The sequence below is a fragment of the Brucella cytisi genome (assembly GCF_038433355.1).
GTDB lineage: Bacteria > Pseudomonadota > Alphaproteobacteria > Rhizobiales > Rhizobiaceae > Brucella > Brucella cytisi.
Window position 1 is genome coordinate 1 of the sequence record NZ_JBCAUP010000005.1, and the last position, 115343, is coordinate 115343.

The following is a 115343-nucleotide window of genomic DNA, read 5'->3' on the forward strand; positions in this document are numbered from 1 at the left end:
TGCCCGTGTGCGGGTTCGCCCTGCTGCGGATATTTCCTTTTGATATTCAATGTCTTGCGGCTGCAGGTGTGTGCCCGCTGCCACATGGTCTGATTTCAGCCCTGCTTGACGGCTTTCAGGCGCGTATCGCTGAGGAGGCCCTGTTCTTCGAGGACGGGATAGGCCATTGAGGCGAGAAGCGAGTTGATCTGCTTGAGGTCGCGGATCGTGTCGAGATGGATGCTGCTGGTCTCGATGCTGCGGGTGGCGCCTTCGCGCAGTCGGCTGAAATGGCGCATGCTGGTCTGCTTTTCCAGTTCACGCAGCTGGTCCTTTTCCTGCACTAGCTGACGGGCCGTACGGCCATCGCGTGAGACGATCACATTGAACGCCATGTGCGCATTGGCCAGAACCATGGCGTGGAAATGGCTGAGTTCCTTCCAGCCTTCTTCGGTGAATTCCAGCTTGTGATCCATCTTCTTTTGAACATGCGCCAGCATGTTGCGCACGATGATGTCGCCGACCTGCTCAAGCTTCACACATGCGCCCAGCAATTCCTGCATGCGCAGCGACTCGAAATCACTCAGCTCATGGGTTGCAAGCCTGGTCAGATAGAGCTTGATGGCGGCATGGCGCTTGTCCACGCGGTCATCAAGGGCTTCAAGTTCATCGATCCGCACCTGATCGGGCTTCTCATATAGCTCCATGACCCGCCGCAGCATGACTTCGATCGTGTCGCAGACGCCGACCACTTCCCGGGTCGCATTGGCAAGCGCCTGCGAGGGCCGGTCGAGCACGGCAGTGTCGAGCGCGCTATATTGCTCGATCTCGATGGGTTGCTGCGAAGCCGGGCTGCCCTTGTCCGCATTGAGATTGACCAGAGCCTCGGTTGCGCGCAGCACGAGGCCGGAAAGCGGAATACCGGCAATCATCACGATGACATTGAACAGGATATGCGCATTGACCACCTGCGAAACCGGATCGGTGCCGAGAAAGGCGACCGACGGTTTGAAGGTCTGGTAAAGCACGAGCATGATGAGTGACCCGGCGCCGCGCATCAAAAGATTGCCGAGTGGAACGACGCGGGTTTCAGGTGGCGCATGCCGGGTCAGGATCGGGGCGATGATCGAAGACCCCAGATTGACGCCGAGAACCATCACCACAGCGAGCTCTGGATGGATCAGCCCGCGCGAGGCAAAGGTGGTCAGCAGGATGACGGCGGCAACGCTGGAATGAAACAGCCATGTCATGAGGGCTGCGAGCAGATAGGCCGTGATCGGGTCGCCCGACAGATAGTCGACGATGACCGGCAGAAGCTCGCTTTGCCGCAGCGGCTCGGTAGCTTGCCCAGTCATTTCCAGCGACATGATGAGAAGGCCGATACCGACCAGAATGCGTCCGATCTGCCGCCAGTCACGACGCTCGGTGGTCATGAAGATGCCGGTGCCGATGACAAGGCAGAGCGGTACCAGAAGCGTGAGATCGTAGCTCAGGATCTTGACGACGAGGGCGGAGCCAAGCTCACCGCCGCGCACGGCCATGAGGCCTGCGATGCCGCTGACAAAACCTGAACCGACAAATGAACCGACGAGAAGCGTAACCGCTGTCGAGCTTTGCAAGGCGACAGCAAGGGCAAGGCCGAAGGCGACGGAAAGCAGCGGGTTCTGCATCTGGTTGCGCAAGCGTCTGCGCAGCCGGTCGCCATAGGCACGCTCCACCCCGGTCCGAACCATGCGTGTCGCCCAAAGCAGGAGCGCAACTGCACCGGCCAGATGCAAAAGGACCAAAGAACCATTCATCTGTTACCAACCAACGTCAATCCAATTGAGGGACAGGACTTTTCATAGGCACCGTTTGACTGCCAAAGAGGTCTTCGATTGTTTCTTCGGCGATTGCAAAGCATGTTGATGCGCCGCAGCCGCTGGTGACGACCACAACCCGTGCAGCATCCGATGGCTGATCGGTAACGCGCCAGCGACCAGGGGCCGATGCGTAAGTGCCGATCCAGCGCGCCGAGACGCTGCGCCCCGGCAATTTCAGAACGCGGTCGAGCTCGGCGAGCATGAATTCTTCAACTTCGGCTGAGCCGAAGGGATCAGGAGTTCTGGCATAGTGATGGCTGTCCCCGACGACCAATGAACCATCGGACGATTGTGCGACGATCAAGTGGATGTCGTTCGCGCGTTGGTCGGGCATTTCGCAGTTCAATTGGTGCTGCAATTCGTCGAGGCCTGGAAGCCCCGCATAGCCGGATGAGCGAGCAAGTGAGAGCTCAGAGAGGATTGTCGGCTCGAATGCTTTGTGTAACTGCGTCGTGACACGTAGCATCTGCAACTTGCAACGGGTCAGTTCATATTTCCGCAGTCTGTCGGCAAACAGACCGGTGAAATCGTCACCGGGACAGATCACGGCTGTTTCGGCTTTGACCACGCCATTACTGGTCAGGATTGACGGCGTGTTGACTGCATAAACATCGGTATTCCATTGAAATACGACACCCAGTTTTTCACGGAGGAACGCAACCATACGAGGGAGTGCTTCGCGGGACTCGACACGGATCTCATGCGGACTGAACATGGCGAATTGTGCAGCTTCCTTCCGTAATGCCGGCACAAGTTTTTGCGCGTCGCCCGTCGCGATCTTCCTGCACTCTGCTCCCATATCTGTTTCCAGGAATGCATCGATGAGGGTTTCGGCTGGACCGTGTCGAGCGGCCAGCAGCATGCCACGTTGAAGAATGTCGATGCGGGCTGCGTTGGCAACATCCTCCCATATCTCACGTGAGCGGCGCGCCTTCGTCCAGCAATCGCCTGCCGCCTGGCCGGTTATCGTTACAAAGCCAAAGTTGCGGATTGATGCGCCATTGCTCTGCGCGTCGCGGTCCAGAACTATAACTTTCTTGCCCCGAACTGCCGCAGCATAAGCGTGGGCAAGGCCGATTATACCGCCGCCGACAATAGCAACATCATAGAGCGCCATCGTGCTCGAACCTCCCGTTTCAGCGTTTCATTTGATCGTCGTTCTGAACCTCGCAAGTCTTGTTGATTGAACCTGCTTCAAATGGCTGGACTTAGGTTGTGATTTGTTCGACTATTTGTAAAATCGTTCTTTCAGATCAGTCCATAAGTTTGGGTTATAATGATCTAGTTGTTCAACACATGAGCAGGATGATATGCGATGCGATATGTGCAGCTGCGTGCTTTTCACTATGTGGCGATCCACGGCGGCTTTTCTCGTGCTGCAGAAGCTCTTTTCCTTACGCAGCCCGCAATCTCCGACCAGGTGCGCAAGCTGGAAGAAGAATATGACATCCTGCTTTTCTACCGGCATAAAAAACAGGTTACGCTTACGGAATCTGGTCAGAAGCTACTCGAAATTACCCATCGTTTGTTTGAAGTCGAGAAGCAGGCCAATGAGCTACTGTCGGAGTCCCGCGCTTTCAGGACCGGTAATCTGACAATTTTTGCTGACGCGGCGCATCATCTCCTGGACATTCTACGTATATTCCGCAATCGCTATCCGGACGTGAAAATCAGCGTGAATACGGGCAATACCGATTCCGTTGTCAGGGCTCTTTACAGTTACGAAGCCGATATTGGCATATTGGGCGAAGTCCCGAATTCGCAAGATTTCGAGATACACAGGCTCAGTTCATCTCCCATCATCGCTTTTGCGTCAGTCAATCATCCGGCATCCAAACTGCAATCCCTCACATTGGAACAACTGGCAGAGTTACCGTTGATTTTCCGCGAGCAAGGATCAAAAACACGGCGGAAGCTTGAGGAGCTTGCGTCTGGCAAGGGTATTTCTCTTGTGCCTGTCATCGAAGCAGAAGGGCGTGAGGCGGTACGGGAAATCGTTGCGAGTGGTGCCGGCATTGGTTTTGTCTCGAAAGCCGAGTTCAGTGCCGACATGCGCTTGAAAGCAATCCAGATCAACTCGGACGAGATGCTCATGGACGAAGCGGCTATCTGTCTGAACGAGCGGAGTTCGGGAGCACTCATCAGAGCGTTTATGGAAATCGCAAAAAACAGACTGTGAGGCTTTGAAGCTTCTGTTTGGCAGGCCGCTACATTTGCAGTCTGGATTCTTTCGTTCTTGTCCAGGGTGGATGTGCTGAAACTGGAAGACAAAAACCATAAGCAAAATTTATAATTTGATCTGAAAGAACGATTTTACAAATACACGGCCAAATCACAATCTATGTCCAGCCATTTGAAACAGGTTCATTCGAAAACTGTGTGGAGGACATAAATGGTGGAATACAACAAAGTCATTACGCCCCGATTTGACCCCCCCGTTCTGGGCGAGCCATATCTCCTCACGCCTGGACCGTTGACGACCGCAACCGAAGTCAAGCAGGCAATGTTGCGGGACTGGGGTTCCTGGGACGGTGATTTCCGCGGCATGACGGCGGAAATGCGCGAGCGGTTGCTGGCTATTGCCGGAGACACAAAAGGCGAATTCGACTGTGTCCCGATCCAGGGAAGCGGTTCCTTTGCGGTCGAAGCGATGTTGGGCACGTTTGTGCCCCGTGATGGCAAGATTCTCGTTCTGATCAACGGTGCCTACGGCCAGCGTATTGCGCAGACGCTGGATTATCTGGGACGTGCCTATCGCACGATTGATAAAGGCGATTACTTGCCGCCACGCGGAGATGAAGTGGCCGCGGCTCTCGATGCTGACCCCGCCATCACGCATGTGATTGTCGTGCATTGCGAAACGAGCTCAGGCATTCTCAATCCGATCGGCGAAATCTCTGAAGTGGTTTATGCACGTGGACGCAAATTGCTGGTGGACTCGATGAGTGCCTTCGGCGCAATCGATCTCAGTGTTGGCACAGTCCGTTATGAGGCAATGGTTTCGTCTGCCAATAAATGTATAGAAGGCGTGCCGGGTTTTGGGTTCGTTATTGCCCGAAAGAACGAACTGGAAGCTTCCCAGGGAAACTGTCACTCGCTGTCGCTCGATATTCATGCTCAATGGGCGGCAATGAACAAGACGGGGCAGTGGCGCTACACACCACCGACCCATGTTGTTGCCGCCTTCATGGAAGCGTTGCGCATGCATGAGGTGGAAGGTGGAGCAAAGGGTCGCCTCGCACGCTACACCGAAAACCGTGATGTCATGGTTGCCGGAATGCGCGAGCTTGGCTTTGAAACTCTGCTTCGTGACCGCTGGCTGTCGCCGATCATCGTGACATTCTTCACGCCGGCACACCCGAATTTCGAGTTCAACAGGTTTTATGAACTGATGAAGACAAAGGGCTTTATCATCTATCCCGGAAAACTGACGGTGGTCGATAGTTTCCGTATTGGCTGTATAGGTCGCATGGACGCGGCTGTCATGCGCAGGGTTGTCACGGCTGCGCGGGAAAGCCTCGATGCCATGGGCGTCGATACCGCTGTGCCACCTGCTGCAGCGCTTGATGAACGAGCGAAGCTTGCCGCATAGATTTTGAAACACGAACGGGTTTAACCCGGCCCCAAAGGATATCGACGTGAATAAGATGACCAATCTGACTGTTCCGGCAAATGATCGTGACTATAGTTGGCCCAAGGACCCGGCGATCGCGATCTGTCTGGATGGATGTGAACCGGCCTATCTGGATGAAGCTATCGCCGCCGGGCTCATGCCGACATTGAAACGGATCAAGCAGAACGGGACGGTTCGCACCGCGCACAGCGTCATTCCCAGCTTTACCAACCCGAATAATCTTTCCATTGCGACTGGGCGTCCGCCTGCTGTGCACGGGATTTGTGGAAACTATCTTTATGACCGTGAAACAGGAACGGAAGTGATGATGAATGACGTTCGCTTCCTGCGCGCGCCGACCATCTTTAAATCTTTCCATGATGCCGGCGCCAAAGTTGCAGTGGTTACGGCAAAGGACAAGTTACGCGCACTCCTGGGTGCGGGCCTGAAATATTACGATGACCGTGCGGTATGCTTCTCGGCAGAGCGCTCGGATACTACGACCAGGGCGGAAAACGGCATTGATAATGCCTCGAAATGGCTGGGCATGCCCGTGCCGGAAGTTTATTCGGCTGAATTGTCGGAGTTCGTCTTTGCTGCTGGTGTGAAGCTACTGCAGACGTTCCGTCCAGATGTAATGTATCTCACCACCACAGACTACGTGCAGCACAAGTATGCACCGGGCACACCGCAAGCCAATGCCTTCTATGAAATGTTCGACAAGTATCTGACAGAACTTGATGCGCTTGGTGCGGCAATTGTCGTTACAGCCGATCACGGAATGAAGGCGAAGCACAAGGCCGACGGTTCGCCCGATGTGGTTTATGTTCAGGATATTCTGGATGAATGGCTTGGCAAGAATGCTGCTCGGGTGATCCTGCCGATCACCGATCCTTATGTCGTGCATCACGGTGCTCTGGGCTCGTTCGCCACAGCCTATCTGCCGGAAGGCGCGGACATTACCGATATCATGAAACGACTTGCAGGGATTGAGGGTATAGACGTCGTTCTGGGTAACGCCGCCGCCGCCGAGCGCTTCGAGCTGCCAACTGACCGTATCGGCGACGTCGTTCTGGTTTCGACCGTCAACAAGGCTATCGGCACCAGCGAGCATAGACATGATCTGGCAGCACTCAACGAACCTTTGCGTTCGCACGGCGGGCTGACTGAGCAGGAAGTGCCGTTCATCGTCAACCGGCAGATGCCGGACCTGCCAAATGCGCCGGGTTTGCGGAATTTTGATGCCTTCTTCTATGCGACGAAGGCTGCAGCACATGTCGGAGCCTGACGCCCGCTATTAGAACCGCTTTCTGGTCGATGACCTGAATGTGCATATATGATGATCGAAGGAACACCCGATGGTCAAGCCTGAAACACAGATCAAGACACGTCACGAACCCATGCGTATTGCTGGCCGCCAGGTCGATGCCGATACGACTTTTGATATTCATTATCCCTATACGAATGCGGTGATCGGCACCGTCCCGGCTGGTCGGTCAGAACACGCGCGCGAAGCATTCAGGATTGCAGCCTCCTATGAATCGAAGCTGACCCGTTACGAGCGACAGAAAATCCTGTTACGCACTGCCGAGCTGTTGGTCGAGCGTAAAGAGGAAATGGCCAGCCTGATCACCTCGGAGCTCGGTATCTCCAAGATGGATGCCTATTACGAAGTCGGTCGCGCTTATGATGTCTTCACCCTTTCGGGGCAGATGTGCCTGCATGATGACGGTGAAATCTTCTCTTGCGATCTCACACCGCACGGCAAGGCGCGCAAGATTTTCACTACCCGCGAACCATTGCGCGCGATCTCTGCGATTACGCCGTTCAATCATCCGCTGAATATGGTGGCACATAAAGTTGCACCTGCGATTGCCACGAATAATTGCGTAGTGGTGAAGCCCACAGAGCTGACGCCAATGACGGCGCTCATGTTGTGCGACATCATGTATGAAGCTGGCTTGCCACCACAGATGCTGTCTGTCGTCACAGGTCTGCCCAACGATATCGGGCTGGAAATGATCACGAACCCGGATATCGATCTCATCACCTTCACCGGCGGTGTTCCAGTTGGCAAAATGATTGCCCGTACCGGTGGTTACAAGCGGATGGTATTGGAACTGGGCGGCAACGATCCTCTTATCATCCTCAACGATCTGAGCGACGATGATCTCGCGAAGGCGGCGGACCTGGCGGTTGCTGGTGCCACCAAGAATTCCGGCCAGCGCTGCACCGCAGTGAAGCGTATTCTGTGTCAGGGCAGTGTGGCGGACCGTTTCGTGCCTATGGTTCTGGAACGGGCGAAAAAAATTCGCTTTGGTGATCCCATGGACCCGAAGACGGAACTTGGTACCGTCGTGCACGAGCAGGCGGCAGCGCGTTTCGAGCAGCTTGTTTATTCTGCTGCCGAACAGGGTGCCAAGGTACTTTACGATCCGGGCAGACAGGGCGCCTTGCTGCCGCCGATCGTGGTAGACGAAGTTCCCCATCATTCGGAACTGGTTATGCAGGAAACATTCGGTCCCGTTATTCCGATCATACGGGCACCTGAAGATGACGACGCACTGATAGCTCTGTCGAATTCAACGGATTTTGGTTTGTCGTCAGGCGTCTGCACCAATGATTACCGTCGCATGCAGAAATACATCCGGGGTCTCAAGGTCGGTACCGTCAATATCTGGGAAGTGCCAGGGTATCGGATCGAGATGTCTCCGTTTGGTGGCATCAAGGACTCCGGCAATGGCTACAAGGAAGGCGTGATTGAAGCCATGAAGAGCTTCACCAACGTCAAGACATTCTCGCTCCCCTGGGAAGCATAAGCGAGATAGCTGGAAGGGCTGAAACATCGGGGGAGGGAAAGCTGATGAAACTGGCGGTGCATACGGAAGGCGAATCCAATCGCTCGGAAGCCCGCCAGCGCTGGCAGGCGCAAACGAACAGCTCTGCCATGCAGCAATTGCTGAACCGCGATGCCGGGGTTTTCCTGCATCAAAGCTTGTCCAGCCCTTGTCTAACAGCGATCGTCAGGGCGCAGGGCATTTGGATCGAGGATGCCAATGGGCGACGTTTCATGGATTTCCATGGCAATAGCGCCCATAATATCGGTTATGCGCATCCCCGTCTGATTGAAGCCGTCAAGAAGCAGATGGACGAGCTTTGTTTTGCGCCTCGTCGCTTCACTTGTGAACCTGCAATAGAGCTTGCGGAAAAGCTCGCCGCACTCGCGCCCGGCGATCTTGGCAAAGTGCTGTTTACCACCGGCGGATCGGACGCCATCGAAGTCGCGTTGAAGGTCGCTCGTGCCGCCACGGGACGATTCAAGACATTATCCTTCTGGGACGCCTTTCATGGTGCAGGTTTCGGCGCATCATCGGTCGGCGGCGAGGCGACGTTCCGTTCAGGTATTGCCGGCCCGCTGTTACCGGGGACGGAGCATGTGCCGCCCTTTGCCTGTTATCGCTGCCACTACAAGCACAAGAGCCCGGAGACTTGCGGCATTGCCTGCGCAGATGTCGTGTCGTTTGTGCTGGAACGCGAAGGAGATATTGCAGCTGTCGTCGCCGAACCCATGCGTGCGACGCCTTATCCGCCACCGCCAGGATTCTGGAAAAAGGTGCGTGAGGCCTGCGACCAGCACGGTACCTTGTTGATCTTTGATGAAATACCGACCGGACTGGGTAAGACAGGTAAATTTTTCGCGTCCGATCATGACGGCGTTACGCCAGACATGATTGTGCTTGGAAAATCGCTCGGCGGAGGGCTGTTGCCCATTGCCAGCACGATCGTCCGTCGCGATCTCGATGTCTGCGGCGACTATGCTATCGGCCATTATACGCACGAGAAGAATCCGGTCACGGCCCGCGCGGCACTCACGACCATTGAGATCATTGAACAGGATGGCCTGGTCGAACGCGCTGCAGAGCTTGGCGCCTACGCAATGGAACGTTTGCGCGAGCTGCAAACACGCTGTCGTCATATTGGTGATGTGCGCGGACGAGGAATGCTTTTTGGCGTGGAACTGGTGACAGATTGCTACACGCGTACACCCGATCAGGCGATGGCGGAAGCTGTCTATTATCGCTGCCTGGACGGTGGTGTCAGTTTCAAGATCAGTCAGGGGAATGTGTTGACGCTGTCGCCGCCTTTGATCATTACGAGAACCGAGCTGGATCAGGCTTTGGATGTCATCGAAGGAGCCATTCTCGAGGCAAGTAGCTGCTGATCGTCCATTATAAGTTCCGCCTTGGAATTCATAAAATAAATAGATTTTACTTATTCACCTTGACTGCACACTATACTGCAAAAAAAACAGGAAAAGTCCGAGAAGCATCGGACAGGGAACATAAAACCAGGCCTTGAAAGGTCTGAAAATGGGGAAATTCATATGCTGAAACATGGTGCATTCGTATTTTCACTCGTGGCCGCCTTGAGCTTGCCTTTTAGCGCGCGGGCTCAACAGTCCGAACTAACCGTCTACACTGCGTTCGAGGCAGTTGACCTGCAGCGTTTCGCCGACGCTTTCAACAAGGACCACCCGGACATCAAGATCAATTGGGTGCGCGACTCTACCGGCGTGATGACCGCCAAGTTGCTGGCTGAGAAGAACAATCCCAAGGCCGATATCATCTGGGGTATTGCTGCCACGTCATTGCTGGTATTGAAAAGCGAAGGAATGCTGGAGCCCTACACGCCGAAGGACGTTGACAAGCTCGATCCGCGTTTCGTGGACAAGGATCGTCCGACCAGCTGGATCGGGCTTGATGCCTATGTCGCCGCCGTATGCTTCAATACAGTAGAGGCTGAAAAACTGGGTCTGAAACCGCCAAAGAGTTGGGCGGACCTGACCAAGCCCGAATATAAGGGACATGTCGTGATGCCCAATCCGGCCTCGTCGGGAACTGGCTTCCTCGATGTATCATCCTGGCTGCAGGTATTCGGCGAGAAGGAGGGGTGGACTTTCATGGATGCTCTTCACGCCAATATCGCCAATTATACCCATTCCGGTTCCAAGCCGTGCAAGATGGCAGGAGCCGGTGAAATACCGATTGGCATTTCGTTTGAGTTTCCGGCGTCACAAGTCAAGAAGGCCGGCGCACCGATTGATATCATTTTCCCGGAAGAAGGGTCTGGTTGGGAGTCGGAAGCGGTCGCGATAATGGCCGGCACGCCCAATCTGGAGGCTGCCCGGACCCTCATGGACTGGACGCTGACCCCCAATGCAATGGAAGCACTCAACCAGAGTTTCGCCGTGGTGGCCCTGCCAAGTGTTGCCAAGCCGGTGGAGCATATTCCGTCGGATCTCAAATCCAGGATGATCGACAACAATCTGGAATGGGCTGCCAATAACCGGAAGGCAATTCTGGATGAGTGGACGAAGCGCTACGATTCCAAATCCGAATCCAAAGGGTGAAGCATTTTCTGCAGAAACGAAGCTCGGTTTGCGGCGCGCAATACGTGAAGTCAGCTGGACGTTCACAGCGCTGCAAACCGTGCACTTTCAGGTCCGTACGGGAGAAAAACATGCTCATCCAGAGGAATTTAAGCGTGAACCACGATGCCGCTTCGAATTCTGTGACGTTTAACGACACGCTATCGGCAAATCCTGCGGAACAGGTTCGCAAGAGCTATCTTCAGATCGAAGGTCTATCGAAGAACTTTGGTGAATTTCAAGCTCTGAAAGACATCAATCTTGAAATAGGCGAGGGTGAGTTCATCTGCTTTCTCGGTCCTTCCGGATGCGGCAAGACCACTCTTCTGCGTGCGATTGCCGGACTGGATCTGCAAACACGAGGCAGCATCCGGCAGGCGGGACGGAATATTTCGGTCTTGCCTCCTTCACAACGGGATTACGGCATCGTTTTCCAGTCCTATGCGTTGTTTCCCAATCTGACGATCGAAAAGAATATCGCCTTCGGGCTGGAGAACTGGAAGCGTCCGCGCGCCGAGATAAAGGCACGTGTTGAAGAACTGCTCGAGCTGATCGATCTGGCCGATCAGGCGCACAAGTATCCGGCACAGCTTTCAGGTGGCCAGCAACAGCGCGTCGCACTGGCCAGGGCAATCGCAATTTCGCCGGGACTGCTTCTGCTGGATGAGCCACTTTCGGCGCTTGATGCGAAAGTCCGGGTTCATCTGCGACACGAAATCAAGGAACTGCAACGCAAGCTTGGCGTCACCACGATCATGGTTACCCACGATCAGGAAGAAGCATTGGCGACGGCTGACCGCATCGTCGTGATGAATGGCGGCAAAATTGAACAGGTGGGAACTCCACTTGAGGTCTATCGCAAGCCCACGACGTTGTTTGTGGCTGACTTCATTGGCGAAACCAACAAATATCCGGTTGTGGTCGGCAATGAAGGTGCGGTTGGAGTGGGGCGTTTTTCTCTTCACTGTCATGAGCATGATCTGCCTGCCGGTTCCGAAGCCGTCGCCGTTATTCGTCCCAATGATATCGTGCCGCATGGACGTTTAATCGATGATCGCTCCTTTGCCGAAAATGGCGAGAACCTGATTGAGGTACAGATCGAATCCATGGAGTTTTTGGGATCATTCTGGCGCACGCACATGCGCAGTCCTGATCTTCAGAACCAGCCTTTGATTGCAGATTTTTCGGTCAATGCCGAGCGGCGTCTCGGGCTTGGCGCGGGCATGTCGATCCTGGTTCAACTGCCAAAGAGCCGCATGTTGGTTTTTGGCAAGAGGGGGCAGTGATGAGTACTTTCAGCGACCATCTGGCTGGACCAGCCGCCTCCCGCAAAACGGTATTCCGTAAAGTGAGCGCTGATGAATGGATCAAGCGCGGCATGATGCTGGTAATAGGCCTTTATCTCCTTATGACGCTGGCCGCGCCGCTTTACGTCATGCTGACCAAGTCCTTCAACAGCTACCAGTTCCGGCTCGGCAATTTTGAAGTTCAGGTCGGCGACGGAAAGGGTAACTGGCAGGAGCCAAAAACGCTTGCTGCGCTGAATGAAGTGCTTGGCGTCCTCAAACCCGATGACCTTGCCACATCCAACAGTGGCCGATTGTCACCAACCGATCTGTTTCCGGATTTCAGTTTCCGCGGGCCAGAACATTACCGAATTCGCGGGCTGACACTGGATGCGCGCTTCCTTGTGGGCTCGACGCCTCATCAAGGTGAGGCGTGGCAGGAGCTGGACTCCAACACGTTCCGGCGCGTCATGCTGATGCCGTCGCAGATAGTCGGGCTTGAAAACTACCGGACCTATTTTACGTCACCAACGCTGTTTCTGTCGATCAGGAATTCGTTTCTGATCGCGGTCATCAGCACGATCCTGACAGTAACGCTCGCGTTCGGGTTCGCGTATGCACTTAACCGCTCGCAGATGCGTTTCAAGGGGCTCTTCAAGCTGATCGCCGTCATGCCAATTCTCGTTCCGTCTTTGTTGCCGGGGATCGGGCTGATTTATCTGTTCGGCAATCAGGGTATACTAAAGGAGCTGCTTTTCGGCGTGTCGATCTACGGACCACTGGGGATCGTTCTCGGTTCCGTATTCTTTACCTTCCCGCATGCGTTGATGATCATATCGACTGCGCTCGCCGTCTCCGATGCCCGTCATTATGAAGCAGCCGAGGCCTTGCGCACTTCGAAGTGGCGCACGTTCTGGACCGTTACCGTTCCGGGTGCCCGGTACGGTCTGATCTCTGCGGCATTCGTTGTGTTCAATCTGGTGATTACCGATTTCGGCTTGCCCAAAGTTATCGGCGGCCAGTTCAATGTGCTTGCCGTCGACATATACAAGCAGGTTATTGGCCAGCAGAATTTCGAGATTGGCGCAGTGGTGTCAGTCATGCTGTTGTGTCCGGCAATCCTTGCCTTCTTCGTCGATCGGGCCATTCAGCGAAAACAGGTCGCTCTGCTGTCTGCCCGCGCTGTACCACTGGTGCCAAAGAAGAAGCCGGTTGTAGATAATCTGAGCCTTCTCTATTGTACATTTATTGCGGTTTTCATTGTCGGCTTGATGGCGGTGTGCCAATTGGCGGCTGTCGTCAGTTTCTGGCCTTATGATATGACATTGAGTCTGCGCAATTTCGATTTCAGTCGCATGGATGGCGGCGGGTGGGTTGCCTATGGCAATTCGATCCAGCTTGCTTTCATGACGGCGATCATTGGCACGATCATTGTGTTCGTTGGCGCTTATGCAGTGGAGAAGACAGATGGCTTTTCCAAGGGAAGGATGCTGTTCCAGTTTCTCGCGATGCTTCCAATGGCTGTGCCAGGTATGGTGCTGGGCCTTTCCTATATCTTCTTCTTTAACAATCCCTCCAATCCGCTTCATGGTATCTACGGAACCATGGCTATACTTGTCATCTGCACTGTTACGCATTTTTACAGCGTCGCACATCTCACGGCGCTCACGGCGTTAAAGCAGATGGATTCAGAGTTTGAAGCAGTATCGGCCTCGCTCAAGCAACCATTCTATAAACTGTTCGTCCGGGTGACGGTGCCGGTCTGCCTGCCAGCCATTCTTGATATTTCACTCTACTTGTTCGTCAACGCCATGACTACGGTATCGGCAGTGGTATTCCTCTACTCGGCTCATACTGCGCTTGCTTCTATTGCCGTTCTCAACATGGACGATGCAGGTGATGTGGCACCGGCGGCAGCGATGGGCATGATGATATTCTATACCAATGTGGTTGCTCGCCTGGTGTACTTCGCAGTGTCCCGCTTCATGCTCAATCGCACGCAATCCTGGCGGCTCAGGGAGGCTTGAATTGATTACATGAACAATAGTGCAGTCATATTAGTCGATAAGTTTAGAGCGCACCTGCTTTTGAAAGCGTGCTTCAGGACACTCCCTTCGTCGGCCACGCCGGTGTCCCAGGCCGCCGTTCAATGGTTACCCGATGTGAGGAAAATACAGCCCCGGGACAGGATCGGAAGCAAAAGTATAGTGAAAGCGTTTCTCGCCGTCGAGTAAGTGCCTTAATTTGCCTAAAGGATCCTAAGGCAGATCCTTGACGCTGAAAGGACAGAGTCTGAGTTTGGTTCTGTGATCGTCCGTACCTTTTTCTCCCGATGGAGTGTGACCTTTGAAATAACCTCTTTGCCATTTGGTTTTTGCAGCCTCGGAATTCGGATCATGCAAAGTTGCGTTGAAATTGTCGCGGCTTTCCTTCCATGTCAGGTACTCCCGATGCAAGTCTGGATCGCTTGATAGAGTTTGGATCTGGGGCGTTAAATCTTCGAGCCCGTTTCTCGGAATTGGAAATATATGGCAAAATGGTTCTCCCTCCTCGAAATACACTCGTTGAAACGGTCGGGTAAAACGCCAGTTCATCGTGAAAGTGTATGGTGACCAATCCGTCTCCACAATTCCCGTTAGCGGAGAAATAGCGTCTTTTGGCCTGTTAACCGGACCTGTAACAAACAAATCAAACCCAGGCTCTGTCTTGAACAGGCAGGGCACCTGAAAGGTGAGTATTCCATCTCCGAAATGGCTGGATACCTGAATCGAAGGATCATTTCTGGCCAGGATCCTGATCGCATCCAGCGACTTTCTGCCGTTCCAGCTTGCGGAAAAGCCGAACTTGCAGAGCAGCTCCCAACCGTGAGCATTCGCGATGTTGAGGGGGAGGCAACGATAGGCGAAGCGTTGATCGCTTTGATCCATCCAGTCCCGCTCTAGGGGAGCCGGGCGAATATTCAGTTCAAGACCATCCAGAGTGTAGGCGACAAGTTTACTCATCCGGGAATCCACCGCCGTTTGCTTTTGAAACGAGCGCTGGCAATCGATGGATTGCCAGCAGCCCGTCCGCTTACCATTTAATTCTCAAGCCCACTTCACCAGCAAATGTTTCGGCCTTGTTTCCATCGACATCGAACGAATAACTCACATCTCCGAAAGCAGATACGTTCTCGTTAAAGGCGTAAGATCCTCCAACGTTGATATCGAGCCAGGTTCCCCCGATCTCACTCACGAACGGCGTGTCGTTGAATTTTACCACACTGTCTGCAGAGAAACCGTGCCAAAGGTTTAATCCGACATGAGCTTTGCCGAACCCCTCCGTATATTCAAACCGTGCACCTATCCGACCCGTCACCGCATCAAATGAATCGTGCGTGACATCTGAGAACTGGTCATTTGCGTCATCGATGTTGATATGCTGCCATATCAATTGTGCCTGTGGCTCAAGTGCCCAGCCTTCCGAGAGTTCAAAAGGTCGACCGGTTTCCACAGATGCCGCAAAGCTTGAGCCATCCACATCCGAACCTATGCCGCGTCTGGATTCACTGCTTCCGTTCAACCAGCCATATTTGGCTACTACATCGAGATACCACCCACTTGGAGCAATTCTGGTCCAGTATGCTCCGATGCTGTCTTCATTCAAATTCAGTTCGCCAGCAGCAAGGCTTATACCGCCAAGAATATTGCCGCTGATGTCACCGGAGGCTTCTGCATGGGTATAAAACAGGCCGAACCGGTCGACGACGCCGTTATCGTGTTCAACACCCAGCAAATCGGTGCCAAGCTGTAGTCCCCAGTAATTGCCATCGAACTCCGGGCCGATTTTGTAACCGGCATTACCCAGTTTTCCTTCAGCACCGAGCTCACTATGCGCACCAAAAACTCTGCCCCATACCCCGGGCTGGGTGTGGTTCGCGCTATCTGTATAAACCAGTCCGCCTAGTCCCGATAAGAATGACTGATCACCTCGACGCTGATGAAAAGTCCCCATTGTCATCAAACCCAGTCGCTGTGCAGCCAGTGGCGCAACTATCTGACCCGGCACCTCGGGCCTTATATTAGGTACCGGTACCGGTACCGGCTGAGGCGACGGCGGAGAAGGCGGTGACGGTGGTGCCGGAGGCGCTGGAGGCGAAGGCGGCGATGGAGGTGCGGGAGGCGAAGGAGGGGCCGGGGGTGAAGGTGGAGAGGGCGGTGAAGGAGGTGCCGGAGGCGCTGGAGGCGAAGGCGGCGATGGTGGTGCGGGAGGTCCTGGAGGTGAAGGCGGCGATGGTGGCGTTATAGTATTCCGCAAGAACCAGTCATTATCGGTGTCAGCTGATGGAACAATACCACCCCGGTATAACCCGTATTCAAATGGCCCAGCCGCAACCGGACCTCCTAATGAGAACGCTTGAGTACCTGTTGTGGCGCTATTGATCGCATCAACAACCTGAATCCCATTGCCAACAGTCAGGGCACCTGGACCGTCAACATTCGTTACCATTATGTTTGTGGAGCCGCCGCCCTGGCCACCGTCTATAATCAGTTTGTCAGATGGAGAGTCATCGCCTCCGAGATAGCTGTGAAGCCACAATTTACCGTTCTGGCCCATATAGTTGCCCCGAATGGTAAATGTGTCGTGTAACGAGTTACCCGAGGAGGGTTGATCGTTAGTCAGATTTATGACGCCGGCGTTGTTCACGGTGACCAACTGCGAACGGTCATGGGGTAGAATGCCATAACCATATGATTCGCCGGCATTTATCATACTGGAAACGTCAAGAGAGATTGTCCCTGTGCCTGTTTCCGCGTCTCCAAGCGTCAGGTTCCCGGTGGTATAAATAAATGATAGTTGCGAGCCGTTTCGCAGCTCGATTTCTTCCCAGTTTACGATGTTGCTGGGATGATCACCCGAGCCATATCCTCCATCATTACTTGTATGTTGCCAGATCAGTGTGTCATGTCCCAGCCCGCCATCGATTTGCTTTCCAGCGGTCATGTTTGCCTCTGTGAGGTTTCCAAAACGTGCTACATCATCGCCTTCGCCCATTTGAACGGTAGCCGCGATATTCCCCACGAACCAGACGAAGTTATCGTCACCTGGACCCATATCTACGGATGTCTGGACCGTGCCTGCTACAAGCTGCAGATCGTCATTCCCTGCACCCAAGGCTATGGAACCTGCAAAAAACCCCCGGTTTATTACGGTATCGTTCGAATCCCCCGAACTTGTGACACCGTTCTGGACAGTACCGTCTTCCAGGTTGATTATGACGTTGTTTCCGCCGCCATATAATTGAATGTTTCCGTCGATCAATCCGTTGTTGTTCAGCCGGAAGCTGTCATTATCGGTTGCGACCAGACCATTCGTGAGGGTGCCGCGATTATTCAACACGCTGGTTCCTGGCCCGGTAATTGATACGTCGCTCGTGAAACTAGCTGTGCTATCAGCATTGATCGTTACCGATTGTGCCGTAAAGCTTGGACCAGGTCCCGTACCGGAGCAATCATAGGTACCGGTGCCGGGACTTGTCTCGACGCAGTCTGCCAAAGCACGATTCTGTGACCAACATACTAGCGCCAGGGATGCGACAGACTGTAACAATAAAAATCGATGATAATTTTTCAATGTTAAACGTGATTTAGAGGAACTAAAGGCCCCATCCAGGGCGAATGTCCGGAATATTCTCCAGTTCCTTTTATTGATCATTGTCTACTTCTCCTAGACTATCCTCTTTACCTTGCAAGGAGGATGCCTTTACCCTGATCTGGTTTCGACTGGCTCCGCACCACAATCCAACCTGATTTGATGCGAGAAAGCTAAAATAAAAAGGCACCACGGAGTGTGCAAAAGGGTAAGTACGTTACGGTAAATTTGCAACAAAAGACCTGATATTCGATGAGTTGGTTGGTCTTCCGAGGATGTGCTGTCATCCCGCCTAGTTCAATCGAAGGTTTCCTCAATCCCCGTACAATTTCTGACAGTATAGCTTACAAGACGGTTACCAGTGTACCAGTTTGGTCGATATGCGACCCTGGCTGTTTCTGCGAAACAGAACTCAAGTGGACCGTGAATTAGGGTCGGCGATAGTTGTATAGGTATATTTACCGTAACGTACTTTGATGTGCGCGGGACTATGGCATCATTCAATGCCATAGTTTCGAACGCAGGAAGAATGACTATTAGCAACTCGATGTTTTCGTCGCGAGAACCGCAGCTGCGCTGGAAAAGACAATTCAAAAAGGTGTTTAACTTCATTTATATCGGGAGTTGCGAATATGACAGCCATGTGCAGGGAAGCGTCTTTAAGATATCGTTCTTTTCTAGGTTTGGTTGCTGCAATGTCGGTTGCTTTTTTTGGAGCAACCGAGTTTGTAAACGGCGCAACCAGGCTTTTCGGCTTTCCATCGCTCGTGCTTGGAGGGCAAACGGCCAAGGCGGTTTTGCATCAGTTTGATACGCCTTTTGAAAACCAGATCAACGCCGGGGTAATGCAGATTTCACTCGAAAAGACGACGATTTCCGAAATACAAAACCATTTTGGAGGAGATGTTCAATCGCATACTGCTATGGGGAAAGGTACGACCTGGCTATGTTATGATCTCGATGTCGATGGATTAAAGAGACGTATCTGGTTCGTGTCCGACAGTCAGGAGAAGGATGATGATGACTTCGTCAATTTTGTCTCCACTGAGGTAGCTAAAGATCATACCCCAGGATGTGAGGTTCCTCGGGTAGATCTTACTGGGCTCTCACTCCCGGTTCCGACTTTAAAGGATCGTCCAGACGCACTGAAGAAACGTTTCGGCGTTGGTGTAAAGCAGGGCTTAATCCGCTATTCGAATGAACAGACTGCCCAAACGGGGGTGGAGACCGTACAGTCGCTTGTCTATCGTGTGCAAGACGGAGAAATTGATGCGGTAGCATTCTCACAGGCTACTGCACATCGATAGTATCGAGTTATGGCCCTGCATAGCGATGAATATCATGCGTGGGTGACCCTCATTAGACGCCTGTAGAAGCGCTGCGTTCGGGAATTTGTCTTTTCCAACGTTTTCCGGTCAGCGGAATTGTCGGGCTGAAAAAAGCGCCTGATGAGGCTGCTTCCGCAAGGGTAGTGCGAACAACGCGCGTAATGCTGTCGCCGACACCGCGATTGATCGGTCACCCGTTCCCCGGATGAAGTTTCATTCTTTAGTTTGGCGGGAGGATATTTCGGTGCCAGGTAGTTTACGGCTGCGGCGGTTCACAAGCCAGTCGCGGCACACACACTTTTCAATGCTACTATACCGGTGGATAATTATGACATGTTGACGACATCCCGGAACACTCCAAAAAATGGGGTGGGCTAGAGAGCTATACTCGCGGCATGATAAGAAAATGAGTCGGACGCAAATAAAGCCCAGTAAACGTGAACAACTCAGCTCGATCGACGGACAATCCTGATGCTCCTGTTCTGGCCATCAATCGCGCAGCCAATATTTGAAGAAAGACTTGAATCGTCACGAAACTCGACCGCTTGATGATGCCCGCACAAACGCGTCCTAACCGGTCAGAAATGAAGCCAGAGCCACTGCTATCGGACCCGCGAGAGGAAGCAACACATTTGAAATAGCATAGGTTACCGTATAGCCAATCACAGGAATAGAGTTTCCCGCACGTGAAACGAGAGCACTGATAGTGGGAGTACTACAATGTTGCCCTGCGATTGCCCCCAACAGGATAGGAGTCTCGATTTTCATCAGTTTCGAGCCCACAAAAAGCGACACCGTCGCTGGTATGACGGATACAAGGACCGCCAGAAACGGTAAAATAAGACCGTACTTCTTAACAAGATCAACTGCGTCCGGGCCCGCACTGAGACCGATCGATGCAATGAACGCAGCCAGACCAAAATCCTTCGCAAAATCAGCTGCGGCAAGCGGTAGTTTACCAAAAACCGGATGACGCATATTCAGCCAGCCAAATATCAAACCGGACACCAGTGCTCCTCCGCCTGAACCCAGCGTTAGCACCAGAGTTCCGAACTTGAAACTTAACTGGCCTACGAGGAGCCCGACAATGACGCCGATCCCCAGGAACATGAAGTCGGTTTTATTCCCATGCGGCAGCAATTTCCCCAGTTCCTGTGCAGCTCGTGATACGGCTCGATCCTCACCATAGAGCGATACAACATCTCCCTGTTGCAGAATCGTTCCCGATAAAGCAGGGATGCTCTGTCCCATACGCCGCACGCTTACGATGAAGATACCCCGTTGCAATTCGGGATCGGCGATATGCCGGAGCTGACGGATTTGGCGACCGAAAGCTTCCTTGCGTGTCAGAACGACGTCCTGGATTGTCAGTTGGAAACTAGTTCCTTGTGGTACTGGTACTTCTTTGCCCATTTGATCGGAAGCGGCTATCACCGCATTTCGACGTCCGCGTACGAAAACAATGTCGTCGTCTCTTAATCGAAAATCTGCTGATACTTCCAGAAGTTCACTATCGCGTTGCACGCGCTCAATCGCAACGGCCCAATTGCGGCTCTGTTCAAACTCCCCAATTGATTGACCGCTGAGACCACCTGCACGAAATGCGCGCCCAACAAACACAGGAAACCCCTCAACCGGGTCGTTGTCATCATCCGTTGATCCGAGTGATCGTGCAAGTTGCTGAGCTTCTTGTTTCAGGTCAGACTTCAAGATCAAAGGAGCGATCTGCGTCGTAAAAACAACTATTGAAACCAGACCGAAGAGGTAAGTGAGACTATAGGCCGTTGCAACATTTGCCTGTAACTGGAGGATCGTTTCTTCGTTCATATCGAGACGAGCGATGGCCTCCGAGGCAGTACCGATTACAGCTGACTCAGTTGCTGACCCAGCGAATAAACCCACCGCTGTGCCAATATCCATCCGAAAGACAAGTATGGATAATGCCAGTAACGCCAGTACACACACGATCTCGAGTATCGAAAAAATTCCGTAGCGCCATCCACCACGGATGTTGGCAAAAAACTGGGGACCAGCAGTAAATCCAAGTGCATATATAAAAAGGGCAAAAGCAGCGTCTTTGAGGTCGGGACTGATCCGCACTCCCAATTGGCCAACAGCCAACGCTACAAAAAGTGTTCCACACACCCCGCCAAGCTCAATCGGGCCAACTCTTATTTTACCTACCAGATAGCCAAAGCCGACACATCCGAAAAGTGCAATAACAGGATTGATAAAGGACAACATGAGTAAGATCCTGACCAGGAGTGACGGCGGAAAGCTGTGAAATAGTTCTAGTCTTCAAGCGATACGATGGTCATTATTCAACTTTATCCCGACGCGAACGGGTTGAGTGGTGGCAATGCCGAGGGCCTGCTCTTCTCATGATGATGAATTTCAATGTTTGCAAGCAGCGCCTTTCGATCAAATTGCATCGCCGGTGTTCCAAACAGGGATTGTGAAAGATTACCCACTTCTGTGCGCAATCTATCTGATCCATCCTTTGCCCACGCGCTTAGGTTGGGATAGCCAAGGAAATCGCTCCACTCGTATAAACCGGAGTAGATTTCTTCATCTGTGCCGGAACTGATCCGGCGTCTTAGAAGTTTCAACCTGTACTGATAGGTTGATTGATGCTTTTTTCTTAACACGTTCAAAGTGTGTCGAAGCTTTGGGATACTTAAGCTAAATAACCAAACTATGCCCGCAAGAACGAGGCAGGAAACAACGACCAGCGCAGCTTTCTGTCGTTGAATGAAGGGTTCGGGAGCTGGTTTCGATAGCTGCGGCGCTATTCCCCCGGCAGAGGTGTCGGCTGCAGATACGGTTATCTGAACGGGTGCGAGGTCAGATGATCTGCTGGTTGCCGAAGAAACATCGAACCAGACAAACTTGATTGCTGGAAGCTCGTACGAGCCCTCCCGGTTCGCTGTGTAAACATGAACTTCGGTTCTTCGGCTCGCAGACTGTCGCCCCAGAGATACATTATCATCAATAAGGGGAGTCTTCTCGTAATGCTTGAGGTCAGGAACAGTGCCGACGTTCAGCGGCGGGATCATCATAGCCTGCGTATTCTCGGCTGTTACCGTGATCGTTCGCACCAGTGCATCACCGACCCGGAGTGATTTGCTATCCCGGTCGAATGACTGTTGCAAGGTTACGTTTCGAGCTGCAAACATAACCGCAGGTGTTTCGCTCACCCCGGCATTTTCGACATTAAATGAAACAGAAGGGACTTCTACCGAACTCTTGGTTGCTGTTCCGTTCACGGACTGACCAAATGTAACTCTGAATGGCGGCAGGGTAAACGCACCCGCTGTTTCCGGTACCACGGCAAGAGATTTCCGAATGCCTGTGAATCTCACATCGTTGACAGTTTCCATAATGTTTTCAGAACGTTCCTTGGAAAGTGAGACCACCGCATTTTCAAGCTCCAGAGAGGGAAACTGTGGTGGAGACGTGAAGAACTCCGGAACGAATATTTCAATATCAACAAGGACCTGCTGTCCTGGGACGATACGTTTGGCGGGATGTATGCTGGCGCGCGCGAAGGGCTCTGCACCGAATGCCGTTGTGGCTGAAACAAGCATGAGAAAAAAAGCGATTGCGGATCTGGTCATTGCGATGCCCTTGCTGCTTCCAGAGAAAACTTCCTGGCAAGTAAGTCAGCCGGACTGACCTTGATATTGTTCATCCACATCTCTGAGGTTTGTTCGGCTACTTCCACCTCGCCAGCCTTGCCTTTTTTCCCCTTGTCATCGAATTCAATACTATCGGGCTTCTGATTAGGATCTTGCTGCTGTTCTTCTTCCTCATCCTGTTGTCGTTTGAGAAGCTTTTGAGCGATTGCCAGGTTCGCGATTGCATCCGGCCAATTCGGGCGACCCTTGAGAGCCTTATTGTAAGCGTCGACTGCACCACTGAAATCAGCCAAATGCAGCAATGTGTTACCCTGGTTGTACCAGCTCTCCGGGCTGTCGACCGCGGCAAACGCCTCGAGCGCCTGTTGGTAGTTATCTGCACGATAGAATGCGATACCACGCCACATCGGGTCATCAAAGAGGCTGGCTGCTTCAGTATAGGCTTTGCGGTCATAGGCAATACGCCCCTGTTGATCGTGAGTGAGCCACATGTCAGCAAATCCATTGGCAGATGCCGGTGGGGCAGGGAATATCTGCAGTGTAATCAGAAACACCGATAACTTGACGATCCAGCCCTTTCGAAACAACAATCCGAGTAATGTTGCGCATGGTATGAGGAACCACCAACCTACGTCGTGCCACCTGTCTCCTTGATTGGATGTTTGACGGGAAAAGTTCGTATGGATATTCTCAGCAACCCACTTTACATCTGCATCATCTTCCGTAATGGTGGCTACGTCGCTTTGCGTTTGTGTGGCAAAATCCTTGAGAGCATCGACATCGAGCTTAGTATTGAGATGTCCTCCGCTCAGGTCGTTGGCGAAACCTCCGTCGGGGGTCCTGATGACACCACCTTTTCGGGTGCCTACACCGAGAACTATCAATGAGCTCTGAATGTTTTTTGCTGCATTGATCGCTGCAGGTTCAATACCGTCAGTAAGCAAAACGATAGTGCCTGGTACCTCGTCCCGAACCAGAAGTTCGTCGGCCATTTTCAGCGCAGCTGACGTGTCTTTTCCCGGCTTTGGCATGATACGGGTGGAAAGGGCGTCAGTGTAGGTCTGGATTAGATCGACATCATCCGTCAGAGGTACGACCAGGTGAGAGGTCCCCGAGTAAGCGACTACCGCGGTACGCGCGCCTTCCCGCGTGGCAAGTATATCATGGATCTTCAACTTTACGCGTTCAATACGACTGGGCGAAATATCAGTCGCGTCCATTGTTGTCGAAAGATCGACGACAAGTACCAGCGATGCTGTGTCGGTCACGAATGGTGGAGGTTCTCGCATCCATGTAGGCCCGGCAGCGCCGATTGTCGCCAGCGCGAGTGCTCCTGACAATAGAAAGACAGGGAGATTACGTTTTTTCTGACTAGGCTCGATCAACAGGTTTTTAAGCAGATGCGGTGCGACCACCCGCTTCCAGCGATCAGTGAAGTCGCTGGAATGCAGGGCGAGCCAGATGACAAGTGGTGGGACGCCAAGCGCAATAAGCCACAAAGGTCGAAGGAAGTGAAAGTCAGACATCATGCGAGTATCTCCGACGCAAGAAGCTGAAAGTACTAACCCCAAGATACCAGCTGGTGATAAGGATGATTGCGGTGCCGAGGGGCCAAACAAACAATTCCTTCCTGGGGCGCCAGGTCAACTGCTTCTGTTCCTGAGGCGTAATACCGTCCAGTTCGTCATAGATTTTTTGAAGCTGCTCCTGATCTCCGCCAAAGTAATAATTGCCGCCTGTCGTGCTTGCAATTTTCTGGAGGGTATCTGTATCCAGCTTTTCCTCTCCTGTAGCATCGGGATTACCAATACCAATTGTATGGACCACTATCTTTTTACTTTTCGCAATTTCGGCAGCCTTTAGCGGGGGCATTTTGCTTGCTGTATCGTTTCCATCAGTCAGAAGTATCAGGACTTTGTCGGGTACATCTGTTTTCTCGAACATGCGAATTGCAAGTCCCAGGGTGTCACCTAACGCTGTACGTGGGCCGGCTATACCAGGTAGCAATCCTTGAATGATTGTTTGAACAAGCTCGTGATCCATCGTAAACGGTGCCAGCGGATAGGGAGCATCCCCAAACGCAACTATACCAAGCCGATCTGTGGGACGCCTGGTTACAAAATCTGCCACCACCGACTTCACTGCATTCACGCGAGCTTCAAGATTCCCGTCCGAATCCGCAAAATCTCGTGTATCCATTGATTGGGACAGGTCCAGTGCCAACAGGATATCACGCTGCGGTTCGGTTTTTGTCAGGGGAGGCTCGACAAACTGAGGACGCGCAAGTGCGACCACAATCAGGCACCAGCAAAGGAAATCCACGAGTAAATGCGGGGTGGTTCTTCGCCGAATGACCGACCCTTGATTGGGTTCAATACCAACAGCGTCGGTAACCTGCGTGAAGAATGGCAATCGGATCGAAACAGACGTTTCGTGATAAGGTGGAATTAGCCACCATATCAGAAATGGCAATGGGAGTAGCAGTAGAGCTAGAGGAAAGTCGAGCTCATACATTATGTCTCTCTATCCACTTGCTTGTGTAATTGACGATTACATTGAAATCGTCAAAAACAGGTTCAGGTTTGGCTTGGTACTCCAGATCGTTCAAAAACCGGGAAAGTGAGCCGCTAATATCTGTTCCATCGTGGGCAGCGAGAAATTTTACCCAGTCTCCACCCGAAAGTGCTGCTGCACTGCGTCTTGACCAAGACGCTATGGCGACCCGCTTTACGAGCTCAGCCAAAGCGGTGGCTGCAAGGTATCGTTGATCGTGATTCTGGAACTGAATTTTTATCGCGTTCAGCTCTTGTAGAGCTTCACGTCGATAAGCGTTCCTTCGCCACCGCTTGTACCAGATCATAAAATAGACCAGAACGAGTACGAACAGTATTGAGGCGAGCAATCCCCATCCCCATGTCCGGGGTATCCAGGAGACAGGGTCAGGTGTTGCTATATCGCCAAGCGAGCGCAATGCAATTTCGGTTATTTGATCGAGCTTCGCCTGCTGTTCCACTACCGCCTCCGCTGACGCCATGCCGATTGTTCTAGGAGGTTGCGTAATTGTGGAGTAGTTTCTTCCGCTGCAGATATGGGTAGCATTGGCAAACCAAGTTCGCGTTGCCATGCTAGCAGCTCTCGAGCCCTCTCGCGGGCAAAGCTGTCAATTGATTTTCGTATATCCTGTCGACCGAGAGCCAATTCAGCCTGAAGCTGCCCACTGCTGACTACAATATCGCCGACGCTCGGTAAATCCAGCATAAACGGGTCATATACGAGCAGGCACACCACATCATTTCGTGTGGCGAGCTGCATGAGAATCTGCTTTGTCGTGTCGTTGTGGCCGTCAAAATCACTGACAATTATTATAAGAAAATCATGATGCGCTATTTTTGCAGCTTGGCTTAGGGCAGAATCCAATGCGGCAGAGTTTGGCTTCTGGTCGTAGTCTGCCCTGAGCCTGCCGTTCGCATCCGCGATTTTGTTCGCCAACGCAATAACGGCGTTGCGGCTTCGATGTGGCTTTACTTCACTGACTTGTGTATCGGTGAAGACGACGCCTCCGACGCGGTCTCCGGAACCCAGAATTCGCCAGGCGACCAGGACTGCCGCTTCCGCGGCTGCTACTGACTTCATTGAACGACGGCTGCCGAAGAACATGTTAATTCTCTGGTCAATGACCAGGAGTGCAGGGCGCTCTTTCTCTTCAGAATACACCCGGACGACGGGGCGACCCGTTCTGGCCGTCACCCTCCAGTCAATTGTCCGTACATCGTCACCTGGCAGATATTCGCGTAACTCTTCGAAACTAAGGCCTCGACCCCGCATCATGGATTGCAGCCGGCCAGCCAGCAACTGATGACTACGCTTTTTCTGTACAAATGTAAGGTTCCGGGCTTGCCCCTCAAGGGCGACAAGCTGTTGCGTGGTTACATATATACCCTGGCTGTCAGCAACTGATTTCATGATACGCCAACCAGTTTCGTGATACGATTAATGATTTCGTCAGCGGTGGTGTTGGAGGCGTGGGCATCATATGAGAGTATCATACGGTGTCGAAATACATCGTTGACTACGGCCTTCACATCATCAGGTGTTACATAGTCCCTGCCGTTAAGCCACGCATAGGAGCGTGCTACACGGTCAAGTCCTATTACGCCGCGAGGACTAACGCCAACCTGAAGAAGTTTTGCCAGTTCTTTATCGTAACGTTCAGGATAACGCGTCGCTATAACTAGAGCGACAATATATTTTTCAACGGGATCACTTACCTTGACGGTTCCAATTTCCGCACGAGCATCGAACACGGATTGAGGGGCAAGCCGTTGAATAGGTTTATGTTTCGTGGGATGTTTTTCTTCGGCTTCTTTTTCTTCCCGACGGTTCAGGTGCATGATATCTACTTCCGACTGTTCGTCCGGATAGCCGACTTCCACATGCATTAAAAATCGATCGAGCTGGGCTTCGGGTAATGGATAGGTACCTTCCTGCTCGATCGGATTCTGCGTAGCCATCACCATGAAAAGCTGAGGCAGAGGATAACTTTTGCCACCAACGGTCACCTGACGTTCTTCCATGGCTTCAAGAAGCGCCGACTGGACTTTTGCCGGAGCGCGGTTTATTTCGTCTGCCAGAATGAGATTGGCGAATATAGGGCCCTGTTGAAACTTGAATTCACCTTTACCTGAGGCTGAAAAATAAACCTCGGAACCGGTTATGTCTGCGGGCAGAAGATCAGGCGTGAACTGAATGCGGGACAGTTCTGCTTGCAGATTTTTAGCCAGGCTCTTGATCGCTCTCGTCTTGGCGAGACCCGGCAGACCTTCGACCAGGAGATGGCCATTTGACAGTAGGCCAAGCAACAAACGTTCGACCATTGATTGCTGACCGACAACAGATTGCTGAATTTGCTTACCTAGATTGAGAATATCGTCACGTGCTGGCAAATCGGCCTCCTGCCTGTCTCGTCTGAGCCGCGTCACAATTTGCATCACTATGGCTACGGTCTGGGTCTGGCGGCCTTGTAAGTATGTTGCGATGGGAGCCAGGCGTTAGGAAGTACGTAACGGTAAATTTCGCTAAAATCCGAGCTATCTAGTATCAAGTTCATATTCAAGTGAAGCGGCAAGCCCAATAGTGGATATGGCTTACGTGAAACGTGTGCGACGGGTGTTGATTGGAGCACGCCGCGCTCGACCGTATAGAAAAAGGATCATGAGGATAATCACAACAGTTCCGTTCAGGCGACCGTTTCCATTGCGTTGAACGTTGTTTGAAGGCCAAAGGGCCGGTTTATTCCAAATATACTGATCGCTTCGACGACGCCAAAGCATACCATCGCAGTTACCGTAACGTACTTCTGTTATTTTCTGCCGAATGTAAGCTTCGGCCACTCACGCAGGTGTGTGCGCCTTCTGTGATTATGCAGTGTGATTATGCAGGCAGACAATTAAACATCGGGAGACTGGCAATGAGCCTGACTGGAAAGCTTACAGCCATTGCGCTGACGCTGCTGAGCACGTCTGCGGTGGCCCAAAATACATCAACACCGCCTCCAGGAGACAAGCCAAACATACTTGTCATCTTTGGGGATGATATTGGTCAAACGAATATCAGCGCCTACTCCGATGGCGTGATGGGCTATCGTACACCCAATATCGACCGTATTGCCAAAGAAGGCTTACGATTTACAGACTATTATGCGGAAAACAGTTGTACTGCGGGCCGGTCTACTTTCATCACCGGACAAACCGTGTTGCGAACCGGGATGTCCAAGGTCGGAGTGCCCGGAGCTCCGGTAGGTATTCAGGACCGGGACGTGACCATCGCTCAGGCGTTGAAAGCGCTTGGTTATGCCACAGGGCAGTTTGGCAAGAACCATCTGGGCGACCAGGACCGCTTCCTTCCAACCGCTCATGGCTTCGATGAATTTTTCGGAAATCTTTATCATCTTAACGCTGAAGAAGAACCAGAACGTCCTTATTGGCCAAAAGATGATCCAGAATTTCTGAAAAGCTACGCGCCACGTGGCGTTCTCAAAGCTTCTGCTGACGGTCAGGTTGAGGATACGGGAGCACTTACCACAAAGCGTATGGAAACCATAGATGATGAAACCACCGCAGCAGCGATGGATTATATAAAGAAACAGGCGGAAGCAAAGAAGCCGTTCTTTACCTGGATGAATACTACGCGCATGCATCTCTTCACCCATATACGACCTGAATTCCAGGGACAGAGTGGCATGCCCGGTAACGACTATGCCGACGGCATGATCGAACACGACAATGATGTCGGAAAGCTTCTGGACCTGTTGGATGAACTGAAAATTGCCGACAATACAATCGTCGTCTACGCCACGGACAATGGACCCAACCAGTTCTCGTGGCCAGATGCGGCAACAACGCCGTTCCGCAGCGAAAAAGATTCTAACTGGGAAGGTGCGTTCCGTGTACCAGCCATAATTCGCTGGCCAGGCAAGATTAAACCCAACACTACCTCAAATGAAATTTTTTCCGGCCTCGACTGGTTTCCCACATTACTCGCGGCGGCTGGCGACACTGACATTAAGGAGCGCCTCTTAAAGGGTACGGACCTCGGAGGGAAAACCTTCAAGGTTCATCTCGACGGATACAATCAGTTGCCTTATCTGCTTGGCGAGCAGCCTAAGGGCAATCGTAAGGAGTTTTACTATTTCAATGATGATGCCAAGCTGGTCGGCCTGAGATTTGGCGATTGGAAAGCGGTCTTCTGCGAAATGCGCAAACCGGGTGGATTTGATGTCTGGCAGGATCCGTTTACTTGCCTGCGCGTACCCAAGATCTTTAATCTGCGTATGGATCCGTTTGAGAGGGCAGACATTGTTTCCGATCAATACAACGACTGGAGGACCAAGAATGCGTACCTGTTCGCTCAGGCAACGATGAAGGCCGCCACGTTCCTTGAAACTTTTATAGAGTATCCGCCGAGCCAGCGGCCGGCTAGCTTCTCGATCGATCAGGTCGAGGAATCCGTCCATAAGCAGATTGACGCTATATTGGACAAAGCTCTGGGTGCACCCCCCGCCCAATAAGTCCAGGGGGAGGCCGTCTGCAGGCGGCCTCCCTTCGTGCCCGACCAACCGGTGGTGACTATGGCGCAAAGCATGTTTTTTAAGAATGCGACAATTGTGGGTCATGTGGCGCGCTTCTGGCTTGCTGCAGTTCTTCTACTTGTTTCAGGGTGCTCGTCATTAATATTTCAGGTTGTATGGATCCGACAGTTGTCAACAATTATCGGAGTGGATGTTTACGCGGTAAGCGCAGGTATATCCGCATTCATGGGGGGATTGGCGCTAGGCGGTTTTATCTTCGGTCGTCTTGCCGATCGTTTGCAAACGCCCTTCTTGCTTTACGGTGTACTGGAAGTCATGGTGGCGACATCAGGGTTGTTTGTCACGATTTGTCTTCCTCATCTTGCTTTACCTTTTGTGAGGCTTGAGAGCTTCAGCTCATCGTTGGCATGGTTTCTGCTCTTGTTCACTATTGCCCTTCCCGCAGTTTTCATGGGCGGAACACTTCCCGCGATGCTGTGCTCCATAAGGGAAATCGGCCTTCCCGCGGCAGCCGCCGGAAAACTGTATGCGGCGAATACCTTCGGCGCGATTGTCGGGACACTTGCCACTACTTTTATACTGATACCGTCGTTTGGGCTCGCAGGTACTGCCAGTATAGCCGCTTCCGGCAGTTTTGCGGTCGCATTGATTGCCTTTATGTTGCGATCGGCGAACAACAAAAGCGCTCAAGGACATGACACTCATGCGGGATTCCTTTCAGACGAAGCACGTCAGGCAATCATCTTATATGGAATCGCTGGCGGAGTGGCTCTCGGATATGAAGTCGTCTGGACACAGTCTATTGTTCAGTTCATGAGCACCCGTGCTTTTGCATTCTCGGTAGTTCTGGCCACTTATCTTGCAGGGTTGGCACTGGGTTCGGCTGCGATCTCGCCTTTTATTGAGCGGATAAGAAGGCCCTGGAGCGTTCTTGGTTTACTGATCGGAACTGCAGGTATTATCGCCGTAGTAGAGGTGGCGCTACTCGGGCGCTGGATGATAACGGCTCAGTCGTTCGCTGAATACTGGGTTCTCGTTACTACCGACAACCGCCTTGCAGGAATGTCTGCGCGCTTTGCAGTTGCAGCGTTCACAATAGTGTTTGCTCCTACACTACTTCTCGGGGCCGCGTTCCCTGTGGTTGTGATGATTGTTGGGAAAACCGTGCCTGTTGGTCGGGCGGTTGGGCTCGTTGGAGGCTGGAATACGCTCGGTGGCATAGTGGGTTCTGTTTTCACCGGTTTTGTACTTGTGCCCCGATTTGGATTTGTCCATGCAATTGGTATTCTTGGCTTCACAGCATCGCTGCTTGCAACGATTATGTTGCTGCGTTCTGAAAGATGGTCACAACGAAGTATGTTAGCCTCCAGCCTACTGGTCGTGATTGCCGGTTTGCTTTTGGTGTGCGTTCCTACAGATAGGTTCGCTCAGCTTCTGCCAGGTGCGCAAAAGGGCGGTCTGATTTTCTACGAGGAAGGATTAGGCGCAACCGTTGCGGTTGTTGAACAGGGAAATAATAATAGGTTCAGGAGGCTTTACATCCAGGGGGTATCCAATACGGGTGATTCAATGGCGTCAGAACGCTACATGCGGCTGCAGGCATTATTACCTTTGATAATTGCTGACAGCGATCCAAGATCAGTACTGATAATAGGTCTTGGCACCGGCATTACTGCAGGTGCAACCCTTGCGTTTGATAATCTGGAAAAGCGCGTTGTTGCGGAATTGCTTCCAGGCGTCGTCCGTGCCAGCCGCACCTTCAAAGGTAATTACGGAGCGCCCGACGATCCGCGAATTGACCTGCGTTTGCGCGATGGCCGCAGAGAGCTTATCGCAAATGACCGCAAATATGATCTCATTACACTTGAGCCGCCGCCGCCGTCGGCTGCTGGTGTCGCCAATCTTTATTCGACTGATTTCTATAATTTTGCCGCGAAAAGATTGACTGGTGGTGGCATGGTTGCGCAGTGGCTGCCATTGCCTACGCAGAATATCGAGGACACCCGTGCCCTTGTAAAAAGTTTCACCGAAGTGTTCCCGTTCACGCACCTCTGGACGACTGAACTTCATGAGATGATGATGATCGGATCCTTGCGACCCATGCCCCTGGATTATGGCAGAATGACAACTCGGTTCGAACAACCTACGGTCAAGAAAGCACTTCAGGATGTTGGTATCCAATCTGTGGATGCGATGCTTGCCACGTGGGTAACCGACAGAAGTGGATTATTGGCATTTGCGGGTGACGTGCAATCTGTGACCGACAATTACCCGTCTATAGAGTTTAGTACATGGGTACGGCCCAATACCTTCGCGATGACGCTCGTCAGCATTATGCAACATGCCAGAGAGCCTGAGATTGTAAATCTGCCGCCGCTCGCGCTTGCCCGGGTGCAACGAGAACGTCAATATCTTTATGCATTCTATCAGGCAGGCCTTGCCTCATACAGTAACAACCAGGAAGCATGGCAGAAGAATGGGGCTTTCGTCATGCGATATGCCGGTGAAAATCCTTACTATAACTGGTTTTTTACCGGAGAACCTCGCTAGAAGGCTCTGACTTGTATTGCATTGCAGGAGCGAAAAAATTCGTTCAGACAGGTTATGATGGGACCTGATTGTAGCGCGACGCAGTTTGGCTGCGTACACAGTATTCCAGAAGCAGGCGAACTAACTCAGTGCGATGGGATGTGAAAACGGCATCGTTCTCACCTGCCGAATGTCGTGATCGTCAATATAGCGGTGTTGCAATCGTACCTTACTCATCGACCGGGATGTGGGCTATCTGCCAATGGTATTTTTTGAGCAGTGTACGATGCCAAACGCAGGGGCTTTGAGGATACTGTCGCATCTGAATGCAGTGCTTATTGGGAGTAGGCCGTCCCTGCCATCGTCCTGATGCATAATTCATTGTATAATATGGATATTCCAAAACCCTTGCCAGTGGGCGCACTGATGTAACGAGGCGTTACGTCTCATGTTTTACCGTAACGTACTTACATTTCCAGCCATCGGAAGAGATATTGTGATATCGATAGCAGGAGGCGACAATGGCAGAATGTCTTGAAGAAATGACCCGTGAAACTGCTATCGCTGGAATGGTTTGGATCGAGGGTGGAGCCTTTGTGATGGGGTCTGATCACCATTATCCAGAGGAAGCTCCAGCGCATCCGGTCAAGGTGGACGGCTTCTGGATCGACATTACCCCCGTGACTAACAGACAGTTTGCGGAATTCGTCAAGGAGACGGGGCATGTGACGGTTGCCGAAATTGTTCCGAACGCGGCTGATTATCCTGGGGCAAAATCGGAAAATCTACGTGCTGGTTCGTTGGTATTCCATCAGCCAAAAGTTCTGGATGGTCAGGATATACGTCAGTGGTGGAAATACAAGCACGGTGCTTACTGGCGAAGGCCTTTGGGAGGCCTGAGCGACATCAGAGGTAAACTTGATCACCCAGTGGTACACATTGCCTGGTCAGATGCCAAAGCCTACGCGGACTGGGCTGGTTTGGATCTCCCTACCGAAGCAGAGTGGGAGTATGCTGCGCGCGGTGGAACACAGGACTGCGAATATGCCTGGGGAGCCGAACTTATCCCCAACGGCAAACTTATGGCAAACACCTGGCAAGGTATCTTTCCTGTTCAGTCAACCAAACCAAAAGGGCAGGAGCGGACTTCACCTGTGCGTTCTTTTCCACCCAATGGATACGGGCTTTACGATATGATCGGAAATGTCTGGGAATGGACAAGTGATTACTGGTCTACAAATCATCCCCAGCGCGCCGAAAAATCGTGTTGTATTCCGGCGAATCCACGCGGTGGCGACCTTTCCGGCAGTTATGATCCGCAACTTCCGCAGATCAGGATACCGCGGAGAGTAGTAAAGGGCGGATCGCATCTTTGCGCGCCAAACTATTGCCGCCGTTACCGCCCTGCAGCGCGCCACGCTCAACCTGAAGATAGTTCTATGAGCCATGTAGGTTTTCGCTGCATCAGAAGAGAACCACTCAACAGGAGAGTCAAATGACGAGTGCAAGTACCTTAGTAAAGCAGTTTCGCACTGGTTTTTTGACCCTGGCCTTGCTGGTGATTTGTCTTTCTCAGCCCGTGCTGGCGCAGGATCCGCTACCTTCCTGGAGGGACGGAGCGACCAAGTCCGCTATTGTTGAGTTTATTACTTCGACTGTGACTGAGGGCAACAAGAACTATGTGCAGCCAGACGAACGCGTCGCCGTTTTTGATAACGACGGAACCCTGTGGTCGGAACAACCATTCTACATTCAACTGGGGTTTGCGCTCGATCGGGTTAAGGCGCTCGCCGAAGAAAACCCAGACTGGAAGGAAAAGGAACCCTTCAAAAGTGTCCTTAACAACGACGTTCAGGGTTTGGCGGCCAGTGGTGAGAAAGGACTCATTGAGCTGGTCATGGCCACCCACGCAGGCATGACGACTGACGATTTTAACAGCCTCGTCACAAACTGGTTTGCCACTGCGCGGCATCCGAAGACAGGAAAACTCTATACGGAAATGACCTATCTTCCGATGCGCGAATTACTTGAGTTCCTGCGAGCGAACGGTTTCAAGACGTTTATTGTCTCTGGTGGTGGGGTTGAGTTCATGCGCCCGGTGACGCAATCACTTTACGGAATTCCTCCCGAACAGGTCGTGGGCAGCTCAATTGCGACCAAGTACGAAGTCATCGATGGAACACCTGTCCTGACCCGGTTACCGAAAATCGACTTCATCGACGATGGTGACGGAAAGCCAGTCGGTATCAATAAGTTCATCGGTCGTCGTCCGGTCTTTGTCGCCGGAAACTCCGACGGCGATTATGAAATGCTGAGATGGGCTACTGCAAAGACACCAGGCTTTGGACTGATTGTACATCATACCGATGTGGAGCGGGAGTTTGCCTATGACCGCAAGTCTGCATTCGGAAAGCTGGATAAGGCTCTGGTTGAAGCAAAAGAGCGAGGTTGGACGGTCGTGGACATGAAGCAAGATTGGACAGAGGTTTTCTCGCCAAAGAAGTAACACGTGTTTGCGACCGTGGCAGACTGTGAGTACTCACTGGCGGACAGCCATCACAGGGAATGATGAAACCTTTAGTGCTACAGGCACAGTTCTAACGAAAGGGAGACTGACAATGAAAAAGTCCAGTTCGGATAAGTCGGAAAGCAATACGGCATCTGTAAGTCGCCGCGATATTCTGCTGGGAGGCAGTTCACTTGCAGTGACAGCATTGACAGTAGCGGCTACAACACATCCGACGTTGGCTCAAGCTCAGACATCGGGCGGCAATCAATCCGCTGCCTCAGGTAAAAAGCCAAACATACTCGTTATCTTTGGCGATGATATTGGTATCCCACAGATCAGTGCCTATACAATGGGACTTATGGGGTATCGGACTCCAAACATCGACCGCATAGCAAAAGAAGGCGCAATCTTTACGGATTCTTATGGGCAGCAAAGTTGTACTGCGGGCCGGGCTTCCTTCATTCTTGGTCAGGAGCCATTCCGGACGGGTCTGCTTACCATTGGTATGCCAGGGGATCCACATGGAATCCAGGATTGGATGCCGACAATAGCCGATGTGATGAAAGCGCAGGGTTATGCGACGGGTCAGTTTGGCAAGAACCATCTTGGCGATCAGGACCAGCATCTGCCTACAAACCATGGCTTCGATGAGTTTTTTGGCAATCTTTACCACTTGAATGCGGAAGAAGAACCCGAAGGGTACTTTTATCCGAAGGACCCGGATTTCAGGAAACAGTACGGACCGCGTGGTGTCATCAAGTCCAGCGCAGATGGTAAGATTGAAGATACCGGTGCACTGAATACCAAACGTATGGAAACCGTTGATGAAGAGTTCCTTGCTGCGGCCAAGGATTTTATAGATCGTCAGCATAAAGCGGATAAGCCTTTCTTTTGTTGGTTCAATTCAACGCGTATGCACGTCTTTACCCATTTGAAGCAGGATTCTGTCGGCAAAACTGGCAAGGGTATCCATGCGGACGGGATGCTGGAACATGACGGACATGTTGGTCAGTTGCTGGATCAACTGGATGAACTGGGAATAACCGAGGACACGATAGTGCTCTACACGACGGACAACGGAGCGGAACTGGCTCTGTGGCCGGACGGAGCACAAACGATGTTCCGAGGGGAAAAAGGCACGACCTGGGAGGGTGGCTTCCGAATCCCAATGATGGTTCGCTGGCCAGGTGTTGTGAAGCCTGGGACCGAGGTAAACGACATCGTGACTCTCATGGATTGGATGCCGACGTTCGCCGCCGCTGCTGGTATTCCGGATCTCAAAGAGCAGATGAAAAGCGGCTTTAAATCCGGGTCAAAGGAATTCAAAGTTCATCTGGACGGGTATGATCTTACCTCATTGTTGAAAGGTGAAAGTGATACGACTCCCAGAGATGCCATGTACTACTTTGATCAAGGCGGAAACCTAAATGCCATTCGGTGGAACGATTGGAAACTCAGTTTTGCAACGATGAGCCACGGCAATATCGCAACGGCTACTCGAGAAGTGCCCAATTGGGCATTGATTACCAACCTTCGGATGGACCCTTATGAAAGGGCAATGGAAGACGGAGGAGGCGCAATCGAGTTTCTCGGTCGAAACATGTGGTTGCTGGTACCAATACAGGGAAAGATCAAGGATTTCTTCACGGATTTCGATAAATTCCCTTATCAGGAAGGCAGCACCCTGAACGCAAGCGGCATCAATTATGGACTGCTTCGTCAACGGGCTGCGCTGGAGCGCTTGAATGAACTCGAAAGGTTGTCTCCGCAGTAATATCTACGAGGAAGTGGGGCGAGCACTCCACTTCCTCAACTAGTCACCAGTATCATTATCTGGTCGAATACTCGTCTAAACGAAAGAATTTGGCAAACCATAGTAGTAAAATAAGCAGGAAAAATGAGGCGGGTTCCATACATTCCATTTTGTATTGGCGTCACAAAAATCATATGAAAGCATAATTCAGCGGACAATATGGCATATGTTATTTCGTGTTGCGGGATCGCGAAAGGCTTTTCGGAAGAAGGGCTCTACAACTGATTAATATCAAAAAGTAATACGTTAAAGTTCATTTGTGAATTTTCGCTGCACGATGGATCAGTTCACTGTCGTTTTTGGCTTGGGAGGAGGAAAGGGAATGGGTATCTACGAAGAGGATCGAAATTCTTCTCAGCCAAACGGGACATCAAAACGAGGCATGATCAAGCTGATGTTGAAGCTTCCATCTGTTCGCGACGATATAAAGCGTTCTGAAGGTGAGCCTCTTCTGAGTCTTGCAGAGGCTTACCAGATTGCAAGCGAGGTGTTGGATAAACTGAGGCTTTCAGACAAGGAAGACAGTTCTCTTTTTGCCGAGTATGAAAAGGTCTGCAGGGAGATTGAGTTGGAAGTTACCGAGTATTGTCTCTCGCGCAGGAAAAATTGCTGATCCAGGCGCAGTGTTTTCAGCGACCGATAGATTTCACATCAGGGAAATTGCTCAGAATTATTTCCTGGATGGACTGAGGCACCTGGTCCCATTTCATCGCTTCAATTAGTTGCGCTTGCATTTCCTGTGATATGTCCAATATCTCTGGTCGGCTTCCCGCAAGTGCTGCTATGCGATAGATTTCTTTATGTTCACTTTCAGATGGAAGTTGTTCTGCTTGTTTCAAGGCCGAATCCCAGTCCCGGTGGCGGAATGCTTCAAGCATCAGCAAACGACGATGTTCATCTGTAATGTTTTCTCCAGACTTGAGGGCGACCAGGTTCAAGGCTTCGTCCCAACGACTGTTGGCGTAAAGCGCGAGTGCCAGTGTGTCCCGAAGTTGAAGGTTGTTGGGGTTATATGTAAGTGCGCGTTTACCCACCTCGACGGCGAGTTCAGTTTCTGCTGATCGAAAATATGCATCCATTAGCGCAAAGTATGCTCTATCGGACCGGGGAGAAAGCAAAACAGCACGCTCCGCGAGAGACTTACTTCTGGCCAGTACTTCTGAATTCGATACAGTTTCTGCAGAGCGAGATAGAACGCGAGAAAGAGCAGCCAGTGCGTCACTATTTTCCGGGTTCTGGGCGATCGTTTCTTCGAGGCACTTCTGAATTTTAGCGACTGGCCTGAAACTTGCCAGGTAAAGCTCGGCTTTCAGGACGCACGTATTACCCAAAGACGAATGGTCAGACCCTTCTCTTACAAGCTGGACGTTTACAACACCGTTGGAAGCTGCCAGCGTAGGAGCGAGCGACGATGCGAGATTTTCGGCAATCCTGGTCCGCGTCATTCTTGTGCCGTCGGTCCGGACAACACCAGAACCAAGAACTTCGTTCTGCAGCTCATCCCGTACTTGCCACCATAATTCCCGCATTTGATTATCAGCCCGATACTTTATCCCTATGACGAACTTTCTGATATCGTCATCTTTAGAGAAGTATGTATCGCTATTGGAACGCAGGGACAGGGTATGAAAATTCCCTAGGGCAGCAAATAGAGCGTCTCTTACAGTTGCCGCTTCGATCAGCAGGGCGTCGTCATCAGTACCAAACTCGATAATTGCAATAGGTTTGACGGTGTTGCCGGGCGATTTGATAAGAACAAGCGCGATTAGTATTGCAGTTACGAAGGCCAAAAATACGATGCTTGCAAGTAGCCACCAGTTTCTGATGCGACCAGAACGCTGTATCCTGGAATCTGTGGATCCGGCAGGGAGCGCATTTTCTTTTCTTTTCGCAGGCGCCTTGCTCGGGCGATAGAGGAAGCAAAGTGCATACTTTCCCTTTGGTAGAATGATCTCGATTGGCTTTTCCTGGCCAAAGGCTTCGAAATACTGGACAAGAGCAGAACGTAACCGGCTCATCTCAATTCGCGCGATCGGATCGGTGCCGGGATCAAAACTTTCAGGCCTGCCCAGCACGTCGACAGCAATGGCATAGGCTTTGACACTGTCGCGACCGTTGGAAAAATATTGATCACCAAGATAAGACAAAATTGCCTTGGCTCGATCAGTCGCGTGAAATCGCTGATCAGTCAGCAATTCGGTCAGCGCCAGTTTCGCTTCTGCAGCCGTTACCTCCCCGACCGCAGTCATACTACTTTTGTCAGCCATAACAGAACCCCGGTGGAATTGACCGTATGTCAAATTACCGTCACATCATTCTCGTTAAACTATTGACTTCGAGTACGATGGCGCATGTTCCCCCTCTTTTCTGCACAGAAGTTCACCAGCTATCAGCTGTTCGATCAAAATTTGGACGAACGCAAACTTCGATATGTCTAGAAATCGCAGTAAGTATTCTGGCGGTTTATCGCGCGCAGTTCTATGCAGTTTGTGCCAAAATCGATATAGAAAAGTGTTCTTCATAAAAAATTTGTGTTGTTGTAATAAATTAATATTAACTATTATTATACATTAATTAATGTAGAAATATATTATACTACGTGTAGTTGGGTTTCGTTTTCGAATGGAAGTTGCAGTATGTCGCCATTCTGTATCGTCTGTTGCTGACACTAAAATACCAGGCAATCGGTCGCAGTAAAGCAAGTCAAATGGACGTAATTCCACCCGAACTGTTTGTTATCTCTTATTCTCAATTAAATCAGATACGGGTTCTCACACCGGTCGTTTAGTTAAGCAACGGAGTGTTGCCGCCATGGCTGAATGTCTCGGAGATATTGGTACTGCCAGGTTTCTGGTCATGACGTTCGGTGATCGTTAATGGTGCGGCAACAGCTGTGCCGGCGACATTGCCAACAGTACGAACTGTTCCACCAACGACAGCCACAACACCCTCACCTAGTGAGATGCGAGTGTCTGTGAGCGTTTGACCGGCGATAAGGCGTTGGCCGATAAGTTGGACGATTTCCGGACTTTCTGCAAACTTTCCGTGATTGAGGCGGTCGCCGGTATCAACTTTCGTCAGATCTATTGCTGTTATGCCAGCTGTTTCGAGTTGGGAACGATACGGTTCCTGAGTAGGGTCGATTGCACCGGCTCGTTGAACCCCACCGGTTAACAGTCGGGAGGCGGCCAGGGCGCGATCATCCTGTGATACGAAAATTGTGAACTTGGGTCGCGGTTTCCCCATCTCGGCGAATTGTTTGGCAAACACCTGAACATCAATATCAGGCGACGCGAGAATGACATTCCGAACTTTTGGGCTCACATGACCGCCTCGTATACCTATCTGACGAAGGGATTCCATTGCTAGCCAGGTTCCCATGGAATGAGCAAGTACTGTTATATCTTTGACGTTCTGGTCCTTTACCAGTGTCTGGATGGTCTGTTCCAGTGCTGTACGGGAGTAATTTGTGCTTTCCCGATCGTATTCGTATGCAGTCAGTTTTGCTCGGGATGGCCAGGTGAATAGAACCGGTGTCGCGTCCATTTGACTATCATGGACTATTTGAGCGAAGCGGAAGACTGAATCCTCGTAGCGGTTGTTGAATCCATGCACAAATACAAGCGCCTTACCGTTCGAGATGTGACTTTTTATCCATTGTTTTCCATCGCTGACTGTAGCAACAGACCTCGCGCGTGTAACGGCGAAATCGGTCAGTGGGTCAGGTGGGAGTTTACGTGGCCATTGTACAGAGCCAGGCTCTCTTTGCTTGGGAATAGAGACGGCGATGTCCGTGAGATGAGCTTTAGGAGCACGCTCTCCGTTAAACAACGTGTTTGGATCACCAGATGGCTGGCGTGTTGTAACGACCAGCATATCTACTGACCTAGAATTTGACTGTGTGTTCTCCGATGCGATCGGGTTCATCACCCCGGTTGGATGTCCGCATCCGACAACTGACACTGAAAGGAGAAGTATTGCGCCCCAGACTGGAAACCGCCGCTGGCATTTTATACACGATTTTTCATTGATATTTGGCTGGAAACTTTCTGGCCAGAAGGTGTCGCTAAATCTCGCCCGGATTTGTTTGTCTGGATTGTGCGGCGCATGTCTCAACTCCGGTTACCTCCTGATTTACTGCGTTGTCTCCGCTCGTTACGAAACCCAACGTCGATGATGCCACACAATCTAGACAAGAAGTATTTTCTTAAGTACGGAAAAGACTTCTTTGAATGGAAGCTGTGTCATTCCTACAATCGCAAAAGGTAATATCGCAGAAGCACAAACAGGCATCAAAGAGTTGCGACTGAGAAGAACGGTGGAAATTTTACAGACGCTGGAATAGTAATCCGCCAGATTTTCCGGATTTCCGTTGGCGTAGTCTGTTTCATTTTTGCTTGGAGCTGCAATGTTTCCGCCGATTATTTTGCGTTCGGTAGTACGCTGTTGTCTGGTCGCCAGTGCAGACAGGACTGAAACGGTACTGCGTTTCAACCGCGACAAAGGGCCGGTGAATGCAGAAAGCGGGTATGCGAAGAAAATCAGAACCACGAGTAGCCAACCAATCATCACGGTAGCTAAAGCGTTCGCTGAAAGCCCGTCCTCCCATACATGTTTGGCTACAACCGTCGCAATGGAACTACTCAACCCAAAAACGAATGCCACGTAGGCGTTGGGGTACTCAGCCAGAAAAGCCAGTCCTCCTTTTCTGTCGGGATGGGTCGCCGTGAGACGTAACTCAAGGGCGGCAATCATGCGAAGCAACCTTGCCCATACAACGTGTCGCCAAAGTCCTCGAAACATTAAAAACAGAAATAAAGGCGAGCTGAAACAAACACACCACCATCCGGCCGGCGTCAACATCGGCGTGCTACCGGATACAGTCACGCTCCAGTTGGTTGCGGGGAGGCTTTTGAAATTGACATACGCCGCATAGGCGCCTGCAATCGCCAGAAGCAGGCAGATCAGTTCCGCGGTTCCGGAGTCCCGTCTTTTAAGTGCAGTGTTCAGGGCACTAAGAGCCTTAGGCTGAGATGAAGGTGCAATCAGCGGCGCGCGGTTGAATTGTAAAAGCTTTGTCCGAAGGCCAGCATCGATGTATTTTTCGGACAAGATGAATGCTGCAATTCCCACTATAAACCGTACAGATGGGCCCGGATCTGAAATGAAATTCCATATCATTGGCTTGTCTGAGAAGTATGTTGGCAGCACAAGCACAAGCAGACCACCCCATGCGAGTGCCACGAACATCAGTGCCCGTTTGCCCGTTCTCAGCGCATTTTCATGCAGAAGGTGTAATCTGCGCTGAAGCTCGAAAAACATACCTCCATGGGCCGCATGAAAATCCAGACGCGAAGCAGCTTCTGGGACCGGACGTTCACCTGATTGTCGAGCGCTATCAACGGGTGCTGACATTGGTCAATCGTCCACGATCGACCAACGGTCATCGGGATTGAATTGTTTGATCGACGGCGCGATCTTGTTGGTTTCTGCACCAAGATCAGCCTGATAAACGATACCATTACGATTGACCACGAATGTATTAACTCCGGTCTCACCGTATTTCACCGGCCATGCTACAAGGGCATATCCGGCTATCATGTTGCCGTTTATGGTGTAATCAAATGCGCCGCCTGCGATGTTGTCTCCCTGGCGTGTCAGAACCTTATAGCGATAGCCAAAGTATCCATCCACGGCTGATTGATCGAGTTGCGAAAAATCGAGCAAGGGGGAGGCAGGGCTTGGGTCGTCACCATCGACATCGGGCCAGAGAAGGCCATCTTTCTCGCCGGGACTGCTGACGATTTTTTGTGCATACTCCAGTACGCCATCGCCATCGTGATCAGCACTGGCATACTCTTCCTGAGCGTCGATATAGGAGCGTATGGTTTCGATGGTCTGGATTTCGTTTTCACCGACACGCCGGTTGACGATCTCCTCTATCCCCAGCACGGGGTCAAATGCAAACTTTCCATCCTCCATTTTGGCAACGGGAAACGGGAAAGGCCACAGGATTTCACCAACTTCGATGACGTGATAATCACCCTGCGTCTCAAGTCCGATTCGACGAGATATTCCGACTTTGATCAGAGCGAGCGTGTCTGCAATGCCGTCTGAATCCTTGAGAAGCTCCGGCTTTAATCCGAGAATGTCAGCCATCCGGTCCAGGTTTTCTGACTGAACCGCTTCCTTGAACCCTGCCACGGCGTCTTCGACGGTCGCGAACTCTGCAGGTAATTTATCTGAAAGCAACCTGGCGAGATCATCATTACCTGCAGCTGCTACGGGAGAAATCGACAAAACAAACCCTGTAAAGACAGACGCAATGGAAGCCATTGCTGTGCAACGATTAATCCACTTCATGGCATGTACCTCCACCGGTTAGCGTCGATGTCCGTGTGGCATGCGGGCATGCCCGCCTCCCATTGACCTGCGTTCAAACTGATGCCCACCACCCATCGCACGACCACCACGGTTGGAGCTCATGTGTGCAGATGCTCTTGGGCGAACCTCACCGAGGCCGGAAGGTCGTTTCGGTCGGACATCCCGTTTGCTGGCCATAGTATGTTTTACGTTGTGAGCTGGTCGGTTATGGGTTTGTGCGGGTTTCGATGGTCTGTTCTTGACGTGAGACTGAGGATTGGCGGCTTTACGGTTGCCTTGTACCTTGTTTGCTCTTACGTCCTTGATAGACGAAGCGCTGATCTTGTTCTGTCTCGCCCCTGTCTTTTCGGTTTTTAATGACTGGGCCCGGTTTCTGATATTGTCACCACCGGTTTTTTCCAGACGAGAACGTATGTTCGTGCTGTCGATCTTCGAATACTGGTTGTGATCGAACTTGAGTTTGCTACGGTCTACGTTCTTCCAGTCAACATCATTGAAGTTAACGCGGCCATCAACATCGATATTATTCATGCAGCGATTGCAGTCTATATCAATATCAGCTCCATCATAGCGACCGCCCCAGACGCCCCAGTCATCCCAGTCGACGGCCGCTGCAAAAACAGCCCCGGTTACAAAACCTGCAAAATAGGTTGCGGTCGGGTAATAGTAATTGGGGTAAGGATCAGGATAATAAGATACAGGCGCTATGGCATAGCCCGGTTCGTAGAGCATCTGTGGTTCATACTGAGGTACATAGATTTTCTGCGGATCAGCGGACTTAATGACCACATTATTGTTTTCTTTTGTGACCTGCACCTTGTCGTCGCTCTTTATGACGCCATCCGCGACTGCTTTGTCCCGGAGCGTCTGAATGGCAACAAGAAGGTCTTTCTGCTGACTGGCGACTGCGTTGCCGATTGCCTGCGTCCATTCAAGGTCGTCGCTCATCATTTTGACGATCTGAGGATAATTTAGCAGCGATATCACGCTACCGTCCCATTCTTCCTTTGGCTTGAGGGAAGAATTTGTTTTGACTGCTTCCAGAAACCGCTGTGCTTCCACGACTTGTAGAGGATAAAGCGACGCTGAGGTTATGAGTGCAACGAGTTCATCTGGATAAAGCGCGATACGTGCGACAAGGATCTGCATCTCCTCATCATTCAACATGGCTTTGCTGGCGTTCTGCGGCTCAGTTACAGCAGTGGCCGGAGTTGCTGATGGTTGTTGAGCTGAGGCTCCACCGCCAGATAGCGCGAGGAATGTCGTGCTCACCAGCAGGAGCGAAAAACGCTTTATTCGATTACTGGAAAAAAAGTTTCTATCATTCATCTTATCCTCCCATCGGTGAGGAATATCCTCATCGGTTGAATGATCCAGCAAAAACTGATCAATCCGGCTGATTAGAACTTTATCGTCAGGCCCAGTATCGGCCCTTTCTCAACGACGTCGAACTCGAATCCGTCATTGCTGTAGTCAACACCCAGAGCGCGGTAGCCAAGCGTTGCTGAAACAGTTTCATTGAATCTGTAGCCAAGTGCGGCGGCAACGTCCCAGTCGACATCCGCGCCACCTGCACCTACAAGGCCCCAGCCTGTCAGAAATAAATTCGGAGTGAAGGAGTATACCCCTCTCACGCCGGCCATCGCGTCAACCCAGGTTGCACTGTCACTGACCTCCCGCCCGTCAAGCAGACCGCCATTGAACGAAATTTCAGTTTTTGCAGACCAGACCCTCAGGCCACCAACGACGTCAAGGTAGCTAAGCTCATCCCCGAGAATGGTATATCCTGCTCCAAAGAGGCCGGCGAAAGTCCTGCTGTCGACGGTTGCCTCCGTCGCAAGAACTCCGCGTGGTGTTGCGCTGGTCCCGGACAGATCAGAATAGATGATGTCTCCGAATATACTGTATGGTCCCCGTCGCGCCTCACCGGCAATCATCGCGGCGAAGTCGAGATTGTCCCACACATCGCCAAACGACGCATCGAGATGGACAGAGGGAAGCCCGAAACTTCCGACATCCCCTGAAAGACCCGCGCCCCAAAAATAGGGAGATACGGATATTCTCCAACCATCGTCGACAGGCTTCAGTTCCGGCACGATAGCCGGTCCGAGATCCGCTGCAGTTGAATGGTATCCCGTAGCAAGTAGCGTTGCACCCGTGATGACAAGTGCGCATATCCTGGTTGTATTGATCATCTCTGCAGTTTCCAATCTTCTCGCTGAGCGCTGGCGAATAACGGATCTCTACGGGCCATCCTTGCTATTGCTTTTGTCTGAATCCGTTATCGGGACTGAGGTTATAATGATAACGGCCCAAAGCAAGTAGTTTTCAAAATGTTACAGTAAGCAACGTGTTCGTACATGTGCGAACCTAGCGTAAAATGTAACTATTGAACAATGTGCTTGGGGAGAAAGCGTATCCGGGAGGCTGTGATCGTGTCGAACCTGAATGTGATCGTTCAACGGTTTCCGGACCATGAGGCGATAATTCGAGCACTGTACTGGAAATCATTGGATTTTCGTTTGCTCTGCGACGATTACGTGTCAGCAAAAAATGCGTTTGATTGCTGGCGAGCCGACGAAAGAAAAGCTGAGGAGTTTCGAAGCCTTTGTCGCGATATTGAGGAGGAAGTGCGGGAATTAATGCTGAAGGCAATTGCTCCAAGTCCCTAGTACGACGAGATGAACTTTGGCCATAGATATGCCGTAGCAGTCGAATTTCGTGCTGGTGAAGTAACCGTCGCTTCAGGCAGTTTATAGTTTCATTCGCTTCTGGTAGCATCGAGACTCCATCGGTAAGGATACACTCTGCAACTTAAAGTATTGTATACGATCAACTATAAGTAACGTAGAAATACAATGCAGAGTTGATTGCGATCTTATTAAGATTCTATGATAAATATCAAATTATATTTATAATATGATGAGGGTAAATCTGTAATAATTTAACGATTCATAAAATTGGGTATGTCGCATGAGGGAGGGACTCGAGATGAGTGAAGGAGGTTCGAACACTGAAGGTGGGACGTTCACTTGTATACCGATTTCCCAGATTGACGATCTTAGCGAAGCTGTCCGACATGCCAATCTGACGGCAACGCAATGTTCAACCAAGCTGAATGCTGGAAGTCTGGCTTATGCGGAAGTAGATGGTGTTATCTGCTCAACGGGCAAAATTGGTGGAAAGGTCGCCCTCCAGGGGCCGTTGTCGTGCGATGTGTTAAGCATTGGTGTTGGACTTATTTTGCCTCCGGGCAATCGCCAATGGTTACTAGAAGTAGAAACCGGCGAGATGGGTATATTCCATGCCGGAGACGAACATGATGCATTGTATAGTGAGGGATCGATCTATGCAGTTGCATCGCTTCCACTGGACCTGCTCGAGCGTTTCGCTGCCGACGAAGACATTGTTCTTGATAGAGCGACGCTTGGCGGAACTGGTATCCATGCCCGCAAGATGGATCCCCATACACTTGCTCATCTGACATATATGTTCAGTTTGATCCATTCCGGGACCTCGAATGGGGGTAACGCCACACGAGAGCTCCTGAGTGCAATTATCCAGCACCTGGGACGCCCCCCTGTCGATCTTCTTCGTCGCGCCAGTCGCAACCGCCACAATGCAGTTTTCCTCCGTGCAAGAGCATATATATATGATAATCTCTCCCATCCCATGTCGCTTGATGAGATTGCCAGTGCGGCTAATGCCTCCCGCAGAACGTTGTGTCGTGCCTTTGCCGAAATTATCGACATAACGCCTCAGGCCTATGTGCGAAGGATTAGATTACATCGCATCCGCCAGAATCTTGCCAGTGAAGCGGAGCGCAATTGCACTATAACGGTCGTGGCCAATAATTGGGGTATAAGCGAGCTTGGACGATTTGCAAAATGGTATCATGACCTGTTTGGTGAGTTACCCAGCGAAACGCTCAAACGAAGCCGGGTTGCTGCCTGAAGGTGCACTGATTCATCACGCGGCACCGACGGGATGGCGTTATTCGGTGCCGACGTCTTTCCAGAATGCGGTATCCAGCCAAACCATGGCATGGTGGATGACGACACGTATCGTCAGACTGCTCCAACGTCGCTCCGAAATCCTGTGGAGGTATGGCATGGCCGTGGAGAGGTTCGAATGAACTAGGTGTGATTCATTTTCACCGTTGAGCGGCAGATACGCCCTCATCGATCCGGGGTATTCGGTCACACCCAATGAAACGGAACATCGAAAGCTGCTGCGTTCCGATACTGGTCTGAATATCGAAATTCGGAAATACCGCCCGCAAGAAAAGTCGCTGCTCATTCCTGGGGCCTCATGAATTTACTGTAACAGATCATGCTTGTTACCGTTGCACGCTCGACATTTCCGTCACACTCGAGGAACCTGTTCCTCTTGGTACAGGAGGAGATGCATGCGTTGTCCGATCGGGAAAGCTCTGCTCGCAGCAACATTGTTCATTGGCTTTGGGGTTGCTCCTTCATCAGCAAGTGACCTTGTGATTGCCATGCCAAACTGGCCGTCTGGTCAGGTATCTGCAAATATTATGAAGGTTGTCATCAAGGATGAGTTCGGATTGGACGCCCAGGTCGAGGAAATGGGTACGCTAACGGCGTTCAATGGTCTCCAAAAGGGAACGGTGGATGTTCACCCCGAAATCTGGAGACCTAACCTCGATAATCTGGTCAAACAGTATGTCGATGAAGAAAAGAAAGTGGCATTGAGCCCCAAAAGTATGCCTGCATGGCAAGGAATATGCGCTACTCGCGCGGCAGTGGAAACGGTTGGTATTCGAGACATTAGTGATCTCAATGATGCAGCGAAAACCGCCAGGCTGGACACCAATGGTGATGGCAAGGGGGAAATGTGGGTGGGAGCTGCTTCCTGGTCGATGACGCCAATTGAAAAAATCCGCGCCAAAAGCTACGGCTATTCGAAGAATCTGGATTTACTTGAAGCCAGTGAAGACGTTGGAATGGCCGCAGTGGACGCCGCGGAAGCGACCGGCCAACCCATGGTTTTCGCCTGTTATGCGCCCCACTATGTGTTTAAGCTTCACGATATACAGCGACTGACCGAACCAGAACATGATGCTTCCCAATGGATGATTACTTTACCGATAGACGATCCAGCGTGGTTTACAAAATCGACCGCTAGAACTGCATGGTCAACAGGCCAGGTTCAGGTTGGTTATGCGGCTTCCCTGGTCAAACGGCATCCGGACGTTGTCAAGTTTTTGAACAATATTAACTTTACACCCGATGAAGCTTCACAGATGGCATACGCAGTCGAAGTAAAGAAACAAAAGCCCTACGACTTCGCGGTTAGCTGGGTTGCTTCGCACAAGGCTCGCATTAAGGGATGGGTTCAATGAACAAAACACGTCCACTTCGCTTACTACCCAAACAGCGAATTCTGTCAGCCCTTGTCCTAGCTGGTGTGGGGGTTGCAAGTTTCGCTGGATTGACGTGGGCAGCTGGTACGCAGGTTTATAATCCTGCTACCCGGCAATGGAGCGATTACAATCGGTCCAAAGCCTACCAGTATTACAAAAAGAATGGACAGGTCCCCGAGGCCTTTCGACGCCAGGTCGTCCCATTCAGGACCGCGGAAGAACCCGGTACGATCATTATCGATGGTAATCAGCATTTCCTCTATCTGGTTCAACCCGGTCAGCAGGCGGTTCGTTATGGAATAGGCGTTGGACGGGAGGGGTTTGGATGGGCTGGCATAGTTCGGGTCGGTCGAATGGCGGAGTGGCCGACCTGGACTCCGCCAGCGGAAATGGTGGCACGCGATCCGAATGCGGTAAAGTATGCCGGTGGGATGTCGGGCGGGCCGGATAACCCGTTGGGGGCACGCGCGCTTTATTTATACAGCGGCGATCAGGACACCATTTACCGGATACACGGGACACCCGAGCCGTGGACTATCGGCCTGGACGTTTCGTCCGGTTGTGTTCGCATGAATAACGATGATGTTACAGATCTCTATTCACGAGTAAAGGTAGGAGCAAAAGTGGTCGTTCTGATGCAAGGTGCGGCGCTTTACAAAGGGATCTAGGGAGGAAACTGATGCTATCAGAAAATTTCTGTATTTCGAGCAAGGTTAGGTTTTCTGTGTTTGCAGCGCCGTTGTCGTTTGTTCTTGCAGGATGCGTAAGTGATGGACCAACGCCTGATCAGATGTCGAGAACAGCTGTTGAGACAGCGCCGGCCGATCTACAGCTGGTGTGTGCGAACGAAGCAGCAAGGGCGCTGTCAACCAATCCAAGTAAAACGCTTCCCGTTAGTTCCCGGAGAATCGACGCGAACACTTACGAAGTGAGGTTAAATGCTGAGGGGAAGTATGCAAGCTGCAACGTGATGCATAACGGAAGTGTTATTTCAGTAAACGCTGAATAATGCCGAGGCAGATTGACGTGTCGTTGGGCGAGGTCATCCATATTGCTGCTTTTTGGCGGTCTCCAGCGGTGACGATTGGTGGAGACAATAGAAACTTGCTGCGTGGCACGATTTTGCATCTGCGCATTGGGGCGAGAATGCCACTGTTCACGTAAAGAATAATCAGAAAGAATCAACCGATCTCAGAAATTAAAAGTTGAATTAGTTAATTATATAATGATTAATTTCCGATACATTATGTTAGAGATACAGTTCTAAGAATGTTTTTTTGAATAAGTGAAGGTGTTGTTTCAATACAAAGATGAAAATAAACAATGAACTGCGTGTTAATATTTCTCCTGAGATACTGAATGCATGTGGTAATAGAACTTGAAAAGTGAAGTTATTTAACAGTTGCAGCGTTACTTTTGATCGGGCAATTATTTGCGCATGAAACTGGCTATTGGTTCGGGTGTTTCAGAAGACAGTCCGTTCAAAAGCATTTGGAGAATATAGGTGTGGTTGTGACGGGTATGTTGGGCTTACTCGCGTTTCTCCTCGCTCTCACCCTATTATATTCCACGACCCGGTTCAGTGAGCGCCGTGAAGGCGCGTTGCTCGAAGCAAATTCGATAGGAACCGTATGGTTGCGGGCCAAATTGATTTCGGACGGAGGGACCACTCCGGTTGCAAAATTGATTGAAGACTATCCGAGTATCAGACTGCAGTTTGCGAAGATGGGGCAAGACGAATTTATTCTGGACGACCTAAACGCTCGGACGTCAGCTTTGCAGATATATCGGGAAACACATGATAGAAATCGCAGGCAAAGAGCCGGCCCTGTTACAGTCTTATTATTAACGTCTGTAAATGAAATGTTTGATGCAACTACGGCTCAAAGAGTTGCGTTTGGCACGCCACTCCCCCAGGCAGGTTTTCTGGCTGCTGATCGGGGCAATGGTAACCAGCATGTTCTCTCTCGGTTATCAGTTCGGAGTTAAAGGAAGTCATGTCCGGGTCTGGATGTTTGCATTGACGATAGTGTGGACCGCAGTTGTTTTTTGTATTCTTGATCTTGCTACGCCGCGATTGGGTTTCTTTCGAACCGACACGTCGGTTTATCAATGGGCATTGGACGGCTTCGTAACAAATTCATCAACATAAACCTACATGTTTTTCATTTTTAGCAGAGGTTCGTGGAAGTCACATCAGTTTCAGGAATTCATAATACGGTATGGCCATTCGCCAGGCGTTATATAGGTTCGTGAAGGTATCGTTGGACCCGTGCAACCGCGTCCGAAGCGAAGACGAGAGCTTCGCGGCAACCGTAGAGCGTATTCCGAAAAATATGCAACGGTTATCGGTTGAATAAGCATCTCACAATATATGGTTAGTGAGTTGATCTGATTCAATTAAATAGAAATGCTTTATACGGGGGATCGGATGAACCTGGCACGAGTGGAATAGCCTGAATGCGGGCTGTTCGGCACCAATCACATCACTTCCGTCCCAAGGAGTTAAGCGGAAAATAAGTACTATGTTCAACCGAACTTTGAATAGAGCAATTCTTGAAATATAAAATTGAATAATGCGTACAATAATATTACAATATATGCTAATATGATAGGGGGGAATAAATGAGGATTGTGCCAAATATCTTGAAAGTGGCCAGACTGGTCAAGGGTGGAGAACAATCTGTTAGCTGGCAAGTTGGTGTGCGTTATTGGCTGCATCATTGGCGGAACAGCAGTCTGGGATAAACCTCTATGCCAATCGACACGAACAGTATGCCTGCATCTCGGGTGCATCCGCGCAAGGAGGCGGTTCTTGCCGAGTTACAAAGGATTCTGGATAGTACTGACTTTCGTTCTACGCCGAGACGCAGGCAGTTACTGAACTATCTTATAGGAGAGCTTCTGGCAGGGCGGGAAAACGGGCTTAAAGGATACACAATCGCAACAGTTGTATTTGGTCGCGATGAAAATTTCGATCCTCAGACCGATCCAATCGTGCGCCTGGAAGCCAGAAGATTAAGGCACGATCTAGATAGCTATTACGTTTCGGCCGGGCGCAACAATCCTTTGAGGATCACGATACCGAAAGGCCAGTATATCCCTGTAGTGGAGGAGGCGTTAGTACTCCCGGGTTTAGCCACACCTGATCGGGAAGACAAACGTCAGTCTACCACAAGGAAAAGGGTTGGCTGGCAGTTCATGCTTTCATTTCCCTGGAGCGGGGTAGGGCTGTCAGGAGCCGCGCTTGTAGCTGGTCTCTTGCTTTTGGGCAGTTTGTACTGGTTTCGAACAACAAATGGAGAAATTGTTCATGGTCCGGCGATCGCGGTACTCCCATTTGTGACCTATGGTGCACTGGCCAAGAAAGATTCTCTTGGCCCGCGGATGACGGATGCCCTGATCAGAAACCTGGACAAGTTTCCCGATATCAGGTTGTACTCTCTGCACGAGGAAGATGAAAATGGTGCAGATCCGGTTTCAAATGCTCGCGACATGGGGCTTGATTATCTTCTCGATGGTACAGTCATACTAACGGAAGATAATTCATCGCTACGCGTCACGGCTCGCCTGCTAAACGCGGGAACGCGGCAGATTGTATGGATTGGCGAGTATAATCGGGATTATTCGCCCGGTTCCTTGCTGAATATCGAGGATGATATTTCTGCATCGGCAGCATCAGCATTGAGCGAACCATATGGAATAATCCGAAATCGAAAGAATTCGAAACTGCTGAATTGGAGTTCCACCAGTTCCGCGAGTTACGACTGTGTTATGATGGCATATGAATACAGAAGATCATTGAGTCTGGATCATTTCAAACCTGCCATTGCATGCCTGGAAAAGGCTGTTGAAAGAGACCCGGGGTATGCTGACGCCTGGGCAATGCTGGGATGGTTGCAGATGGATGCAGGCCGTTTTGGCTGGGCTCCCGACAACGATAGATCGGTCGCTTACGAACGAGGTCTGAGTTCAGCCTTGCATGGTTTGTCCCTGGACGGCAAAAATATCAACGCATTGAAAGCACTGGGATCGATTTATCATTACATGGGGGATTTCGCGCTGAGCGAACAATATCAACGAGAGGCCCTCAAACTCAATCCGAACGATCCGGACACTTTGGCTCAACTGGGATGGCGGCTGGCTGTTCGTGGCAAATTCAATGAAGGTGTCACGATGCTTCAGAAAGCGATTGAAAAATCAGTAAATCCGCCGGGTTGGTATTACCATCTCGTTGTGATCGATTGTTATTTGAAGAACCGATATGATGAAATGCTTAAGCTTGCCTTGGCATCAAGTGTGGATGGCTCGGCAATAAGCTGGTCGTTCGTGGCTATCGCTGAGGGTAAATTGGGTCGCAAGGAGGAGGCAATAAAAGCGTTGGCCCGGATGGCGCAGATTTCACCTGAACTGGCTAGAGATCCGTTTGGGGTATACAAAAAACATCAGGCTACAGATACTATCGCCTCTGCTCTGGTGGATGGATTGCGAAATGCTGGCTGGCAAGGTACACCCGTCGCTGGTAACAGTGTGCGTTAAGTACCCGTGCACTGACCTAATCCCGATGTGGCGTTTGATTTACATCATCGATGCCGATCCCAGCTATGCAGCAGGGACGCTGAACAGCAGAAGGCGCGATAAGACGTGGCCCGAGTTTCGAATAGTTGGAGCTGGTCGTCGGCGAGCGGTTCTTGCCGAGATTGGCGACACTCACTGGCGCCTGATTGCTGGTGAGGGGGAATGTATTGTGCCGCGTTATCGCGACAAGTTCCGCAAATTTCCGGTTTGGTCTATAAGAGGCATCCGGGTTTGCTGACGGAAAACATCTTCCGTCAGCTGAATTAAATTTGCGCGTTATACTTGAGCGCGGCTCTGTACAGGTTCGATTTCCTGACCTTCTTGCAGGAGGGCGCGTCTTACAGCAGGACGGTTGAGGGTCCTTACAGTGGCGCGTGTCCATGCAGGATAGGCGTCGTGCATGTCGAAGCCGATACGCTTGCCCCAAATCCAGAAAACGAGAAGAAATGCGTCGGCCACGCTGTATCCATTTGGCACCGCCCAGCTGCGTCCATCGGACATGATGCTCTCAATATATGCATACTGTTCGATAAGATTGGTTCGACCTTTGGCTTGCACGGACGCGAACAGCGCCTTATCAGATACGAAGCGTTGCGGTCTCCACAACTGACCGTACGACATACTGTGAACAGTTCCCGACAACCAGTTCAGCCACTCGATGCATCGGGCTCTGACATGAAACTCGGCTGGAAGCAGATTGGCATTCGAGTGAGTTTCCGCGAGATAGATCAGGATGGCTGGCGCTTCTGTCAACAGATTTTCAGCACCGCCGGAGCGACCGGGAACACCGAGAAGTGCCGGCACGCGCCCCTTCGGATTAACAGCAAGAAAGTCCGGTGCGGAAGTGCCTTCGCTGTCTCTTGTCGATCGCAACTCCAGTTCATAGGCGACGCCGACTTCTTCGAGCGCGATATGCACTGCAAGTGAACAGGCTCCCGGTGAATAGTATAGACGATACATATTTGAGTTTCTCCGTTAAAGTTCATCGAGAATCCAGTGGAGCCAAAGCAGGGGTATCTGTTTAACCGGCAATTTCAAGCCTGAAATGATTGACTGTTCAGCTTCTCAGTCGGCTTCCTCGTCGGTGGCCTTCAAATGTGCTAATTCGGCACGTAAACGCATATTCTCCTCCCGCAACGGTCCAATTTCACGTTCGACTTCAGCCGCGATTTGGCTCGCAACCGCAGTTTCTATCTCAGCACGCGTAAAACGCGGCGTGATAAACTTTGGGCAATTCCAATCAAAGCCGATCACATCGATTACAAAGGCCACGTCAGCGGGCGGCGCGTCGTGGTGGGAGAGTGCCCGAACGATCTCAGGAGCATCGGCAGACATAATCCTTTGGGCATGCCCGATAAGCTTAAGGCGCTGCCGGGCAGAATAATTCATCGCAATCAGGGCGACGCGTCCACTTTCAATAACGTTTCCAAGGGAGACGTACTGACGATTGCCCGGGTAGTCACAAAACCCAATCCGGTTTTCGCCCAAAGACTGAATGAACCCGACCGGGCCACCACGATGTTGAACATAGGGCCAGCCATTTGCCGTCACGCTTGCCAGGTAAACGCTGTCACGTGCCTGGAGGAAACCGAGTTCTCGCTCAGTCAGCACATCACGGCTGTCGTCGGAGGCGGCTTCACGGTGCGCATAGGTGTTGCGCGAGCCAGCCTGTTCCTGGAGAGTGCGCGCCGCCGCGCCGAAGATCTGGTGAAAATATGAACTCGACATACCTGGAGAATATTTGCTTCAATGCTCGACGATAATCCGCTAAATTGGCACATCAGAATTCCACTTTCCGGAATAATCGTATGGACCGATTTGCAGAATTGAGTACGTTCGTCGCAGTAGCAGAACGCGGCGGCTTTGCTGCGGCGTCTCGCCATCTGGGCATATCCGCTCCTGCTGTAACCCGGTTAATCGCTGCACTTGAGCAACGCCTCGGCATTACTGTTCTTCGACGTTCAACCCGAAGTGTTGTTCTCACTGAGGAGGGCGCTGCCCTGCTTGAACGTGCCCGGGAGATACTCGCGCAGTTGCAAGAGGCCGAGCGAGCCGCAACGGGCGGTCTATCGGCACCACGCGGCGAATTACATATTACTGCGCCGGTCATGTTCGGCCGTCTCCACGTACTTCCGGTGGTGGAAGAAATTCTCGCTGCGCATAAAGGTTTGTCGGTGCGTTTGATGCTTCTCGACCGCAATGTCCGTCTCATTGAAGAGGGAATTGATGTTGCTGTACGTGTCGGCGAACCGCGCGACAGTAACCTGCGCTCGGTTGCGGTCGGTATGGTGAGTCAAATCCTGGTGGCAAGCCCCCGCTATTGTGCGGAACATGGTCGACCCACAACGCCCAGGGAGCTTGCGGACCATGACGCCATTGTTGGTGACAATATCCGGACGGGGACGAATTGGCGGTTCGGCCCAAAATCCCAAGTCACCGTCGTAAAGCCGCGCCTGACCGTAACTTCCATCGATGCGCAGATTGAGGCTGCGGTCGCAAACCTCGGCATAGCGAACGTGCTCAGTTATCAGGTGGCTGAGAGGCTTGCGACGGGCGAGCTCTGCAGTGTACTGGATGAGTACGCACCTCCACCTTTGCCCATTCATCTGCTGTTTGATTCCAGACGTGCACGGCTACCGTCTGTTCGCCTGTTCATCGACTGCATGCGGGCGCGTGGAAGAAGTGGTGCATGGTCTTAACATGTGCGTACTTGCAAGTAGGACGCTCGGTCAAAATTGCTTCAAATGTGTCGCGAGCCCTTTTCTGACGCATCACGCCCACCAATGATTGGAGATCACAGATTAGGAGGTTTTGCACGACGTAAAGCGCACGATAATACCTGTTAATGGAGTTCCGGTTCATGCTCGAGAATTTCGCGGCTCGCGCTCAATTTGGTTTGGTTATCAGCCAAATGCACAAGAATAGCTATTGAAGACCAGGGATGAAACGAGGTTCTCCTTATGACCCCATGCCCAGTCGTTACCTCGTTCAAGCTGCTGAGTGATTGATCGGTTTTTGCATGTTCCAGACCAAGCATTGCGGTCAATACTTGCCGTGTCCCTGAACCGTGTCTGTCGATTGGTCTCAGCTTCAGCTGTATCGTCTTACATCAGCCGAGCGTTGGAACTTCTTAAAAAGGACAATGTTCCGCTTCAGACCTATTTCTAGTTCATAATCAACCTTCTGCTGATGATGGATTTGTCCAGTTCAAACTTCAGCCATTCCCTGAATCTGGCCACGCACGGTTTGCGAGCTGCCGCGCGGCTTGTCACGAACCAGTATGCTTCATTTGTGAGAATGCGCTGTTCGAATGGCAGCATTAGACGTTTATCTGCCAAGGCATCGCACGCTAGAGTCTCCCATGCCATGAATACTCCCTGGCCGGTAATCGCAGCTTTCAGACAAAGCGATCCTAGAGTGTAGATCGGCCCGTTCGGCAAATCAGACAGATCCATATCACAGGCAGATAACCACGGATGCCAGCCACGAAGCCAGTTCTGGTCCCGGATGATTGGTACTGACCGAATGTCCGTAGGGGTACACAAACGTTCTGCGATCTTTGGCGTACAGACGGGGAACAGAATTTCATCCAGGAGCTTCTCTGCTGCGTTTCCCGCAAGGTCGGCAGTACAGAGCCGGATGCCAACGTCCCAGGATTCTGTATCGAGATCTATGATAGATCGATTTGGGTCGACCCTGATCGATATATCAGGATTCAGCTCGAGAAAATGCGTGGCCCTCCGTACGAACCAGTGGGAGGCAAAATCCGGTGCCATGGTGATTGACAGTGATGCTTCATCAGGATCGCGCAAATCCGTTACGACTTCACTTAAAGCCAGTACTGCTTCCGTCAGGCGCGGCAGTACAGTGCGGCATTTTTCCGTCGGCTCGAGACCATAGGAAGAGCGGACAAAAAGGGATTGCCCGAGTGCGATTTCCGCTTTCGCCAGTCGCTGGCTTAGTGCTCCAGGCGTAACACCAAGCTCACACGCGGCTGCGGCCAGAGTGCCGGTACGCCCGATTGCTTCGATCGTTCGCAGCGCGGCAAGGGGCAGCGAATTAAGGTTTCGCATTTAGCTCTCCTAAAGTCTGTTCCTCAATTAATCGATTTGCAGTTCGGTTTCCTTCCGCGAGGATAGTCATACAGATGATGTGAAAAGTGTTTCGGCTTTTCTACACGTCGATCCGGGAAATCTGTACTCCCGGAACGGAAAGCCGAAGTCGCTGCAATATGCTAACAACATTTTTAACGAAGGAGCAATATTACGATTCCATGTCTGATACAGCAAACAATAAATAAATCTCAACCTTGATATTGCCGGGTTTGTTGACAGCTATGAAAGGTGGCCATGCCGGAAATTATCCCGTCGCTAGTTCTGAACCTATTGTGTGATTTCGCATAAATGGGAACACAACAAACGGTTCAGACAAATTGAGCCGCCGTGTATCAGTTCTTGGCCACCGGATTACAGAAAAGTGAGATGTGTTCAAATTTCACGTTTAGATAATCTAAAGTCTGCTTCTCAATTATTCGATTTGCAGATCCGTCGTCTTCAGAAAGTATGCGCTTGTCAACGAAGTGAAGCCGTTGGGGGCGGTATTTGTTTCTCCTATGGGGAAGCAGTTTAATCCGGGTTGGCAATGCAGGGATCACTTCAAAACATAACCAGCGTTTTCAGAAATGGAAAACTGCCTTTGTTCTGTTTCAAATTCGCAATCCGGTGTCGGATTCAAAGCGGCAGCAACACCTGAAGGAAATCTATCCGAGGAGTTTGGATTCTGGTGGCGCGCAGTATGGAGCACATTGGCCGCCAAGGCGAATGACATGGAAACAGCAATCTTGAAAGGGAATTCCACATGGCAATAGAACCCGGTTCATTTGCGTCCTCGATGCACCAGGCTGTTCTGCGAAACGGCGAGCCCCAGCCGCGTGCCGGAAAACCAGATGAGTTTCAACAGGCGGCGTCCTCCGCTCGTTCTGCGGGCTCTGGTGAACGAATGCACGGACAGTCTCCGGACCTTATCCAGGGGCAACACAGAACAACCCCGGATGAGCGCCGCTCCCCACCGCCGTCTGTCCCTGCTTACGCCTATTCTGCCTTTGATCGTGACGGGGCCGTGAAGGCTGACGTAACCAGAGAGGAAGTGAATGCAGGTCAAATAGTCGGCGAGATGCAAGACGGCAAATCGCTATTCGAACTGGCTGGTGAAACCGGTTTGACCGTCTGGGAGCTAAAGGCGGAACTTGAGGACGCGGGGTATCAGGTTGCAGTATCGTTCGATAACGGAGCACTTGAGTTTACCATCCACGATTCCGCCGGTAATCACGTTATGACAGTCCAGCAGACACTGGTACCCAACATATTCGGCCTGGCCAGTGGATCGTGGGTTGTTGATGTCGTTACCTATGTCAACAGTGACGGCAATCTGGTTACACAAACAAGCTACAGTAACGGCGATGTTGATCTTTTAGAAAAGAATACAGATTTCATTGAGAGCATGGTCACTCTCCCGTTTGTGAACCTTGAAGCGACAGAGGCTGTCATAAAGGGAGTAGCGGAGGGCAAGTCTCTGACGGAAATTGCCGATGAACTGGATATGACCGTGGAGGAGCTTAGAGCGGAGATCGATCAGGAGAAAATAATCGTGATTGAATCGAAGGAAGCTGATGGCGGGATGATTTACACAATCAGTGCGCAGGATGGAACATTCATTGCCGAATACACCACGAACCATTTACTGGCGCCTCCCGGCAGTTAAAGAGTAGCGCAAAACCGGCGCATTTTATGAGGGACACTGACCAGCGACTATGCAGCATTGGCTCGGCTGTTGACCCTGATGCCGGACACAGAACGCTTCCTTTCGTCAAAACAGTTCGGTCAGACAGGGAATGAAGCAAAGCCCATCTGAGCCTTGGGCCAGTGCCCGGAATGCTTAGGTCTCTCGGGAGCGGCTGCCCAGGTTAAGCGCTTGAATGTGCGGGCGGGGCCCTGCCCTGACATAAGGCATGTTCCTTATTGCCAGCAGTTTTATGCGCATAACTATATGCAAACAACCGCAAACAGTCTGTAACCTTTCGGAAGAGGATGGCCGCAGGCTGGTTGTTCCTGTGCGCAACCTCGTGTCTTGGCGCTGGGCCGATTGCACTATCCGTTGAGACGGTCAGTCAATTCCCCGGAAAAAACTCCTGACGGGATTTCCTTAATTACGCATTCCGTGATCGCTGCCCGGGCAGGAACCGCTGGTTTTCCTGGCAGGTTCCTCCCGGCGTCGCGAATATCGGGATGGTTAACTACACAACTTCAGGGTGTTTTGGACCGAGGCGGAGGGCTGCGGCCCGGCGATGCCCTTCAAGTTTTTCCGTTGCGCTTTGACGAACGGCTGCGGGTGCAACAGCGGCAACACCACGTTCGTCGAGCCATTGATGTGTGGCAATTTTTACATATGAGCCGACCCAAAGTCCGCCGGTGTAGCGCCCTGCCGCCATGGTTGGCAGTGTGTGGTTCGTGCCGCAGCATTTGTCCGAGTAAACAACACTGGCCAGTTCGCCGATGAAAATCGAACCATAGTTGCGCAGCTTTCTAGCTGTTGCCATCGGGTCGCGTGTGTGGACCTGAAGATGCTCGGTTGCGATGTAGTCGGCGTAGGCGATCATGGTTTCTTCGTCATCAACGACGGTTACTTCGCCGTAATCCTTCCATGCAACTCCTGCAACAGCAGCGGTGGAGAGGGTCTGGAGCTGCCTTTCGACTTCCTTGATTGTCTCTTCCGCCAGATTCCGGTCTGTCGTAACCAGGCCCACGCGTGTACGGACATCATGCTCGGCCTGAGCGAGCATGTCGGTTGCCAGAGTTACAGGATTGCCCGTTTCGTCGGCGACTATGAAAATTTCACTTGGCCCCGCGAGCTGATCGATGCCTACCTGACCAAAAACCTGACGTTTTGCCTCGTTTACATACGCATTACCGGGCCCAACGATTTTGTCGACTGCGGGAATTGTCTCTGTGCCATATGCCATGGCAGCGATTGCCTGCGCACCACCGACACGAAAGATGCGGTCTGCGCCTGCCAGATGACAACCGGCAATCATGGCTGGATGCGCATTCGGGGGAAGACAGGCGATGACCTGATCACAACCGGCGACCTTGGCCGGGACGATTGTCATGATTGGAGCTGAAAGAAGCGGATACCGACCGCCAGGGACGTAGCAACCCACGATTTCTATCGGAATAACCCGATGGCCAAGATGAAGCCCTGGCAGACTTTCGATTTCCAGCGGGAGGATCGTGCCAAGCTGTGCTTCGGCAAAACGGCGGACATTTGCGATGGCAAATTCGGTGTCCTCACGCGTCTGCGGATCGAGTTCTGCAATGGCTTTGAGCTTTTCTTTCTCGGTGACCTCAAAATGGCTGACGTCTGCCTTATCGAACGCAAGAGAATATTCGCGAACAGCAGTGTCGCCACGTTCTCGGACATTCGCTATGATGTCCTTCACCGTTTTTTCGACCGGCGCCGTATCAGAGACGGCGTCTCGGGTCGGTTCCTTGACCCGGATAAATTTACCTTTCAGCGCATCGAGACGCGACGTCATCAAAACCTCCTGTGTGGGATGATCAACCTCAACATCTTCCAAGCTTGGCTATCCGACAATTGCCCACAAACCATCTGTTCATTATAATCACCAGTACAGATCATGCCATGTCCCGTCAGGTATCGCCTCGAAATTTGGAATGGCATTGTCGATGAACCACACGAACATGGGAAACGATACATGCCTAAAATCGGAAGCAAACTTCGTGAACTTCGTCGTCGCCGGAATCTGGGGGTTCGAGAACTCGCCGCTCGTTCGGGAATATCTCACTCCACAATATCGCTGATCGAGCGTGACCGAATGAGCCCGTCGATCGACACTCTTGGTGCGGTGCTCGATGCATTGGGAACAACATTGACCGGCTTCTTCTCCGATTTACAATCCAGCCTTCCCTATTCCCCTTTTTATTCGTCGGTAGATCTAGCCGAGATCGGAAAGGTGGATACGATTTCCTATCGGGTAATCGGTCTCGATCATCCCAATCGCGAACTTCTCATGTTGCATGAACGTTATGCTCCTGGCGCAGATTCTGGCGAGGAATTCACCCACGCGGCACAAGAGGCCGGCATGGTGCTTTCCGGTCTGGTTGAAGTTACGGTCGGAAGTCAGAAGAGAGTGCTGAAACCCGGTGATGGATACTATTTCGACAGCCGTCTTCCCCATCGTTTTAGGAATGTCTTTGATGGTCAGAGCGAGATTATAAGCGCGGTCACCCCGCCAACTTATTGATCACTTTGCATTGTGCCTATGTCTGGTGAATATAATGACCGGATCGGTTAACCCTGCTTTCCAAAGTTCTCAAACGTGCTTTGCTAAGGGCCGTCGAGAACACGAAGGGGAGCGTCCGATGAATATAATCAAAATTTCAGTCATAGCGTCCACAGTCCTGGCGTCAGGTGTCTTCGGTGCCCAGGCTCGGGACCTGACTGTTGTGTCATGGGGAGGAAACTTCCAGGATGCGCAGCGTAAAATTTTCTTTGAACCTTTTGCATCCCGGATCGGCAAGCCGGTTCTGGATGAAAGCTGGGAAGGCGGTTACGGCGTTCTCCAAGCCAAGGTGAAGGCCGGTGTCCCGAACTGGGACGTCGTGGAAGTCGAAGCTGAAGAGCTGGCGCTGGGGTGTGCCGACGGAATTTACGAAAAGATCGATTGGGAAAAGCTTGGTGGGAAGGATGCATATCTCCCGTCCGCCGTCAGCGACTGCGGTGTTGGCAATATCGTGTGGTCGACCGGGCTTTCTTATGACGGCGAAAAGCTCAGGGAGGAGCCAAAGACGTGGGCTGATTTCTGGGATACGAAGAAGTTTCCAGGCAAGCGCGGCCTTCGCAAAGGACCGAAATACGCTCTTGAGTTTGCACTGATGGCCGAGGGCGTTCCTGCTGACCAGGTTTATGAAGTTTTGAGCGGTGAAGGTGGTATTGACCGGGCTTTCAAGAAGCTTGACGAATTGAAGGAAGATATCATCTGGTGGGACGCTGGCGCGCAGCCGCTACAGCTTCTCTCGTCAGGGCAGGTCGTAATGACGTCTGCCTACAACGGTCGTATCAGTGGCATCAACCGGGCCGAAGGCAAGAAGTTCGGATTTGTGTTCCCTGGCAGTGTATACGCTATCGACAGCTGGGTCATTTTGAAAGATAGCCCGAACAAGGATGCGGGCATGGATTTCATTGCCTACGCCAGCAAGGCTGAGAACCAGGCCAAACTTCCTGAGTACATTGCTTACGGTTTGCCGACCCTTGGGGCGACCAAGCTGGTGCCGGAACAGTTCCAGAAAGAACTTCCGACTGCCGATGAAAACATTAGCGGAGCCATCGCGCTCGACGTGGATTTCTGGACCGACAACCTGGAAGAGCTGACGCAGCGTTTCAACGCCTGGCTTGCTCAATAGAAGTCAACGATTTCAATCTATTAACTCTGTTGCCCTCGCGGGCAGCGGAGCAGCCTTTGGCATCGACCAGGCTGCCAGAAAAATCAGCGCAGGTTATGATGAGTGACGCGTTTATCCATTTCGACCAGGTCAGCAAAGCGTTCGGCATGATGACCGTCGTCGACAATCTCGATCTGTCGATTGGCAAGGGAGAGTTCGTGAGCATGCTGGGCCCGTCCGGATCCGGCAAGACAACGCTTCTCATGATGCTGGCCGGTTTCGAAAACCCAACCAGCGGTGCGATTTCTGTTGGCGGCAGGCGTGTAGATGATTTGCCGCCTCATAAGCGCAACATGGGAGTTGTGTTCCAGAACTACGCTTTGTTTCCCCACATGTCCGTTGCGGACAACGTAGCATTTCCGCTCAGGATGAGGGGCCTTTCCAAAAGCGAGATTGTCGAGCGTGTGACGAAGGCTCTCGACATGGTTCAACTGCGTGCTTTCGATGAGCGTCGACCAATACAATTATCCGGTGGTCAGCAGCAGCGGGTTGCGCTGGCTCGCGCATTGGTATTCGAGCCGGAAGTCGTTTTGATGGACGAGCCGTTGGGAGCTCTGGACAAGAAGCTTCGCGAACAGATGCAGATGGATATTCGTGATATCCATCATCGCCTGGGTCTGACCATCGTCTTTGTTACGCACGATCAGACTGAAGCTTTGACGATGTCTGATCGCATTGCGATCTTCAATCATGGCAAGATCGAGCAGATTGGCGAGCCTGCGGAAATCTATGATCGGCCAAAAACTCAATTCGTTGCTGAATTTATTGGTGAAACCAACCTCCTGAGCGGCGAAGTGGTCTCATCGTCCAACGGTATCCTGGACGTCACATTGGACGATGGACAGGCAATCAAAGTTGCATCTGCCACCGATTTGGGGCCTCGAAGGCAAGTCCTTGTGTCCGTGCGTCCAGAACGCATTGAACTTGGCCAAACCGGCTCTGCGCAAAATCAGCTGGAAGTGAGAGTGATTGATATCGTGTATCACGGAGATCATCTTCAGGTGCAGGTTGACGCAGGAAACAGGTCCTTCGTGGTAAAGGCCACCAGAAGTGTAATCACGCCCAGAATCGGGCAAGAATTCGTCGCTTCTTTTGCGCCCGAACAGTGCTGGGTCGTTTCATGACCCATCCGTCACGGCTTTCCTGTCAAATCAAGTCGATAGCGCTGATTGCGCCGCTCGCGGTCTTCCTGGCATTCTTCTTTGTTGCGCCACTTGCAACAATGATGAAGGCAGCGGTTTCCGATCCCGTGGCGTCAAGAACATTGCCCACAGTGTCTGATGCTCTGCTTGACTGGGACAGGGCAACAGTTCCGCCGGCTGCAGCGCAACAGGCGCTTGCGAGCGATATCAGAAATATCAGCGATGACGAGCTTTTCGGCGATCTGGTCCGTCGCCTGAACAGTGCAAAGTCGGGCTTTCGCACCTTGATGACCAGGACACGCAACGCAGTTACACAGGACCAGACGGTCACCGATCTTGTGTCGGTGGATAAGCGATGGGGCGATCCGGCATTCTGGATTGCGGTGCAGGACGCGGCAAGCACGTCGCTTACCGACAGAAACCTGCTGTCGGCAATTGATCTGCAGCGGGACGACAACGGCAGTATCGTTAATGTGTCTGAAGATAAATCAGCCAATCGGACCACGCTCTTGCGGACACTGATTATGGCCGGAGTGGTGACGCTGTGCTGCATTGTCATCGGACTACCTTTTGCGATGGTAGCCGCATCAACTAACGGCTGGAGGCGTCAATTGCTCCTGGGTGCTATACTTCTCCCGCTGTGGACTTCGCTTCTTGTACGAACTGCGGCCTGGTACATTATTCTTCAGGACAATGGGCTCATCAATATGGCGCTTCAGACTCTTGGTTTGACGAGTGGCCCTGTACCGCTCATCTTCAACCGTTTGGGCGTCGTGATTGCAATGACCCACGTCCTTCTACCCTTCATGGTACTTCCGATCTTCAGCGTTCTCATCGGAATTCCGAAGAACCTGATGCCTGCCGCTGCATCTTTAGGTGCATCGCCCATTCGTGCGTTTGTACTTGTATTGCTGCCACTGAGTCTTAGGGGCGTCGTGTCAGGAGGGCTTCTCGTCTTCATGACGGCACTTGGCTATTATATCACACCGGCACTTATTGGTGGTGCGAAGGACCAGATGATCAGCTCTGTCATTGCCTATTACGCGACCGGAGCGGCAAATTGGGGTATGGCTGGTGCGCTCGGGATCGTGCTTTTGGCTGCGACCATGATCCTCTACGTCGTCTATCTTCGTCTGTCATCCGAGGATGCGCGCCCATGAGCACACTTACTTTCAGCAAGGCATTGTTCGGGTCAGTCGTTATCATCTTTCTGATGGCTCCATTGTTTGCCATCCTCCCTCTGGCCTTTACGGACAGCGTCTTCCTGAACTACCCGATTCCCGCCTTTTCGTTCAGATGGTTCCATGAGTTGTTTGCAGCTGACGCCTGGCGCCGATCGATCCTAAACAGCTTGATCATTGGGGCCGGAACGACAATCCTTGCGACCATTCTTGGTACGGTCGCCGCACTCGGACTACGCGGGAGGTCGGTATCTTTGTTGTTTAGCTTCTTTCGAACGGTATTTCTGCTTCCGATGGTTGTTCCAGCGGTAGTGCTCGGCGTCGGTATACAGTTGATGTTCGCACAATATGGCCTGGCTAACACCTATCTGGGTGTCATTATTGCACATACTGTCATCGCAATACCATTTGTTGTCGTCAATGTGACAGCTGCGCTTCTAGGTATTGATCGTCGTCTGGAAAATGCAGCAGCCAGCCTTGGTGCATCGCCTTGGGTAGTTCTGCGTCAGGTGACCTTGCCTTTGGTAACGCCAGGTATCGTGACGGGAGCGGTGTTTGCTTTCGCTACGTCGTTAGACGAAGTTGTGCTAACGCTTTTTGTTGCCGGGCCCAATCAACGTACTGTTGCCCGCCAGATGTTCTCTACAATCAGAGAGAATATCAGTCCTGCAATCGCCGCGGCTGCGTTCCTGTTTATTGTTGGAACCATCCTGATAGCCGGAGTTACCCTTATCGCTCGCAATCAAAGCCAGCGAGCGAGGTGAAAATGCAACCGTGTCAGAAATGAAGCGGTTCAGGTCGGACCGGAAACATGCTCCGGGTAACAAAGTAACAGGCATGCCGCCGGTCAACCGCGGTCTATAAACTGGATCTGTATACTATTCAGCGGTTTGGTCGGATGATGCTATCAAAGTAGCTATGTCGTCGAGGCTTTCGAAGATTACCGCAATATTATTCTTTTGAGCTTCAGTTAATAAATCCTGGATAGTCGAATGAATATTGTGAAAAATAAAACTATCAGAATCTGAGCTGTCGTCCAGTGTCAGCTGATAGCCACCGGTTTCCCGGTGGAACCGGATAGTTGCTGCGCGATCAGGTCGACGGTTATTCCCGCACAGAAGTGAAACCTTGAATAACTCACCGCATTTCTCCTTCGGCGCCGCATTGTCGTATAAACGGATACCGGAGCATTTCTATCTTAAAATGGGCGTGGAGGTTTTTTTGATACGGAACATTCTATTTGGCTTGCTGGTCTTCCGTTGAGATGCCGAGCCATCCGCGAGAATGCGATTTGACGAAGTGGGAGAGCAGGCGAGATGATAGTTCTCGTAAAGCAATGCCCTAAAGCCGCCTATTTTGACCGGGTGCAACAGCAAAGAGAACTAAAACCGGCTCATGCACAGTGGACACTTTCGCCTGCACGTCTGAGGGACTATGCGATGCAACGGTCAGGAGCATTGCGGGGCGCTTCAGGAGGTTGCATCAAAGTCAGCGAAAGTGTCCGGCTTTAATATTGTGGTGGTTTCTCCTACGGTCAACGGCGCATTCTGTCGTCAGCTGGACAATTAGTTATCTTGAAACGGAATAAATTCGAACACGCCGAGGTGTCGACTTCGAACCTGGAATGGTTTCGGCGTGGAAACAATTTTGCAGGAAGTTTCAGTATTCAGTCGAAGAGAAGCGCCACGCGGATCAGGCCCATTGAATTTTCTCCATCATGGAAGTAAACGACCAGCTCGCTCGAGGCGTCCCTTCTTTGTGGATATTGCCCGTGACGGGATCATGCTCTACGAGGCTCCGGGACATCCCCTTGTTTCACCGAAAGCCCTCTCACCGGAGGAAGCACGAGACGAGGCGCAACGGCATTATGATCACTGGTTTCCAAATGCGGCTCACCGTTTCGAACTAGCGCAGGAAGCTGTGAAGCGTGACTATGACAAAGAAGCCGCCTTCGATCTACACCAGGCGACCGAAAGGCTCTATCACTGTGTTCTGACAGTTATGACACTGTACAGCCCCAAATCGCATCGCCTGAATTTTCTTCGCTCCCAGGCCGAACGGATCGCACCACGACTGATTGAGGTCTGGCCACGCGACAGCCGTTTCGCCAAAAGGAGTTTTTCTCGCCTCGACCGCGCTTATGTCGATGCGCGCTATTCCCCTGCCTACGACATCACGGGCGAGGAACTGGCGTGGCTGGCCGACCGTATGAAGTTGTTGCAGGAGACCGTCGCCGGGATCTGCGCGGAACGTCTCGCCAACTCCACTGCGGTATGAACAGCGGTCCGGCAGGTTTCGCACAGGCGTATCCGCCGCAAAATGTAGATGGTTTTTCAGGGCCGTTCGGAAGTTTTTTCCCATGCTTTCGCGTTGTAAAGGCGATTGACGAACGGAGGCTTATCCCTGGTCTGGTGATTTATTTAAGCGGCGCAGTTTTCGCCATTCGATCCAGGAGATCAAGCCAGGAATTGATAACAACGGCCTCAATTTGCCAAATACTTAACTGTAACATCTGCTGTATCATCGTTACCCAGCAGCCTGAATGACGGCTGTTTTCGGCTATGTGTATAATTTGTGGCTCATTGGAAGTCGAACTGGAATGCCGATGAAAGCGGCCAGCAGCGATAATTGTTACAGTTAAGTACTCCCCACCCGGTCTCAAGTTGAGATGCTGAATGCGTACAGACACGTCGGACGAACGTGTCGTGCGCGGATGCAAACAAACAAGGTGCAGGCTGTCGATCATTTGGACAGTCAGGACGGTGAGGAAGCGGCAATGGGTATAGCCAGGAAACTCTGGATCACTTTATCATCAGCAGTGATTATGACGGCTGCTGTTCCCGCGGTTGCGTTGGAAAACAAACCCAACATCGTTGTGATTATGGGCGACGATATTGGCATGTGGAATATAGGCGCTTACCATCGCGGAATGATGACGGGTGAAACCCCGAACATCGATAAACTGGCCAAGGAAGGAATGCTTTTTACTGATTATTATGCGGAAGCTAGCTGCACGGCAGGCCGTGCCGCATTCATAACGGGTGAATTACCAATCCGCACCGGAATGACCACGGTCGGGCAAGCGGGAGCATCTGCGGGACTTCCTGCTGAAGCGGTTACACTGGCAACGGTGCTAAAAGACGTTGGCTATGTCACGGGTCAGTTTGGCAAAAATCATCTGGGGGATCTTAACGCCTATCTGCCCACTGTACATGGCTTCGATGAGTTCTTTGGCTATCTCTATCATCTTGATGCTATGGAAGACCCCTGCCAGCCGACATATCCAGCCGATCTCAGGCCGTCGATTGGTCCCCGGAATATGATCCATAGCTGGGCAACAGATTCAAACGATCCGACTGAAGAACCAAGATGGGGCAAGGTCGGGAAGCAACGGATCGAGGATGCGGGCGAGTTGTGTGCTGATCGCATGGAGACGGTCGATGACGAGATTCTCGAAAAATCTCTGAAGTTTATCGATTCAGCCCGGTCGCAGGATAAGCCCTTTCTATTGTGGCTCAATCCCACCCGCATGCATATCGCCACGCATCTTTCCCCAAAATATGAAGGTTTGCGTAACTCGGAGAACGGCTGGTCAATACAGGAAGCAGGGATGGCTCAGCTTGACGACATTGTAGGCTCTGTGATCGGGAAGCTGGAAGAAACCGGCGAAGCTGACAATACGATTGTTTTGTTTACGACAGACAATGGTACCGAAATGTTCACCTGGCCAGATGGTGGCATTACACCTTTTTCCCAAAGTAAAGGAACTGTCATGGAGGGCGGTTTTCGCGTGCCGGCTATTGTGAGATGGCCAGGCAAAATCCCTGCGGGAACAGTTCAAAACGGCGTTATGTCGGGTCTTGATTGGTTACCTACCTTTGCAGCTGCCGCAGGCAATCCTGACCTCGTCGAGGAACTGAAAAACGGAAAGGAAGTCGCAGGTAAAACCTATAAGAACCATCTTGATGGTTATAATCAATTGAACATGATCACTGGCAAGGGGCCGTCAAACCGCGAGGAAGTCTGGTATTTCGGCGAAGATCGTCTGGGGGCTGTTCGGATCGGGGACTTCAAGTTCCGCTTTATTGATCAGCCGGAAGGATGGCTTGGTGGAAAGATATCTGTTTCTGTTCCCTATCTGACAAATTTGCGCCTTGATCCTTTTGAACGGGCCGGCTGGCCAAACAAGGGCACCAGTGAGGGATCATTGCAGTACTTTGAATGGTTTAGGTATGAGTTCTGGCGCTTTGTTTTCGTGCAGGCGCAAGTCGAAGCCCTGGCCAGATCGGCTATAGAGTTTCCCCCAATGCAACGCGGTGCCGGCTTTAATCTAGATGCCATCAAGGCCCAGATTGCCGCAGCACAAGCAGGAGTTTCACGGTAGGAGCTCACGTCAGGAACCGGGCTGGCGGCTGAGGCTGCCGGCTTCAAACCCGATCAGTGACGAGATTTGGAGGGGCACATGCGGACGATTAACCTTTTCATAGACCACACTTTCAAATGGGTTCTCATTATCTTCGGCCTCGTAACTTGTGGTACTTTGCCAATCGCATTGAATATAGAGACGATCACGCCCCTGTTCGGAGGAGTGGTTGATTTCACGGCTTCCAGCGCCCTGGCCTTGCGTCATTGGGCTTTCGTGATTTTCTGCGTGGGTGTTTTAATGATTGCGTCCTCTTTTCGACCATGGTTGCGTTTCGAAACCATGTTACTCAGCGGGGCCGAAAAAGGCTTTATTGTCTATCTGTTTGTGACAAACCTGGATGAGCCGTGGATCATGGGCTATTTTCCCGCCGTCATCGTAGATGGGCTGTTTTTCTTATACAGTATCGTCTTTTTTGTAAGTGAGCGCGGCAGGCCCTAGGTTTTTCCGTGAGATAGCCGCTGCAAGAGCCGCCGTGCGGGTATACGACCCAATTCAATTGGCTCCACCCGCCCATTGAAGTATACACACGACTTCCCGTCCGTAGTCGTATCGATCCTTTCAATATGCCTCACGTTGATAATTAATGAACGGCTGATACGGATAAATGGAGGATCGGATACTTCCTTTTCAAAGCTGCCAAGCAAGCGGCACAAGAAATAGTTCTGCCCGTCAGAAGTGAAAATTCGGGTGAAATCTCCTTCTGCAGAAAGTAAAGCAATCTCATCTTTTGGAAGAGCTACCGACCGTCTTGGCATTTTAAGGAGCAGGCGCTGGTTATCAAGCGCTTCTGCGCTCGTGCGTTCCTTTAACCGGCGCAGCCGGTCGAGGGATTTAGCCAGTCTTTCTTCCACGACTGGTTTGAGCAGATAATCGACAGCCGATATGTCAAATGCTCTGGTGGCGTAATTGCTATGTGCGGTGACGAAGACCACTGGTGGAGGAAACTCCATGTTTTCAATAAGGTCAAAACCCCGTCCATCCTTCAGTTCTACATCAAGGAAAATCGCATCGGGTTGCAATTGCTCGATTAATGGGAAAGCTTGCGAAAGTAACCCTGCCTCTCCCACCACCTCAACGTCGTCGTTCTGGCTGATGAGACGCTTCAGACCCCTAAGGGCGCGAGGTTCGTCATCTATGATCATCAAACGAAGCATGGTCGTCCCCTCAGGTTCAAACGGGCTACCACTTCCTCCCCGACCTGGAACAGCGAGAAATCGTGATTGCCAGGATAGTGTAATTCGAGCCTACGACGCATATTCGACAGTCCGATTGTCGGACGATCGTGGCTCTTGTTCACAAGCCTTCCAGAATTACGAATTACAATTGTGAGCTCATTACGGTTGCCGGTTGCCCGCAGTTTTATTGCGAGTTGGCCCGGTGATGTCAGCCCATGTTTTACCGCGTTCTCGACAAGTGGCTGTACGATGAGGTGTGGAACAAGGAAAAGCCGGGCTTCCGGTGCTACATCATATGCGCATTCAATCTGGTTTTCGAACCGGATTTCCTGAATGCGCAAATAGTTTTGAACTGCGCGTATCTCTTCCATAAGCGAACATACCCGCTGATCGTGATGTTCAAGTGAATAGCGCAGATAAGCTGCCACTCGATTGGTCATTTCTAAAGCTGTGTGCTTATTCTCGGGTATTTCCATTGCGACTGTATTGAGTGCATTAAACAAGAAGTGCGAGTCCAGCTGAGAACGTAATTGACTTAGCTCAGCGTGCAAGGCCGCTTTCTGCGCCTGACTGTTCTGTATTTGTGTCTTTAGTGCGTTTGCTTCCGCGTTAATCCAGAGGTATGCCAACGACCATCCCATGAATATGAGCGTATAGTATACGAAGGATACAGTGAACGTTCCGATTACAAATTCACCAGTGGTTGCCGGGTGAACAATGTTTCTTACCATTTCGGCAACAAGCATTTGCAAAGCACCAGCAACAACTGAAAGTGCCATTGCTGTAATGACGATCGAGAGACTGACCTGATGGCGGATCCTATCGCGAAAAAACCGATGCGCAAAAGCTGTCAGGAGAAAGCCTGCAGTATCAAGACTTAAGGTCAGTACAATCGCCAGTTTCAGATCATCAAATGCAAGTATTCTGCTGACAAAACCGAATAGCGCAAAAAAGAGCCAGCCCGCAGTTTGCGCTCGCCAAAATGACCCTAATGCCTGTGAAAGCGACGTACCGGAACCGACCGTTATTTCGTGCCATGGACTGTTCTTCACTCCATAATCCGCATTTGAGTATGGCGTGTTCAGTAAAGCTTGTTCATCGCCGCTGTTCATTGATCCCCTCAGCAGCCATCGGACGATAGCAAGTTCACCGAATTTAGCGACCTATTCATCGAATAGAGCGTAACATTCTATTTTTTAGCATGTAATTGTTTAAGACACAATCCGAATGGAGGAAGTATATCAAATACATCCGCCACAGGATCACTAATTCTTACTATTACAATGAAGTTTCACTGAACGCGCAGCGATGACGCTTTGTTTAAAATCAAGCGTAAACCGACCGGAGGGGATTAGTGGCTTGGACAAGATGAACGAATTCAGGACGTACGAACAGGTCGTTGGCGTGGAAGAAGCGATGCTTGAGCTGGAGAAGCTTTTGGCTGATCAAAGGTTTCGTGCTTCGAACAGGAACAAGCGTTTCCTCCGGTATGTCATGGAAAGGCTTTTCGACGGTTCCGCCAACCAGATTAAAGCTTACTCTATTGCCGTTGATGTGTTTGGGAGATCTACGGATTTCGATCCTACTTTGGACCCCATCGTCCGCATCGAAGCCACACGTCTTCGGACCTCACTTGTTCATTATTATGAGCTTTACGGTCGTGATCACACCTTGCGGATTGATTTGCCGAAGGGAGGGTATGTGCCGGCGGTTTTGCGGCAAGCTCCACTTCCCGAGGTCGGGTCGCATCCCGTTTCAAAGAGTAAATTCAGGTTCCGGCACACTCATTCATTGCGATCTTCAATACCGTTCTCGGACACGCGCTCCAGGATTTTCGGGATCGCCAACGTTGCCTGCGCAGTATGTCTGCTTTTGGTCGCACTCTTTTTGATAAAAATACCCCTCACCCAGAAAGTAGTCATTTCCGAAAGGCCTGGCGCGATATTGGCTGTGACTGTTGATGGCAAAAGTAATCAGGCGGCCCGGGAACTGGCGGAAAAACTGGTGATTGCACTCGCTCGGTTTCGTACCATCAATCTTCTAACGAGTAGCGGTGAGAGCGGTCTGCCTGAGCCATCACAACGGGCAGCATATAACTGGCAGTCAAATGCCTACTACATCGAAATTGATTACCGGCCAGATGCGCCTCAACCAGCACTGTGGTGGCAAGTAAGCAATCAGTCGAACAAGGAAATACTGGTCTCCCAACTGGACAGTAACCTGGGCGGGCTAGACAGCTCAGATGATTTGGTCGGGCTTCTCGCATATCAAATAGCGGGAACCAATGGTGCCATTAGCAATTCCGAACTGCGCCAGGAATACAAGTCGCCGACACTTGGTCACGGTTGTGTTCTAAGAGCTTATCACGCAGTGCGGTCGCCCACCCAACAAAAACTGGAAGCTTCGAGAATTTGTCTGGAGCGTTCGCTGCGAGCGCAGCCCAATAATGCCGATGTGTATTCGGCTCTCTCCCTGGTTTTGTTGGCGAAATCGTCTTCCAAGCACGATGCCCGGGTACCTGAACGTACTCTTAAGCTCGCTGATACTGCAGTGCAGCTGGCACCTGGCTCGGCCGCAAGTGCCCGGGCGGAGATGGAATCGCTATTCCATGCGGAAAAGTTGGATGCGGCCATGGCAGCAGGCCGGCGTGCGTTAATACTTAATCCCCTGGATAAAGACATAACTGCTGCGTTCGCCGCATTTCTTTCCGCTACCAACCGCTGGAATGAGGCTATACCGCAGAATATAGGGCCGCGATCAGAATATTACTTGAGCACATTATAATTTTTAAACTATATTATATAATTATTATTATAATACTGGGAATATCCATCGTGAGAGAGGCCATTTTGCCCTGAAAATGGGTTCAATGATTGAAGTTAATCTCATTTCTGGCGTATTAACAATGGAAAATTCGACAATCGGGCTGGAATGTCATTAGTTTTTTTTCCTTGGAACTGATTGCCGGGTTGGACAATAGTTTCATCGAAGGCCTTTTATGTTTGAACTTTCCCTGATGTGTTTTTTCAAAAAGGGCCCTGATGTAGTCGACATCGCGTTATTGAGCGTTATCCAGTGCAGACTTTTCCACGTATGACTATCGATCGGGGAAATTGTCAGCGCAGGAACTTTTCCCGGAACTTCATCCGCAACAAGTTCCGGTTTGGTTGGTGTTGGGAAGCCGGATTCCCAAATGGCCAGGAATATTAGATCCATATGCAGATCACTTAAGCACCGGCACGATTTCAGCCGGCATAAGGCAACCCGTGAACCCCATTAAGCGGGGAGCGTTTCTCCTGTGCGAAGACTATGATGGTACCGGTTGACGGCGCTACTGGTCTCGATTCAGTGCAGCGTTGCTCACCGGCATCCGGGCGGACAAGGAACTATCAGGCGATTCTTGTTCGGTGCGCAAGAGATCGGGCGCGGTAGTCTCGATAAGGTTTAACCAGTAAGCCCTCTTTTTCTTGCCAGCGCTCGCTCCGATAGCGCTTGTAACAGCGCCACCGCTGGCGACGACAAAACCGGTGAAACCGCTAGTTAACGTGGTCCGGATCAATCCCGTTGACCAGTCCCTGTCAAGCATCAGGTTGGTGGCCACCTGAGAGACATCCGACAGGACAGCCGTTGTAATCGGCGTGGTAAAGAACTGCACTGCATTTCTGAATCCCTCTTGCTTGAAAAGCTTCTTCAGACAGCAGGTCTCAGTGGCAAAGACCACACCTGAAATCACGGATGCTGAACCGCCGGCAGCAGCGGCAATAGCGAAGTGAGTCATGTTGAAGTCTTTATTGTCGGTCGTGAACGTGTATCGGGCACCGCCGGAACCTGTTCCAATAGGAATGCCGCTCACGGTTCTGGCGGTATTGTAGAGAGCTGTGTGGTTTTTAAGCGCCCAGCCTTTCAACCTGGCGATTGTTGAGCGTGCCTCGACACCTTGCTCTACTGTGTCCGAGGCGCCCGTCGCCAGGCGACCTGCATTCTTTGCGAGTGTGGTTCCGGCCTGTTCAAGGCCCTTTGCAACGCCTAGTTCGACGCTTTCTTCGAGCATGGCTTCGCCAGCGGCAGCGGCCTCCATACCGGCTGCAACGGCAGACCCGAAACCGACCGTAGCCATGGTCAATGCGATCCCACCCAGAGCGAGACCGATAGAGGCCGCGCCTATGGCGACCTGTGCGCCCTGGGACATCTGTCCGGTGGGGTCGGTCTGATTGACAGGGGAGTTGGCTTCGAACACGTAAGGCGAGGTGAACTGGAGTGCGGGGTCCATGGCATGGAAACGAGCCAATGCTGGATCATAAAGCCGGGCGTTGAAATTGTAGAGCCCGATCTCACCATCCCACTCCTGTCCCTGGAACATATAGGGCACAGGCCACTCCGCCGAGGAGAGATCCGGGTTGACGCTACCGAAGGCGCGGTACAACATGGTCTGCTCCACAACAGCACCGACATCGCTTGTTGCCAATAGCAGGCTGTTCTGCACATCGGTGACGAGGGCAAACCTTTCGTCGGCGGTGGCGAAGGCGACCATCGAGCCCGGCCCTGAAACCAGCATGTCCCACCCCGCCGGGGTCTTGCGCAGCAAGGGCGCGGTGCCCGCACCCGGGAAATAGAAGATCTCGCCATTACTCCCTGATTTCATGGCGCGGTCTGTCAATCCCCCATAGGCGAGGTTCAGCACTGCGTCGCCTTGAGTGACGCGTGTGGTCCTGCCGCTGGCGCGGTCATATGTATAGTTGCGCCCGTTGCCCGACAACATGTTTCCGTGGGCGTTCCACGTACAAGGAACGACGGGTGTGTCACCTGTGATAACAGTCGCGATCTGGTCGGTGCCGGGATTGAGCGTGAAGGTCGAGATTACACCGCCTTCGGTCAGCCCGGACAGGTTACCATTCAGGTCGGGTGGGCCATAGCTGGCCTCGTTCGTGCCGGAAACGGTGGTTAGAGCACGCACGTCGTCATAGCTGAACTGATCCGCAACTTGCGCATTATTCAGATCGACGGTCCGGCTCTGGACCAGCCCGTCATTCGTATATGTGTAATCCAGACGCAGCCTGGGACAGCTGTCGCCCATGCTGGCTTCCAGACACAGCGGACGTTCATCGGGAGTGTAGGTCAGTGTTCGCGTCCAGGTATGGTTGCCGTGGATCTGCTGCAAAATCATCTTGGCATCAGGTCCATAGACGTAGCTGGCCAGCAGCTCACCGGTCGCACCGTTCCTGATTGTTTTGGTCTGGCCCTGATCGGTATAACCGTAGACCAGCTCGGGGATCGGGGCATCGTCCGGCAGGCAGATCGACACCACCTGATCCAGCGTGTTGTAGGTGTAACGAAGCATCGCTTCGGCATCGGTCCCGGCGGTGACGTGGCGATGAGCAGAAGCAATCTGGTTCCGAATGTCATAGCTGTAACAGTCAGTTACTGTAACTGGGGCAGCTAAGCCTTCAGGATCACGAGTGACCCGCGACATGGTGATCTTTTGGCCAATCTGCAACGGGTCGCTACCATCTCCGTCAAAGGTTGTCCAGGCTGCGCGAACGGCAAAACTGTCGGTTTCGGGGTTGGGCCAGTGCGGGTCGTCGGCATGGGGGGCAAGGGTAGCGATATCCCAAATTCCTTCCAGTGTACCCTCTTCGATCTGGCGTCCGCAACGGTCGTATGTCTTGTAAAGGCAGAACGCTTCATCCTCGCCGTTGCGCGGCAGGACAAAGCGGATCGCGCCAGTGCTGTTCAGTACAACCTGGGTTTCACCGCAGTTGGGTTCGGTATAGGATAGGGTCTGGCGCTTACCGTCTTGAAGCTGAATCCGCTCAAAGCCAGATTCCGCGGGGGTGGTCTCATTGCCATGGCTGCGAGGTAACTTTACTGTAGTGCTGGTCCGTGGTCCTGCAAGGTTGGTATAGTTTCGGTCCACGCTGGATTGCATGAGCGTATTGCCCGTGGCCGTTCCAACGGTCAGCGATATAATCTTACCCAGCTTGCTTGTCGCCTTGCTGTAGGACAAGCCACTGGCGGAAATGGAATCATCAAGGTGATAGGGTGGTCCTTCACCTGGCATCGGAGGCGGGCTCTGCCAGGTGGCGCTGCTGCTGAGTTTCAACGTCTGCCTGTCCAGCGCGGGCACCGTCAGGTCTGCCGCGTGGCGGGTACCAGGACTGCTCATCTCTATCTTTTGCGCGCGCGCAGACGCCTCATACCGAATGCCGTAATAGGGATATCCGCCGTCATTTGACGGAGTGAGGCCACGCCACGTCCGGCCTGAATAATAATCAGCGACATCGCCGGTCATCCGCCCGGTACTTTCCCAACTGGCATGGAAATCGGAGCGGTTCACTGTGCCGGGCCGGTAGGCCATGGGCGGCAGGGCTGCGCCACTACCAAAAGCGCCGGGGCAGGGTTTTGTGGTCGCGATCTGTCGGTTGGTGGTGTCGCGAAGGCTGTCGACCACGATACTGTCGAGACCCCAGAGCTGTTGCGCCTGCCGTGAGCGCCCGGCACCATCGGCGAACGTAACTCCCAGACGTACGTCATAGCCCAGGCTCAGGCGCCGCAGAGCCAGCGATGCGTTGGTTTGGATAGACAGGGTGCGGTGCCCGGTGCTGTCCAGGGAGACCAGCAGTTGACCATCGGCATAAAACAATGTCGCGCCCCGGCTGCGTACAAACACCCAGTGCCGGGGGCAGGTGGCCGGCGCGGCCATGAGGGTTCCTTTATCTGCGGTAAGCCCCATCGTAGACCATGAGACTGTCAATCCGTCGAAGCTGACAGAGAAATCGAGCGCGCTGCCATATTGAATCTCGATCGAGGCGGTGGTGGTCTGTTCGGAATCTTCCGGTTCGGAGAAACGTCGATCAGTTGCGTTGAGACTGCTTCCCGCCGTCAGGGTCAGGATGCCTTTTGATACGGTACTGCTGCCCGTTGCCGTCCAGCGTTCAGACCAGTTACCGCCATCGCGGAATTCGTCGACACTGCCTCCGGCGGCGAACTGGAGCGCGAGCGTTGAATTGGGGCATGAGGCGTCGAGGCTGTCGTTGGCGGACACGGCACGACCATAGCCCTTGATCCGCAGATCGTGCAGGTGGCCGTCGGGTGACTGGCAGCCGATCGTGTCTCCCGCGGGGCTCAGCAGCATACGCTGGCAGCGTCCGCCACCATCCATATAGGTGGTTTCGACGAGGCTGTCGGGGTCTTGTAGCTGGTAGCTGGGCTGGCTGGCCAACGGTACAGCAAAGAGTGCGTCGATCCAGACATCACCATCAATGGCGGTAACTGACAGGGTCAGGGTTTCAGCCGGAGCATCCAGTGGGAGGGTACGATATGACCAGCTGTCGCCGGTGGCGTCCAGTTTCACCTCCACCCCGCCAAATACAATTGCTACGCAGCCTGCGGCGCTGCGATATCGCAGGGCTGCCACATAGCGCTGTGCCCGGTCGGGGGTCAGAGTGGTTTTCACGGATTGCCCCACGCCAAGCCGTAGTGCTTGTGTGCCGGTGAAACAGCAATCGGGATCGAAACTGCCATCCGTCGTCAGCCGGTCAAGCTGCTCCCACGCCTGAAAGAACGTGGCTACCATCCCGGTGATGGTCGTATCCTTGGCGTGTGCCACGACACCGAGCCCGTTAGCTCCGTGCAGGATCGCTGAGGGCACTCCCAGCGCGTTGACCTCCTGGCTGGGCTGGGACCAGGGTGTAAAATTTGTAAATCGGTGTGCGAGAAGCCAACCTTGATCCGCGGCAAGGTCGGGGTTGTTGAAGGGGAAAGCGGGATTGGTGCCGTTGACCAGATCATAGCGGGATGATTCAACGCCAGTCATTACATCCGACCCCAGTGCCGAAGGTATCGAGGACCATAAACGGGCTTTGGCGCTGGTTACCGTGGACTGCTCCCAGAGTGGGGTGCCGTCGTCCATCGGCATGCAGTAATCCACGGTCAAGGCATCGTCATGTATCGCATGTTGCGCCCAGAGGATAGGGAAAGGCAGCAAGGCTGGTGTCTGGGTCTGGGCAAAGACTTCCGTTTCCCCTGCGCCATTCACCTGGGATGAAAGGGCGCACAGCGCCGTTCCGTTTAGACTGCAGGGTTGCGCCTCGGTTTCATAAATCATGACAGTGGTCTTCGTGACACAGTCGGAGGTCTCCGACTGTTCCACCGTTCGCGCCCAGCCGCCGCGTAGCGGCACTTGAGCACCGGTAATCGGATCCGACCCCACAGTGTTTACGACCTGCCAACGGGTTTTGGTTGACGAAACAATCTGATCCGAAGCATCGCGGGTGATCTGAGCGATCTGCTGACCTTCGAGCAGGTCGAAGTAATCGGCCTGATAAACACCGTTGGTGGTATTGAGATACAGGGTTTCAACACTACCGAAAGGGGTCACGTCCGGATCCGATGTGCCGGGATAGGTGATGGTCTGGTGAAAGCTGACGTCATCGCCCGTCGAGCTGCAAATGGCACTGTCAGGGAAACAGATATAAGCCACGTGGCTTATATCGCCCATTGCGTCATCCAATGTTGCCCCGGAGACTGTATAATGGGTGACCGGCCCGTCCACGCTGTAGTTCTGGTAGCGGTGCAGGCGGATAGCGATTGGCGGACCGCTGGATTGGTCGACGGTGGCGAATGTCGATTGTCCGGCGGCAGATTGCCCCTGATCGCTGCCATTATACAGGGACCGTCCATTCAGCACCGTCACCAGCGGGCTTGAGGCTCCGTTGCGAAACACGAGGCATGTCACTGCACCAGCACCATTCGTCTTCACGGTATTGAGAGTGACGAAATTCGGTGCGCTGTTTACCAGGGATTTGCTGTCCAGCCATGCGAAATCCGCATCGGTCGCCTTTATCGTGTCGGTCATGAAGATCGACGGGCCTGTGTCGAGAACTGCGTTCCAGTCACAGCTGGTTCCCCGGTAATAGAGCAGCGACCCAATATTGAGCCAGTCCCCGCCAAGGTTGAAATCGTTGCGTGTCGCGGTCGGTGAAATATCGTTTGGGGCCAATGTATTGACCTGAACTGGCGAGGTACCCGCGCCCCAACCGTAGCCCGGCACCCAGGAGCGCATCGTGACAAAGGTCTGGTTACTTTTGTTGGTAGTCATCACACCGATCACATCCTGCCCGCAGACAAAACTCTGGCTGACATTGTGATAATTGCTCGAAGTGATGAGGCTGACGGTGTCCCATCCGGCATCGGTGCGCCGGAAGGCATTGGAATTCAGGGTGAAAAAACTGTCCGAGACGATACTTGGCGTGTTGGTCAGGGGGGTGCCAATCGACGCGTCGTAGTAGTCAGTTATCACACCGTGGTCGTTGGCGGTTAGCCCATAGTCGCTATCCCATGCAACGGAGCTGAGCTGCACCGCTTGCAAATTGGTGGTACGCGAAACGATCCTGGTAAATGCAACGGAAGCGGGGCCAGCGACCAGCGCAATATTTTCCCATGCGTTCACTTCGCAAGCACCGGGCATGACGATGGAACCCGGCGTTTCACACCAGCTCAGATCTGCATTTCGCCAGTAGAGGCGCATGGTCTGGTCGTTGTTGGAGTAAGTGGTAAAGAAGTTGCCGCCAGCAGCTATCCATGCTCCGCCCTGATCCAGCAATAACTGATCCTTTATCCATTGTCCCAGATCCCAGCGCCAGCTGTATCGTGTGATGGCGTTGCCTGTTTCGAACGGATCATTCAAGTTCTGATCAGCGATGAGAAAATGTGCCGCGCCGGTATAAAAGTCCAGTTTGCGGTTGTCGGCGCTACTCAGAATGATCGGTAGGTCCAGACCCAGCGCGTCCGCAGCTTGCCATTGGCCGGGGCGAGCTGCAAGTTTGTTCCAGACGTAGACATAGCGGTTACCGCCAAAGTCCTTGTAGCTCAGCACTACGAAATCCTGGGCGGGTTGGCATTCGAGTGTCGTGAGATCGATATTCCCGACGGTGACGACGCCGTCATTCGCCGGTTGCCAAACCTGCCATGTACCATTCCAGCTGATCAGCCTCAGCGACAGCGACGCGGTGCTGGACCGATAGAGCGCAAGAACAGTGTAGTCGGGACCATAGAACAGGTTTGTCTGATCTGCTCCATCGGTCGAGATATCCACAGTGCGATTGGATTGCGAAAGCGATTGCTGCTTGTAAGCATAACTGACAGTCCCGCCTGAAGCCCCGGTCAGTGATATCAACGCGCCTGGCTGGCCGCTATCCGGGTCGGCCTCGAGACAATAAGACATGCGCAGTCCCGGAACAGGTGCATCGTCACTGTCGAACTTGGTAATCCGGGTCAGCAGACGCTTCGCAAAAATGCCTGCGCTGCCGCCGATACAGGCGACGGGGCTTTCCATTGAAGGCTCGTAACAAAAAGCATAGCGCATGATCTGGCGACCGCTCGTGCCCGTCACGGTCAGGCCGGACAAGTATAAAATCTCATAGTTGTCCTGATAACCGGTTGGCGAAAAGTACCCGGCACTGTCCAGCGGCGGTGTCGAGGCATGCGGATCACTGTACTCTTGAGCGCCGGTGGCAGACCAGAGCTTTGGCGCGTAAGAAAGGCTGACCTGCCTGCCAAAGACATCGGTGGTGCTGGTCAGGTAGACCGCTTTTGTAAAGGGTAATCCGCCTTCGGTGATGCTTTGTTCGGCATATTGCAAAAGTCCCGTGTCGGATTTACGGGGGAAGTCATTATAGCCAAACCGATGGGTGTTGCCGTGACGATCGGTGACATTTTCCAGGTACCATGCGTTCGCCACGGCGATCTGCCCGCTGGCCGAGGCGCTTGGAGCACTCCATGCGGGATGTCCTTCGGCATCAGTCCACCAGATCGACCACGCGATGGAGTTGCCCCGGCTCGTGGCAATTCCTTTTTCGGTACTGCTTACGCCGCCGCCAAAGCTGCGCCGGCTGCCGGTCTCGTCGATTACAAGCCAACGGTTATAAGTCGGGTAAAAGACGATGTGCCAAAAACTGTAATTCTGCAACTGGTAGAATTCACCGCCATAACGGATAGTGAGTTTATCTCCCTGAACGGCCAGCTTAAATTCCTGTTCCAGTGCGGCATCCCTTAAGGTCCACCCGGTAGAGGCTTCGACAACGACTGCATTCGCCGAAAGCGGAAGGCCGTTTCCGGTGAATACCGCGCGCAGATCGGCTGGAACGGTATCGCCCGATTGTACCGCGTCTAGCAGGCTGGCTGCGGCAGTCAGCAGAGTGGGTACAATGTCCTGACGCACCAGCGTGCTGGAGATGCCGTTGTCGGAGATCGTATAGTTTGCTCCGGAAGGTGTCGGACCACCATCCCCGTCGAGCGTAATCAGACTGAGTGGCAAACCCCAACCTAGCCCAAGGATGCCGGTAGGCGCTTCAACGTTCCATGTCAGGGCATCGTGGCGGACGTTGCTGCCGTACTGGATGGACATCTTCAGCGTGTCGCTGCCGTTTTGCGCACGTCCCTTGAGGTTAACCAACTGATGGTTCAGATCGACATCACCTTTGAACAGATTGACCGAGGACGCGAGGGCGCCCTTCTGCACGTCGTCCGACTGGCCGCGACGCTTGGTGGGAGCGCTTTGGCTGGAAAAGACATTTGCACCGGAAAAAGCCTTTGAGCGGGACATGGCGGGTTCCTTGGACTGAAATGCAAAATCAGGCGCGCACCAATAGGGTCACGAACCCGAGGGCAGGGATCATGGGAGCCGCTGCGTAACGACAATCAGCAATTCGACATAAGAGTTGCTATCATCCTGTTTGTCGTCGCCGAAACCGGTTTGCCAGACGAAGGCGTGTGGTTGGGTCAGCGTCACCGTCTTTTGCCCGGGTCCGGTCCAAGTTTTGCATCCAGCGCCAATGCCGGTGATCTCGTGATCGGTGGACCCGGTTCTGTCTCCGTAGTAAACGCAAAAATCGGAGATAAATACCAACGCTTTGTCAATGACATAACCGTTTTCCAGCTCGTTCGAAAAGTCGACCACGACGTTGCCGGAGCTGCTCTGACCTTTCCACCGCTTGATCAATAGTAACAGTGGTTCTTTCTGGTCTTTGGATGCAGCAGCGGTGGTGAGCCCGATCAGGTTGAAGCTGTTCTCATCGGTCTCGGCGTTGTCGTCGTTTTTGCAGTAGCCGGTAATTGATGCGTAAAGACCATCGTCTTGCTTGTCACTCGACGTCAGCACGGTCTTGGCGCTCCAGAACCGGTGTATTTCCGTACTGTAGGCCATACTGAAGCCAGACATCATGACAGCGTAGTTCTGGACGGTAGGCGATGCATTATCGCAGATCCTGGTTTCTGTCGCCCCCGACGGGACGTTGGGCTGGGTGCCGAGTTGCACGGTGTAGTCCCTACCCGATCCGACCACGCCGATGGCCGAGAGGGAAATGAAACTCTCGCCAAGGTTGATGGAGTGATCGTCGTCTTCCAGAATTGCGGTTACGCTGGTCTGGACAGAAGTGCCCGTCTGAGAGTTTGCAAAGGTCAATGCCATCTTGCTGAATTCGTAGTTGTGGTCTTCGCCATAACTGAGTTTGAAATAGGCAGGTCCAACGATGAACTGTTGTATCGTGTCGCCGAAATCAAAGGTGAATGAGGCACCGTTGGAAAGACTTTTATCCTGGATCGTCCGAAAGCTGAGGGCCATGTGTTGCTCCAGTTCTCTGAGCGTTGATGCTGACCGCCCCCGACGGGAGCTGGCGTTGGGCAATACTCCTGTTTTGGCGGTGTAGTAAGTAATGTAACGGTAACGAAATAGCTGTTTCTGGTTTCTTGAGTGCTGAAATCGACCCGTAAGGAGGTATTGCCAAGTTGTCTGAAGCGGGCCGCACAAAATAGCGTGTCAGTGATCGGACGCCCGGTTCTGGTGCATACTGACGCATTGTGTAAATGCATTGGCTCTTGCACGACAGGAAGACACAGTACTCAAATTGTGGGGAAGAGGGTTCCGTCATCGTCAAATCTGTTCCGGGCGGTTTTTCCCGTTGGGAGTTTACGAGCCAGGATTCGGCGGACCTTTTCGATGTGCCTGTCGCGACATGGAACCGCAAGAAATCTGGAAGCTTCAAAGGCAAGCTTGATCAAGACAAGAAGTCCAGGGTTAGCCTTGCTGGGCTTTTCAATGGGCTACGGTTATACTTCAACGTCCCTTAAGCCAATGGGCGGCCAAAACGCTCCAATACAGATGCTATCTGTTTAGTCCCGGCATTTGATGGAGCATTATTCGACCAGAAATGGAAGGATGCGCTATGGGTCAGATTTTACACGGGAGCGCCCGCACGACAGCGGCGGTCCGTCGAGCGATACAACATAGTCAAGAGAGTTTGAGGGTTCTGGCGAAGCGCTATGGGATCAACCAGAAGACAGTAGCGAAGTGGAAGCGGCGTACTGCGGTGAAGGATCTGCCAACCGGTCCGAAAGACGCGCGCTCAACGACGCTTTCAGTCGAAGAAGAGGCGATCATCGTTGCCTTCCGCAGGCATACACTGCTGCCGCTCGATGACTGTCTCTATGCTCTGCAGGCCACGATCCCGCATCTGACACGCTCGTCCCTACATCGCTGCCTACAACGGCATGAGATCAGCCGATTGCCAGAAGTGACGGGCGAAAAGGAACCAAAAAGGAAGTTCAAGACCTATCCGATCGGCTACTTCCACATCGACATCGCCGAAGTGCGTACGGCCGAAGGCAAACTCTATCTTTACGTGGCGATCGACCGGACCAGCAAGTTTGCCTTCGTCCAGTTGGTCACCAAAACGGGCAGGACATCAGCGTCCGCCTTTCTGGTCGCGCTGATCGCCGCCGTGCCCTACAAAATTCATACCGTCCTGACGGATAATGGCATCCAGTTCACCTTCCCACCACGTTATGCCGATGGCCCCACGGCCACCTACATGACGCACATGTTCGACATGCGTTGTCGTGAGAATGGGATCTAGCACAGGCTCACCAAAATCAAACATCCCTGGACCAACGGCCAGGTCGAGCGGATGAACCGAACGATCAAGGAAGCGACTGTCAAACGTTACCATTACGACAGCCATGCCCAGCTAACCGCGCACCTCCACGACTTTATCGACGCCTACAATTACGGACGTCGGCTGAAGACGCTGCGAGGCCTCACGCCCTATGAATACATCTGCAAAGTCTGGGCAAACGAACCAGAACGGTTTACACTCAACCCGCTCCATCAAATGCCGGGACTAAACAGCTATCTTCGGTGGAAAGATGCCCATCCGGTTTAAGAATGAAGGGACATTCCTGCAATGTTTCTTGCATCGCAAGTTGACATCAATTTCACCGTAGACGCGCATTGAAAGTGGCCAAAGTCATTGATGGCATTAGCCCCCATCGGGAACTGTAAACGACTTTCATGTCGAATTTTCATGACCTGCGCAGTATACCAGATCATGCAAGCTACCAGACTGACACGACGACTGCTTGTCCCTTCGGGCAGGCACTAGATCGATTTTTGCGAGCGGGTAGGAACGGCTTTGATCTATCCGTCCGTGGGACGTCCAGGTGGCGGTTGTAAAGCGGTTTTCAGGCCTGGATTGTCCGTCAGGGTGATTACATAACATTGAAGCGGGATGGAAATGAGATACCCGGGTTCCTGGAACCGCCGTACCACAAAGTACACGAGCTCTGCTGATTGCTTCAGAAAAAACGCCGATCGCGATGGTGTCAACTCCCGATAGTGCATCTTCAGGAACCCGGAGTGACTGCACATGCGCGGCTACGTGCAGTCACTCCAACGTGTCGTTACCAGACGCACCGTTGAACACAAGCGCGATAATACCCCACCATCAACTCACTGCCTGCGTTGGAAGATAGACACGATCACCTTTGAAGATCAGGCTAGGGTCCGTGATATGTCCGAGGTTTAGTGCGACTGTTTCAGCTACGTCACGGTTGTTTGTCTTTGCAATGACGACAATATTGTCACCGGTGTCCACAACGATTGCCGTATATCCCTGGTTATCGAGTTCAGGATTGAAACGGCCTTGATTGTTCTGGTCCCCGGACGGATGCACGGCCACCTGGTCGGCCAGCACCCAGCCGGTTCTTAGCGTGCCCTCTTCATTGAACCCGGTCATCTTGACCCACTGATTGCCTTCTCCATCCGTCTGGCGAGTACCTTCCTCGTCAATCAGAGAGCCGGGGCGAAGTGTGCCGAGCTTTTCACCGTTGGGATCGGGTACTTGTCTTATATTAAGGCCGTCCGGTGCGATCACCACCAGTTGTGGTTCTTGCTCGGGCTTTGGTTCCGGTTTTTCTTCTGGCCGTTCTGTCTCGGGAGGCTCAACCGACGGTTCGGTTTTGGTGTCGACGGCAGGGGAAGTGTTATCTTCGTTATCTCCAAACAGTTTCGCGAACTGCATGAAACTGGTTATCGCCAAACCGCCGCCAAACGTGACGCCGTAGATCCAGCGATCAGCGGTCGTCAAATTCCCGCCCCAACCGGCTTTACCCAGCTTTGGATGCTGTTTGGCCCATAACCAGCCGGAGCCAAAAGCAAACAAGGAATTGGCGGTGGCGTCCAGAGGCTTAATAGTCTCACCACCGAAAATCGGTAAAACGTTGCCAAACGGCAAAACACTGCCGGCCAAATAGGATGGCAGGTGATATTTATCCGCATTGGGGAAGGCGCTTTGACCGGTGCGTGCTTCTCGAAGCGCCTTGGCTCCGTAGGCAACATTGCTGCCCGTGAACAGACCACTGGAGATATTGGATGGGATGCTATAGGACCCATCGAACGTTCCGGGAATACCGCCATAGACCTGATTGGGCAGATAGCTGAGGGCTGTGACAGCACGCACACTACGTCCAAAAGGATGGCTTACATCCATCTGTTTGAAAGGCAGAGCCATAAGAACCTGGGTTGCGGCACGCACCCCATAGCTGCTGGCATGGATAGCGAGCTGAACATTGGGGGGCAGAAGTGGCATGACCACTGCAAATGCTCCCGTAGCGGTTCCTGTCATTACAAAATCGGTAACACCGGCGGCGCGCATACTCGCAATGGCCTGTACAGGACGCGACGCAGGTTTGTAGCCATTGAGCGCCTGGCGGAGATCAGGCTTGATCCCTGCTGTCTGTACCGGCCTGAAGGCCGCATTCTGGGTCGTCGTAAATGCCTCAAGATGCTCTTTGGTGAGCCCTCCCATTTGTCCTGGTGTAAACCTGCGCGACTGTTCCGTCGTGAATTCGGGCAACTGTTCCGGCTTGAGTGCGCCAAGGTCTATATGCTTTACCCGTTTTCCCGGAATGGCCCGTAACTGATCACCAGTCAATGCCTGCCATTGATGCCCTTTAAAGGTTTTCCAGGCCATTGATGACATACCGCCGATTTCATCAACAGTCAGATTGCGAGCCAGGATAAGCTCCTTGAGCATTGTTCTGTTCTCTGCAGTCATTTTCAGTCGGTATTTGGCGGTTATTGCCTCCATCTGGGGCGTGGTAAGTTCCGGGATTTGTTCAGGCTTCAGCTTGGGAGCAATTAATCCCACGCTGCTGTCGGGTACGGATCGCAATTGCGGTCCTGACATCACGCCCACCTGGGCGTCGCTCAGCCAGCCGAACTGCTCTGGTGCGAGGCTCGACATATCAAGTGAACGGACGCGCTCCAGTGGAATGGCAGCGACCTGGGGTTCTGTGAGATTTTTTAATTGTCCAGCCTGCTTAAAAGCCTCCCATTGTTTCTGGGTAAACCAGGAGATCTGCTCGGGTTTCATCGCAGGTACATTCAGGGTTGCCATCCGGTTTGTCGGTATGGCGCGGGTTTGCCCCTCCGTCATGTATTCCGACAGGCCTGCCCGATTAAACGCCTTCCATTGGGTGGTTGTCATCCCTGCCACCTGGCCTTTTGCGGACATCCAGGGGACCTGTTTTCCTGCCAGCCCGGCCATACGGAGTTGTTCGAATTGCTTGTCCGAGAGCGATCTCAGCTGGGATTCGGTGAGGTTTTTCTGCTGTCCAGCCCGGTTGAAGGCTGCCCATTGTTCCTGGGTAAGCCCTGCAATCTGCCTGGATTTCATTACAGGTACATTCAGGGTTGCCATCCGGTTTGTCGGTATGGCGCGGGTTTGCCCCTGCGTCATATATTCCGGCAGTCCTGCCTGATTAAATGCCTTCCATTGGGTGGTTGTCATCCCTGGCACCTGGCCTTTTGCGGACAACCAGGGGACCTGTCTTCCTGCCAGTCCGGCCATATCGAGCTGTTTGAATTGCTTGTCCGAGAGAGAGCTCAACTGGGTTTTGGTGAGATATGCCTGCGAGCCCGACTTGTTGAACGTCTTCCATTGAGGCCCGGTGAAGGCTGCCAATTGCCCTTGGGTAAGAGATTTGACCTGGTTTTGCGTCAATATTCCAGCGTCGAGATATCTGATACGAGCTTCCGGGATTCCGCGCATCTGGTTACGGGTCAGATGAGGTTGCAGACCAGCCTGCTTGAAGTCGGCCCATTGCCTGGTCGAGAAACCCTCGATCTGATCGGATTTCAGCCACGGCACATGCTTTGGCTTCAGTTGCCCGATGTCGATCTTGCGAGGTGCTGTAGCCTCAAGTTGCGCGCGGCTCGGACCCCGGTTGGTTGATGGTCGGTGGTTGGGCGAGGCGCCCCGGGTCCACGGCACGACGTAAGCGTCATTGCCGTCCCAGACGACGGTGTGACTTTTGTTGCTAAACTGGGGTTCGTCACCCCGGGGTGACCACCCACCTTTAGCGGTTACATAGATATTCTCGGCATTCTTTGGACCACGACCGAGCACAGTCGCCGTAATCGGTTGCCCGGTTTCGTCGATCAGCTGGATCCTTGTAGGTTCCTTGGGGGATTTGATGCCGGGAAGTTGGGCCGCGGGGCTCGTGCTGGTCGGCCCGGTCCCTTCGGGCTCGAGGGGAGAGCGATAGGCGGCTTTGATAACAGTCGCATCCACGGGAGATTTTGTTGCACTTTCGTCGCCGTTGCTGGTCCGGACTGGCCGCATGGCTGCGAAAGATCTGACGCCCATGCCAGTGCCGACGACACCTGTTCCCAATCCAGTGATAGCGTTGGTAAATTCCAGCCCCGACATCTTGTCGCTGTTTGTTAGAAGGTCACTTGCAGTGGCAGCAATCATCGGAACGCCGATGATTGCTGCGGTGCCCTCCAATCCATGGGCGGCAACATTCATGGCACGTCCGCTGTTGAGATAGGATCGGGCACTGGCTGCATAGGGCGAGGCCTGGAGATTAAAGTTTCGTCCGCCCAACCTGAAGGTTGAATCTTTCATGCGCATTGCGCCGAAATTCGCCTGCAGCGAACGCCCGAATGACATTTCGGTGCGCGCAGCCATGCCGAAAGTGCGCATGCTGCTGCCGATGACAGGTAGCGCAGTCATGGCGACACTGGCCACGTTCATCAGAGATTCCGTATCTCCCCACTCGCCGCCATGATCGAGATAATCGGACTGTCTGATGACGGCACGTCCGCCCAGGTAAATACCGCTACCAATTGCGATTGGCGCTGCGACCGGTGCGAGCGGTGTAAATGACAAGAGGGTTGCGCCGGTCCCGACGAGACCAACGACCGGGTCAACAACCTTGTCCCATGCCGAAACGATGCGTGCATCTACGACATCCAGCGCAATCTGGCCGTCCTGCCCTTCCTTCATTTCCAGATTTTTGGGAATAACCAGTTTGCCGCTGTCATCGAACAGGCGGTTGTTCTCCTGGAAATCTTTAATCCCATCGAATTTTTGACCATTGGCGTCGACATACTTCGTTTTGCCGCCACTGACCTGGACAGCAAACAGGGTTGTCTGGCTTGTCTCTCCGCTTTCAGGTACGTAAAAGATCGGTACCGCCCTGACTTCGGGAGTGTCGCCACCGACGTTGCGGATCTCATCAATGATTTTATTGCGCGCTTCCGCGTCGTCTGCTCCGGCAAGGCCCGTGGTTTCGCCGATAAAGTTGCTCAGTTCTTCGCTGGAGCGTTTTCTAAACTTGTTATCAAACCCATCGTCTTGCAGACCCTGGAATTTTGGCTGGAAAATACCATTCAGTGTTTTGTCTTCGTTCTTGTCAAGAAGGACACGGTCGGCGTCGTTGGTGCCAAGCCGTTCCGGTTCCGACAAGAGCAGTTCCGATTGGTCGATACTGCTTGCGATCTTTTGTTTGACGTCATCCAGCTGGTCGCGCTGGTGGTTCAGAATGCCGAGCTGAATCTGGAGGTTGGCAACATGCGGATTAACCCAGCGGCCTTCTTCTGGCGCACCCGGTTTCGGGCTTATCTCGATCCATATCGGCTTACCGCTGTCAGCGAGCGCCTTGATCTTTTCCGGACCCGATAAACCATCAAGGTCCTGTGCGACCTCCGGAGAAACCTTAACAATTTGTCCGTTTCCAAGTTTCACTTCTACCGGCTTTTGTCCATCGGAAAGCAATCCGGCAGGGGGCTCCGGGGTGCCAGGGCCGTACTGGTCGATGGCCTCTTGCACCTTGTTGTCCATACCCTTGATCTGTTTGTCGATCTCGCCGATGTTCACATCGACGCGTTTATCGAGCAGATTGTTAACATTGATCTTTGCTTGCTCGTAACCAGCGAGCGGATTGGGATTGGCGACGCACTGATAACCGTTTGATCCGGGCGCAGAGCTCGCCTGAAGCTCCCGCCACTGCTGGGCAAGCGGACCGTTGCGCGCTTCATCGCTTGCGTTCTTGTCGTCGGGATCGGCAGTGATGTCGATCTTCAGCGTTTTGTGTTCGTACTTGATTTCCAGGACAAACTGTCCGTCGGCGTTCTGGATGACTTCGGCACTCTTGAACTTTCCGCTGAATTTTCCACCGGCATCGGTAAATCCGTCCGGATCAAACTGGTGCGGGGCACGTTGTCTTTGTTGTTCGATTGTCTGATTTTCCAGAACGTCGTAATCGGCTTTCCCGCTCTTTTGCGAATAGTAGTTGGAATAGGCCTCGCTGAGTTGCAGGGCACCGTCGGTCTGGGTCTTGAATAGCGCCACTTGCGGTTCGACCCAACGCCATTCCGTCCTCACACTACCGTCTGGTTGGGTGACGTTAACCTGCACGGCTATCGAAGTAGCACTGGAAAGTGCATCGATCCCGCCATCTGCCGCGTTGTACGCCTCCGCAATGTCCGGCGACACCTTAACCGTCTGATCACCGATGTTGATTTCCACCGGCTCCTGGTTCTTTTCCAGCAGGTCGGGCGGTGGATTGTCCGATCCGGTGGTGATAGCCATCATGTCGGCAAGCGCCTGATCACCTGCCTTGTTCTTTACGTCTGCCTGGGCCATCAGGTCGTTTACCTCAGCCCATGCAGCTTCACCCTTTTCGACCTCATCCTGGAAATTGTAATCACTGTCGGCTGCGACCACGACTGTGTCATTGCGACCCGGATAGTAACCCATATTAACACGCTTATCGATTGCCTGGTCGAGAAGCGTTTTGCCATCCTTATAAGCGTTATACGCCTCGGTAGCCTTGGTATGGGCATCGTGAGCGTCAGTTTGTAGTTGCTTGGCGTCCTCCAGCGTGCCCGTCGGTTTGACCGGGTTCCACTGAAACCCCAGAGGTTCGAGTTTCTCGTTTATTCCGGCCTGGGCGGCGTCGACAGCCTCCTTGTAGTCAGGATCGAGCAGGTATCGGTTGAGATCAGCATAGTTACTGCCAATCTGTGCCTTGGTTTCAGTCACCTGAGAAAGGGCAATATATTCATCCTGAATTGCGGCGGCGACATCAGGGTGCATCCAGACCCACTGGCCGTTGACGGGATATGCAATCCATTTCTCGCCCGGAGGGATGCCAAACTTGGGAGGATCGCCGGCAGGATCCAGTACACCATCTCTTTCCGTTGGCGTTGCTGCAATGCCAGGAAGTTTAGGCCCGTCAGGATCCGCCGGATTGGTGATGCCATGATCATCGATAGCGTCATTTTTCGCCTGCGTGGCATCGGTGGCGGTCTTCTCTTGTGCTTCCAGAAATTTGTCCGCGAGCTGGCTTTCAGCAAAGGCCTTGGTGACTTCACCTTCCTTCTTTTCCGCAGCATCACTGCTGTTGGGATTGGCTTCAATCAAAGACTTCGCCAGTGCAGCTTCCGGACTGCCCTTTTCGAGTGTTATCGTGTCGCCTGTCTCGTTATCCTTCAACGTAACTGTCCCGTCGGGGGCCGTGATCATGGTGTAGTCGTTTGCAGTCACCGACGTTGTTGTGGTCTCTTTACCGTCTGCACCCTGTTGGGTGACGGTCTCTGTTACCCGACCGTTTTCATCGGTCTCATTATTCGTGATTTCACCGGTTTGCGTATTGGTAACAGTTTTTGTTGTTGCGCCAGTCGCACCATCTGTGGTTTCAACCGTAGTCACCGTAAAGGACGGAGCGACGGGTCCCTGCACGCCCTCCGGAAGGCTGTTGTCGTGCACCTCTTGGGTGTAGGTCGTTTTGTCACCGGTTTTGCTGTCTGTCAGAGTTACTGACGTGGTGGTGCCATTGGTTGTCTCTTTGATTTCGACACCGGCTGCCAGCAATTCTGCGCGGACCTGATCGGCAGACAAGCCCCGTTCCTGGGCAATCTCCTCGACCGTCTTGCCGTCCTCGAGCGCGGTTTTAGTATCAGTGATATTCTGGTCAGCGGTTTTCAGAGTGCCATTGTCGCCGGGCAATCCTGGGGCCGATTGCTTTGGATCCAGCTCGACTTTTTCACCGTCTGGACCTGTTACAAAGGTTTGAACCGAGCCATCTGGCTTTATCGTCGTTTCGACTTTTGTACCGTTTTCATAACTGGTTTCGGTTTGCGTCTCGCCACTGCCGAGATCGTCCGTTTCCTTGGTGGTCGTCACGCCGGTTTCGGAATCGTAGCTGATTTCTTGCTTTTTTTCGCTCTCAGTGCGAATGGGCGACGTATCCGTGTCCCCGTCAGCCGTGGTTGTCACGGTGTAATGAGTGCCGTGTTGATAATCGACATTCTCGGTGACCGAGCGCCCCTGGCTATCGGTAATCGTTGTGACACGTGTGTCACCGTTCTGGCCCTGCGTGACAACAATCTCGGGAGGTTTTTCTCCGCCAAGCGCAGTCATGACAGCTTCACGCGTCATGCCACGCTCCTGTGCAATTGTATCGATACTCTTGCCTTTGCCGAGATCGGCATGAATTTCGTTAGCAATCTCCGTAGGTGTTTTCTCGGTCTGTGTGGTCGAGACCGGCTTCACATCCGGCTGCTTTGGTGCTGGCGGTGGTGGCGGGGGAGGAGGCGGCGGCGGTGGTGGCGGCGGAAATTTCCGAATAATATCAAATATTCGCATCCAACAACTCCCGAACTGTGGATCCAGACCGTTTGCGCGTCACTTCCGGTACCCTTGACCGGTTCGGTCTGGAACGGGCAGGGCGCAAAAGCATCCAGCATCAGTATTCTTCAGAAAATATGGTAAGGCGGCTCAGCCAGACTGCAAAATCCACTTGGAATTCCGGTTCAATCCGTTGATTCCAAACAGAATATTTTTACGTATCGTTGCAAGCCGAAGACGAGGCAGCAAAAATAGGATGCGGCTGGCTGAACGGGCGGCAGCATCGGGCTTGTAATGGTTGAAAAGCGGACTTCCAAAAGTCTTTACAATCTCAAAAGTTGTATCATCTCATGTGTTCCTTTGCTTACCATTAGTTCCCTGGTTCTGGCGGCAGTGGCCACTGTGGGCTGCCCGGAATCCGAGGCGTTGAGACGGCACCATCGAAACGATTGTTACCGGCTAAACCTGATTGAGCGCAACAAGATGGGGCACAACCAAAGGAAAGAAATCGCTGTGCACGTACTGCCCGAGCGTTGAACGATCGAACATCGTATCGACCAGGCCGATATCCCTGATAACAGGTATCTGCATGCGACGTGCAGCATTCTCCAGTTGCAGGGCGTCCTCTCCAGACGCTTTCCCGGCGATCATTGGCATCGGCGTTTCGTCCCTGACGAAGCGAATGGCGATCGTCCGCCTGTTTCCTGTGAAGACCAGTGTCGGACCAGCTTTTGCACTTTGATAGGGAACAGAAACTGCTTCCTGTCGCAAGCGATTGAATTCACGTCGAATATAGGGGTCACCTTCGATATCGCGATGCTCACGCTTATATTCACTGCGGGTCATTTTCATGTCTCGGCCAAAAAGCCACCTCTGGACAGGAATATCGGCCAACCCGAGAACAACGAAGCTTAGCGCTCCAGTCACTGCAAATGCAACCAGCGCACTGAATGCCACGGGGGCCAGGCAGCCAGGCGCACACACCGGCGCCTGAAAGATTGGCGACAGCCAGCCGGCTCCGATGGCAATGAAAATCGATGAAAGTGCTGCAACCTTGATCACCCCCTTGAGGAACTCCATGAGATTGCGCAAGGATGCAAGTCGTCGGAACCCTGTTATCGGGCTCAGTTGGCTGAACTGGGGTTTCATCGGTTCGCCGGAGAAAATCAATCCCTTCATCATAATAATGGCTGTCGGGACGAGAGACAGGAACATCATCGCCAGAGCAGCTCCCATGATGGTAAGGAATAACCAGAACACCATCATCATTGCCTGCCTGGCCAGCAACTCGAACGGTTGGCTGCCCGCCAGAGTGACGATATCGATTAGTTCGATAAAACGTGAAAAGAACCAGCCACGAAAGAAATAAAAAAGACCGAGTACCGCTATAAAGGATACAGCGCTCAACAGATCACGGCTGCTGGCTACCTGGCCCCGCTTTCGAGCATCCCGGAGTTTCTTGGCTGACGCCGGAAAACGTTTTTCTTCTGTATCTTTGTCGGCCATCGTTTATCGCTTCTGCAGGTTCCCACCGGAAGCGGGTAAAATGAGCGTGCTATTGCGTTTGCGGTTCACGGTCCTGGGGTTGTTCGGGAGCATCCTCCGTTCCATAGATATACCGGCGCGCCGCTCGCACCGAAGGTGCGGAAGGCGGAGGGCCCATCCGGCGCCCTTCGATCAGATCTTTTTCGCTTTCGACCATGAGCTGAAGATTATAGGCATTTGCGCAGCCTGGAGGTAAATGCGGTCCGACCTGCGAAACTTTCATAAACCGGGTGCCAGCTGACGTTGGTTCCTGGTCGGCCGGTGGTGTCAGGCAGGCATTAGGAACCAGAACGGAACCCTGAACCCCCTTGGCACCATCGCTCTGACCTGTTGGAACATAACTGTAGTCGTTTGAATGATCCGGTTCCGGCGCGGGTGTGGCGCACGCTGAAAGAAGGATAATCGGGAGAATCCTGCCAAGACCGTTTATATGAAAAGCCATCGGCGTCCTCCTCACTTGATGATCAATCCCATGGATGGGGCATTCTTGTTCCGCTGCGGCTTTTTTCGTGCGGGACGGTCGATTGGCGTTGCAAGATTGCGGCTGCTGACGGGATTAACAATGTAGGGCGTGATCAGGACCACCAGTTCGGTCTCGCGTTTCTGAAACCTCTCTGACCTGAACAAGTTTCCAAGGATCGGTGTATCTCCGAGGACTGGAACTTTCTCCAGATTGCGTGTCATGTTTTGCTGAAACAGTCCCGCAAGCGCGAAAGTCTGTCCGCTCCCGACTTCAACAGTGGTATCAACTCTGCGGACAACGAAACTTGGATAACTGAACCCGTCCGAACCTGCAGATGCATTGATACTGGAGATTTCGCTGACCTCTGGCTTGACGTGCATGGCAATACGGTTCTTGCCGATAACGGTCGGAGTAAAGTTCAATGAAACCCCGAAGGGCTTGTACTCGACAGTGTAGACGCCTTGGCCCTGTGGCACCTGGATAGGAATTTCGCCGCCTGCGAGGAAGTTTGCGGGCTGTCCGCTGACGGCAGTCAGATTTGGTTCGGCGAGTATCTTCACCAGCCCATTGCGTTTGAGTGCTTCGATGACGACGTCAAATTTGAAGCCTCCCGATGTCGATCCCCCGGCTCCCAGATTGCCACCGCCATCCGGGACAGCATTATTACCGAATATTCCCAGCTTGAGACCGTTCGATTCATATCCGAACTCCCAGTCGATGCCGTAAGATTGCAGCTCGCTGCGCGCTACTTCTGCAAAACGTACGCGAATATTGACTTGTTGTGATCCTCCTCCAAGGGTCGAATTGTTGATCGGGGGCTGGTCGGGAAGCGAAAAGCTGCGCGCAACATTTTCCGTTGCCAGAGCGTCATCGATATTACCAGCCTGGCCATCTACGATTAATTGATTGCCGCTGAAGGTCAGATTAGTCGTTGAGGTGGGAGCTGCTGCCTGGTTCGCACGGTTGGCTGCCCGGGCATTGTTGGCCACTACAATCTGGGTCGCCGCCTGTATCTTGCGTGCCCGGGTCATGGCTATGAGATTGGTCGCGCCGGGCTTTATACCATAAACATAGACAACATCGGGGGCCACTACCTGCAGTTCTGCAATGGTTGAATCGGCCATGAAAACAGATTCTACTGGTTCGTTAAACCGTATGATCCGTCCCTGTCCGACAGGCAGATCGATAGCAGTCTGTCCCGAAAGACGTAATGCATCCTGAGCGCTCGCCGCCCAGCAAAGCAATAGAAAAAGCGCACCAGCGAACGCCAGAATACGGCAACATGCCTGCCAGAAAACATATCCAGGACATGGCTGTCGTAATGCGAAATCATCCATGTTTTATTGTTCCCACTCTTATTGTCTCACGCCTCTTGTGAGTGACTGACGTCTTGCGGACCATTGGTCAGCCTCGCCTGCACGCGGTTCCCGGATCCTGATCCTGTCACTGTCCCCAACGGCTGTACGTTGAATTCAAACGCCAGCTCCTGATAGGACAATACCGGGATGTCGACGCCGTGATGGATGAGCAGGGCACGCAGGTGCGGGCGAATATCCGCAGCCGTAATAACAACGGGCGGGGTATTGGCCGCGGATCGTGCGGTTAACTGCTTGATTTGCTGTGCGACACTGCGAAGTGCGTCGTCGGACAAGTCGAGTACTGCGCCTGTATTCGCATGGCGTAGTGCACTTCGTACGTCGTGTTCGGCGGAGCGTTCAAGGATGAACGCAGCAATAACGTTATTGTCGTCGGCCGCACGGAAACTGATCTGTCTCTTTAAAGCCATGCGTACCTTTTCATGGAGTACGTGCGTTTCATCGTTTCCCGCCTCGACCAGAGCCTCAAGGATGACGCGCAGATTGCGTATCGTCACACCCTCTGCGACGAGCATTCGCAGAACTTCCAGCATTTTCGTCGTCGGTATGACTTCTTTTGCCTGCGACACGAGCTCTGAAGAGGTTTTACCCAGATCCTGCAGGAGACGGTTGGTCTCCTGGATACCGATGAAATGCTGGGAATACATCCTGAATACAAAACCCAGCAGAGGTACCGTGATATTTCCCGGCGGCTGAAAAGGAATATTTGCTTCGCTAAGAACGGCCTGCTGGTCCCCGGCGACCAGAAACATCCGTGTGTGACCCTGAATCCTTATCAGATCGTCAGCGGAAATTCCTGCCAGTTCGAGATGAGCCGGATCTTCTTCGACGAGAACGCAGCCAGGCGGTATTTCCATTTCAAGTACTGGCACATCATCGAGATCGATACGCAACAGGCGCGGTTTGAGTGTCCTGTCGACGAGACGCGGAACCGGAGGCACGTCGATACCAAGCTCGGTGCCGATAACGCTGCGTGCTTCGTTCTGCGACAGTTGCAGCAAATCGGCGGGCAGATCCGCTGCCAGCTCGGTGCCAATCCGTACGACGAACGGGGAATCGTAAGCGATTGCACGCTCTTCCACTTCGTGATCGTCGGACAATTGCTGCAGTTGTACCGTTTCGCGGATTGACGGGTGTCCGTCGGCTTGATTGCGACGCATGGCGTATCCGGCAACGCCCAGAATAAGACCGAGTATGATAAATACCGGCATGGGGAAGCCCGGAACGATCGCCAGAACGAACATGATTATACTGGCCATTATGAGGCTTCGCGAATTGCGCAGAAGCTGCGAGGTAATCTGGCGTCCCAGATCACTACCGTTTTCTGCGCTCGCGACGCGCGTAACCATTGTGCCAGCTGCAACGGCAACCAGAAGCGCTGGAATCTGGGCGACGAGGCCGTCTCCAACTGAAAGCAGGGAATACGTCATCCCGGCTTCTGCAAATCCCATTTCGTGCTGCAAAATTCCAACTGCCAGACCACCGATAAGGTTGACGAAAATAAAAACCATTCCGGCAAGTACGTCGCCTTTGACGAATTTCATGGCACCGTCCATGGCACCGAAGAACTGGCTTTCCTGTTCAAGTGTCTGGCGCATCGCACGCGCCTGGGCCTGATCGATGTCACCGTTGCGCAGTTCGGCATCGATGCTCATCTGTTTGCCGGGCAAGGCATCCAGCGTGAAACGTGCCGCTACCTCGGCGACCCGTTCCGCACCTTTGGCAATTACCACAAACTGCGCAATCGTGATGATGAAGAATATGATCAGTCCGACAGCAATACTTCCGCCCACCACGAAGTTTCCGAAAGCCGTAACGATTTCACCAGCGTCTGCCTGAAGAAGAATGAGGCGGGTCGTCGTTATGGTAATCGCCAGTCGAAAAAGGGTTGCGATCAGGATCGCGGAAGGCAACGCGGAAAATTGCAGGGGCGAGGTCGCATAAAGCGAACTGAGCAGGATGAGGACGCTGAAGGCGATGTTGAGTGTGATGAGCCCGTCAACAGCCCATGTGGGCAGTGGAATAACCATCATGCTGACGGCTACCAGAACCAGCACGGCGACAACGATATCGCTGGTGTTTCTTGCCCGGGCGAGGAAACGGGTTAAAGTGTTCATCATGTCCCGATCTCTGCCCGCATTTTCACAAACCGGTTAAACGCCTGCCGGGCCTCTTCCTGACGGCCAGCCACATGCAACGCTCGGCTTTTTAACAGATGAAGCGCCGGGTTCTCTCTATCACCCAGTACCTCCAGCCGCGCTATTGTTTCGAGTGCCTTGTCGGCTTCACCATCCAGCGTGAGAAGGTGGCTGAGCGTCCGAAGAACTCGGATATCGTTCGGGGATAGTTGGGCGGCAATCAAAAGATAGGCCGCCCCTCGTTTGGCCTGGCCGTGACATCCGTAGACGTAGCCAAGCAAATGGAGCAGCTGAACCGTGTCATGAGGATCTGTCAGTGCCAGTCTCCTCGCGCAGCCGTTCGGAAAAACTCTTATGGCGACTGATTTCATCATCAATCAGGGCTACTGTGAGCGAGCGTAGATTTCCGTTTTGCTCCAACGGCGTCAGATCGCCATCGATGTATTCGCCGAGCAGTTGCACTGCCTGGCGGATGATCGAAACGTCGGCAATATGCGGGCGCACAAATTCGTTGAGAATTTCGTTGAGCGTGTCGCTGTTGGTCAGCGACGCGAATGTCATTCCAGGCTGTGTCGCTTCGCTGGCGTCGGTCTGGGTTGTACCTTGTGCGGTTCTGCGCTTGCGAAGCGCATCAATTGCCTTCAGATCCTGGCGTTCGACCGCTTTACCTTGAACTGCCGGGGACCGCCCGATATTCCGGATATCACCTGGTGAGGTTGGATCAAGGCGGATAGCGTCCGTACGTCGCGTCATCGGTAGTTCAGAGCAATAGTTGCCCCCTCCTTACTGAGGTGAAGCGACTTCTCGCCAATTTTGCTGATCATCCAGCCATCATCTACGTATGCACCCTCATGATATCGTGCGCCGTCTCCCGCAAGCACATATGAATTGGGTCCGAACCATATGGCTTGCAGCGCGAGGCGCGGAGGCGCGCCAACACCGCTAACGGTAACGTTGGAAGTCAGCACGATCTTGTCACCGTAGGTGCGATCGAACCAGGACTGTATATCCAGCCAGGCTTCGCTTTTCTCCTTGGCAAGAGCGCCCGAAGCCACAAGGCGGTTTTTCTCGACAGCCAAAGTTACCCCGCTGATGCCTGCCTGGTCCAATTGCGCAGTAAGGATGCCACGGGCCATGGCCGGAGTTTCCGCCTTGTTTTGCGTAGCAACCTGCACAGTATTGGCGGTGTCAGTATCCAGACGGGCACCAACCGGGGCGCTCATCAGCGCATGTGCAGCCAGCGATACGAACACGCCAACACAACAGACCACCGCAGCAACGGCAGTCGTCGGACGTCTGAAAAAGCTTTTCGGTTCGGGTTGGGAAGGAGCGCAGATTACCATCCGGGCGCTACCGACGACGATATTAACGGGTAGTCGGGTCCTATACCCATGCCCTTCGGAAACATGGTGGCTGTCTACTTCAACATCACCACCGACAGCTTCTATTTCGATGCGGCGACCAGCGGGCCGCAACAACACATGGCGCGGGGCGATCCCGGCGTCCTTCAGAACAATATCAGCTTCAGCGTCGGAACCGATGACGTGAGCCGAACCATCCAGCGAGATGGTTGCGCCTCGGTGCAATCCTGCAGCGACGCTCAGTCGAACATTTCCATCCGCAAAGCCGTTACGCCATTTTTCCAGTAAAACGGGCAGGGCGTGCATCGGCTTGTTATCCTCCCGGCAAAATTACCCGGCCGACCATCCGGCCGGGCAGAATTGTGTCAGGACACGCTTGTATTAGCGACCGGACTGGCCGACCGCATCTGCTACACGGTTGCGTGACTGAGCTTGGGCCTTGTCAGTTTCGACCTGAAGATTGAACTTGGTCATTGCCAGCTGAAAGGCTTTCTGTTCCTGCCAGAAATTCTTCAGTTCGTTCACATTCCCGCCGGAATCGTCTACTTTGTCCACAGGGGTCTCCTTGAGTTCGAACTTCGTGCCCGACGGTAAGCGCCGGGCTGGTTCTCATGTGCATTGCGATACTAGCTTGTGGTTCGAGGTTCAGAAAATCCATTTGGTTCAGCGTTGCTCAGGTTTGCTGGCGGCGTTAGAAGGCCATGCGTTTCACGAACATTGCGGTGTGGCGGTCCTGGGGTGCTGGTAAGTATAATTTCAATCAATCAGGTCGCTTCGGATCTGTAGAAGTTCGCACGCACACTCGTTTCCGGGAGCCCTTTGCCACCGGACCGGATCGCCACCTGCGCATGTAGATCGCGTGATTATGGAACTACAGTCTGGGCCGGGCGTGAGAGAGCCGTCTCATCGCCAAATTCAAGGACGCCCGTAAGGGGCCGTGTCGGAAAGTGACTGAGCAAGCTTCAGGGGTTTAAGCTTCAGCGCTTCTGTGATTCCAATCCGGACGGCAGTATCTGCGAACAGGATCCATGTTTGTTTCTCTGTTGGGTATTACAGGAGGACAACGGCCAGGCTGACAATTAAAGTTCAATCGCAACACGCCGCACGATTTGAGCGCCCAGTTCATGGTGATCGGTATTGAAGTGGATTCGCCCGGGAATTTCAGCGGCAAACTTCAGTTTAAGCCGGGCGACCACTATATCCGGGGCGTGCATGCACCATCCGTGGAAGCAACACCATCCCTCTGCAACAATCTCGTCCAGTGCCAGTTCAATGTTATCGAGCGGTTGGTTCTTTGCCGCAAGTTCACGATTTCTCAGTGCAAAGGCGATGACATCCTCACCGAGCAGGGTTTGAAGGCGGATCGCATGTTTTTTGTCAATAATACCAGCAATTGCATTCGCCCGAAAAACGGCACCGCTGCGCAGGATAAGCTCAACGAACCGGGTAGAGGGAGTTAGCGCAACTGACCGGTCTTCCTCTCCTGCCGGATCCATTGCCGGGGAGGGTAGTTCATAATGCTCGATCAGCCGTTGCGACAAGCGCGGTCGCAGGCGATCGCTTCTTAAAAGCAGGTCGCACTGTGCAAGCGAAATTCGATTTTCAAAGCACGCGGAGAGTTTCTCGGGCACGACATAGTCGGCAGGCTGGTCAAGAAAGCTGTGCCATGCGGTGTCTGTCTCATCCATTTGGTGAAGCCGTTCTCCTGGATGGTGGCAGAGCTTCTCCGATCCTGTACTGGCCATTTCTGCGTCGGCTGATCAGCAGGAATATCCAGACAGCAAGTCCGGATATGATCGCTGCGAGGCCGCCGACAAGCCAGATCGCCGGCATCACGCTGTCGGGGTGTAACCACAGACCAAGGAAGGATGTATAACCCTGGATGTCTCCATTTGCCTCTGCTGGTGCCGTAACGGGAACCAGAACAACTGAAACCTTGTCATAGGAAAGTCCCGCGACGCCGTTGGCAACCAGCATCTTCACCTGAGGGATCAAACTGTTCATCGGGACGGTTGTCTTGTGCCGGATAAAGACTGAAGCGGAGGATGGCACCAAATTTTGACGAAGGGGATCGTTTTCGGGCAGCACCAGATGTACACGTGCCGAAAGCACACCATCGATATCTAGGATCGTCTTCGAAAGTTCCTGGCTCAGTCCGTAGATCATACGGGCCTTTTCCTGCACCGGCGAGGAGATAAGGCCATCATTCTTGAATACGTCACCAAGGCTTTCGAAACTTTGCTTGGGAAGTCCATTCTCGCTGAGAATGGACATGGCATCAGCAAATCGGTCTTTCGGAACAGAAACGGTTATCTTTCCGCTTTTACTGCTTTCCCGCTGCGCGGGTATGCCTTTGCGAGCAAGTGCGGCCACAACTTCGTTTGCCTGCCGTTGGTCGAGATCGGTGTAGAGCTCGACCGTACAGGCCTGCAGTATCAGAAGTGACACGACGACGAACAGGGCGCGGACCCTTGAAGAAGTCATGCGCGCGTTCAAACCGTTCGCCTCGACAGAATTGATAAGTGCATGCTGTCCGCCTATTGTTGCTTTACCAGGGTGTTGACCGACGTGGAGGCAGCGGCGACGCTACTCGTCGCCAGTGAGGCACTGAAACTGGCCCAGGAGATGGAAACGTAACGATCCAGAACGTCATCCATACTTGCCAGTCCCTTTTCGTTACCGGGATTTTCATGAGCCTCTTGCGGTGTTGAGCTGCGGGAGGCGTCTGATGTCTGTTTTGCCTGCGCACCATTTTTTCCAGCAAGCACGCTCTGGGCGTTTTCAACAATGCCGACAAAGGATTTCACGCCGGAGCTTATAAAAGAATTGAGCGACAGTGACCGCCCATCAGAGCCTGCCTTGTCGAGATAATCCAGCAATGGCGCGGTTTTGACGTTAGCTGATTCATCCAGCTTCGATGACGGGTTGTCTGTCCCGTGATTTTGCAAAGTCTTGGTACCGGTTGCAGCCGGATCGGCCTGTGTGACCTGCGTTGCCTGGGTTTCAGCAATTTTCTGAGCTGCCATGCTGGCCTGCTGTTCTTTTACCCGCAGAGCTGTTTCCGCTTCAGTAAGACCGGCAGGCGAAGCGGCGGCTACGTTTGAAACGGGATTGGTAATCGTCAGAAGCTGGGTCGAAATCAATCCGGATGCGATGGGTGCGACTTGCATTACGTGCTCCTTAATTGACTTTTTCCACTGTCGGCGATCCAACGTCGACTGATTGTGCCTGAGTTTGCCGCCCGCGAAACACACGGACGTTTGCGGGACCATCTGACACAGTTTCTACTGTCGTAAATGTTCCAACAGTCTCTTTGACAAGTGCGATATAGGCGGGAGGACCTGAGATTGATGCAGCCTTTTGTTCCCGGTCAATCCGAACGGGGAAACGCGGATCCATTAGACCGAGGCTGTCAAGTCGCTGGCTGATACCATCAAGCGCCTTGTCGTCAAGGGTCAAAATTTCGGTGCGGTTTTCGGTTTCATTGCTGATGTGTAGTGTGGCGCCGTCAAAATACCATACGAGACCATAACGGTTGCACACCCACTCGAGGAACTCCTTTGCGTTACCTTGTGGAACATTCGCGGTAACTCGTCCCCTGATTTCCGGGCTCATCTGGATGGAGACCCCGATATTCCGACCGAACTCGGTCAGCGTGTCCCGCACCGACTGGTCGAGAACCATATACTTGTAAGGCCCCGCGGGCCATCTCGGTTCGGCTGCCCACCCCGAACCAACGGATGTGAAAACAAGTGCAAAAGCAATCCCTAAGACGGACATGGTCTCCGACCGGCGTTGCCGAAGGCGATTTCGGTCAGCTTTGAGCATCTATACACACCAGATTGAGCTGGGATTATTCATTGATGGAGGATACCGGCTCAACCGTGCAACGGAAAATCCAAATGGAACGGGGGATCCGTGAAAACTGGATTATTGATCGAAAGGTTGTTCGCAGACGGCTCCGGGAGAATGGTGTGGCGAGAAGAGACAATGGCGTTTTCCAACGCGATGCCCGAAGGTGCGAAGCTGTAATCGTTTCTGCGATCATCCTCATGATTATGGCTGTGACCCCGCTGCGGGCACAAACCGGGGGGTATGACCCAAGAACCTGGATATTTGAAGAAGAAGCCAATGTACTGCTGGCACCTGGTGACACTATGTCTCCGGAGAATCCCGGGTCTGCTGACCGTCACAGGGAGCCCATACCGAAGCGGGTTGTAAACTACTCGGGGTCCGAACCGACCGGCACCATAATCGTGAATACAACCGCAAAGCGGCTCGATCTCGTTCTGGGAGGCGGAAAGGCCATGCGATATTCCGTGGGAGTGGGGCGCGAAGGCCTGAGCTGGTCGGGGCGTGACCGGGTGTCGGCCAAAAAACACTGGCCTGATTGGCGACCGCCGGCCGAGATGAGAGCCCGCGAGAAACTGAAAGGACGCTCATTACCTGCCTTTGTTCCAGGCGGACACAACAATCCTCTCGGTGCACGGGCTCTTTATATTGGGTCCACCCTTTATAGGATTCATGGAACAAATCAGCCGTGGACCGTGGGCACTGCAACGTCTTCAGGGTGTATTCGTTTGACCAACGAAGACATTGTAGATCTGTATGAGCGCGTACCGGTTGGTGTCGGGGTCATTGTAGAGAATTAAGCGTTTAGGCGAAAAAATGAACGTCGCAGGACGCGACGGGAAAAGAGAGGGGAAGATGCGGTATAGATTAGCGGTGGCCTTCGGTGCCCTCTTGCTTACAACCGGTTGTCAGACGATGGGTGAAAAAACCGCAAGTAAAAAGCCGGAGCCGACGTCTCAGTCGGAGCGACTGGCAAAACTGGCCAAAGACATCGAGGGGCGCGGAGAATCTGACACTGCATTGCCTCTTTATGCCCGTGCCGCCGCGATGCCCGAGGCAAGCGCGGCAATCATGGTACAAGCCGGCGATGCCTACTCACGTGCGGGGCAACCTGAAGAGGCGATCAATGCATATAAAGCGGCGCTGGCCAAATCGCCTGAAAATGGCCCGGCGTTGCTGGGAATGGGGACAGCGCTCATCCAGATCGGTGACTTGTCGGCTGGCGTCAGTGCCCTGACTACTGCTGCACCGGTGGTTGGCACCAGTAGTGCCTATAATCGTCTCGGCGTGGCTCTGACTATGACAGGGCAAACGCAGGACGCTGTCGCTGCTTATCAAAAAGCGCTGAGCATGGCGCCCGGAGATGTCGATATTCAGTCGAACCTGGCACTGGCTGCCGCTTTGCAGGGCGATGCGTCGGCGGTGGAACAGGCAGCACAGAAAGTAGAAGCCTCCGGAACAGCCGAGCTGCATCACAAACGCAATATAGTGCTTGCCTACGGTCTGATCGGTCATGATCAGCAGGTACGTTCCTCTACCCCTGCTGGCTTAACCAGCGGTGAAGTCGACAGGATCCTCAAACTGGCGGCAAAGGCACGATCGAAAGGATCAGTGACGGCCAAGGCAGCAGCGCTACAAGATGTCATGAGCGGATGAATGCATTTTGCGATGATCCGGCCCGGTGAGCCTGTCGGGTTCCGATTGGTCAGCTACATGTCAGCATAGTTTATATAATCCACTGAATCCACAGCTCAAATTCGATGTTTGACTGGTCTGCCTGACTGGTGTTACGAACGTGTCTTCTTGCCCGATTGGGACAGGGAATACGCGGCGTGGGGGAACGATTCGGAGGCCAGGGAGAGCCGCATGAGTTTTATCGCTGCATATTTGTTTGAGGGACGGCAGTACCGGTCTGCGCAGGCCTTGGCCCTTCTTTTTTGCGCGTGCACAGTGCGGGGAAGGCTGCCTTTGGGCATGGCACATCTGCTGCGAACGGACGCGGTTCGTCCGTGACTTCTTCCGACCGTCGCCCAGTTGAAATGCGTGACATGGCGGGTGAAATTCTCACCTTGCTGCGTAGTCAGCTCAATGAGATGACGCCGCAGGTTCAGACTGCCGCAAGATTTATCCTCGAACGACCGCAAGACGTGATGCTCCTGTCTATGCGCGAACTGGCAAGCGCAGCAGGTGTTTCGCATTCCACAATAATGCGGTTGTCGGAATGGTTGGGGCTTGATGGGTATGCAGCCCTTCGCCAGATATTCATCAGTTCATTCCGGGAAGGAGCGGTTGTTGCAACCACGGATTCGAGTACGCCGGAGAAATCGGGCGAGGAGGGAAAGGCTCCGGCGCTGATCGCATCCTCCATAAAGGATCTGGCAGCTGACAAGGCTCAGTCGCAACTTGCCGAGGCAACAGGCCAGCTGATGAAGGCAAGAAAAATTGTCGTTGTTGGCTCGGCTCAGGAAACTCCCGTGATCGGCCATGCCCGGCAGCTTTTTCAGGCACTTGGTTCCCGGGTACAAACACCTGACCAGTTTCAGGCCGCAGATGCGACTGAAGAAGGTGTCTGTCTGCTGGTAATCTCGCTGCGTCCGCATGGACCCAAGCCAAAAGATGCTGTTCGTCTGGCAAGGAGGCTTGGTGTTCCGTCGCTTGCTATAACTGACAGTCCGAACGCGCTGGTCGCGAAAATGGCCGATATATCAGTCATTTTTCGTCCCGCGTCGATAGCGCTTAATATTCCCAGCTTGACGCCCGCAATCGCCGCCATTGAAGCAATCACATCAATCTGGCGGCGAAATGCAGGGTAACTGTCACACTTACAATGCTATACCAGGATCAACCATCAGTGACGCAATGATTTCTACTGACGCGATTGTTGCTGCAAGCATTGGTGTAGATTCTGATATTTGTGAGGGCAGTATGATAGCGTGGGAAAACCGCGCAATAGATGATGCCGGGCAATTGGTAATAGCAACTATTCGTGCTCCACGGCGCCCTGCATATCGCGCGGTGCTTGTGACCTGAGGAATTGAGTTTCCCATGCACACTGCCAGCATCGCATCGCGGGGGCCAAGTGATTTGATTTCGGTGGGAGCACCTGTTGCTGAATCAAATGAAACGGCCTTGCGCCCGATTGCATGCATCAGATCTCCGAAACGGTGAGCTACGGTAAGTTCTGCCTCACTGGTTACGCAGATCACGCGATCTGCGTCGGCCAGTATGGTGGCCGCTTCGCCATAATGCTGTATCCGGTCCTGCAGACCGCATCGCTCCACCTCGGCTGCCAGCCATTCGAGGTTGTCACTGGACCTTTGCTGTCCCCAATCGGTACCTGCTGAACCTTCCGTTCCAGTCCAGGTGCCTGCTTTTATACCTTCTCTGAAGATCGCACGTAGTGCGTCATAACCATCTAATCCCATCCATTCTGCCAGGCGAACCATCGTAGAGTGAGACACCCCGACCTGTTTGGCTTGTCTGCGCATTGAACTAAGAGCAACATCAACCGGATGTGACAGCACGAAGCGTGCTGCCGTACGTAAACCCTTCGGCATGGTATCCAGTTGTTCGGTCAACCGTTCGCTAAAACGCTGAAAGTCATCGCTGGTAAAGTCAGCGATTTCCTGTTCGATATCCCTCTGGTGTTCGGGCATAGAAAATCGAGCTCCTCCGATTTATGCCCCCTGCCGCTTTGCAACACCTTCATTCCTCCTTGGGTGATATGTTAAAACATCGAGTAGTTTCTATGATCAGAATTGCCATTCAGATGATTGAAGTGCCAATCCGGAATGATCAAATCAGGTAATTCATCGCACATCGACCAGATCCTCCAGAAAGCTGTTAATCTCGCCAAAGAAGGATAACTCTCCCTTCAGATAGGTGAGCAAAAACGCTGCGTAGAGGAGAAGCAGGACCGTAAACGACAATGATTTAACGGCCAGCGACATTGCAAAAATATTAAGATGCGGTGCAGCGCGCGAGACCAGCGCAAGCAGAATATCTGAGAGCAACAGGCCAACAATAAGCGGAAACGCCAGTGCCAGGGCCATGGTTACAATTCGTGTGCAAAGATTCAAGAAAAGCGTAATGCTTTCGGCACGAAAGATCGGGGTGAACTGATCGACCGGCCATATACGATAACTCGTGTAGACAATGTCGAGCATCAGCAACAATCCCCCCAGAGACAGGAAAATCACGATCATGACAATGCTGAAGAGCGTACCGGTAATACTGGTTTCGTGGGTCATCATAGGATCGATCAGTGACCCCATCGTTACACCACGCTGAAGATCAACTATGTCGCCTGCCGCCTCTGCTGCCCAGAACGGCAAGCTCATTACAAAGCCGAGTGTGGCACCGAGAAACATCTCTTTTAAACCCAGTGCTACCATCATTGTCGCATCCATATTCGTCTCCACTACCGTCTTGTAAACAAGCGGCATGAGTGGAATCGACAAGGCAATGGCCACACCGTTGCGCAGGAGGCCTGCGATACGTGCGCGTGTGAATAAAGCCATCAGGATCATCAGGCCGACCATACGTGCCATGGCCAAAGCCGCAACCAGGACCAGGACATGAACCTGGTGGACCGCCGAAAATATCCCGCTAACCGATGTCATCGCGTTGCACCGGGGAATTCTTCAAATGCAACCGTTGCCTGGCGTGCGATATCCTGGCCAGCTATTGGTCCAAAAATAAGGATTACGATCAAAATGACGACGATCTTGATGGCCTGAGGCAACGACTGGTCCTGTATCTGGGTCAATGCCTGCAGAAGTCCAACGATCAATCCAACGACCAGTGCAGCTATGATTACCGGTGCTGATGCATAAAGCACTGATAATAATGCATCCTGGACCCTGGTGAGGATTAGATCATCTTTCATAAGACCTCTTCACGAATAGCTCAGGATAAGGCCGTGCATCAGGCGCGACCATCCATCGATTGCAACAAACAGGAAGAGTTTCAGTGGAATAGATATAAGGACCGGTGAAACCATTATCATGCCTAGCGTCATAAGGATATTGGCGACGACCAGATCAATCACCAGGAATGGCAGATAGAGCAGAAGCCCGATCTCGAATGCGCGTGTCAACTCGCTTGCAACAAAAGCGGGTATGAGAATAGACAGATCGTCGTCGCGCACATTGTGTTGCTTGGCATCGGGCCACAACCGCTGCGTTGCACTTTGAAAAAAGCTACGTTCTTCCGGTTTGGTGAAACGCACAAGTTGTCGCTTGATGGGTTCGCGCACGAGCTCGGCGCTTCGTACGATGTCGTCTGCCGTATCGAATTTGGCCTGTCCTTCCACAAGCGTTCGTTGGATTTCTGTCAGCATTGGTGTGGTGACGAACACGGTCAGCACCAGGGCGATTCCGTACAGAACCAGATTTGGGGGCATCTGCTGTATGCCCAGAGCATTACGCACCAGAAACAGCACTACTGATATTTTGAGGAAGCCGGTCATGGTGACCACCGCCAGAGGCAGGAGGCCAACAATTCCTATAACAGCAATGAGCGGAAGGAGATTTTGTTGCGTTTCAATCATTGTCGAAAATATTCACAACACGAATGCCAAGTTTTTCACCCAGCTTGATGAGTTCACCGTTACCGACACGTTTGCCATTCGCAAAGATAGCCACTCCGCTGTCAACGGGAGCATCAAGCGGGATCAGACTTCCGGTATCGAGACGTTGGATTTCTGCGAGGGGAAGCGCGATACGCCCTGCCTCGAACACGAGTGTAACGGGTATATCGGCCAGGTTTGCAACCCTGTCGTCATCGCTGTTATCTGTCGCATGTTCTGTCGCCATGTCGAAATCCCATTCAGATCCGGTTAAAGGGAGGAAGTGATCGTCCATGCGCCAGCCACCATCTACAGGCGAAACGGGAGCAGCCATTCGGTCACCGATCAGACAACAGGACCGGCTTCCATGGAATTCGCTGTCAGCCGGCAGAATGACATCGTCGCGCTCCAGTTCCTTCATCTCGCCGAGCGCAATGGTGGTCGCTCCGTAGAGAATGCGCACTGCAACCGGCACCGATGTTGCAAAAAGGGAGGCTTTGTCGGCTGCGTGATCGAGCAGCTGTGCCAGCTTTTGTGCAAGCTGATCGCTACCGGTGGCAAGTGCTACGTCCCTGCCGCAGTCTGATATTGCCGTCACGGTGGGCAGGAGTGAGCCAATGTTTTTATCGGGAGTACGCCGGACTTCGAGAAACTCAACTGTGCTGTTCAGTTCTTTTTCGATCCAGTTCAATTCCTTATCGAAAAGCGCTTCTAGCAGGAGTGCCTGCTCTGCCGGCTGCAAATTCTGGAAACCTGTCGCTGGATCAGACTGTTCCAGCCATGCATCAAGTAACACACCCGGGACATAAAGCGTCGCCGGACCGTGCGGGGTGGTCAGCGTCACAGCGACGTCCTGGCGTATGTCCGGCGGATAGCTGACCGGGCCAAGTGTAAATACCCGGTCCACTACTGAAAATGAAACGGGCCCCCGTCGCCGATTGAGTGCGTTAACCGCGTCGATATGCTGGACGGGTATTTCAGGCAAGTGCAAAGGCTCAACGACCGGGCGCGACTTGTTGCCGATACGTTTGGTGGTTTGTCGCGGGCTTGCCCCTTGTTTTGTGTTTGCCAGCACTGCGACCATTCAGACTGACCATCCGTCAATATCAGCGGACTTGTTCAGTTGATCGATCAGCTCCTCGAGTTTCATTTTTGAAGCCTGCACCTTTCTGAACCGGTCCTGCTCATCATCCAGTTTTCTATTTGCCTGATCGAGGGATGATTGTGCTGCAGCTTCTTCATTTCTGTGGTCTGCTCCGACTGCTGCGGTACGTTGCTGAAAAGCTTCCAGATAATGCAGAGAGGACATGGTTATCGTTTTACCGGCCATCGTTGCCAGTATCTCTTTCTCGATCATTGCAGCTTCGGCACTGTGTTTGAGGCGAAGTTCCGCTTTTTCGCGCGTGTCGGCTTCCGCTTGACGGGCAAGATTCCGTGCGCGCCCAAGATGGTTGCCGGCCCTGGTTTCACGGAACTGGCGAATCTCGCGCAGATGTTTGAGAATGGCCTTGTTTTTTGCCTGGTTCAATTCGTTAACCCTCGCATCAGACGCAAGGTCTCTTCCATTGGCGCACGCATTGGTTGTTTTTGCTGGAGGAAGTCGTTGATCCTGTCGATCTTTGCAATGGCTTCGTCGGTTAGTGCATCAGCACCATGTTCGTATTCGCCGATACGGACGAGGAGCTCCGTCTCCTGGTATCTTGCAAGCAGCCGCCTGATCTGCGCTGCCGCAGCACGATGCTCATCGTCAATGACGTTCGACATCAGTCGACTGTTGGAGCGCACGACGTCAATCGCGGGAAAGTGGTTGCGCTGTGCAAGATCTGCAGAAAGAAAGATGTGGCCATCAAGCAAGGCCTGGACTTCTTCAACGACAGGGTCCTGATTACCGTCGCCCTCCATGAGTACGTTATAAAGTCCGGTAATCGAGCCGCTCGATCCGGGGCCGGCCCGTTCAAGCAAGCGAGGCAGCGCAGCAAAGAAAGAGGGCGGGAAACCACGTCTCGTGGGCGGTTCTCCGGCAGCCAGTCCAATCTCACGCTGGGCTCGCGCAAAGCGTGTGATGTTGTCGACTGCCAGCAGAACATGTTTGCCCTGGTCGCGGAAATACTCTGCGATTGTTGTCGCGGTATGGGCTGCCTTGACGCGTTCTATACCAGGTCGATCAGATGTCGCTGCGACCACCACGCAACGCTGTCGTGATACTGTACCAAGATGATGCTCCATGAATTCGCGCACTTCCCGGCCACGTTCTCCGATGAGAGCGACTACAGTCACGTCTGCACTGCTGCCTTCAACGATATCCGCCAGAAGGAGTGATTTTCCAACACCGGGTGCGCCAAACAGACCGATGCGCTGACCCTTCGCACACGTGAGCATTCCGTCGATTGCCCGCACACCGAAGTGGATGGGTTCCGAGATCAGCTTCCTTTGCATAGGCTCAGGCGGTTGGGCCATGACAGGATAAGAGTACCAGTCGTCGTCAGGATCCAGCGGTGCGCCATCGATAGGATTTCCCAGAGAATCGATGACCCGACCGAGAAGGCCGGCTCCGACGCGTACTCGTTGTACAGTTCGCGTCGGGATGACCTCCGTGAGATTGGATAAATTCTCGATATCGCCCAAAGGAAGCAGAATTGCAGTGTCGTCCCTTAGTCCGACCACTTCAGCTTTTCCCCGCTGGCCTGATTTGGGATCAACCAGATCGCAGATCTCACCCATGCGTGCTTCGTCAAGCGAGGCGCTGATCATAAGCCCCGTGATCTCGCGCACCCGACCGCGACTGGGCCGTGAAACCCTGTTTTCTGTCAATCCTCCACGCAGTCGAGGGATTATGGAAGCAAGTTTGGTGTCTGTCTCGTTCATTCATGCCCCGTTTCGATAGACGTTGCATCAACTGTCTGAAGACTGGTGCGTATTGCTTCCAGCTGGACCTTGAGCGTGGCGTCGATCACTGCAAGATCGGAGGAGAGAATGCACGCGTCGACCGACAGTTCAGGGTCACCGTGAATTTCAAGCGGTATCTCTTCGTTCGCCATCAGGTCCGCCAGGTCACGACGCACGGTCTGCTCCATACTCGGGTGAACGGAAATCCTTACGTATTTTGAACGACGCAAATCCATCAATGCCTGACGAGCTGCCCGGGCCAGCAGGTCGCCTGTATCGAACGTACCGAGTACACGCCTGACAATATCGAGAGCGACGCCGGTGATTTCCTTTTCAAGGGAACCAAGATATCGATCAATTCTGGCCGTAGTAGTATGGACCAGCCGTGTTGCTTCTGTCCGACCCTCGCTGTACCCGTCTTCATAGCCCTGTGCGAAACTGGCGCCATAGGCCTTACGGGAAGCTGTTTGCTGGTTCTCTGCTGCAACTTTAGCGCTCTCGAGAAGACTGTAACCTTCCAGCCATACCCGAGCCGATGATGCCTTGATAATGCGTCCCGTCGGGCGATTGGGGAGATTGACGGAATCCGGACGCGAAGTCATCGATAGCCACCGATAATCCGTGCAAGTGCCGGTGACGGACAATTGTCGAAGCAATACGCTTTGTTATGACTTCGTCCAGGTTTCCACATTTGACCGTGCCAGTTTGATTTTCGATCACACGATAGCCCCACAACAGGGTGAGGAAAAATCCAAATGGATCGCCTGCGAAAAAGGGGAAGGCCTGTAAAAAATTGTGCCTTTTACTCGCTATGGCGGGTGGGACGAGACAACGATACAACAAGCGTCTTCCCACCCTCTGACCAGGTTTCCTGGCTGTATGTTTGTCTGAATCGGCCAAACATGTCGATTGCCCCGCATGGCTATTCGGACAGATCTGTCGGCAAGAAAACCCACGCCGCAATGCCGACAATCAACATCAGCATACCGCCTGTTCCCACTGCAATATGCAAACCGGTAACGAAAGCTTCCCGGGCCTGTTCAACGGCTTGAGCGGATATACCGGTATGATTGATAGTTTCGTCGAGAGTGGCGGCAACACCGGGACCGAGAAGTCGAAAACCGAGTGCAGCCAGGGAGCCGAGGAGAGCGATGCCGAGCGCGTTACCGAGTTCGTTACTGGTTTCCGCAATCGACCCGGCTGCGCCGGCGCGCTGGACGGGAACGGCGGACACTGCGACTTCGGCGACGAGGCTGAATGACAGTCCGTAACCGACACCCGCGACGATCGTCGATGCAATGAATGCGACGGCTCCGGTCTGAGTTCCGGTAAACAGTAACATGAAAGCGCCAGCACTGATGAGCAGATGTGTCGAAACGAGGGCGACCTTCCGACCGAGTAACTCAACGATTACAGCAGTGCCTACGCAAGTTGCGGTAAGGACGAGGGCCCCTGGCAGCATGAGCATCGCTGTTGTGAATACATCGAAGCCGAGTACCGATTGGAGATAGATGCCAGACAGGAAGCCGGCAGCGGACCAAACAAGAAGCGATAATAAACCGGTCAGGATCGCGATCGAAAAGACGGGGTCCTGAAAAAGGCTGATATCGAGAAGAGGGTCAAGGATGCGGGTTTGTCGGCGCAAGAACAGGCCCAGCGCGATAATGCCTATGATGCCGGCTCCGGTCTGAAGGGCGGTGAAGCCCTCGGCGGCCGTGGCTTTGATCGACCATGTGAACAGCAGAATGCCGGTGAACGACAACCAAAGACTAAGCAAATCCAGCCGGCCAGGAGCACTTGAGCGAACTTCCCGCAATAATATCGGGGCGAGGACAAGAAAGGTGAGTACAACAGGGATATTAACGAGGAATACGACGCCCCAATCGAAATGCCGGAGCAATATACCTCCAATCAAAGGACCTATGGCGAAGCCAGCTGCGAAGGTCGCGGCGAAAACGCCTATAGCTCGTGCTCTCTGACGTGTATCGGTAAAAAGGGCACTGACGAGGGCCAGAGCAGAAGGCAGAAGTGTTGCACCGCCCAGTCCCATGAGTGCGCGTGCCATGATCAGCATCGAGGGAGACTGGGCATAAGCTGCTCCCAGCGATCCGGCGCCAAAGACGATTGCACCACTCATGATGAGCCGGAGGCGTCCATAACGATCACCGATACTACCGAAGGTAATCAGCAATGAACCCACTACGAAGCCGTAAATATCCAGAATCCACAGCGCCTGTTCGGCTGTCGGAGTGAGTGCAGACGTCACGTGCGGCATAGCGAGGTAAAGAATTGAAGCATCCATTGCAACAAGCAGAACAAGTGGCAGTATGGCCAGGAGGCCCAGCCACGGATTTCGGTATGCAGGTACGGGGATTGCGACTTCGGTCATTGGGTTAAGTCCTCTGTGGGCGGCGGGCAGGCGCGCCGTTCCAGTCGCCGGACATGGTTCGGCGGGCGGTTGTGTTTGTGGGTCAGGTCGTATATACTTTAGGTAAGTTACTTTTGGTATATAGGAATGTCAACCGTATATGGTCGGTCACTGCACATGGATAAAAGGATGCGTATGACCCGTGAACAGCGCCAGCGCCAGCTACTGGATGTGGCGTGGCGGCTCGCGCGTGAGGAAGGCACTGATGCATTGACCCTGCCACGCCTGGCCGTTGAAGCCTGTGTGACCAAGCCGGTGATTTATGATCATTTTGGTACGCGCAATGGTCTGTTGACTGCGCTTTACCGGGACTTTGACGAGCGTCAGACGGCATTAATCGACACCGCACTTGCTTCACGGAAAATGACGCTGGAAGGTACTGCAAGTGTCATCGCAGTGTCGTATATCGAGTGTGTGTTGGCTCAGGGTCGCGAGATTCCGGGAATTCTGGCTGGCCTTGCCGGCTCTCCGGAACTTGAGACCGTTAAACATAACTACCGGTTGGTGTTCATCGGGAAATGCCGGAATGCTCTGCTTTCATTCACAGGGCCGAACGGGATTCAGCAATCTGGCTTCTGGGCAATGCTGGGTGCGGCTGATGCATTGTCCCAAGCCGCGGCAATCGGAGAAATCAGTGTCAGTCAGGCCCAGTCCGAGCTCTACGAAATCATCATTGCGATGGTCGCCAGAAGCTGATGCTGGATGAACGTTACGAAACTTCAGCGCCGGCATGACTGCTCGATTCACTCAAAACGCGCTACTTTGCAGGAGGACCGCACGGGCATCGTGGTGGTGTTTCGCGAGCTTCAGTTCTATTTTCAGTCTCGTGCAGGATTCATCGCTTCCCTGGACCGTTCGGTGAGCAAAGTCGGGAGAACGTTTAACGGTAGCAAGGGGTAATTGTCGTTACTGGTAGGCGCAGATCATTCAGGAGGAAGTTTTGCGCTCAAAGTGAGAACTCCGTGGAGACGTCAATATC

At 52.7% G+C, this 115343-nt stretch carries 82 protein-coding genes and 1 pseudogene (1 of these 83 running past the window's edge); 35 read left to right on the plus strand and 48 right to left on the minus strand.

The features are described 5' to 3' along the window. Nucleotides 1-95 precede the first annotated feature (95 nt). Together AAE521_RS06405 and AAE521_RS06410 are read right to left on the minus strand one after the other, a co-directional pair. Entirely contained in the window at nt 96-1778 is a 1683-nt protein-coding gene (locus AAE521_RS06405) for a Na/Pi cotransporter family protein (protein WP_342060767.1), read from the minus strand. A 16-nt stretch (nt 1779-1794) separates the two neighbouring features. Continuing rightward, entirely contained in the window at nt 1795-2958 is a 1164-nt protein-coding gene (locus AAE521_RS06410; RefSeq protein ID WP_071631702.1) for a TIGR03364 family FAD-dependent oxidoreductase, read from the minus strand. Nucleotides 2959-3156: 198 nt separating this feature from the next. Between AAE521_RS06410 and AAE521_RS06415 the strand changes: the two genes are divergently transcribed. The 8 genes from AAE521_RS06415 to AAE521_RS06450 all read left to right on the plus strand — a co-directional run bounded on the left by AAE521_RS06415 (nt 3157) and on the right by AAE521_RS06450 (nt 14195). After that, nucleotides 3157-4020 carry a LysR substrate-binding domain-containing protein gene (locus AAE521_RS06415; protein ID WP_071631701.1) on the plus strand — a complete coding sequence of 288 codons (864 nt, stop codon included), beginning with the start codon at nt 3157-3159 and terminating at the stop codon, nt 4018-4020. A gap of 213 nt (nt 4021-4233) precedes the next feature. Next, entirely contained in the window at nt 4234-5433 is a 1200-nt protein-coding gene (locus tag AAE521_RS06420) for a 2-aminoethylphosphonate--pyruvate transaminase (protein ID WP_071631700.1), read from the plus strand. Nucleotides 5434-5488: 55 nt separating this feature from the next. Next, on the plus strand, nt 5489-6742 hold the full coding sequence (gene phnA / locus AAE521_RS06425) for a phosphonoacetate hydrolase (RefSeq protein ID WP_374865038.1): 1254 nt from the start codon (nt 5489-5491) through the stop codon (nt 6740-6742). A gap of 70 nt (nt 6743-6812) precedes the next feature. Beyond that, the gene (gene phnY / locus AAE521_RS06430; RefSeq protein WP_342060769.1) at nt 6813-8273 is read left to right on the plus strand and encodes a phosphonoacetaldehyde dehydrogenase; all 1461 of its coding nucleotides are present in this window, start codon (nt 6813-6815) and stop codon (nt 8271-8273) included. Between the two features lie 44 nt (nt 8274-8317). Continuing rightward, nucleotides 8318-9676 carry a (R)-1-hydroxy-2-aminoethylphosphonate ammonia-lyase gene (gene pbfA / locus AAE521_RS06435; protein ID WP_342060770.1) on the plus strand — a complete coding sequence of 453 codons (1359 nt, stop codon included), beginning with the start codon at nt 8318-8320 and terminating at the stop codon, nt 9674-9676. 162 nt (nt 9677-9838) lie between these two features. After that, nucleotides 9839-10864 carry a putative 2-aminoethylphosphonate ABC transporter substrate-binding protein gene (locus AAE521_RS06440; protein ID WP_071631696.1) on the plus strand — a complete coding sequence of 342 codons (1026 nt, stop codon included), beginning with the start codon at nt 9839-9841 and terminating at the stop codon, nt 10862-10864. Between the two features lie 134 nt (nt 10865-10998). Further along, the gene (locus AAE521_RS06445) at nt 10999-12168 is read left to right on the plus strand and encodes a putative 2-aminoethylphosphonate ABC transporter ATP-binding protein (RefSeq protein WP_374865020.1); all 1170 of its coding nucleotides are present in this window, start codon (nt 10999-11001) and stop codon (nt 12166-12168) included. After that, on the plus strand, nt 12168-14195 hold the full coding sequence (locus tag AAE521_RS06450) for a putative 2-aminoethylphosphonate ABC transporter permease subunit (protein WP_071631695.1): 2028 nt from the start codon (nt 12168-12170) through the stop codon (nt 14193-14195). Before AAE521_RS06445 ends, AAE521_RS06450 begins: the two co-directional genes overlap by 1 nt. 231 nt (nt 14196-14426) lie before the next feature. Here AAE521_RS06450 and AAE521_RS06455 read toward each other — a convergent pair whose 3' ends face one another. After that, a complete protein-coding gene (locus tag AAE521_RS06455) occupies nt 14427-15170 on the minus strand; it encodes a DUF6065 family protein (RefSeq protein WP_342060771.1) in 744 nt (247 codons plus the stop codon). Between the two features lie 70 nt (nt 15171-15240). Further along, nucleotides 15241-17862: an autotransporter family protein gene (locus tag AAE521_RS06460; RefSeq protein ID WP_342060772.1), complete on the minus strand. Its 2622-nt coding sequence runs from the start codon at nt 17860-17862 to the stop codon at nt 15241-15243. A 569-nt stretch (nt 17863-18431) separates the two neighbouring features. On the opposite strand from AAE521_RS06460, the gene AAE521_RS06465 reads away from it, so the two are divergent. Further along, on the plus strand, nt 18432-19106 hold the full coding sequence (locus tag AAE521_RS06465) for a hypothetical protein (protein WP_342060773.1): 675 nt from the start codon (nt 18432-18434) through the stop codon (nt 19104-19106). A gap of 591 nt (nt 19107-19697) precedes the next feature. Here AAE521_RS06465 and aspT read toward each other — a convergent pair. From aspT to AAE521_RS06500, 7 genes are all read right to left on the minus strand, one after another. Beyond that, nucleotides 19698-21371, minus strand: a complete 1674-nt coding sequence (gene aspT / locus AAE521_RS06470; protein ID WP_071631690.1) for an aspartate-alanine antiporter — start codon at nt 21369-21371, stop codon at nt 19698-19700. 83 nt (nt 21372-21454) lie between these two features. Continuing rightward, nucleotides 21455-22744: a hypothetical protein gene (locus tag AAE521_RS06475; protein ID WP_342060774.1), complete on the minus strand. Its 1290-nt coding sequence runs from the start codon at nt 22742-22744 to the stop codon at nt 21455-21457. Then, nucleotides 22741-24294, minus strand: coding sequence for a VWA domain-containing protein (locus AAE521_RS06480; protein WP_342060775.1), 1554 nt, complete (start codon nt 24292-24294; stop codon nt 22741-22743). Before AAE521_RS06480 ends, AAE521_RS06475 begins: the two co-directional genes overlap by 4 nt. Further along, nucleotides 24284-25279, minus strand: coding sequence for a vWA domain-containing protein (locus AAE521_RS06485; protein ID WP_342060776.1), 996 nt, complete (start codon nt 25277-25279; stop codon nt 24284-24286). Before AAE521_RS06485 ends, AAE521_RS06480 begins: the two co-directional genes overlap by 11 nt. After that, nucleotides 25272-25778, minus strand: coding sequence for a DUF4381 domain-containing protein (locus AAE521_RS06490; RefSeq protein WP_071631686.1), 507 nt, complete (start codon nt 25776-25778; stop codon nt 25272-25274). The genes AAE521_RS06485 and AAE521_RS06490 overlap by 8 nt, the downstream gene beginning before the upstream one ends. After that, a complete protein-coding gene (locus tag AAE521_RS06495; RefSeq protein ID WP_071631685.1) occupies nt 25778-26728 on the minus strand; it encodes a DUF58 domain-containing protein in 951 nt (316 codons plus the stop codon). The genes AAE521_RS06490 and AAE521_RS06495 overlap by 1 nt, the downstream gene beginning before the upstream one ends. Continuing rightward, the gene (locus tag AAE521_RS06500) at nt 26725-27708 is read right to left on the minus strand and encodes an AAA family ATPase (protein ID WP_342060777.1); all 984 of its coding nucleotides are present in this window, start codon (nt 27706-27708) and stop codon (nt 26725-26727) included. The genes AAE521_RS06495 and AAE521_RS06500 overlap by 4 nt, the downstream gene beginning before the upstream one ends. A gap of 524 nt (nt 27709-28232) precedes the next feature. Here AAE521_RS06500 and AAE521_RS06505 point away from each other — a divergent pair. The 6 genes from AAE521_RS06505 (at nt 28233) to AAE521_RS06530 (ending at nt 37316) form a co-directional block, all read left to right on the plus strand. After that, entirely contained in the window at nt 28233-29831 is a 1599-nt protein-coding gene (locus AAE521_RS06505) for an arylsulfatase (RefSeq protein WP_374865025.1), read from the plus strand. A gap of 36 nt (nt 29832-29867) precedes the next feature. Further along, entirely contained in the window at nt 29868-32402 is a 2535-nt protein-coding gene (locus AAE521_RS06510; RefSeq protein ID WP_342060778.1) for a fused MFS/spermidine synthase, read from the plus strand. A 500-nt stretch (nt 32403-32902) separates the two neighbouring features. Then, the gene (locus AAE521_RS06515) at nt 32903-33880 is read left to right on the plus strand and encodes a formylglycine-generating enzyme family protein (RefSeq protein WP_342060779.1); all 978 of its coding nucleotides are present in this window, start codon (nt 32903-32905) and stop codon (nt 33878-33880) included. Beyond that, nucleotides 33877-34887: an HAD family hydrolase gene (locus AAE521_RS06520; protein WP_342060780.1), complete on the plus strand. Its 1011-nt coding sequence runs from the start codon at nt 33877-33879 to the stop codon at nt 34885-34887. Before AAE521_RS06515 ends, AAE521_RS06520 begins: the two co-directional genes overlap by 4 nt. A 112-nt stretch (nt 34888-34999) precedes the next feature. Beyond that, entirely contained in the window at nt 35000-36664 is a 1665-nt protein-coding gene (locus tag AAE521_RS06525) for an arylsulfatase (RefSeq protein WP_342060781.1), read from the plus strand. 361 nt (nt 36665-37025) lie between these two features. Continuing rightward, a complete protein-coding gene (locus tag AAE521_RS06530; RefSeq protein WP_071631716.1) occupies nt 37026-37316 on the plus strand; it encodes a hypothetical protein in 291 nt (96 codons plus the stop codon). Between the two features lie 16 nt (nt 37317-37332). On the opposite strand, the gene AAE521_RS06535 is transcribed toward AAE521_RS06530, so the two are convergent. From AAE521_RS06535 to AAE521_RS06560, 6 genes are all read right to left on the minus strand, one after another. Then, nucleotides 37333-38970 carry a tetratricopeptide repeat protein gene (locus AAE521_RS06535; RefSeq protein WP_342060782.1) on the minus strand — a complete coding sequence of 546 codons (1638 nt, stop codon included), beginning with the start codon at nt 38968-38970 and terminating at the stop codon, nt 37333-37335. A 517-nt stretch (nt 38971-39487) separates the two neighbouring features. Further along, nucleotides 39488-40681, minus strand: coding sequence for an alpha/beta hydrolase (locus AAE521_RS06540; protein ID WP_235817622.1), 1194 nt, complete (start codon nt 40679-40681; stop codon nt 39488-39490). Between the two features lie 210 nt (nt 40682-40891). Then, entirely contained in the window at nt 40892-42118 is a 1227-nt protein-coding gene (locus tag AAE521_RS06545; protein WP_071631678.1) for a hypothetical protein, read from the minus strand. A gap of 3 nt (nt 42119-42121) precedes the next feature. Then, nucleotides 42122-43066, minus strand: a complete 945-nt coding sequence (locus AAE521_RS06550; protein ID WP_342060783.1) for a DUF2950 family protein — start codon at nt 43064-43066, stop codon at nt 42122-42124. A gap of 18 nt (nt 43067-43084) precedes the next feature. Further along, complete coding sequence (locus AAE521_RS06555) at nt 43085-44416, minus strand: DUF3300 domain-containing protein (RefSeq protein ID WP_342060784.1); 1332 nt, start codon at nt 44414-44416, stop codon at nt 43085-43087. Nucleotides 44417-44487: 71 nt separating this feature from the next. Further along, the gene (locus AAE521_RS06560) at nt 44488-45282 is read right to left on the minus strand and encodes a hypothetical protein (RefSeq protein WP_071631675.1); all 795 of its coding nucleotides are present in this window, start codon (nt 45280-45282) and stop codon (nt 44488-44490) included. Between the two features lie 796 nt (nt 45283-46078). On the opposite strand from AAE521_RS06560, the gene AAE521_RS06565 reads away from it, so the two are divergent. The 4 genes from AAE521_RS06565 (at nt 46079) to AAE521_RS06580 (ending at nt 53015) form a co-directional block, all read left to right on the plus strand. Continuing rightward, nucleotides 46079-47041 carry a helix-turn-helix domain-containing protein gene (locus AAE521_RS06565; RefSeq protein ID WP_342060785.1) on the plus strand — a complete coding sequence of 321 codons (963 nt, stop codon included), beginning with the start codon at nt 46079-46081 and terminating at the stop codon, nt 47039-47041. A 454-nt stretch (nt 47042-47495) separates the two neighbouring features. Further along, nucleotides 47496-48455 carry an ABC transporter substrate-binding protein gene (locus tag AAE521_RS06570; RefSeq protein ID WP_342060786.1) on the plus strand — a complete coding sequence of 320 codons (960 nt, stop codon included), beginning with the start codon at nt 47496-47498 and terminating at the stop codon, nt 48453-48455. Then, on the plus strand, nt 48452-49144 hold the full coding sequence (locus tag AAE521_RS06575; RefSeq protein ID WP_143132746.1) for a L,D-transpeptidase: 693 nt from the start codon (nt 48452-48454) through the stop codon (nt 49142-49144). The genes AAE521_RS06570 and AAE521_RS06575 overlap by 4 nt, the downstream gene beginning before the upstream one ends. Before the next feature lie 2086 nt (nt 49145-51230). After that, nucleotides 51231-53015, plus strand: a complete 1785-nt coding sequence (locus AAE521_RS06580; protein WP_342060787.1) for a tetratricopeptide repeat protein — start codon at nt 51231-51233, stop codon at nt 53013-53015. A gap of 315 nt (nt 53016-53330) precedes the next feature. On the opposite strand, the gene AAE521_RS06585 is transcribed toward AAE521_RS06580, so the two are convergent. Then, nucleotides 53331-54014, minus strand: a complete 684-nt coding sequence (locus AAE521_RS06585) for a glutathione S-transferase family protein (RefSeq protein ID WP_342060788.1) — start codon at nt 54012-54014, stop codon at nt 53331-53333. A 105-nt stretch (nt 54015-54119) separates the two neighbouring features. After that, nucleotides 54120-54782, minus strand: coding sequence for a pyridoxamine 5'-phosphate oxidase family protein (locus AAE521_RS06590; RefSeq protein WP_342060789.1), 663 nt, complete (start codon nt 54780-54782; stop codon nt 54120-54122). Nucleotides 54783-54862: 80 nt separating this feature from the next. On the opposite strand from AAE521_RS06590, the gene AAE521_RS06595 reads away from it, so the two are divergent. After that, nucleotides 54863-55753 carry a LysR substrate-binding domain-containing protein gene (locus AAE521_RS06595; RefSeq protein WP_342060790.1) on the plus strand — a complete coding sequence of 297 codons (891 nt, stop codon included), beginning with the start codon at nt 54863-54865 and terminating at the stop codon, nt 55751-55753. A 465-nt stretch (nt 55754-56218) separates the two neighbouring features. Here the strand turns inward: AAE521_RS06595 and AAE521_RS06600 are convergent, their stop codons facing one another. Further along, nucleotides 56219-57127 carry a LysR substrate-binding domain-containing protein gene (locus tag AAE521_RS06600; RefSeq protein ID WP_342060791.1) on the minus strand — a complete coding sequence of 303 codons (909 nt, stop codon included), beginning with the start codon at nt 57125-57127 and terminating at the stop codon, nt 56219-56221. Nucleotides 57128-57911: 784 nt separating this feature from the next. Here AAE521_RS06600 and AAE521_RS06605 point away from each other — a divergent pair. Beyond that, entirely contained in the window at nt 57912-58814 is a 903-nt protein-coding gene (locus AAE521_RS06605) for a hypothetical protein (protein ID WP_342060792.1), read from the plus strand. A gap of 532 nt (nt 58815-59346) precedes the next feature. Here AAE521_RS06605 and hisD read toward each other — a convergent pair. Next, on the minus strand, nt 59347-60645 hold the full coding sequence (gene hisD, locus AAE521_RS06610) for a histidinol dehydrogenase (RefSeq protein WP_342060793.1): 1299 nt from the start codon (nt 60643-60645) through the stop codon (nt 59347-59349). Between the two features lie 180 nt (nt 60646-60825). On the opposite strand from hisD, the gene AAE521_RS06615 reads away from it, so the two are divergent. The 8 genes from AAE521_RS06615 (at nt 60826) to AAE521_RS06650 (ending at nt 69759) form a co-directional block, all read left to right on the plus strand. Then, nucleotides 60826-61374 (plus strand): cupin domain-containing protein, encoded by a 549-nt coding sequence (locus AAE521_RS06615; protein ID WP_071631632.1) that lies wholly within the window; start codon nt 60826-60828, stop codon nt 61372-61374. A gap of 118 nt (nt 61375-61492) precedes the next feature. Continuing rightward, nucleotides 61493-62533, plus strand: a complete 1041-nt coding sequence (locus AAE521_RS06620) for an ABC transporter substrate-binding protein (protein WP_342060794.1) — start codon at nt 61493-61495, stop codon at nt 62531-62533. Nucleotides 62534-62631: 98 nt separating this feature from the next. After that, nucleotides 62632-63696 (plus strand): ABC transporter ATP-binding protein, encoded by a 1065-nt coding sequence (locus AAE521_RS06625; RefSeq protein ID WP_071631707.1) that lies wholly within the window; start codon nt 62632-62634, stop codon nt 63694-63696. After that, nucleotides 63693-64874, plus strand: coding sequence for an ABC transporter permease (locus tag AAE521_RS06630; RefSeq protein WP_342060795.1), 1182 nt, complete (start codon nt 63693-63695; stop codon nt 64872-64874). The genes AAE521_RS06625 and AAE521_RS06630 overlap by 4 nt, the downstream gene beginning before the upstream one ends. Further along, complete coding sequence (locus AAE521_RS06635; protein ID WP_342060796.1) at nt 64871-65659, plus strand: ABC transporter permease; 789 nt, start codon at nt 64871-64873, stop codon at nt 65657-65659. Before AAE521_RS06630 ends, AAE521_RS06635 begins: the two co-directional genes overlap by 4 nt. Before the next feature lie 994 nt (nt 65660-66653). Further along, nucleotides 66654-67172, plus strand: a complete 519-nt coding sequence (locus AAE521_RS06640) for a HEPN domain-containing protein (protein WP_342060797.1) — start codon at nt 66654-66656, stop codon at nt 67170-67172. A 499-nt stretch (nt 67173-67671) separates the two neighbouring features. After that, nucleotides 67672-69279, plus strand: coding sequence for an arylsulfatase (locus tag AAE521_RS06645; protein WP_374865031.1), 1608 nt, complete (start codon nt 67672-67674; stop codon nt 69277-69279). 78 nt (nt 69280-69357) lie between these two features. Beyond that, nucleotides 69358-69759, plus strand: coding sequence for a hypothetical protein (locus tag AAE521_RS06650; protein WP_342060798.1), 402 nt, complete (start codon nt 69358-69360; stop codon nt 69757-69759). Here the strand turns inward: AAE521_RS06650 and AAE521_RS06655 are convergent. After that, nucleotides 69756-70475 carry a LytR/AlgR family response regulator transcription factor gene (locus AAE521_RS06655; protein ID WP_342060799.1) on the minus strand — a complete coding sequence of 240 codons (720 nt, stop codon included), beginning with the start codon at nt 70473-70475 and terminating at the stop codon, nt 69756-69758. The genes AAE521_RS06650 and AAE521_RS06655 overlap by 4 nt on opposite strands. Beyond that, nucleotides 70463-71608, minus strand: coding sequence for a sensor histidine kinase (locus tag AAE521_RS06660; protein WP_342060800.1), 1146 nt, complete (start codon nt 71606-71608; stop codon nt 70463-70465). Before AAE521_RS06660 ends, AAE521_RS06655 begins: the two co-directional genes overlap by 13 nt. Nucleotides 71609-71855: 247 nt before the next feature. Between AAE521_RS06660 and AAE521_RS06665 the strand changes: the two genes are divergently transcribed. Further along, nucleotides 71856-73280, plus strand: coding sequence for a hypothetical protein (locus AAE521_RS06665; protein WP_342060801.1), 1425 nt, complete (start codon nt 71856-71858; stop codon nt 73278-73280). A 547-nt stretch (nt 73281-73827) separates the two neighbouring features. Here the strand turns inward: AAE521_RS06665 and AAE521_RS06670 are convergent. Together AAE521_RS06670 and AAE521_RS06675 are read right to left on the minus strand one after the other, a co-directional pair. Next, complete coding sequence (locus AAE521_RS06670; protein WP_342060802.1) at nt 73828-82098, minus strand: RHS repeat-associated core domain-containing protein; 8271 nt, start codon at nt 82096-82098, stop codon at nt 73828-73830. Between the two features lie 69 nt (nt 82099-82167). Next, on the minus strand, nt 82168-83115 hold the full coding sequence (locus AAE521_RS06675; protein WP_342060803.1) for a hypothetical protein: 948 nt from the start codon (nt 83113-83115) through the stop codon (nt 82168-82170). Between the two features lie 601 nt (nt 83116-83716). Here AAE521_RS06675 and AAE521_RS06680 point away from each other — a divergent pair. Beyond that, nucleotides 83717-84712, plus strand: a pseudogene (locus tag AAE521_RS06680) (IS481 family transposase). Between the two features lie 561 nt (nt 84713-85273). On the opposite strand, the gene AAE521_RS06685 reads toward AAE521_RS06680, so the two are convergent. The 13 genes from AAE521_RS06685 to AAE521_RS06745 all read right to left on the minus strand — a co-directional run bounded on the left by AAE521_RS06685 (nt 85274) and on the right by AAE521_RS06745 (nt 103409). Then, a complete protein-coding gene (locus AAE521_RS06685; protein WP_342060804.1) occupies nt 85274-92539 on the minus strand; it encodes a DUF4781 domain-containing protein in 7266 nt (2421 codons plus the stop codon). A gap of 666 nt (nt 92540-93205) precedes the next feature. Continuing rightward, entirely contained in the window at nt 93206-94252 is a 1047-nt protein-coding gene (locus tag AAE521_RS06690) for an EscU/YscU/HrcU family type III secretion system export apparatus switch protein (protein ID WP_342060805.1), read from the minus strand. A 49-nt stretch (nt 94253-94301) separates the two neighbouring features. Next, nucleotides 94302-94733 (minus strand): hypothetical protein, encoded by a 432-nt coding sequence (locus AAE521_RS06695; protein ID WP_071631611.1) that lies wholly within the window; start codon nt 94731-94733, stop codon nt 94302-94304. A gap of 11 nt (nt 94734-94744) precedes the next feature. After that, the gene (locus AAE521_RS06700) at nt 94745-96091 is read right to left on the minus strand and encodes a type II and III secretion system protein family protein (RefSeq protein ID WP_071631610.1); all 1347 of its coding nucleotides are present in this window, start codon (nt 96089-96091) and stop codon (nt 94745-94747) included. A gap of 26 nt (nt 96092-96117) precedes the next feature. After that, nucleotides 96118-98250 (minus strand): type III secretion system export apparatus subunit SctV, encoded by a 2133-nt coding sequence (gene sctV / locus AAE521_RS06705; protein ID WP_342060806.1) that lies wholly within the window; start codon nt 98248-98250, stop codon nt 96118-96120. Further along, the gene (locus AAE521_RS06710; protein WP_235817617.1) at nt 98247-98549 is read right to left on the minus strand and encodes a hypothetical protein; all 303 of its coding nucleotides are present in this window, start codon (nt 98547-98549) and stop codon (nt 98247-98249) included. Before AAE521_RS06710 ends, sctV begins: the two co-directional genes overlap by 4 nt. A 19-nt stretch (nt 98550-98568) precedes the next feature. Then, nucleotides 98569-99021, minus strand: coding sequence for a RuvC family protein (locus AAE521_RS06715; RefSeq protein WP_342060807.1), 453 nt, complete (start codon nt 99019-99021; stop codon nt 98569-98571). Continuing rightward, on the minus strand, nt 99018-99935 hold the full coding sequence (locus AAE521_RS06720; RefSeq protein ID WP_071631607.1) for a SctD/MshK family protein: 918 nt from the start codon (nt 99933-99935) through the stop codon (nt 99018-99020). The genes AAE521_RS06715 and AAE521_RS06720 overlap by 4 nt, the downstream gene beginning before the upstream one ends. A gap of 75 nt (nt 99936-100010) precedes the next feature. Next, nucleotides 100011-100184, minus strand: coding sequence for a hypothetical protein (locus AAE521_RS06725; RefSeq protein ID WP_167375532.1), 174 nt, complete (start codon nt 100182-100184; stop codon nt 100011-100013). A gap of 524 nt (nt 100185-100708) precedes the next feature. Further along, nucleotides 100709-101317, minus strand: a complete 609-nt coding sequence (locus AAE521_RS06730; RefSeq protein WP_342060808.1) for a SctK family type III secretion system sorting platform protein — start codon at nt 101315-101317, stop codon at nt 100709-100711. Beyond that, the gene (gene sctJ / locus AAE521_RS06735; RefSeq protein ID WP_071631605.1) at nt 101310-102113 is read right to left on the minus strand and encodes a type III secretion system inner membrane ring lipoprotein SctJ; all 804 of its coding nucleotides are present in this window, start codon (nt 102111-102113) and stop codon (nt 101310-101312) included. Before sctJ ends, AAE521_RS06730 begins: the two co-directional genes overlap by 8 nt. A gap of 53 nt (nt 102114-102166) precedes the next feature. Further along, the gene (locus AAE521_RS06740; RefSeq protein WP_342060809.1) at nt 102167-102799 is read right to left on the minus strand and encodes a hypothetical protein; all 633 of its coding nucleotides are present in this window, start codon (nt 102797-102799) and stop codon (nt 102167-102169) included. A 10-nt stretch (nt 102800-102809) separates the two neighbouring features. Then, nucleotides 102810-103409 carry a type III secretion protein gene (locus tag AAE521_RS06745; protein ID WP_342060810.1) on the minus strand — a complete coding sequence of 200 codons (600 nt, stop codon included), beginning with the start codon at nt 103407-103409 and terminating at the stop codon, nt 102810-102812. Between the two features lie 80 nt (nt 103410-103489). Between AAE521_RS06745 and AAE521_RS06750 the strand changes: the two genes are divergently transcribed. The 3 genes from AAE521_RS06750 (at nt 103490) to AAE521_RS06760 (ending at nt 106294) form a co-directional block, all read left to right on the plus strand. Next, nucleotides 103490-104281 (plus strand): L,D-transpeptidase, encoded by a 792-nt coding sequence (locus tag AAE521_RS06750; RefSeq protein ID WP_371264628.1) that lies wholly within the window; start codon nt 103490-103492, stop codon nt 104279-104281. A gap of 55 nt (nt 104282-104336) precedes the next feature. After that, entirely contained in the window at nt 104337-105137 is an 801-nt protein-coding gene (locus tag AAE521_RS06755; RefSeq protein WP_071631601.1) for a tetratricopeptide repeat protein, read from the plus strand. 353 nt (nt 105138-105490) lie between these two features. Beyond that, nucleotides 105491-106294: a MurR/RpiR family transcriptional regulator gene (locus AAE521_RS06760; RefSeq protein WP_342060811.1), complete on the plus strand. Its 804-nt coding sequence runs from the start codon at nt 105491-105493 to the stop codon at nt 106292-106294. Nucleotides 106295-106303: 9 nt separating this feature from the next. Here AAE521_RS06760 and AAE521_RS06765 read toward each other — a convergent pair whose 3' ends face one another. From AAE521_RS06765 to AAE521_RS06805, 9 genes are all read right to left on the minus strand, one after another. After that, nucleotides 106304-107137, minus strand: a complete 834-nt coding sequence (locus tag AAE521_RS06765) for a MurR/RpiR family transcriptional regulator (RefSeq protein WP_071631599.1) — start codon at nt 107135-107137, stop codon at nt 106304-106306. A 153-nt stretch (nt 107138-107290) separates the two neighbouring features. Beyond that, nucleotides 107291-108103: a type III secretion system export apparatus subunit SctT gene (sctT, locus tag AAE521_RS06770; protein WP_071631598.1), complete on the minus strand. Its 813-nt coding sequence runs from the start codon at nt 108101-108103 to the stop codon at nt 107291-107293. Then, entirely contained in the window at nt 108100-108369 is a 270-nt protein-coding gene (locus AAE521_RS06775; RefSeq protein WP_071631597.1) for an EscS/YscS/HrcS family type III secretion system export apparatus protein, read from the minus strand. The genes sctT and AAE521_RS06775 overlap by 4 nt, the downstream gene beginning before the upstream one ends. 9 nt (nt 108370-108378) lie before the next feature. Beyond that, nucleotides 108379-109032 (minus strand): type III secretion system export apparatus subunit SctR, encoded by a 654-nt coding sequence (sctR, locus tag AAE521_RS06780; RefSeq protein WP_071631596.1) that lies wholly within the window; start codon nt 109030-109032, stop codon nt 108379-108381. Continuing rightward, nucleotides 109025-110134 carry a type III secretion system cytoplasmic ring protein SctQ gene (gene sctQ, locus AAE521_RS06785; protein ID WP_342060812.1) on the minus strand — a complete coding sequence of 370 codons (1110 nt, stop codon included), beginning with the start codon at nt 110132-110134 and terminating at the stop codon, nt 109025-109027. The genes sctR and sctQ overlap by 8 nt, the downstream gene beginning before the upstream one ends. Further along, nucleotides 110135-110407, minus strand: coding sequence for a hypothetical protein (locus tag AAE521_RS06790; RefSeq protein ID WP_342060813.1), 273 nt, complete (start codon nt 110405-110407; stop codon nt 110135-110137). Between the two features lie 167 nt (nt 110408-110574). Further along, nucleotides 110575-111915 (minus strand): FliI/YscN family ATPase, encoded by a 1341-nt coding sequence (locus AAE521_RS06795; RefSeq protein ID WP_342060814.1) that lies wholly within the window; start codon nt 111913-111915, stop codon nt 110575-110577. Beyond that, nucleotides 111912-112538 carry a type III secretion system stator protein SctL gene (gene sctL / locus AAE521_RS06800; RefSeq protein ID WP_342060815.1) on the minus strand — a complete coding sequence of 209 codons (627 nt, stop codon included), beginning with the start codon at nt 112536-112538 and terminating at the stop codon, nt 111912-111914. The genes AAE521_RS06795 and sctL overlap by 4 nt, the downstream gene beginning before the upstream one ends. 320 nt (nt 112539-112858) lie before the next feature. Continuing rightward, on the minus strand, nt 112859-114325 hold the full coding sequence (locus tag AAE521_RS06805; protein ID WP_342060816.1) for an MFS transporter: 1467 nt from the start codon (nt 114323-114325) through the stop codon (nt 112859-112861). A 174-nt stretch (nt 114326-114499) separates the two neighbouring features. Between AAE521_RS06805 and AAE521_RS06810 the strand changes: the two genes are divergently transcribed. Beyond that, nucleotides 114500-115060, plus strand: coding sequence for a TetR/AcrR family transcriptional regulator (locus tag AAE521_RS06810; RefSeq protein ID WP_342060940.1), 561 nt, complete (start codon nt 114500-114502; stop codon nt 115058-115060). Nucleotides 115061-115310: 250 nt separating this feature from the next. Here the strand turns inward: AAE521_RS06810 and AAE521_RS06815 are convergent, their stop codons facing one another. Next, nucleotides 115311-115343, minus strand: partial view of a class I SAM-dependent methyltransferase gene (locus tag AAE521_RS06815; protein ID WP_342060817.1) — the final stretch only. Its footprint extends 417 nt past the window's final position; only the last 33 of its 450 coding nucleotides appear in the window; its start codon lies off the right edge, out of view; the stop codon is at nt 115311-115313.

What these genes read in the sequence shown, in the direction of transcription:
- AAE521_RS06405 (WP_342060767.1), bottom strand. Translation starts at nt 1,778, where the DNA reads ATGAATGGTTCTTTGGTCCTTTTGCATCTGGCCGGTGCAGTTGCGCTC.
- AAE521_RS06410 (WP_071631702.1), bottom strand. Translation starts at nt 2,958, where the DNA reads ATGGCGCTCTATGATGTTGCTATTGTCGGCGGCGGTATAATCGGCCTT.
- AAE521_RS06415 (WP_071631701.1), top strand. Translation starts at nt 3,157, where the DNA reads ATGCGATATGTGCAGCTGCGTGCTTTTCACTATGTGGCGATCCACGGC.
- AAE521_RS06420 (WP_071631700.1), top strand. Translation starts at nt 4,234, where the DNA reads ATGGTGGAATACAACAAAGTCATTACGCCCCGATTTGACCCCCCCGTT.
- phnA (WP_374865038.1), top strand. Translation starts at nt 5,489, where the DNA reads ATGACCAATCTGACTGTTCCGGCAAATGATCGTGACTATAGTTGGCCC.
- phnY (WP_342060769.1), top strand. Translation starts at nt 6,813, where the DNA reads ATGGTCAAGCCTGAAACACAGATCAAGACACGTCACGAACCCATGCGT.
- pbfA (WP_342060770.1), top strand. Translation starts at nt 8,318, where the DNA reads ATGAAACTGGCGGTGCATACGGAAGGCGAATCCAATCGCTCGGAAGCC.
- AAE521_RS06440 (WP_071631696.1), top strand. Translation starts at nt 9,839, where the DNA reads ATGCTGAAACATGGTGCATTCGTATTTTCACTCGTGGCCGCCTTGAGC.
- AAE521_RS06450 (WP_071631695.1), top strand. Translation starts at nt 12,168, where the DNA reads ATGAGTACTTTCAGCGACCATCTGGCTGGACCAGCCGCCTCCCGCAAA.
- AAE521_RS06455 (WP_342060771.1), bottom strand. Translation starts at nt 15,170, where the DNA reads ATGAGTAAACTTGTCGCCTACACTCTGGATGGTCTTGAACTGAATATT.
- AAE521_RS06460 (WP_342060772.1), bottom strand. Translation starts at nt 17,862, where the DNA reads ATGATCAATAAAAGGAACTGGAGAATATTCCGGACATTCGCCCTGGAT.
- AAE521_RS06465 (WP_342060773.1), top strand. Translation starts at nt 18,432, where the DNA reads ATGACAGCCATGTGCAGGGAAGCGTCTTTAAGATATCGTTCTTTTCTA.
- aspT (WP_071631690.1), bottom strand. Translation starts at nt 21,371, where the DNA reads ATGTTGTCCTTTATCAATCCTGTTATTGCACTTTTCGGATGTGTCGGC.
- AAE521_RS06475 (WP_342060774.1), bottom strand. Translation starts at nt 22,744, where the DNA reads ATGACCAGATCCGCAATCGCTTTTTTTCTCATGCTTGTTTCAGCCACA.
- AAE521_RS06480 (WP_342060775.1), bottom strand. Translation starts at nt 24,294, where the DNA reads ATGATGTCTGACTTTCACTTCCTTCGACCTTTGTGGCTTATTGCGCTT.
- AAE521_RS06485 (WP_342060776.1), bottom strand. Translation starts at nt 25,279, where the DNA reads ATGTATGAGCTCGACTTTCCTCTAGCTCTACTGCTACTCCCATTGCCA.
- AAE521_RS06495 (WP_071631685.1), bottom strand. Translation starts at nt 26,728, where the DNA reads ATGAAATCAGTTGCTGACAGCCAGGGTATATATGTAACCACGCAACAG.
- AAE521_RS06505 (WP_374865025.1), top strand. Translation starts at nt 28,233, where the DNA reads ATGAGCCTGACTGGAAAGCTTACAGCCATTGCGCTGACGCTGCTGAGC.
- AAE521_RS06515 (WP_342060779.1), top strand. Translation starts at nt 32,903, where the DNA reads ATGGCAGAATGTCTTGAAGAAATGACCCGTGAAACTGCTATCGCTGGA.
- AAE521_RS06520 (WP_342060780.1), top strand. Translation starts at nt 33,877, where the DNA reads ATGACGAGTGCAAGTACCTTAGTAAAGCAGTTTCGCACTGGTTTTTTG.
- AAE521_RS06525 (WP_342060781.1), top strand. Translation starts at nt 35,000, where the DNA reads ATGAAAAAGTCCAGTTCGGATAAGTCGGAAAGCAATACGGCATCTGTA.
- AAE521_RS06530 (WP_071631716.1), top strand. Translation starts at nt 37,026, where the DNA reads ATGGGTATCTACGAAGAGGATCGAAATTCTTCTCAGCCAAACGGGACA.
- AAE521_RS06535 (WP_342060782.1), bottom strand. Translation starts at nt 38,970, where the DNA reads ATGGCTGACAAAAGTAGTATGACTGCGGTCGGGGAGGTAACGGCTGCA.
- AAE521_RS06545 (WP_071631678.1), bottom strand. Translation starts at nt 42,118, where the DNA reads ATGTCAGCACCCGTTGATAGCGCTCGACAATCAGGTGAACGTCCGGTC.
- AAE521_RS06550 (WP_342060783.1), bottom strand. Translation starts at nt 43,066, where the DNA reads ATGAAGTGGATTAATCGTTGCACAGCAATGGCTTCCATTGCGTCTGTC.
- AAE521_RS06555 (WP_342060784.1), bottom strand. Translation starts at nt 44,416, where the DNA reads ATGAATGATAGAAACTTTTTTTCCAGTAATCGAATAAAGCGTTTTTCG.
- AAE521_RS06560 (WP_071631675.1), bottom strand. Translation starts at nt 45,282, where the DNA reads ATGATCAATACAACCAGGATATGCGCACTTGTCATCACGGGTGCAACG.
- AAE521_RS06565 (WP_342060785.1), top strand. Translation starts at nt 46,079, where the DNA reads ATGAGTGAAGGAGGTTCGAACACTGAAGGTGGGACGTTCACTTGTATA.
- AAE521_RS06570 (WP_342060786.1), top strand. Translation starts at nt 47,496, where the DNA reads ATGCGTTGTCCGATCGGGAAAGCTCTGCTCGCAGCAACATTGTTCATT.
- AAE521_RS06575 (WP_143132746.1), top strand. Translation starts at nt 48,452, where the DNA reads ATGAACAAAACACGTCCACTTCGCTTACTACCCAAACAGCGAATTCTG.
- AAE521_RS06580 (WP_342060787.1), top strand. Translation starts at nt 51,231, where the DNA reads ATGCCAATCGACACGAACAGTATGCCTGCATCTCGGGTGCATCCGCGC.
- AAE521_RS06585 (WP_342060788.1), bottom strand. Translation starts at nt 54,014, where the DNA reads ATGTATCGTCTATACTATTCACCGGGAGCCTGTTCACTTGCAGTGCAT.
- AAE521_RS06590 (WP_342060789.1), bottom strand. Translation starts at nt 54,782, where the DNA reads ATGTCGAGTTCATATTTTCACCAGATCTTCGGCGCGGCGGCGCGCACT.
- AAE521_RS06595 (WP_342060790.1), top strand. Translation starts at nt 54,863, where the DNA reads ATGGACCGATTTGCAGAATTGAGTACGTTCGTCGCAGTAGCAGAACGC.
- AAE521_RS06600 (WP_342060791.1), bottom strand. Translation starts at nt 57,127, where the DNA reads ATGCGAAACCTTAATTCGCTGCCCCTTGCCGCGCTGCGAACGATCGAA.
- AAE521_RS06605 (WP_342060792.1), top strand. Translation starts at nt 57,912, where the DNA reads ATGGCAATAGAACCCGGTTCATTTGCGTCCTCGATGCACCAGGCTGTT.
- hisD (WP_342060793.1), bottom strand. Translation starts at nt 60,645, where the DNA reads ATGACGTCGCGTCTCGATGCGCTGAAAGGTAAATTTATCCGGGTCAAG.
- AAE521_RS06615 (WP_071631632.1), top strand. Translation starts at nt 60,826, where the DNA reads ATGCCTAAAATCGGAAGCAAACTTCGTGAACTTCGTCGTCGCCGGAAT.
- AAE521_RS06620 (WP_342060794.1), top strand. Translation starts at nt 61,493, where the DNA reads ATGAATATAATCAAAATTTCAGTCATAGCGTCCACAGTCCTGGCGTCA.
- AAE521_RS06625 (WP_071631707.1), top strand. Translation starts at nt 62,632, where the DNA reads ATGAGTGACGCGTTTATCCATTTCGACCAGGTCAGCAAAGCGTTCGGC.
- AAE521_RS06630 (WP_342060795.1), top strand. Translation starts at nt 63,693, where the DNA reads ATGACCCATCCGTCACGGCTTTCCTGTCAAATCAAGTCGATAGCGCTG.
- AAE521_RS06635 (WP_342060796.1), top strand. Translation starts at nt 64,871, where the DNA reads ATGAGCACACTTACTTTCAGCAAGGCATTGTTCGGGTCAGTCGTTATC.
- AAE521_RS06645 (WP_374865031.1), top strand. Translation starts at nt 67,672, where the DNA reads ATGGGTATAGCCAGGAAACTCTGGATCACTTTATCATCAGCAGTGATT.
- AAE521_RS06650 (WP_342060798.1), top strand. Translation starts at nt 69,358, where the DNA reads ATGCGGACGATTAACCTTTTCATAGACCACACTTTCAAATGGGTTCTC.
- AAE521_RS06655 (WP_342060799.1), bottom strand. Translation starts at nt 70,475, where the DNA reads ATGCTTCGTTTGATGATCATAGATGACGAACCTCGCGCCCTTAGGGGT.
- AAE521_RS06660 (WP_342060800.1), bottom strand. Translation starts at nt 71,608, where the DNA reads ATGAACAGCGGCGATGAACAAGCTTTACTGAACACGCCATACTCAAAT.
- AAE521_RS06670 (WP_342060802.1), bottom strand. Translation starts at nt 82,098, where the DNA reads ATGTCCCGCTCAAAGGCTTTTTCCGGTGCAAATGTCTTTTCCAGCCAA.
- AAE521_RS06675 (WP_342060803.1), bottom strand. Translation starts at nt 83,115, where the DNA reads ATGGCCCTCAGCTTTCGGACGATCCAGGATAAAAGTCTTTCCAACGGT.
- AAE521_RS06685 (WP_342060804.1), bottom strand. Translation starts at nt 92,539, where the DNA reads ATGACTGCGCTTGGCGGAGAAAAACCTCCCGAGATTGTTGTCACGCAG.
- AAE521_RS06690 (WP_342060805.1), bottom strand. Translation starts at nt 94,252, where the DNA reads ATGGCCGACAAAGATACAGAAGAAAAACGTTTTCCGGCGTCAGCCAAG.
- AAE521_RS06695 (WP_071631611.1), bottom strand. Translation starts at nt 94,733, where the DNA reads ATGGCTTTTCATATAAACGGTCTTGGCAGGATTCTCCCGATTATCCTT.
- AAE521_RS06700 (WP_071631610.1), bottom strand. Translation starts at nt 96,091, where the DNA reads ATGGATGATTTCGCATTACGACAGCCATGTCCTGGATATGTTTTCTGG.
- sctV (WP_342060806.1), bottom strand. Translation starts at nt 98,250, where the DNA reads ATGATGAACACTTTAACCCGTTTCCTCGCCCGGGCAAGAAACACCAGC.
- AAE521_RS06715 (WP_342060807.1), bottom strand. Translation starts at nt 99,021, where the DNA reads ATGACGCGACGTACGGACGCTATCCGCCTTGATCCAACCTCACCAGGT.
- AAE521_RS06720 (WP_071631607.1), bottom strand. Translation starts at nt 99,935, where the DNA reads ATGCACGCCCTGCCCGTTTTACTGGAAAAATGGCGTAACGGCTTTGCG.
- AAE521_RS06730 (WP_342060808.1), bottom strand. Translation starts at nt 101,317, where the DNA reads ATGGATGAGACAGACACCGCATGGCACAGCTTTCTTGACCAGCCTGCC.
- sctJ (WP_071631605.1), bottom strand. Translation starts at nt 102,113, where the DNA reads ATGACTTCTTCAAGGGTCCGCGCCCTGTTCGTCGTCGTGTCACTTCTG.
- AAE521_RS06740 (WP_342060809.1), bottom strand. Translation starts at nt 102,799, where the DNA reads ATGCAAGTCGCACCCATCGCATCCGGATTGATTTCGACCCAGCTTCTG.
- AAE521_RS06745 (WP_342060810.1), bottom strand. Translation starts at nt 103,409, where the DNA reads ATGTCCGTCTTAGGGATTGCTTTTGCACTTGTTTTCACATCCGTTGGT.
- AAE521_RS06755 (WP_071631601.1), top strand. Translation starts at nt 104,337, where the DNA reads ATGCGGTATAGATTAGCGGTGGCCTTCGGTGCCCTCTTGCTTACAACC.
- AAE521_RS06765 (WP_071631599.1), bottom strand. Translation starts at nt 107,137, where the DNA reads ATGCCCGAACACCAGAGGGATATCGAACAGGAAATCGCTGACTTTACC.
- sctT (WP_071631598.1), bottom strand. Translation starts at nt 108,103, where the DNA reads ATGACATCGGTTAGCGGGATATTTTCGGCGGTCCACCAGGTTCATGTC.
- AAE521_RS06775 (WP_071631597.1), bottom strand. Translation starts at nt 108,369, where the DNA reads ATGAAAGATGATCTAATCCTCACCAGGGTCCAGGATGCATTATTATCA.
- sctR (WP_071631596.1), bottom strand. Translation starts at nt 109,032, where the DNA reads ATGATTGAAACGCAACAAAATCTCCTTCCGCTCATTGCTGTTATAGGA.
- sctQ (WP_342060812.1), bottom strand. Translation starts at nt 110,134, where the DNA reads ATGGTCGCAGTGCTGGCAAACACAAAACAAGGGGCAAGCCCGCGACAA.
- AAE521_RS06790 (WP_342060813.1), bottom strand. Translation starts at nt 110,407, where the DNA reads ATGATCGAGAAAGAGATACTGGCAACGATGGCCGGTAAAACGATAACC.
- AAE521_RS06795 (WP_342060814.1), bottom strand. Translation starts at nt 111,915, where the DNA reads ATGAACGAGACAGACACCAAACTTGCTTCCATAATCCCTCGACTGCGT.
- sctL (WP_342060815.1), bottom strand. Translation starts at nt 112,538, where the DNA reads ATGACTTCGCGTCCGGATTCCGTCAATCTCCCCAATCGCCCGACGGGA.
- AAE521_RS06805 (WP_342060816.1), bottom strand. Translation starts at nt 114,325, where the DNA reads ATGACCGAAGTCGCAATCCCCGTACCTGCATACCGAAATCCGTGGCTG.
- AAE521_RS06810 (WP_342060940.1), top strand. Translation starts at nt 114,500, where the DNA reads ATGACCCGTGAACAGCGCCAGCGCCAGCTACTGGATGTGGCGTGGCGG.